Here is a 115,343-nt window from a genome sequence, read left to right as displayed (position 1 = left end):
CCCGATTACCAAAACTTGGATCCGAACACCGCCTTTCTAGGAATCCTACAGCGGGTCGGCGGACCTTGGTTAGTCAAGTTGGCGGACGTCTCCATCATCCTGTCCTTTGGCTTTGCGAGTGGCCAAGAAGGGCAAACCGCGATTTCACGGATCCTGTACGCCATGGGTCGGGACGGCATCTTGCCGAAACCATTGGCTAAGCTTAGCCCGAAGTACCACACGCCGGTCGTAGCCGTGGTGCTAGTCGGGGTGTTTTCCCTGATTCTTTCCCTCAGCCTGTCCATCAACACGGTCTCTAACCTGGTCAGCTTCGGGGCCTTGTTCGGCTTTATCCTGTTGAACCTGGCCGTTATCTGGAAGTTCTTCATCCAAAATCCCGAAAAGGGTGGGTTGAACGTGATTAAGTACGTGGTCTCACCACTCATTGGGTTTGGGGTCAGCCTATGGATTTTCTTGAGCCTGGATATTAACTCCAAGATTGTGGGCATCGTTTGGATCGCAATTGGCCTGGGCATCCTGGCTTACCGGACCAAGTTCTTCACCCAAAAGACGCCGAGCTTAGACTTCTCAAACAAGGATTAATCGCAGCTTGGCGGCGCCGCTAGAAAAGTCGGGGTTCGGAATTCCAATCTTATTAAATTAAATGCAGCAGCTAAACCTTAAAGGAGGACATTATTATGCCAGAAAAAAATGAAACCATTGCCCAAGTCGTAACGACCTTAAAGAACTTCAAGTGGGTGGACTTAACCCACACCTTTGGCCCCGATAGTCCCCGCTTCCCAGCGTTTGCGAAGCCGGAATATAAGACGATCTTTACCCACGCGGACGGGTTCTTCGTGAAGCAGTATACCTTCCCCGGCCAGTTCGGGACCCACATCGATCCGCCCATCCACTTCGATGCGCACCAGGATCAGTACGTCGAAGACCTGGCGCTCAAGGATCTAGTCTTGCCACTGGTCGTCATCGATAAGTCCAAGGACGTTACCAAGTCCGCCGATTCGTCCCTTTCCGTGGCCGACATTCAGGCCTGGGAGAAGAAGCACGGGAAGATTCCGGCCGGGTCCTTCGTGGCCTTGCGGACGGATTGGAGTAAGCGGTGGCCTAGCCAGGAGAAGTTTGAAAATGCCGATGCGAACGGCCAGAACCATTATCCTGGGTGGGACCTCGACGCGCTGAAATTCATCTACGAACAACGGCACGTCACGGCGAACGGCCACGAGACCTTCGACACGGATACCGCGACGAAGCAGACCAACGGGTTGGTGGGGGAATATTACGTGCTGTCGCACGGCCACTACCAGGTGGAACTGCTCGATAACCTCGACGAAGTCCCGGCTACCGGGGCGTTCATCTTTATCTCCGTTCCTAAGGCCGAAAAGGCACCGGGCTTCCCAGTACGCGCGTTTGCTGTGGTGCCGGACTAGCTTAGGGGGCGGATGATATGACCAGCGATAGTCCAACGAAATTTCCCACGCACTATGACGTGGTCGGGAGCCTCCTACGGCCGCAAGAACTCAAGCAGGCGTTAACCCAGTACGCGCAACACACCCTCAATGCCGTTCAACTTAAGCACATTCAGCGGGTCCAAACGCAACAAGTGGTGGCCCAAGAAGTCGCCCTCGGCTTAAAGGCGGTGACGGACGGTGAATTTAACCGGCAGTGGTGGCACCTGGATTTTTGGCGGCACCTCACGGGAATCAGTCAAGAATTCAAGGAATCCGTGTCGTTTGCGGGTGGGGGCAACAAATTACACACGGCCCAATTGGTGGACCGGGTGGCCTACAATCCCGCGCACCCGTTCTTCGATGACTTTGCCTATACCCAGTCGTTAGTTCCGGCGGGAGTGCTGGTAAAACAGACGATTCCGAGCCCCACGCTGCTCTTTGGGGCGAATTGGCAAGACGTCTATGCAGATTGGGATGCGTATCTCAGCGACCTGGCCACGGCATATCACCGCACCATCCAACACTTCTATGATTTGGGGTGTCGGTACCTCCAACTAGATGATACGAACTGGGCGTACCTGTTGAGTCAGTTGAACGCAACGGCCGCTGATCCGCAGGCACAAGCCCGGTATCGGCAGCAGGCCCAAGATGCGGTTCACTTGATCAATACCGTTTTGGCGGACTTACCCGCCGATTTGATCACCACTACCCACATTTGTCGGGGGAACTTCAAGTCGACGTACGTCTTCTCCGGGAGTTACGATGTCGTGGCGCCTTACCTGGCCCAGCTGAAGTACGACGGGCTGTTCCTAGAATACGACAGTGCGCGGGCGGGGAACTTCGATCCCTTGGAACAGATCTGGAATCACGATCCCCACAAACGGTTGATCCTCGGGCTCGTGACGTCCAAGTCCGGCCAGTTGGAGTCACAAGACCAACTGATTCAACGCTTGCAGGTCGCGGCGCAACACGTGCCGCTAGCCAACCTGGGACTGTCAACGCAATGTGGTTTTGCGTCGTCGACGGTGGGAAACCTGTTAACGCCTGCCGAAGAATGGGCTAAGCTCCGGCGGATTATTCAGACCGCTCAGGTGGTTTGGCCGGAAGCCTAACTAAGCGTCATGGGAGTCTGGGACAAAAGTCTCAGACTCCTTTTCGTCTCCGAATACCTGGTGTCGAAACGTGCGCCAAAAGGCAGCTGGTCTACCCGTAACGGGGGGCAATGCTAGCGGTTGAAAATTAAATTAAACGTCGACGAAATAGTTTTGGTAAAACGGTTGATTTATGGGATGACGTGCGACATACTGAGGTTAGTTGGTCCATTAAACTAGGAACGGGAAGTTGTTCTCGTGTGTAAGCCTAGAAATGACTTAATTTAACCGCACGGTCGTTAGGATGCCAGAGCAGCCCCAACTAACTGCGCGTACGTCCGCCGTGACGAGAACACTAATATGGAGGGAACCACATGGTTCAACATAGCATGAATCGTAATCAACTACACGACCAAAACTTAAAATTGGTCTTACAACAAGTTTTTAACAATCATCCCACTTCCCGCATCGAGATATCCCATCAATTACACCTGAATAAGTCGACCGTTTCTTCCTTATACAATACGCTCATGTCGCAGGAGTTCCTGCGTGAGTTGGGATACGGGAGTGCTTCGACGTCGGGGGGGCGTAAACCCACCATGGTGGCCATCAACCAGGACTACGGCTACACGCTGACCTTTGATCTGGGGTACCGGCACCTGCACGCGTTAGCCACTACGTTGAACGGGAAGGTCTGGAAGTATGACCGGATCGAAACCCAAGGGCAGTCAATTCACGAGATGATCGACCAAATCAACCATTACATCACTCAGGTGCAGGAAGAAGACCAATCCGCTAACGGGCTGCTGGGCATCTGCTTTTCCATCCACGGGATTGTCAACGACAATAAGGTTAAGACGTCGCCCTTCATTGATATGGACGGGGTCGACTTGGTGGATCTGTTCACCATCTCTTACGACGTTCCGGTGGTGCTGGAAAACGAAGCCAACCTATCGGCCATCTACGAACGGGACTTCAACGGTGCCCGGGCCTTAAACAGCGCGGTGACCATCAGTATTCACCGGGGGATCGGGGCCGGGGTTATCTTGCACCGTGAACTTTTCCGCGGAGAACACGGGGATGCCGGTGAAATCGGACAAACCGTGACCAACCTGGAGATTGACGGTCAGGGTCAGGCAACGCCGGTGTGGGCCGAAGATATCAGTTCCGAGGACGCCATCATTCGGCAGGTGGAACAACACAAGAACCTGCAGAACCTGGACCGCGAAGACCTGGTCACGTTGTACCGGCAACACGATGCGGACCTGACGGCGATCCTCAAACGCTTTACGACTGCCATCAGCAGTCTGCTCTACAACACCATGCGGACGCTGGATCCCGACGCGTTCTTCCTGAACTCACCACTGATCGAAGAGATTCCGGAATTACTGGAACAGATTCGGGCGGGGTATCGGCGCTTGGCCCGGGAGGACTTCCCCATCAACTTGACCACTAACGCCCGGTTGGCTACGGTTTTGGGCGGGTGCTCATTGATTACACACCAGGTGTTGGGCCTAGAAGGGTACACCCTGCAGTTCGAGCGGATTCCCGATAATTTAGCGTAAACTAGTCAGTCGGAGATCCCCAGAAGCAATAAACGAAAACGGCAAGGAAATTCTCACTTTTTGCGAGAACTTTCTTGCCGTTTTTTGTCGTTACTTAGCGAGCGCGTCCCTTACAGCCAGCCAGGCGGGCGGCTAACTGACTAGGACAACCAATTGGGAGTGATGAGAATTTTTTTAGAAAACGCTTGCAATTATCATTTTGGCTTGTATAATAGTATTTGTAAGTTGGTTGTCGCAACGAACTAACTAGGAGGGTTTTATTAATTATGGCAGAAGAATATTGGAAAGGCGTCGACAAGATTCAATACGTCGGCCACAAAGATAAAAAATCAGGCTTAGGCTTTCAATACTACAATCCGGACGAAGTAATTGGTGGTAAGAAGATGCGCGATTGGTTGCGGTTCTCCGTTGCCTACTGGCACACTTTCGACCAACGCTTAGTTGACCCATTCGGTGATGGGACCGCTCAACGTCCTTACGACAAGTACACCGACCCAATGGACCTGGCTTTAGCCAAGGTAGACGCAGCATTCGAATTTTACGACAAATTAGGTGTTGACTACCTTTGCTTCCACGACCGTGACTTAGCGCCAGAAGGGGACACGTTGCGTGAAACCAACAAGAACCTGGACAAAGTCGTTGACAAGATTGTGGACTACCAAAAGACCACTGGCATGAAGGTTCTGTGGAACACGTCGAACATGTTCACCAACCCTCGTTTCGTTGAAGGGGCCGCAACCTCACCATACGCTGACATTTTCGCTTACAGTGCCGCACAATTAAAGCACAGTTTGGAAATTGGGAAGCGCGTTGGCGCCGAAAACTATGTCTTCTGGGGTGGCCGTGAAGGTTACGAATCACTCTGGAACACTAACATGAAGGAAGAACAAGAACACGCCGCAAAGATCTTCCACATGGCCAAGGACTACGCTAACGAAATTGGCTTCGACGCACAAATGCTGCTCGAACCAAAGCCAAAGGAACCAACGACTCACCAATACGACTTCGACTCTGCCACCACGATTGCCTTCATGAAGGAATACGGGTTGGACAAGGACTTCAAGTTGAACTTGGAAGGTAACCACGCTAACTTAGCTGGTCACACTTACCAACACGAAATCCGGGTTGCCCGGGAAGCTGGCTTATTAGGTTCCCTGGATGCCAACCAAGGTGACAAGTTAATCGGCTGGGATATTGATGAATACCCATCTAACTTGTACGAAACTACGGCAGCCATGACCGAAGTCGTTGAAAACGGCTCGATTGGCCCTCGCGGTGGGTTGAACTTCGATGCTAAGCCTCGTCGTTCCTCCTTCGAAGCTAACGACTTATTCTACGGTCACATCGTCGGCATGGACAGCTTCGCCGCTGGGTTGCGGGTAGCGATCGCCATGAAGGAAGACGGCTTCTTAGACAACTTGGTTAAGAACCGTTACAGTTCTTACGAATCCGGGATCGGTGCTGACATCGAAAGCGGCAAGGCGGACTTGAAGTCCCTGGAAGCTTACGCGATCGACAAGCCACAATCTGAATTGTTGGCCGCAACGCACTCCGATCACTTGGAACAAGTGAAGGACACGATCAACCACTACATCATCGAAACGTTAAGCAAGTAATCTGACGGTTACCTGTGACGCGATATAACAGTCAAAAATGGTGGACGGACGGGAAGTCCGTCCGCCATTTTTACTCAGAACGGGTATCCTAAAAGCAGTACCACGTTTGTGGATAGTCAACTACCGATTGGAGGAACCATTAATGGGAAAGTATGTACTTGGTGTGGACCTGGGGACCAGTGCCGTCAAGGTCTCGGCCCTCGACCACAGCGGGCAGATTGTGGCCCAAGAAAGCTTCGACTACGACCTGATCCAGCAGCAACCCGGGTATAACGAACAGAACCCCGAAGACTGGGTTTCCGGGACGACCGTGGCCATCGTGCGCTTGATCTTAACGGATCACCTGGCCGCCGAAGACATCGAAGGCCTGAGCTTTTCGGGTCAAATGCACGGCTTGGTCCTATTAGACGAGAATAAGAAGGTCTTGCGGCCCGCCATTCTCTGGAACGATACGCGGACCACGGCGCAGCGCGAAGAGATCATGGCCAAGATGGGCGACGAGTTCATCGACATCACCCGCAACCAACCCCTGGAAGGCTTTACGCTGACCAAGTTGTTGTGGGTTAAGGAAAATGAACCCGATATCTGGGCCAAAGCGAAGTACTTCGTCTTACCGAAGGATTACGTGCGTTACCGGATGACCGGTAACCTAGCAATGGATTATTCCGATGCGACCGGGACGGTGCTCTTGGACGTTGCCAAAGGGCAATGGAGTCAGCGCATCTGTGACGTGTTCGACATTCCTATGAGCATGTGTCCACCGTTAATTAAGTCGATCGACTTAGCCGGGACGGTGACGCCGGCCTACGCCGAATTCTCCGGGTTGACCCCGGCCACCAAGGTCTTTGGTGGGGCCGCCGATAACGCGGCCGGTGCCGTGGGGGCGGGGATTCTGCACCCCAACATGGTCATGTCTAGTATCGGGACGTCCGGCGTAGTCTTGAAGTACGAAGACAACGCGGACGTGAACTACCACGGCGTGCTCCAATTTGAGGACCACGCGATTCCCGATAAGTTCTACTCGATGGGGGTCACGCTGGCCGCAGGGTATTCGCTGAGCTGGTTTAAGAAGACGTTTGCGCCAGCCGAAGACTTTAACGACGTGGTGGCTAGTGCGGGCAAATCGACCGTCGGGGCCAACGGCTTACTCTACACCCCGTACATCGTGGGTGAACGGGCGCCGTACGCCGACGCCAACATTCGCGGGAGCTTTACCGGGATCGATGGCATTCACCAACGTTACGACTTCGTGCGGGCCGTCTTGGAAGGCATCATCTTCTCGTTTAGAGACCTCTTCGACATCTACGAAGACAACGGGGGCGACTTCGATACGGTCGTGTCCATCGGGGGCGGGGCTAAGAGTCCACTTTGGCTCCAGATCCAGGCCGACATCTTTAACCGGAAGGTCGTCAGCTTGAAGAACGAACAGGGACCCGGTATGGGGGCCGCCATGATGGCTGCCAACGGCTTGGGCTGGTTCGATTCCCTGCAAGACTGTGCTGAGACCTTCGTGCACTTTGGCAAGGAATATCAACCGATTCCGGCTAACGTGGCGAAGTACCAGAAGCTGCACCAGATTTACAAACAGGTTTACGGGCAGACCAAGCAGATCAGTGAAGACCTGCTGGACTACCGACGGGAAAACCTGAACTAATTTAAGCTAATTCGGAAAATGGTGCGGGTGCAGACCCGGACCATTTTTTGAGCATCACGGGGAACCGGTTTGGCGAAATAACGAACTATACAATCGTAAGTAATCAATAAGTTCAACTAACCAACCGCAAGTTTCCCGATTGGATGTAACTTCGGGGGCCAATTCTCAGGTAAATTCAAAAAAATAAAGAAAACGCTTTCTTTATGACCAGAAACATGCTATATTTAACATCAAGGTTGGTAGTTTAAACCAACCAACATAGTTAACGACAGTCACCAACTTACATCTGACTGAATCGGTAAGCAACATTACACTAAGGAGCTAAAAACTATGCGAAAAGTCTCTACAGGTTTTGTCTACTTCTTTGGCGCATTGGGCGGTCTTCTCTTCGGATACGATACCGGGGTAATTTCGGGGGCCATTCTGTTTATCCAAAAGCAAATGCATTTAGGCGCCTGGCAACAAGGGTGGGTCGTCAGTGCGGTTCTGCTGGGGGCCATCCTCGGGGCGGCCATCATTGGACCTTCGTCTGACCGGTACGGTCGGCGTAAACTATTATTATTCTCAGCTATTATCTTCTTCGTCGGGGCGTTAGGCTCCGCATTCGCCCCAGAATTCTGGACGTTAATCATCTCACGGGTCATCTTAGGGATGGCCGTGGGGGCGGCTTCGGCCTTGATCCCGACCTACTTAGCCGAGTTAGCACCGGCTAGCAAGCGGGGGACCGTGTCCAGTCTGTTCCAACTGATGGTGATGACCGGGATCTTCCTGGCTTACGTCACGAATTACACCTTCTCCGGGATGTACACCGGTTGGCGGTGGATGCTCGGGCTAGCCGCTGTCCCAGCCGCATTACTGTTCTTAGGGGGGCTGATCTTACCGGAATCACCACGTTACCTGGTGAAGACGGGTCACGGTGAAGCCGCTCGTGAAGTCTTAGACACCATGAACAAGCACGATAAAGCTGCCGTTGACGAAGAATTAGCGCAGATCCACGAACAAGCTAAGATTAAGAGTGGTGGCTGGTCCGAACTCTTTGGTAAGATGGTCCGGCCTTCCCTGGTTATCGGGATTGGGTTAGCCATCTTCCAACAGGTCATGGGTTGTAACACCGTGTTGTACTACGCACCAACCATCTTTACCGACGTTGGGTTCGGGGTCTCCGCGGCCTTGATTGCCCATATCGGGATCGGGATCTTTAACGTGATCGTGACCGCGGTTGCCGTGGCCATCATGGATAAGATTGACCGGAAGAAGATGTTGAACATCGGTGCCGTCGGGATGGGGATTTCCCTGTTCGTGATGAGTATCGGGATGAAGTTCTCCGGCGGTTCCTTCACGGCAGCCGTCATCAGTGTGATTGCGTTGACGATTTACATTGCCTTCTTCTCCGCAACTTGGGGTCCGGTAATGTGGGTGATGATTGGGGAAGTCTTCCCATTGAACATCCGGGGCTTAGGGAACTCGTTTGCCAGTGTGATTAACTGGTCCGCTAACATGGTGGTTTCCCTGACCTTCCCAGCGCTGTTAGACTTCTTCGGAACTGGTAGTTTATTTATCGGTTACGGGGTCCTCTGTTTCGCTTCCATCTGGTTCGTCCAGAAGAAGGTTTTCGAAACGCGGAACCGTTCCTTGGAAGAAATCGAAGGGACGTTGCGGGAAAAGGCAGCCGAAAAGGATGCCAGTTTAGCTCACTAATTTAAACTGAACGGTAAAAAGTCGGGACGAGAGCCCGACTTTTTTTGTTGGTTATTGAAAATTCCTGAAAACGACGATCGAAAGATGTTCGGGTTTTCTTAAATTCTGAAAAGACAGAATCGATTGGATTGTGAGCGGCTTCATGGCGGGCCGCAAGACGTAATCTTCGCTATTAAGGTATAGAATTCAAAAATAGCGCTTTCATTTTTGGGATGAGAGCGCTATACTATTCTCATGGTTGGTTGCGTGCATCAACCAACTTAAAGATAAAGCCATTTCCGGTGACTTTAAAGCACACGGTCAATACCGCGAAAAGGGAGCAATTAAAAAGATGCGAAAAGTTTCAACTGGGTTTGTGTATTTCTTCGGTGCCCTCGGAGGATTACTCTTCGGGTACGATACCGGGGTCATCTCCGGGGCCATCCTGTTCATTCAAAAGCAAATGAACTTGGGGTCTTGGCAACAGGGCTGGGTAGTGAGTGCGGTTCTGTTAGGGGCCATCCTCGGGGCGGCCATTATCGGACCGTCGTCTGACCGGTTCGGTCGGCGCAAGCTTTTGCTATTATCCGCCATTATCTTCTTCGTCGGCGCCTTAGGATCGGCGTTTGCGCCAGAGTTCTGGACGCTGATCATTTTCCGAATCATCCTGGGGATGGCCGTCGGGGCCGCCTCGGCCTTGATTCCCACCTACCTGGCCGAATTATCGCCGGCCGATAAGCGGGGGACCGTGTCTAGTTTGTTCCAGCTGATGGTCATGACCGGGATTTTCCTGGCCTACGTCACCAACTACACCTTCTCCGGGATGTACACCGGTTGGCGGTGGATGCTAGGGTTTGCGGCCATTCCAGCGGCGCTACTGTTCTTAGGGGGATTAATCTTACCCGAATCGCCTCGGTTCCTGGTCAAGCAGGGGCACCTGGTTGCGGCGCGTGAAGTGTTGGATACCATGAACAAGCACGACCAAGCGGCCGTCGATCAAGAAGTCGCCCAGATTCAAAAACAAGCCAAAATTGTTAGTGGTGGTTGGAAGGAACTCTTCAGTAAGATGGTCCGGCCGGCACTGGTTATCGGGGTGGGCTTAGCCATCTTCCAACAAGTCATGGGATGTAACACCGTGCTGTACTACGCACCAACCATCTTTACCGACGTGGGATTCGGGGTCTCCGCGGCCCTGTTAGCCCACATCGGAATCGGGATCTTTAACGTGATTGTGACGGCCGTTGCCGTGGCGATCATGGATAAGATTGACCGGAAGAAAATGCTGATTGGCGGGGCCATCGGCATGGGTGTGTCGTTGTTCATCATGAGCATCGCCATGAAGTTCTCTCACGGGTCCTTCACGGCCGCCGTGGTCTGTGTACTCGCCTTAACCGTCTACATCGCGTTTTTCTCCGCAACCTGGGGTCCGGTGATGTGGGTCATGATCGGGGAAGTCTTCCCGTTGAACATTCGGGGCTTAGGGAACTCCTTTGCCAGTGTGATTAACTGGACGGCCAACATGGTGGTTTCCCTGACGTTCCCGTCCTTACTGGACTTCTTCGGTACGGGGAGTTTATTCATTGGTTACGGCATTCTGTGCTTCGTGTCCATCTGGTTCGTGCACAAGATGGTCTTCGAAACGCGGAACCGGTCGTTGGAAGAAATCGAAGCGACGTTACGGGCCAAGAGCGGCGAAAAGGAAGCCAAGTTCTCGGCGCAACACTAGTCGTCTTTTAAGACCAGTAACGGCGTACCATTTAAACGTTAATGCCGTCAATTCTATTAAAGGGTCACCTCCAAACGGGTGGCCTTTTTTGGTGCCTGTGGTCCGGTTTTCCGGATAATAGCGGTGACAATCGCTAGCTGTCAGAAAAGGTTGTGGTGCAAAGTCGCCTGGGGCGGCTTTTTTAGGTGAGGGTGACTGAATTCTTGCATGCTGATCCGTTCCTTTCCGGTGAGTTAAAGTTCCGTGTAGTCGAATTTAAAGAAGTTTGCGGGCGTTTGGTAGCCGGCGTAATCTACCGCGGCCAACCCCACGAACGCGCCCGTGAAGAAGCCACCGTAGTTTTGCATGACGTAGTCGTCCGAGAGAATGGCGGCATCTAAGGTCACGGGGATGGTGTGCCAATCGGTTCCGTTGAAGGAATATTGGTATTGATAGGTTTGGGTCCGAACGGCGGTTTTAAACCAAACCTTGTGGGTGCCCGCAGGGATCTGAATGGCCTGGTCCTTGAGGAAGGACGTGTAGTGATTATCGTCATTTTGAGCGACTTCAATCACGGGGCCCCGTTGCTCGTCGCGGGTGATAAAGACCCAGGAGTAGTGGCGGTCGTTATAGAAGTTCACTAGGCCCGCCATTTGTTGATAGCTGGTAGGGTTAAAGCTCAGCTGAGTCGTGGCGTCGAACTCGAAGGCTTGCCAGCGCCGGGCGACCATTGAAACGTCGAAGGTGCTGGAGAGCGATTGGCGCCCCACTAGGGTTAACTTGCCGTTACCGACCGTGCCCAGCTTAGCAGAGAAGGGCTGACGTAGCGTGTTCCAATTAGGATCGAGGGCTGGTGCTTGGAAATCGTCGTGCTGAGCTTGTTGAGTCACGACTGGGGTGACTAAACTTCCCTTTGGCGCGTCGACCAGGGTGGTCCCGTTGTGGCCGCCGACGATCCGGGGCCAGCCCGCGTCGTCCCAGGTTACCTTTTGCAGGGACGTTTCGCGACCTAGGCTACTCCAGCCCCGGGGATCGTGGGTGGATTCGTTGGCGTGGTGCCACGGCCGTGAGACTAATGAGGCGTAGTACCATTCACCATCCGGTGTATCGACGAGTTCACCGTGCCCCTGCTTTTGAAGGTACGAGTCTGGCGAGTCCATGTTCGTGATGAAGGGACCATCGGGCTGGTTGACGAAGGATAGTGCGTCGAGGGTCTTAGAGCGGGCCACGATTTCCTGGTGGGCAAAGGCGGTCCCGCCCTCGGCAGCGAAGAGGTAGTAATAGCCGTTGTGCCGGTATAGGTGGGGCCCTTCGACCAAGCGGACGTCGTCACCTTGAGAGATGGTCCGCGCCGTCTCGGGTAACAACCGTTGGGACTGAGGGTCGTATTCGGTCAGGGTAATCCCGTTAAAGGGGTTGTGGTATTCGCGGTGATCCCAGGTCTGTTGGACCAGGTATTTGCGTCCATCCTGGTCGTGAAATAGCGAGGCGTCAAAGCCGAGACTGTTTAGGGGTACGGGATCGGACCAGGGGCCTTCGATCGATTCGGCGGTCGTCAGGTAGTTCTGCAGGTCTTTAAAGGGCCCCTGCACGGATTTAACGTCGGAGTAGACCAACCAGAACTTCCCGTCCGCGTAAGACAGGTCTGGGGCCCAAACACCACCGGAAGCGGGATCGCCGATCATGTTCACTAAGCGGGTAGAGGCTAGCGGGGAAGGGACTTGTGTCCAGTGCACTAGGTCCGTTGATTGGTGCAGCCGCACGCCGGGGAACCATTCGAAGGTTGAGTTGGCGATGTAGTATGTATTGTGGACCCGGATGATGCTGGGGTCGGGATGAAAACCGGTGAGAATTGGGTTTTTAATTTGCAAATTAACGTCTCCTTTGGATGATATAAAGCTATGAAAGCGTTTTATATCCGTTTGTGGCTTATTATACTAGCTTAGTTGTTGAAAGCAACCAACTTTGGGCCGTCTGTAGACGATTGGAAATAAAGAGGTTACAAGGTAGATTGTAAAATTAATCCGAACGCTGTTCGGACAAAAAAGATCAGCTTCCTTTAAAATGGTGTTTACCACAAACCCATCTTTTAGGAGCTGATCTTTTGTCTAGTATAACCTATTCCGAACGAATTAAAATCGAAACCTTTTGTGAACTAGGGCTGTCCAATATCCAAATGGGCGTTCGGCTGAACCGATCACCGTCAACAATTTCTTATGAATTATCTCGATGTCAACCTTATCAGGCTGAATTAGCACAAACAGATGCCGAATACAAGCGATCACGATGTGGTCGGAAAACTAAGCTGAGCGATGAGTTAAAGCAAAAAATTCTCAACCATTTACGTCTAAGCTGGTCACCAGGAATGATTGCTCACGAATTTAAACTAGCTACTAAATCTATTTATAATTGGCTAAATCAGGGGAGAATTGATTTCTCCTTGAATGATCTACCTGAACATGGCGTACGCCAACGGCGTAACGTTGACCAACGATCCAAATATAATCAATCTTTGGGGCGATCAATTGAACAGCGTCCCATGATGATTAATCAACGTAATCGCATCGGCGATTTTGAACTAGATACAGTCGTTGGTCCTCGTGGGCATAGTAAGGCAGTTTTATTAACTTTAATCGATCGAAAATCACGGTTCCTTTGGGCATACCGGTTAAAAGATCGAACGACAGCGAGTGTTAATGAAGCACTGACTAAGTTCCTAACAACTTTTAATGGACCGGTGCACAGTTTTACTGTGGACCGTGGTACTGAGTTTAGTGGGCTAGTATCATTTGAATCACAATATGGTATTAAGACCTATTACTGTCATGCTTATACGCCAGCTGAACGTGGTAGTAATGAACGCTTTAATCGGAATTTACGTTATTTTTATCCTAAGGGGACTCGTTTTGAGCACATTAGTGCTCAAGATTTAACGACGACGTTACTCCAAATTAACCAGCGACCGCTTAAAATACTCGACTGGCAAACACCGTATCAGGTTATGCTGACCAATTTGTCCAAAAATTCGGATTAAATTTGCAATCTACCACAATATAACAAAAAACATGGCAAATTACAAGTTTAATCCGAACAAGCCCGGAATCTTTCAATGGCAGTCTGTTGATGATGTATTTTTAATGGTCGTTGATTAATTAGTTCAAGTGCTGCTAGGATCTCATCAGTCGTTACTTGGCTAAAATTGGTCTTTTTCGGGAAGAACCAGCGTAACCGTCTATTAAAATATTCATTGGAACCTCGCTCCCATGGTGAATATGGATGGCAAAAATAAACTTTGATCTGATAATCCTGTTCTAAGGCCTGATAATTGGCAAACTCTTTACCATGATCAACAGTAATGGATTTTACTTGGGGACCGAAGGCCCCCATAAACTTGCCAAAGGCGGTGTTTAGAGCCTTAGCCGTTCTATTAGGGGCTTTGATGGCCCATAGAAGTCGGGTCTTACGTTCTACGAATGTAACCAGACATGATCGTGACTCACTTCGACTAGAAAGCACCGTATCTACTTCCCAATGACCAAAAGCTAACCGTTGATTAACAGTTGTTGGCCGTTGTTCGATGGAAGTCCCACTTGTAAATTTCCCACGATTTTCGCTCACTCGGTGCTGGCGGACATTCCGATTGGGTAGATCAGTCAATTTGAAGAGGAGCCAGCCACGATTAAGCCAATTATAAATTGACGCAGTGCTCAAGTTATAAGCGGCCGCAATGGTTTCTGGTGACCAGGTTAATCGTAAGTGATTGGTAATTAAAGTCGCTAATGCTGCCGTCAGCATCGAACGACGACCGCAATTCCGCCTTTTGCGATCTGCATCTTGCTGAGCTAATTCTGGATCATAAGGTTTAACCCGGTCCAACTCATAGCTAATCGTAGCTTTGGCGACGCCTAAGGCGTCAGCCATTACTTGGTAAGATTTATTCCCCTCATTGACCAGTTGTGCTAGTGCGCCACGTTGAAAACGTGATAAAGTAGATGTACCCAAAGTAATCACTCCCTATATTGGTTGGAATTAGCTACTACCATTGTAAGTGATTGCTTTGGGCTTTTTAATTTCTGTTCGGATTAATTATAGAATTTGCCACATTAAAAAATATGGGAAGCAGGTCAACAAAATGGACAAAGATTTCGTGGCAATTCCGAATCTTGAATCGAGCATTCGCTTATTTGGCGGACACATGCGCACAGTTTCTGGCGGTTGGAAATTCTTCGGGCAACAACACCAGTCATTCGAGTTAATGTGTGTGGTCGCTGGACAACAGGTGACTCAGATCCGCAATTTGCCCCCGATGATTTACGGTCCCGGTGAGGTATTGGTGATTTCGCCGGGAACCTGGCACGTGAATGCCAACGCGAGTCAAAACGAACCCATGACTTACATTACCTGTCACTTCGATATGGAGAACTTAAATCTAAAATCGGAGATTATTAGTAACCTGGCTAATTCGGTGTTTAGAGCGGACAGCTTCTTTGCGAAGAACGCCTTTAAGACTTCTAAGCAGCTGATTGAAATTAGCGAAAACACTGATTTGTCGGAGGAAGAGCAACGGTTGAAGATTCAGATTATCTTTTTAAACTTCCTCTTAGTTATCGTCCATAATATCAAGAAATTCAAAAAGGTGGACGTCAAATATACGGACCGCGAAGCACAATTAGCTCGGTCGTTAGCGACCTTAATGGCGGATAACATTAAGCTAGATCATCCTAAGATGGATAGTTTCGAGGACAATTGTCAGCGCTTAAATATCAGTGCGGGGTACGGCCACCGGATCTTCAAGCGGGTCTATGGCATCACACGGTAGATTGCAAATTTAATCCGAATTTTTGGACAAATTGGTCAGCATAACCTGATACGGTGTTTGCCAGTCGAGTATTTTAAGCGGTCGCTGGTTAATTTGGAGTAACGTCGTCGTTAAATCTTGAGCACTAATGTGCTCAAAACGAGTCCCCTTAGGATAAAAATAACGTAAATTCCGATTAAAGCGTTCATTACTACCACGTTCAGCTGGCGTATAAGCATGACAGTAATAGGTCTTAATACCATATTGTGATTCAAATGATACTAGCCCACTAAACTCAGTACCACGGTCCACAGTAAAACTGTGCACCGGTCCATTAAAAGTTGTTAGGAACTTAGTCAGTGCTTCATTAACACTCGCTGTCGTTCGATCTTTTAACCGGTATGCCCAAAGGAACCGTGATTTTCGATCGATTAAAGTTAATAAAACTGCCTTACTATGCCCACGAGGACCAACGACTGTATCTAGTTCAAAATCGCCGATGCGATTACGTTGATTAATCATCATGGGACGCTGTTCAATTGATCGCCCCAAAGATTGATTATATTTGGATCGTTGGTCAACGTTACGCCGTTGGCGTACGCCATGTTCAGGTAGATCATTCAAGGAGAAATCAATTCTCCCCTGATTTAGCCAATTATAAATAGATTTAGTAGCTAGTTTAAATTCGTGAGCAATCATTCCTGGTGACCAGCTTAGACGTAAATGGTTGAGAATTTTTTGCTTTAACTCATCGCTCAGCTTAGTTTTCCGACCACATCGTGATCGCTTGTATTCGGCATCTGTTTGTGCTAATTCAGCCTGATAAGGTTGACATCGAGATAATTCATAAGAAATTGTTGACGGTGATCGGTTCAGCCGAACGCCCATTTGGATATTGGACAGCCCTAGTTCACAAAAGGTTTCGATTTTAATTCGTTCGGAATAGGTTATACTAGACAAAAGATCAGCTCCTAAAAGATGGGTTTGTGGTAAACACCATTTTAAAGGAAGCTGATCTTTTTTGTCCGAACAGCGTTCGGATTAATTTTACAATCTACCACACCATTACATTATCTGGAAGATCGTAAATATAGTAAGGCCAAAGTTTTATTGGGGTCACCGGAGTACAGTATTGAGCGAGTTTCCCGGATGGTCGGGGCCACTAGCATGTCTAGTTTCAGCAAACAATTTAAAAAATGGTCGGGCATTTCACCCAGTAAATATCAGCAACAAGTCTTACATAAACGTAGTGTGACTACGGTTAGAGGGAGCGGGTATTTTGAATGATCCGGTTCAGGATTTGACAAAAAGGCGTCACTTCTGAATATGGCTTTTTCACTTGTAAGCGATTACACTAGCCTTAGTGATTAACGTAAACCTTTTCAGCGAAACGTTAATCTTAATTTTTGAAAGTATTGGTTGGTTGTTAGAACAAACCAATATCATTAATTTGGGAGATGATACTTTTGTACGAAGCATGGTTAAATCAAACCGCTATTCGGCAGGAATTCAGTGATGAAACTTTTGCTTTTAAGCAAATGGATTTAAAACCCGGGGATGCGGTGACCTTAAGACTGCGCGAGGAAATTACGGAATGGCTCCACCGGCCGGTTTTGGCGGATGACCACCAAGCCACGATCGTATTTGCACTCGCCCCGGATAACTTTGCCACCACCGAGGCGTTCCAGATTGTCCAGGCTGCCGGTCAAACCACGATTACGGCGCAGGGACCAGCCGGATTGATTTACGGCTTCTACGCCTTGATTCGCCAACGGTTAACGGGCACCAAGCAGGTGACCTTAGCGTCCGCCCCGGATCAAGCCCTTCGGATGATCGATCACTGGGATCAAATCGACGGCAGCATCGAACGGGGATATGCGGGCGCCTCCATCTTCTTCGGGGCCCCCGACCATTTGAGCAATCCGGACAAGGGTGACTTCGCGGTCTTACCGGTAAAGGGTGATCCGTTCCGGCACGATCGTAACCGGATGGTGCGCTACGCACGGCTGCTCGCGTCGGTTGGCATTAACGCCATTTCCCTGAATAACGTGAACGTGCGGGACCAGGGCACGAACCTGATTACGGAACCGTATCTTGACGGGGTCAAGGAAATTGCCGATATTTTCCGCGGCTTCGGTATCCAGATTTACTTAGCAATTAATTGGGAATCACCAATTCACATTGGGCACTTAGCAACATCGGATCCACTGGATACTAAAGTCGAAGCCTTTTGGCAGCAGATCTGCGATGGCATTTACCAGGTTATCCCCGATTTTGGTGGGTTTGTGGTGAAGGCCGACAGTGAAGGGGAACCGGGACCGTATCAGTATGGTCGGACCCACGCGGAAGGTGCCAACATGTTGGCACAGGCCATTGCACCCCATCACGGATTGATTATCTGGCGCGCGTTTGTGTACAACTCTCACCAAGACTGGCGGGATCGGTCGACTGACCGGGCCAAGGCCGCATATGAGAACTTTGAAGGCCTAGATGGTCAGTTTGCCGATAACGTGATCTTACAGATCAAGTTTGGCCCCATCGATTTTCAGACGGCCGAGCCACTGCAGCCCCTATTTGGGAAGTTGCAACACACGAACCAGATGATGGAATTTGAATTAGCCGCGGAGTACCTGGGCCATCAGATCGACGTCAACTATGCGGTGCCACAATGGTCTCACATGATTAACTTCGAGACGCAACACGCGAACTTTGCGGATTCTCGGGCCGGTGAAGTCATCAAGGCCGGTTCCATTAAACCCCAAAACAGCGGGTTTGCGGCGGTTGGAAACGTTGGGATGACCCCGTTTTGGACGGGGAACCCGTTAGCCTTAGCCAACCTGTACGGTTACGGGCGGCTCTGCTGGGGGAATCGGCTCCAACCGGATGACATCTTGAACGAATGGCTACAGTTGACCTTCGGGGTGGCCAAGGCCCAAACGCGCCGCAAGATTTTCGACATCTTGAGCAGCTCGAATCAGACCTACCGGAACTACACGGCACCGTTGGGCGTGGGCTTCATGGTCGTTCCGCATTACCATTATGGTGTTTCCGTCAACGGTTATGAATACGATAAGTGGGGCACCTACCACTTTGCGGACCGTAATGGGGTCGGGGTTGACCGGACGCAGAAGACGGGGACTGGCTTTACGGCCATGTACGCGCCCCAAGTGGCGGCGATGTTCGAAGAGTTAGCCACGACGCCCGTCGAATTGGCATTATTCTTCCACCATATTCGGTATGATCAGGTGTTGCCTAACCATAAAACGTTGATTCAAACCATCTACGATACCCACTTTGACGGGTTCGACATGACGACCAAGTACATGGATGATTGGGCCACGTTGCAGGCGGATTTACCGGCGGACCTCTTCCAAGAAGTCCAGAATTGTTTGGAACGGCAGAATGAAAACGCTTTGGAATGGCGGGACCAGGTCAACACGTACTTCTACCGGATGTCCGGGATTGCGGACGAACAGGGCCGACAAATTTACCGTTAGTTTTTCAATCAAGTTGAGACCATTAAAATAATGGAGTGAGAACTTATGAATAAAACGTTAACAAAAGAGCAGATTGAAGCCACGAAAAAACCAGTTGGCATGTGGCACAGTATTGCCTTTGGGATTACTGATTTAATGGGTGGGGGCTACGGTGCGTTAGTCGGTGCCTACCTGATGTTCTTCTTTACGACTTTCTGTAATTTAAATCCACTGGAAGCCGGGAGTATTATTGGGTTGGCGAAGTTAGTCGACTCAGTAACGTCAATTGTCATGGGGAAGCTTTCTGATAGCTTCTGGCGGACTAAGCTCGGTCGTAAGTACGGCCGGCGGCACTTCTTCCTCCTCATTGGATCACCGTTAGTGCTGATTGTCTACAGCCTACTCTGGATCCCTGGGGTCGGTTACCTGTACTACTTAGTGATGTACTGCTTGGTTGAAATCGTGGTCACGATGGTCATGATTCCGTACGAAACCTTACCTTCTGAAATGACCACGGATTACAACTCGCGGTCCAAGATGTCCACGACGCGGATGTTCTTCTCCGGTAGTATTACGTCGATCGTCACGTTAGTCGGGGGGATTGTGATTAGCCTGATGGGTGATCACAACGCTTACGCTTATACTGTAATTGGGATTATCTTCGCCGTGATCTTCAGTGTTGCGGTCATGATTACTTACAAGTTCACTTGGGAACGTCCAGTTGACGTGATCAAGGCAGGGATGACGGAAGCAGAAATTAATGAACACCAAAACCTGCTTAAGTTCCTCTGGAGTGCGCTAGTTTCCTACTTCTCCACGTTGCGCGTTAAGGCGTTCCGGCAACACATGTACCTGTACTTATTAGGGGTAACCGCCCAAGACTTATTCTCCGGTGCCTTCGTTTACTTCGTGGTCTTCGGTTACGGTCTGTCCACGTCGACGGCTTCTTGGTTACTGTCCTTAGGGATTATCGGGTTACCATTAACGCCAGTTAACTATTGGTTATTCACGCGTTTAGGGGCTCGTCGTTGTTACATGCTTTACTTCTCCTTAGTCATTGTATCGTTGGGTGCTTACTACGTCTTGTTCCTGATGCACATGTCACAAGGAATGCTAATTGCCATCTTGGCCGTCGTTTCGACGATCTACCTCTTCTTTAAGGGTGGTGCTTACTCCATTCCTTGGAACGTCTTTCCATTTATTCCCGATGTCGATGAAATCATCACCGGGAAGCGGCGTGAAGGTGAATTTGCCGCAATGATGAACTTTATCCGGAAGGTGACCTCTGGGATCGCTGCGGTCTTCTTAGGTTGGATCTTGACCATGAACGGCTTTAAGACGGGCGCTACCACGCAATCGCCACAGGCCATTCAAGCCATTGTGTTCACCGTCATCTTCGGGACGGGGATCCTGACGTTGGTTGCCATCTTCTTTGCCTTTACGTTTAAGCTCGACGTTCACACTCACACGGTCTTAGTGGATGAAATTAACCGCTTGAAGGCTGGGGGCAAGAAGGCCGACGTTACACCAGATACCAAGAAGATTGTTGAGTCGTTGACCGGGGTAACCTATGATAAATTATGGCCAATTGCGAACGAAACCGAAACGGTTAAGCCAGCAGTTGAAGGTAATTAATGGGTGTCGCTCTAGGCAGTAACCAGTCTGCTGGATGATTAAGTAAATAGTAGTAATGAATATTGAGGCAAGGATGGTGTGGAACTAGTCACTGTCTTTGCCTTCTTTAGTTAAAAGTAGAGAACGGAGCGCGTTAATTATGATATTTATTCCGTACGTCTTACGCAGTCACGCGATTCTTCAACGCGACGTCAGCACCACCTTTTGGGGGATGGCGGCTGCCCAGAGCCGCGTCACGTTGACTTATGAGCAGCACCACCTGGAAACTACCGCGGGAACTAACGGGTACTTCCAGTTCGAATTAGCGCCGCACGCGGCGGGGGACCCGGTGACCTTTGAGGTGACCAGTGGGACCGAACGCGCGGTGAGTCGGGACGTCTTATTCGGGGATGTTTGGTTATTAGCGGGCCAGTCTAACATGCAGTTGTGGTTACAACGCTTAGCGGCCCGTTATCCCCATGAGGTTGACCGGGCTAAGGACGCCAACATTCACTTCTTTATGGTTCCGCAACGGTATGACTTTAAGCAAGCCGACGACGACCTAGCGGCGGGGGAATGGCAAACCGCGGTCGGCAAGAACATCGAGATGTTATCGGGGATTGGGTACTTCTATGCCCAACTGCAACGGCGAGAAACCCACGTGCCGATTGGGTTGATCTCGACGGCCATCGGGGGCACCCCCGTCCGGTCGTGGGTGAGTCAACCCACGCTGGCGGCCATCGGCGAACTGCCGTTGGACTTTGAAAAGCTGGCGGACCAGCAGTTCCTAGACGACTACGTGGCGGACAACAATCGTTATCAGCAGAGCTATGAAAAGCTGTGTGCCCAGTCCGACCAAGGGGTGTTGGGCCACTGGCAACGGGTCGAAACGGACGATACGCAGTGGACCAAACTAGCCTTAGACGGGGAAACCTGGCCAGAAGACTACCGCCAACCGGGGGTCATCTGGATTCGTAAACACCTTCAGACGCCAGCTGCCATGGTGGGCCAGCCCGCCGAGTTCAGGCTAGGGACCTTCGTGGACGCGGATGAAACCTATCTGAACGGTCAAAAGATTGGGGAGACCGGGTACCAATACCCGCCACGCAACTACCGGGTGGATCGCTTGCCGGCGGAGCTGACGCTGACAATTCGCTTACACGTCTTTAACGCACCGGGGGGCCCACGTTTTGGGAAGCAACACGTCTTGATTGGGGAGCAACAAACGGTTGACTTGGATGCCCAGGGGGCGTGGTTAGTTAAGCGCGGGTGCTGGTTACCCCCTAAGCGTGAAAGTGTTTTCCCCCAGTATCAACCCGTGGGGCTGTTTAACGGCATGATTTATCCGTTACGCCGCTTGAACCTCAAAGGAATTCTGTGGTATCAGGGTGAAAGCGATGCGGCACGGCCCACAAATTACGGGCGCGTCTTCGTCCACTTAATTCAAGAATGGCGACGACTGTTCCGCAACCCGGCGTTACCGTTCCTGTACGTGCAGTTGCCGAACTGTGCCATCGAACCTAACCACGTCTGGAGCAAGGTCCGCCTAGCACAGAAGGCGGGATTGGCCCTGGACCACACCGCCATGGTGGTGGCCTTAGGGTTAGGCGAAGATAACGACCTGCACCCCCTGAATAAGGCGGGCGTGGCCCAACAGTTGTTTGACGCGGACCAGATGCTAGCACAGTATCCCAACGGGTATTCTAACGGGCCGTTAGCTACGGCGGCAGCACTAGATAATCATCAGATTCGGCTTCAATTTGAAACGTTTGGCCATCAGTTGGTCGCATCACCCGGGAAGTTCGAGTTATGCCAGAACGGTCAGCTGATCACGCTGCCAGACTTTCAGGTGATTGGGAACACCGTGGCCGTCCGCTTACCGGAGGGCTTGAACGTTGTGCCGGGGAGCCAGATTCGCTACGCGTACGCCAACGCGCCAGTCACGTTCCTGAGAAACGATGCGGATCAGCCGGCCTCCCCCTTTGTCTTAGAGGTTGAGAATCACTTTTACCAAGAGAGTATTTTGACGAATTTGTAGGCGTGACCGTCAGGGAGTGAAATTATGGAAACCATTGATTTAAAGACCAGCCAAGCAACGTTTAACAACCAGGCGTTTCAGTGCATTGGCACGGGACGGTTGGGGTTAGCGTTGCACCAAGAGTATCAACAGGAATTAGCGTTTGTGCAGCGGCAGTTGCAGTTCAAGTACATTCGGGGGCACGGTCTCTTTGCGGACGACGTCGGGATTTACCATGAGTACCAGGATGACCACGGTCAGACCCAGGTTGAGTATAACTTTACGTACCTAGATCGGATCATGGACGGTTACCAGCGGCAAGGCATCAGTCCCTTTCTAGAGTTAGGGTTTATGCCCAAACAGTTGGCTTCGGGCGATCAGACCACGTTTTATTGGCAGGCCAACGTCACGCCACCGAAGGATCCGCAACGGTGGGTGGCGTTGGTCCAAGCCACGCTGCGCCACTTGTTGGACCGCTACGGCCAACAAGTCCTGAGTTGGCCCATCGAGGTGTGGAACGAACCGAACCTGACGAACTTTTGGCAGGATACCGATATGGCGAAATACTTTGAGCTCTTCAAGCTGACCATTCAAGCGATTAAGCAAATTGATCCCCGGTTTCGGGTGGGCGGACCGGCCATCTGTGGGGTTGATGACGAGCGCTGGCTGCGGGAGTTTGTGACCTTCTGCGAACGAGAAGCGTTACCGGTGGACTTCTTTACCCGGCACTTCTATACGGTGAATCCGGTTCCCGTCGAGGGCCACTACCGGTACCCGTCATTGCGGCAATTAGACGAAAGCTTCCATGAACTAGAAGTGTCTCGCCGGATTATTGATCAGTCGTCGCGGTATCACGGGCTCCCCATGTACATCTCCGAATTTAGCTCGTCGTATAGCCCGGATGCACCGTTACACGATACGGTCAAGAATGCGGCTTACGTGGCCGCTTTACTGGCGCGACTGGGGGCGACGTCACAACTCTACTCTTACTGGACGTTCGGGGACGTATTCGAGGAAAAGGGGATTCCGTTTCAGGAATTTCACGGGGGCTTTGGGCTGGTGGCCTTCCACAATATTCCTAAACCGACCTTTTGGACGTTTAAGTTCTTCAAGCAGTTGGTCGGTGACTGCCTGGTAAACACGGACCATTGCGTGATTACCCAAGATGCCCGTGGCACCCTGCACGGGGTGGCCTTTAACTACGGCGATACGGATCGCGCGATGACGCTGCAATTACCAGAGACCTTAACCGGTCAATGCTATTTGCTGCAACAACGACTCGACGACGATCATGCCAACCCGTTAAAGACCTGGCACGTCCTGGGTGAACCGCAGAGTCTCGACGAACGCCAGATCGAACTTTTACGCGACGCGGCGGTGCCGGAAACGGTGACGACGACCTTGTCCGATCAACGGACGGTCGAGCTGCACGTTGCGCCCAACGCGGTGACCTATTTCGAAATCGGTCAGCAGGCGCAAGCACATGACCGGGGCTATGACTATCGCAAAATTTGACGACGACTTTTGATTTTTAAGGAAGGTGTAGCAGATGACGGAACTCTTAACTATTGGGGAACCCATGGCCGTGCTCGCGGCCCAGGACGTTGATACGGCGCTCAAAAACGTGCAGCATTATCAGCGCTACTTGGCGGGAGCAGAGCTGAACGTGGCCGTTGGGGTTTCCCGGCTGGGACATCAGACGGAATACATTTCGGCGGTGGGCGAAGATCCCTTTGGGCAGTACATTACGGAGGAAATCACCCGGCTGGGCATTGGGACGCGGTATCTGAATCGCGACCGGCAGCACAAGACGGGCTTTTATCTAAAGCAAGCCGTTAGCCAAGGGGACCCGGGCGTTTATTACTACCGTAAGAATTCAGCGGCGGCGAACTTTGCCGCGGCAAGTTTGGCACAAGTTGATCTTCGGCGGGTGAAACTGGCCCACATCTCGGGGATCTTTGCCGCCTTGTCAACGGGCAATGCCCGCTTGCTTAGTCGTTTTTGTAAGCGTTTAAATGACGAGCAAGTCATGACGACGTTTGACCCGAACCTACGGCCGACGTTATGGCCTAGTCGTGACGAGATGGTGGCCGTAACGAACGACTTGGCACGGCACGCCAACCTCATTTTACCGGGCGTCAATGAAGGCGAGGTCCTAGTGGGCTCGCGGAGTCCGGAAGTGATTGCGGACTTCTACCTGAAACGTAGCGCCGTGACGCAGACCGTGATCGTCAAACTCGGCGCTAAGGGGGCCTTTATCAAGACCCGAGACGGGCTGCAGAAGTACGTGGCGGGCTTTCGGGTGCCCCGGGTAGTGGATACCGTGGGGGCCGGCGACGGGTTTGCCGTGGGATTAATCTCGGGATTACTGGAAGGCCTGGATCTGGCCGCCGCGACCCAACGGGGGTGTGCGATCGGAGCATTGGCCGTCACCACCCCGGGGGATAACGATGGTTACCCGACCCGCGCAGCACTCAACCAGTTTTATCACCAACAGTTACAACAGGCCTGATAAGGAGGACGTTAACATGAAGAGAATGCAACTCTTAACCCAGATGATCAACACGGGTGTGATTGCCGTGGTACGTGCGGCAACGGCGGAGAAGGCCGTTCAGGTAGCCGACGCCGTGATTAAGGGCGGAATCACGGGGGTCGAACTGACCTATAGCGTGCCTAACGCCGATAGTGTGATCGGTGAACTCACCGAGCGGTATGCGCATACCGATGTGGTGGTGGGGGCGGGCACGGTGCTGGACCCGACCTCCGCCCGATTAGCCATTATCGCGGGGGCCAAGTTCATTGTCAGTCCCGTTTTTGACCGGGAAGTGGCCCTGATGTGTAACCTGTATCAGGTTCCTTACGTGCCAGGAGTGTACACCCCGACGGAAGCTCAGACGGCCTTAAAGTACGGGTCGGAAGTCGTTAAGCTCTTTCCGGGAAAGATGGCTGGCGTGGGCGCCATCAAGGAGTACCAGGGGCCCTTCCCGTATCTAAACGTGATGCCGTCGGGTGGGGTCAACACCGCTAACATGCAGAGTTGGTTCGATGCGGGCGCCATCGTGGTGGGTGCCGGTGGTGGTTTGACGGCCCCGGCCGACCAGGACGACTTTGCGGGGGTCACGCGTAACGCGAAGGCGTACGTCGACGAGTATCAAAGAATTCGCGGGGGAATGTTGGTCTGATCCCGTTGGAAAAAATCAGTGATGAAGAGGGTTAGTTTAGATGAAGAATATGGGATTTCGTTGGTTTGGGTCGGCGGACGATCCAATTACGTTACAGGAGATTCGGCAGATACCGGGCACGACTCAGGTGGTGGGGGCCCTGTATGATGTTCCGGTGGGTGCGGCCTGGCCGGAAGCCGAGGTAGCTCAGCTAAAAGCCGCCGTGACGGCCGCAGGGTTAAAACTGGAAGTCATCGAATCGGTGAACATTCACGACGACATTAAGATCGGGTTACCGTCGCGGGATCGTTACATCGAAAATTATAAACAGACCATCCGGACGTTAGCGAAGTACGGCATCAAGGTCATCTGCTACAATTTTATGCCGGTCTTTGATTGGCTTAGAACCAACTTGGCTGCCGAACTGCCCGATGGGTCGAACGTGATGGCGTATGATCCATCGCAGTTGGTCAGTGATCCGGACGAAATGGTGACCAAGATTTCAACGGGGTTCAAGGGTTTGCAGATGCCGGGCTGGGAACCGGAACGCTTAGAACACGTTAAGGCCCTCTTTCGGCTGTATCGCGACGTGGATGCCGAGAAGCTTACGGCCAACCTCCAATACTTTCTAGAGGCGATTATGCCGACCTGTGAAGCGTGCGATGTCCGGATGGCGATGCACCCGGATGATCCGCCGTTTAACCTGTTTGGTTTGCCACGAATTTGCAAGAATCGCGACGACATGGCCCAGATTGCGGCCCTATATGACTCGAAGTATAATGGGTTTACGATTTGTACGGGGAGTTTAGGCGAAAACCCTGAGAACGATTTGCCGGCCATCATCCGGGAATTCGTGGGTCGCGATCGGGCCCCGTTTATCCATGCCCGCAATATTAAGTTTACGAATGCGGCCAAAACGCAGTTCCACGAATCCTCCCATTTTTCTGCGGCGGGCTCGTTAGATATGTACGAGGTGATGCAGGCCTTAGCCGACAGTGGGTTCGATGGGTACATTCGTCCGGATCACGGGCGTAACATCTGGGGTGAAGACGGGCGTCCCGGGTACGGCCTGTACGATCGGGCGTTGGGCATTGCCTACCTGAATGGCTTGTGGGAAGCCGTGACTAAGGCGCAAAGGCGCTAGGCCCCAAGTGGTAGGTTGCGGGTAACGTGGATGAGTTTAGCGAATAATCGGAGGCATGGTTCATGAAGATATATGTAGACGCACAAGCAACACGAGAGGGCAACGGCACCCAGGAAGCCCCGTATAAAACGATCAACGCGGCGGCACAGGTCGCGCTGGCGGGAGATGACGTGCTAGTCTTTCCGGGAACCTATCACGAATACGTCAACCCCCGCCACGGCGGGACGGACGCTGCACGGATTACCTACCGCAGTGTTGCGCCCCGTAAGGCGATCATCACGGGGGGCGAAACCGTCAAGACTTGGCAACCCTACCAAGAAAATGTCTGGGTTGTCCGCATCCCTAACGGCCGCTTTGGGGCCTATAACCCGTATACCACCTACGTCATGGGGGATTGGTACTTTGGTCCGGTGAATAAGCACACGGGAGCGGTGTACCTAAACGATCACCAATTCTACGAAACCACGTCGTTGGCCGACTGTTTAGCCGCCAAGGTTTATGCGCGTTCTTGGGAGCGGCAAAATTCAGTCTATAAGTGGTATACCGAACAGGATGACGCGACGGACGAAACCGTGATTTACGCGAACTTTCAGGGGAAGAATCCCAACCGCGAAGACGTCACGATTAACGTTCGCCGGGAGGTTTTCATGCCCCAAGCCACGGGCATCAACAATATCACGGTGAGTGGGTTTACCATCACTAAAGCTGCCACGACCTGGGCGCCACCGGCTTCCTACCAAGATGGGATGATCGGTCCCCACTGGTCGAAGGGGTGGATCATTGAGGATTGCGATATCAGCCACAGCCGCTGCGCCGGAATCTCGTTAGGAAAGTACCGGGATCCAGCTAACGACCAGTACTTCACGTACAAACACGTGAAGAGCCCCACCCAGATGGAACGCGATGCGGTCTGCCGGGGACAATATCACGGCTGGCTCAAAGAGAAGATTGGCCACCACATCATCCGTCATTGCAACATCCATCATTGTGAACAAGACGGGATCGTGGGCCGTCAGGGGGGCGTGTTCAGTCTCATTGAGGACAACCACATCCACGATATCAATAATATGCAGGAGTTGGCCGGAGCGGAAATAGCTGGTATCAAGCTCCACGCGGCCATTGACGTGATTATTCGGCGGAACCGGATCAACGATTGTACCATGGGCATCTGGACCGACTGGGAGGCCCAGGGAACCCGCATCACCCAGAACTTACTCGACCATAACTATGCGCCGGCGGGGACCGCTGAACGGATTGCGGGGGCGATGCAGAGCCAGGATATTTTCGTCGAAGTGGGGCACGGCCCCACCCTGATTGACAATAACCTATTGCTTTCCAAGGTTTCCTTGCGACTAGCGACGGAAGGGGTGGCCTGCGTGCACAACCTGATGTTGGGCTCAATCACGTCGATTGGGGCGAACACCGATGCGGTGGTGGCCGGGAAAAACCAACCACGCTATACGCCGTATCACATTCCGCACCGAACGGAAGTCGCCGGGTTCATGTCGATCCTGCACGGGGATAATCGGTTTTATAACAACATTTTCGTCCAGAACTGGCCGGTTGAACCCGCCGGCCACGAAACCGTAGTGGATCGCTCGCCGGAGGATCCGGAACGGGTCGGCACGAGTGGGTTTGATGAGTACCCAACCTACGCAGAATGGTACGCGCCGTTTAAACGTTTAGAAGGGACGGTGGCGAAGGAAAACGATATGAGCGCCCTTAAAGAAGCTCACTTCAGCCATCTCCCCATCTGGGCGGCCGGTAATAGCTACTTTAACGGGGCCCGGGCCTGGCGAAAGGAGACCAATCACTGGGTCAATCGCCGAGATCACGTGACCGTTAAACTAGTGGCTAACGGGGACCAGGTGCACCTTGAAAGTAACCTTTACGAGTTCCTCAAACACGCTTCTGCAGGGATTATCACGACCCAGACTTTGGGGGAAGCCTTTGAGCCGGAACAACGGTACGAGACCCCCAACGGCGAGGAGATTACCTTTGACCAGGACTACTTTGGCCATCACCGGGGGATCACCACCGTTCCGGGTCCCTTCATCTCGGGGGATGTCGCGACAGCGAACTTGTGGCCAGCTTAAGAACTGAAGGATTCTCTGCCACGCAAAAGGCGCTAGAAAGTGATGACTTTCTAGCGCCTTTTGACCGTCCTTTTATAATTTCGGTTGTTCCTGATTTTCCGCCGTGACCTGGTGCATGTTGATTGGTTGGCGGGCCATGTCGGTTCGCACCACGAACACGTCTACCGTGGCCATCCGACTGACGTAGGCCGTTACGGACCCTTCGACCATGCGCGCCACGGCGCTGAGTCCCGTAGCGCCGAGCATGATTAGGTCGTTATGGTGATCCTTGATGAACTCGGTAGCAATCACGGTTTTGGGATTGCCAAACCGAACGTGCGGGGCGATGTCGTGAAACCCGGTGGCCGCGCCGGTGGTCTCGACCAGGGATTGGAGGTAACCCACCGCGTCACTAGTCAATTCGTGAATCACGTCACCGGGCATGGACCCACTGGCGTAGAAACCGTAATGATTAATGCGCAAGACGTTTAGCAGATCGATGTGTGCGTGATGTTGTTGGGCCACGGTGACGGCTTTTTTCAGGGCCAGTTCGGCCTGAACGGAACCGTCAACGGGAACCAGGATACTTTGGTAGTTAAATGCCATACTTAGCCTTCTTTTTAGACTCGGCCGCGCAGCGTAATGGTGGCGGTGTCTAACACGTGACCGTTGATTTGGTGTAACAGATCGTTGAGCCAGAAGCCATCGGCGAGCTCCAACTTAGTGTTGAGTGCGTAGACCGTTAGGCTGTAGTCGTGATCCGCATTAGGCGGAAAGGGACCCGTGTAGTTCTGATAAATAGCGGGATCGGTGTTGCCGATTAACGCGCCGGCGTTACTGTTCCGGCCGTGGACGTGGGGAATCGCGTTGGTCCGCGAAACGTCGGCCGTGATTTCCCGGGTCGTTCCCGGAAAGTTAGCGGCCACCCAGTGAATCCAGGGGAAGCCGGAGACGGGCACGGCATCGAAGTCGATCAGATTCAACGCAATGGTGCGCGTTTTTCTGGGGATTTTACTCAGACTGATGGGAAATGATTTGACCGGAGTTCCTTGGTAAACGTCGTCGCCCGTGGCGTGCTTACTGAATTCATCGGCGAGGTAGCCGTTCTCGGTCGGTACAAAGATACGCATGAAATCCCTCCTAAATAAGCTGTGACTTACTCACATTATACCGCAGGAGTGGGGGTCCTCGCGAATAGATTAACACGGCTTGCCGCACCGTTCGTTTGCAGTGACTAGGGAGAATTGCTTGGTAGTTTTTAGGGGTCGCGCACGGTCCTGAACGCCAAGCACCCCATGAGTAATATACACAAAATAATGTATAAAAATCCATATAGAAAAAATAAATCGCATAAATTATTAAAAATAGCTTGATTTTTGATTAAAATAGCGTAAGCTAAGTTTAATCATTTTTTCAGAGAAAGGATTTGATCCAGGATGACTCCCCAAACCAAAATCGAGATTTTACAACATTTAATTCAGATTCCGTCCGTTAACGCCCATGAGGCCGACGTGGCGGACTACCTAGCGAGCCTGTTTGCCCCGTATCCCCAGGCAAAGGTTGAGCGTTTGACCTACGCCCCAGGACGGGATAACCTGGTGGTCACCATCGGCCAGGCTACCGGCCCGAGGTTGGGGTTATCCGGTCACATGGACGTCGTGGCGCCGGGCGACGAGGCCGCGTGGTCCCACGCCCCGTTTGGTGGTGAGATCGTCGGTGACCAGCTCTTTGGTCGGGGCGCATCGGACATGAAGAGCGGGCTGGCCGCCATCGTGATTACCCTGCTAGAGTTCCTGGAACAGGGGACCCCGTTGGCCGGAAGTGTGCGGTTGTTAGCGACGGTCGGCGAAGAGACCGGCGAGTACGGAGCGGCTCAACTGACCGACGCCGGGTACGCCGATAATCTTGCCGGACTAGTGATTGCCGAACCCAGTGGCTTGGATCAGGTGGTCTATACGGCCCGGGGCGTGATCGACTACAAAGTGGTTTCCACGGGTAAGGGCGTTCACAGTGCCAGCCCGGAGTTGGGCATTAACGCGATTACGAACCTCATGAAGTTTTATAACGCCGTAGGGCCGTTGATGGCGCAACATACGCAGACCGATCCCGTCTTGGGCGGGCTGTTACACAACGTGGACCTGATCTCCGGTGGGGAACAGATTAATTCGATTCCGGCGCACGCCGAGTTGATGGCCAATATGCGGACCATTCCGGCGTACCCGAACCAGATGATTTACGACGAGCTAGAGGGTCTGGTGGCGAAGCTCAATCAGGAGCCGGGCGTCCAACTCGACCTGTCATACAGTTTCCCCGAAGAAGCGATCCCGGGCGATCCGCACGCCCCGCTGGTTCAGTTGGCCAAGCAAATCAGTGATCGGGTTTGCGGCCACGACACGCAGGTGGTGGGGTCCGGTGGCGCCAATGACGGGGCGGAATTCCTACGCGCCAAGGGGGACTTTACCAGTATCGAAATTGGTCCCGGCAGTAACACCTCGCACCAACCCGACGAGTACATCTCCATTCAGGAGTACCTGCAGGCCATCGACTTTTACGAGGCGTTGGTCCCGGCATTCTTGGCCCAACCGGCTAACGGCGGTACCGACTAGGACCGTGAAAAAGGCAACGACAAAAGGACTTCGCGACGACGCGAAGTCCTTTATTTATGGCAATCGGTCGTGAGGGAACCATGAGTTGGGGTTCTCAAGTTTTGCTAAAAAAGTGGCCAAATTGGTAAAGTTTTGCCGGGGGCCTTGGCAAGGGCGGCTAAACCCACTATATTAGAGTTTAATTTATTAAGGGAAGCGAAAAATGTGACGATGCAACAACGCACTCGCCGGCGGTGGTTGGCCGGCTACCACCTGGTGGTGACCGGGCTCACCCTGCTGTCCGTGGTTAACGTGAGTTTCATGCTGGGGCATTTAGGGCCACTGGGGGTAGAACGGGTGATCAGTAACGGCCTGTTGGCACTTTTTGCGGTCGACTACCTGGTGCGGTTAGCCGTGACCACCAACCGGAAGATTTTCTTGATTCAATCGGCGTTCGACCTCCTAGGGATCATCCCCATGCACCCGGTCTTTGCCTTTTTCCGGCTGGGCCGGGTGGTGCGCCTGATTCGGTTTCACCACCTCTTCTGGCGCTGGGGCCTCGACGGCCAGTGGACCAAGGCCTATCACCGGTTCATTTACAGTACCGGCTTCATTTACCTGTTCTCCATCAGTGTCGCCATCATCGTGCTCAGTGCGTTTCTGTTCTCCTTATCTGAGAAGCAAAGCCTGGCCAATTCACTATGGTGGGCGGTGACGACGGCCACCACGGTGGGGTACGGGGACGAAACGCCGCACACGGCCGTGGGGAAAATCATCGCCAGCGTATTGATGTTCGGGGGTATCGGGTTTATCGGGTTATTGACCAGTACCATCACGGACTTCTTTACCAGTCGAGCGCAGCAGACCACTAGTGCCGAAACCACTCAGCAACAGGCCGATTTAACGGCCCTGTTGCAGAAGGTGGACGCGTTGACCGTCAAGGTGGACCAGCTCCAACGCCAGATTCAGCACCAGAACCGAAAACATTAAAAGAGTGGGACAAAAGGCGGTTAGCTGGCGAGCATTAACGTCGTAAAGCGGATAATCCTGGGTCTGGATTATCTGATTTACGGGGTTAAGCGGAACCAGCTGCCTTTTGGCGCACGTTTCGACACCAGGTGTTCGGAGACGAAAAGGAGCCTGAGACTTTTGTCCCAGACCCTTAAGACTTAACGAACGAACTGTAAATTGTAATTACCCTGCCCATCGGACGTGATGGTGTAGGTGGAGTAGCCGGCTTGTAACCACTGACTCTTCGAGGCCTGGGCCCAGTTTTGGGCGTCGTTGACCGAGGAGAAGGTGTGGGTGGTGCCGAAGGATGTCGGGTTACTGCTTTCCTTGGTCGTCGAACTTTGACTCGTGTTCGAGGAGCTGGTAGCGGTCGATGATTTAGTGACCTCCGCCTGGTCCAGTAACTTCTGCTCACGCGCCTGGGTAGCACTGTTGTCTTCGTTGTTGATGATGGCTTGAAGCTTCTGCTTTTGAGCGGCGGTTAACGTACCGTTCGTGAGGGCTTGCCGGTACTTGGCTTCGAAACTTTCGTAGACGGACTGCTCGGACGTTGATGAGGACTTAGCCGTCAACGAAGACTCGACGCTAGAAGCCGTCGCGGTATCCGAGGAAGACGATGATTTGCGGGTGTTGATGACCAGTACTAACAGCACGGCAATGGTGAGGGTCACCACTGTTAAGACCCAGGGCCACCACCGGCGTTGACGGCGGCGCCGCCGGGACGAGGGTTGGTCGTCCGCATTAAAATTATAGCGTTGTACACGTGATTTTGGTTCTTGGTTGTTCAACTGAAAAACCTCCATGTCCAGAAACGGTGTGTCGGTCGTGAAGTGGCCGATCAGTAACGCCGTTGACGTCGAAGTAAGTCGCATACGGTGACGGCAAAAGGGCCGTCGCAAATCTGCTGAATGAGCGTGATGATCGCATGCGGGTCGTTCCCGGTCCTTAAAATGGTGGGGACGACGACCGTTTCTTTGCTGTAAATCCAAAAAGTGAGTTTACCGTCACGACGGTAAACTACCACACCTTCCATCTTACCGCAAAAGCGGCACAGAGAGAAATCAAAACCACCTATTTCTCATTTTTCGGCGGTCCAAGTGCGAGCAAACGGGCGAATTATTGTATGATAGAGCTATCAAGTTGAAAAGGTGGTATTTAAATTATGCATAATGAGATTCCAGCCTTACCATTAGCCAATGGCAATCAGATTCCCCAACTCGGGTTGGGCGTGTTCCAGGTGGACAACGCCGAGGACACCAAGAATGCCGTGAAGTGGGCGTTAGCAGCCGGTTACCGGCATATCGATACGGCGGCCTACTATGGCAACGAACAGTGGGTGGGCGAAGCCATCCGGGAAAGCGGCCTTAAGCGCGAAGATATTTTTGTGACCTCGAAGCTGTGGAACAGCGAACGGGGCTACGACCAGACCAAGGCGGCCTTTCAGACAACGCTCGACAAGTTGGGGTTTGACTACCTCGACATGTTCCTGATCCACTGGCCGGCACCGGGCTACGAAGAAAGCTGGCGGGCCATGGAAGACCTTTACAAGGCCGGCAAGATTAGAAACATCGGGGTCTCGAACTTCCAGCAACACCAATTGGAACACTTGATGGAAAAGGCCACGGTTAAGCCGGTGGTCGATCAGGTGGAAACGCACCCGTACTTCCAGCAAAAGGACCTGCACGCTTACCTGGAAACGCAAGGTATCTTGCACGAAGCCTGGAGTCCACTGGGCGGTGGTAACAACGACGTCTTGCACGATGCGGTGATTAACGAAATTGCGGCGGCCCACGACGTGAGTGCGGCCCAAGTCATCTTACGCTGGCACGTGCAACGCGAAGAAGTCGTGATTCCTAAGTCCACCCATGAAGCCCGGATTGCGGCGAACCGGGATATCTTTGCCTTTGGCCTGGACGAAGACGAGATGCACCAGATCAGCGACCTCGACGCCGGTAAGCGGGTTGGCCCGAACCCTGACGACGAGGCTTGGTTGAAGCAATCCCAGACTTACTCAAGTCGCAAGTAACCCTTGCGGATAACGACATGGGGGAGCTAACGGCACTCGGCTGTAAAAGATTATCGGTAAAATGGCGGTTCTCCGATCGACGGAGGAGCGTCATTTTTAGTGGTTAGCGATATTGAGGAATTCCCTTCTGCTGGGCTTCGGCGGTTAGTTTGTCCCCGATGATGTTGGTGGCGGTAATGGGTACCTTGGTGAACGGGCTGAAGAACCGGGGCTTGTCCGGGTTGGGAACGTCCTGGTTAGCCCGTAAGTTGGGTACCCAAGATTTCAGATCAGCGTAGTGGTAACCAAGCTTTTGCGCGTAGTAGATAATTTCGCGGTAAGTGACGTTTTTAAAGTAGAAGTAGTACGCCAGTCCAGCGGCCACGAAGTACCACAGGATGGTCCATTGCAGGCCAATCTTACTGGGGGCTAAGAAGCCGGTGGTCACGGCAATAACGACGAAGGCCACGTAAAGGGCCGCGGCAGCCAGCGCCCAGCGTAATTTGTGCGTCAAGTTAATCATCTCACTTCCAGTTGAGTTGCTCCCAGTGTAAGGGGCTGGGGCTGGTAAATTCAAGCGATTTGGTCAAATTTAACGGGGAATCCTCGAAATTTGGACGTAGTCGTGTATAATAGCACAGTATTATATCTATGTATTATCTTAGTTGAGGCAAAATAGTTAATCTAAGAGATGCAGGACGTAATTTGATGAATCTGACGTAGGTGGGTAATTCTTTGATTAGGGTTACGCAATGAGAACTAAGTATTTGTTCACCACCTACTAGTCAGTTACTAGGACCCGCCTTGGGACTTGATGATGACTGCTTGTTGAGGATTAATTCCAAAGCGACCATTATTGCTAGTATGAGTTGGAGGGGCAGTCAGCAATGGGCTCAGGGGTGAGATTTGACTTAGCCGGTGGTTTTTACCGGCTTAGACAAAGGTCGGACTTTGAGACCTGAACTTTGGGCTCAAAGCCGTGCCCACCCCGTTCCAGCCCGTTGCTGACTGGCCCGGAAGCGTTTGTTAAAACAGGCCCTAGTCATCAACTTGTTGTGAGCCGCTGAGAAATGAGAGGTAGACGAATTGAAGTTAAGCTTTGAAACGATTCAACCAACGGATTTTGACCAAGTCGATCAGATCGTGACTGACGCCTTTGCGCCAGTCGCCGAGAGTCACGGACGGGAGGTCGCTTTCCTTCACCAGCTGCGAAACACTTACGAGTACCAACCAAGCTTTGAAATGGTGGCTAAACCCGACACGGACAGCGTCGTTGGTCACGGCATCTTAACGCCCGTCACGGTGCGCGGTAACCGCCACACCACCAAGATCTTGGCCTTAGCGCCATTAGCCGTGCATCCCGATTGGCAAGCCCAAGGGGTGGGGAGTCGGCTGTTAAGTGAGTTAGAGGTCCGGGCGCGCCTAGAGGGGTATCCGGCCATTAGTGTGGTTGGCGATTCTAACTACTACGGGCAACGCGGGTACGTGATGGCCGAAGAATTTTCAATCCATAACAGCCGTATGGTACCGATGGGTAACCACCTGATCAAACCGTTGACTCCCGGGGCCTTAGCCCACGTCGGCGGGATGCTGGAATATCCGTCAGCTTTCGATAAAATTTAAATTAAAGGTTGACGGCCTTTTCTCACCGTGCTATCATTCTAGTCAATCAAATAGCGAACGTTAACTTCCATTACAAGTAGCGAATTATCTGGGTGTCAGAAAGTCGGTGGGTGCTGCGAACCGATCAGGGTAATCTCGACGAAATACAGTGGAACGTCCTGGTCCGCCAGGCGGAGAAACTAGAACCGTTACCTTCTAGAGAGTGGACTAACTGGACCCTTAGGCGGACTGGTTAGTCAAGCTGGGTGGTACCACGGTAGAAGTCAATCAATCGTCCCTGTTGCAAGGAAACTTGCGGCAGGGACGATTTTTTTATCGAGAGAATGAGGAGAGTGGTCGTATGAAACAAGCAAAGCAGTGGCAACCCGTTAAATTAAGGGAAGCCTTGATCGTGTTACTTCTGATGTTGGTGATTATGGGAACCGGGGTCATTAAGTTTGGTTTATCCCCGCAAACGCCGGTCATGTTGGTGATTGCTCTGGTCATCTTGTGGGCGCGGGTCCGCGGCGCCGACTGGGAAAAGATTCACGGCGGCATCATTGACGGGATTAAGACCGGGATCATCCCCATCTTCATTTTTATCCTGATTGGGGCCTTGATCAGTGTCTGGATTCAAGCCGGCATCATTCCGTCCATGATGGTGGTTGGGTTTCACTTAATCTCCGCCAAATGGTTCGTGCCGTCGGTCTTTCTGGTGTGCGCCATCATCGGGTCGTCCATCGGAAGTGCTTTCACCATCATTTCGACCGTGGGGATCGCCCTGTTCGGGATGGGCGCAACCATGGGGATGAACCCCGCGTTAGTCGCCGGGGCAATTATCTCCGGGGCCATCTTCGGCGATAAGACCTCGCCGCTGTCCGACTCGACCAACCTGGCATCCGCCGTAGCCGAAGCCGACCTGTTTAGCCACATCCGTAACCTGATGTGGTCGACGATTCCGGCCTTCCTGGTCTCCCTGGTGATTTACGCCGTGATTGGGACCGGGGCCGCCAGCGATAATGGGATGAGCAAGATTGCCACGACCGTTAACACGCTGCAGGCGCACTTCACCATCAGTTGGTGGGCCGCCTTACCCCTGGTCATCATGGTCGTTTGTGCCGTGATGAAGGTGCCGGCCATCGCCACGTTGTTCTTAAACATCGGGGTGGCCATCGTGATGATCTTCATCGAACAACCCAAGACCTCGCTGTCCGGGTTAGCCACGACCATCGAATCTGGGTTCGTGTCCAAGACCGGGAACGCCAGCGTCGACGCCCTGTTATCCCGGGGTGGAGTTAGCTCCATGATGGGGACGGTTTCTCTGATCATCCTAACCCTGTCGTTAGGGGGCTTACTGATGAAGTTCGACCTGATTCAAACGGCCATGACGCCGTTAGTCAACCGGCTCACTAAATCTGGGTCGCTAGTCACTGCCGCCATTTTAGGGGGCATCGGGGTCAACATCTTCGTCGGCGAACAGTACCTGTCCGTGATCTTACCCGGGAAGGCCTTCAAGCAAGCCTTTAACCAACGCGGGTTGGCTAATTTAGCGTTAAGTCGGGTCTTGGAAGATGGCGGGACCGTCATCAACTACCTGATTCCTTGGGGCGTGGCCGGAGCCTTTGCGGCCAACACGCTGGGCGTTTCGACGCTGGCTTACCTGCCATTCTGCTTCTTTAGCCTATTGTCGCCGGTCTTCTCGATCATCAGTGGGTTCACGGGGATTGGTCTGAAGCGGCAGGCGCCCGCTGCGGCCACCAACGCCACCACGGCCGTCACGCCGGAAGCTTCTGGTCGGTAGAGTAAAGTTTGGTCGTTGTTGGTCGCCTTGCCAGCCGCTGCACTCTGCCGAGCCAGCGTTCTAGTAGTGGGCCCGATTCTGAAGCCCGTCCAAACCCGGCGGTCTCCAGAACTCGACCTTATCCTAAACTGACAAGAAACGTCGCTTAAGGATAATTTCACTACTAGAACGCCAGTCGGCGCCGTTGCGCTACGTTGTGGGTACCTCGTTCACACTAGTGATAACCTTTCGCGGGTGGGGGTATTCCCAATTCTAATTTGGGTGCTCCACCTTAGCCGAGAGGGAGGTCCCAATGGGGCTCAGTGGTGAAATTTCTGTTAGGCGGGTGGGTTTCCCGGCTTACAGAAAGGTCGAGCTTGAAGACTCACGGGGTGGGTGAGGCTTCAAGTCGTGCCCACCACGTTCCAGCCCCGTTGGGACCGACCGGCAAGGCGGCTATCAACGACTATTCCCGCTGGCTCGGCAGAGTGCAGCGGCCCACCAACGACCAACCTCCACAAAAAAAGAAAATTAAAATGAAATTAGTATTGACATCACAAAATGAGAATGTTTTAATATAGCCAATCACTTAAACGGAAAGGACAGATAATCATGACGAACTTACAGTTACCAACGACCGCGTATTATTTTGGCTTAGTTTACTTTAGGTAGCGTCCGTATCGCATTCCAGATACGGACGGCACACACGTCCGTGTCTAGAGTTAGCGAAGTCATGATTGTCTTTGGCCAGCTAGACACGTTTCACCTAGCTAGGCTAAATCCAATTTCTCTCGAGAAAAATCCGTCGTCAGGCGGGGATTAGGTCAGCTAGATGAAAATCTAGCTGGCCTTTTTGTTTGCTTTTACCGTTAAATCAAAGGAGCGAGATTATGAATAAACGAACATTATCACTTAGCTTATACCTGAACTACTTTGTTCACGGGATTGGGTTGATCATCCTGACCCAAAACATGCAGGCGCTTAGCCAACACTGGAATTCGCCACTGGCCACTGTCTCCTACGTCTTCTCGGGGATTGGGATTGGCCGGATCTTCGCCTACTTCATCTTCGGGAACTTATCCGACCGGTTTGGTCGTAAGGTCTTCATTAATATCGGGATGCTCAGCTACCTGGTCTTCTTCTTGGGGATGGCGTTTGTCCGCAACATTCAGGTGGCCTACGCCTTAGCCATCGTCGCCGGGATCGCCAACTCGGCGTTAGATTCCGGGACCTACGCAACCTTCATCGAAATGGGGGGGAATCAAGGTTCCGCCAATATTTTGATCAAAGCCTTCATGTCCATCGGGGAGTTCATCCTACCGCTGTTCATCGCCACGCTAGAAGCCAACCAGGCATGGTACGGCTGGTCCTTCATGTTAGCCGCCGCGGTTCTGGTCTTCAACCTGTTCTTCTTGAACCGGCAAACCTTCCCGCAACGTAACCAGGCCGACGACGCCACGGCGGTTGCCGCCCAGCAGTTGCCCAAGTCCCGGCGAATTCTCGCCTCGCTAGGGTTAGCGGGTTACGGCTACACCTCAATGGCTCTGATGATTCTTTACACCCAATGGATCAGCTTGTTTGTCACTAAGACTTACGGCTTCGGCCCGGTTTTGGCCCACCTGTTGTTATCGCTATACAGTATCGGTTCCATCACCGGGGTCATTGTGATCTTCCTGCTCTTACGGACGGGCATTTCAGAACGCAAGTTGTTGGTGGGGATGAACGTCGGCTCCCTCATCGCTTTAGCGGTGGTCTGCTACGCGGCCGTGCCGTGGTTGTCGATGGTGGCGTCATTAGCCTTCGGGTTCTTAGCCGCCGGGGGCGCGATGCAGATTGGGTTAAACATCTTCTTGCGGTTGTACCCACACATTAAGGGGACGATTACTGGGACGTTCTTCACCTTCGGGAGTGTGGCCGCCTTCACGATTCCACTGATTACCGGTTGGTTATCCAAGCAGAGCATTGCTGCAGCGATGCGGTCCGACCTGGTAGTGGCCGCAGCTGGATTAGGTTGTGTGGCGGTGACCGCTTGGGCGCTGCGACCGGCCCATTCGTTAGAAACCGACCGGCAGGCCATCAACCAGATTGACCAAAAGATCGTGCGGCTGTTGAATCAACGGTTCGAGACCGTTACCGACATTAGCGACCTCAAGCAACAGGCTCACTTGCCTGTCCTGGACCAGAGCCGAGAAGACCGGGTCTTGGACCGGGTCGCTCAACGCAGTAACCAAGCGGCCCACACGCCGTACCTACAGGCCATTTACCAAGCCATTATGAGTAATTCGCGGGCTTACCAGACCGCCCGCAAGACCACCACGCACCAAGTGGCTCCGGTCGCACCACAGACTAGCGGGCTAACTAATAAGGAGGATTTACATGATTAATTACGTCACTGCCGGTGAATCACACGGCCCCCAACTAACGGGTATCTTGACCGGTATTCCCGCCGGCTTGACCTTAGACATCGACGCCATCAACGCGGGCCTGAGTGCCCGGCAAGGCGGCTTCGGCCGCGGTAACCGCCAACAGATCGAACACGACCAGGTCACCGTAGTCGGCGGTCTGCGCCACGGCGTCACGTTAGGCTCGCCGTTAGCGCTGACCATTCAAAATCGTGACCACGCTCACTGGGCCAAAATCATGAATCCGACCAGCCCGGCCACTCCGGAAAATACCCTCCGGCAGGTGACCCGCCCACGGCCCGGTCACGCCGATTTGGTCGGGGGCATGAAGTACGGTCACCGCGATTTGCGGAACGTTTTGGAACGCTCCTCGGCCAGAGAAACCGCCATGCGGGTGGCGATCGGCCAGATTTGTAAACAACTCTTAGCCCAACTCGACATCCACTTAGTGGGGTACGTCCAACAGATTGGTCAGGTCAAGACCGACCCGCAAGCCGGACTGGATGTGGCCGCCTTAGAACAAGCCATCACCCAAAACGACCTGCGCATCACCGATAACGCCAAGGTCGACGAGATTCATGACCTGATTACCGCCACGCGCAAGGCCGGTGATACGCTGGGCGGCGTGATTCGGGTAGTCGCCACCCACGTGCCGGCCGGCTTGGGGAGTTACACCAACTGGGACACCAAGTTGGACGGCAAACTCGCCGCGGCCGTGATGGGCGTCAACGCCATGAAGGGCGTCGAGATTGGTGACGGCTTCGCGGCCGCGGCCAGCCACGGTAGCCAGGTGATGGACGAGATCGACTGGAACGCCGAAGACGGCTGGTCACGGTTGACCAATCACCTGGGCGGCTTCGAAGGCGGGATGACTAACGGCATGCCGATTATCGTCAAGGCGGCCATGAAGCCGATTCCGACCCTCTACAAGCCGCTGCAAAGCGTCGACATTGCCACCAAGGAAGTCAAGAAGGCCAGCGTGGAACGCTCCGACACCACCGCCATCGTGCCGGCGTCCATCGTGGTCGAAAGTGTGGTGGCCATCGAACTGGCCAAGGCAATCACGGAAACGTTTGACGGCAGTAACCTCGAGCGATTGAAGCGGACCATCGCCGAGTACCGCGACGAACTGCAGCGCTACTAAGGCGGGGCGACCATGAAAATTCATACCTTGGGGCCCAGCGCGACTGACAGTTACGCCGCGGCTCTGCACTATAACCAAGTTGCGTACGCCGGAGCGGCCACCATCGTGGGGCATCCCAGCTTCGAAGAGATCTTAACCGACCTCGACGCGTACGCGCACGACGAATTGGTGATTCCAGCGGCCTTCAAGTCGCCCACGTTGCACGCCAGCTGGGGCGACGTTCACTACGCGTTACTCGATCACTGGACCTTAAAGACCAGCTTCATCACGGCCCTGGATCCGCTGGTGGTGGTGCAGCGCTTAGACGCCGACAACCGCATCGGCTACACCCACGCGGCCACGGCCCAACTGCTCCAGCGAATCGTCAGTCAGGTGGACGTGCAGACCGCCACCAGCAAGTATTTAGCGTATCGCGCCTATCAGGATAACCGGGGCGCCTACGTCTTAACCAACGAAAAAAACGTCAGCTTAGGGGCTGACGAACGACTATTAAAACGCCTCACGCCCAGCATGGTGTGGTGCGTCTATCAAATTAAGTAAGGGTGAGACCAGATGATCAAAACATTAATGCGCCGGCCAACGACCGGTTTACACGGTACCAGCACGGTGCCCGGCGATAAGAGTATTTCCCATCGCGGGCTGATCTTGGGGGCCATTAGTACGGGGACTACGCGGTTGACCCACTTCTTAACGGCCGCGGATTGCCTGTCGACGCTAAACGCGTTACGCGCGTTGGGCGTGCCGATTCAACGCGACGGTACCACGGTCACGGTGACCGGCCAGGGCCTACACGGGTTGCGGGCCGCCAATCAGCCACTCGACATGGGGAACGCCGGGACCGCCACGCGCCTGATGACCGGGTTACTAGCCGGTCAAGCTTTCGACGCGACGTTGGTGGGGGATGCGTCGTTGAGTCAACGCCCGATGGCCCGGGTCCAACAACCACTGGCCACCATGGGCGCACAGATTGACCTGACGGCCGGCCACCTGCCAATGCAAATTCACGGCCGGGCGCTACACGCCACGCACGTCGAGATGCAAGTGGCCAGCGCCCAGGTCAAGAGTGCCTTGATCTTAGCGGCCTTGCAGGCGGACGGTCCCAGCACCATTGTTGAAAAACTTCCGACCCGCGACCACACCGAACGGCTCTTACGGGCGTTTGGCGGTGAATTGACCACGACGGCGGACGGGCGCACCATCACGGTCCAGCCCCAACCGCACCTGACCGGCCAAACCATCACGGTGCCCGGGGATGTCTCCTCGGCGGCCTTCTTCTTAACGGCGGCCAGCATCGTTCCCGGTTCGCAAATTACCCTCAAGGACGTGGGCTTAAATCCCACCCGGACGGGGATCATCGACGTGCTCCAACGGATGGGCGGCCACCTCGACATCCGGTTGACTGACCAGCCGGGGGAACCGCTGGGTGACATCACGGTCAGCGCCGCGCAGTTACACCCCATCCAGTTGACGGCCGCCGACATTCCGGCGGTGATCGACGAGTTGCCGCTGGTGGCCTTACTGGCCGCCACGGCCGACGGGGTCAGCGAAATCAGTGGGGCCGAAGAACTGCGGGTCAAGGAGACCGACCGCATCGCCACCATCGTGACCGAACTGCGGAAATTGGGCGTGCGGATCACCGAAAAACCGGACGGCTTTATCATCGATGGGCGGCCGGCCTGGCGGGTCAGCGCCGCGCAATTTGACAGCCACGGCGACCACCGCATCGGCATGATGATGGCCATTGCGGCCCTGCGATTGACTACGCCGACCACCTTAGCGGACGCCGGGGCCATCAACATTTCCTACCCCAGCTTCTTTGACGATCTGACCCACTTGACTACCGAAACGGAGGCTGCGCATGCCTAAAATTTTGATTAAGGGCCTCGGCCTGATTGGCAGTTCGTTAGCGTTAGCGATTCGCGCGGCGCACCCGGACGACCAGTTGGTGGGCTGTGACGTTAATTCTGACAGCCTCGACTATGCGGTGGCCCAACACCTGATCGACGAACGGGCAGACGACTTTATGGCCGCCGCGCCGACCGCCGACGTGATCATCCTGGCCGGTCCGGTCAGTGTGATCTGTGACGACCTGGCGTTGCTGGCGTCGTTAACGCTCAAACCCGACGTCTTGATCACCGACGTGGGGAGTACCAAGCAGACCGTTTTACGGGCCGCCAAGCCCTTGCAACAGCGCGGGGTCACCTTTATCGGCGGCCACCCCATGGCCGGGTCGCACAAGTCCGGGGTGACCGCCGGCCGCGCCGATTTATTCGAAAACGCGTTTTACTTTCTGGTGCCGGGTCTCGCACCGACTAGCACGGTAACCCGGCTACAGGACCTCCTGGTGGGCACCCACGTCAAATGGCTGACGGTCACGCCGACCCAACACGACCGCATCGTGGGGCAACTGAGCCACCTCCCCCATATCGTGGCCGCTGCGCTGGTCAACCAGACGCAAGCCGCGTTGGCGGACTCGCCGTTGGGGCTGCGGTTAGCGGCCGGGGGCTTCAAGAGTATCACCCGAATCGCCTCGTCGGACCCAACTATGTGGACCGCCATCCTACTGAACAACGGCGCCCTGGTAGCCGATCAGTTACGGGCTTACCAGGCGGAACTGAACCGGATGGAAACGGCGATTACCACCCAGGATGCCGCGCAGATCAACGCGTTTTTCACCCACGCCAAGACCACCCGCGACCACCTGGGGCCCGACCGGTTGGGCAGCCTGCCTAATTTCTTTGATTTATTCCTGAACGTGCCCGACCAGGTCGGTGCCATTGCGGACGTCACGCACCGGTTGGCCGCCGCTCACCTGAGCTTAGTCAACATTCATATTTTAGAGATTCGTGAAGAAGTTGACGGGGTCTTGCAGCTGACCTTCGGGGAAGCCGCGACCCGCGACCAGGCCGCCGAGTTATTACAGGGCGCCGATTATCAGATTGTGAGGAGGAGTTAAGATGCAAGCCATTTTGATTGGGTTCATGGGCAGTGGGAAGACCACCGTGGGTCAGCTATTAGCCGCGGAACTGGGCACCCACCACGCCGACCTAGATGACATGATTGTCCAACGCGCTGGAAAGACCATTAGCACGATTTTTGCGGAACGGGGCGAAGCCTATTTTCGCCAGCTTGAACAACAGACCCTCCGCGACGCTATCGCCCAACCGGGAATCCTCTCCACGGGGGGCGGTACGCCCACGATTGCGGCCAACGCGGCGATTTTAAAGGCCAGCCCGGTACCCGTCATTTGTTTGACGGCCAGCGATCAGACAATTCTGGGGCGCGTGGCGCAGGACACCGGCCGGCCCCTGGTCGACGAACTGGGCAGCGGGGGGTTAATGGCCTTGAAGCAAAAACGCGCGGCCCTGTACCGCGCGGCGGCCGACGTGGCGGTCGCTACGGACGGGTTGACCCCGGCTCAAATCGTGGCCGAGATCAAGACCCGGGTTTTACAGCCGGGGCACCGACTGGCGGCCAACGGGTAAAGAAGCTTAAATCAATCGGCAGTCACAAAACGGCGGCCTTAAGTTGACGGGAACAGTCAATTTAGGGGCGCTATTTTTGTGACGTGAGCGGAACTTGAAGCGCTAATCTTGGTGTACTCGTTCTTCTGGGAGAAGGGAACCCGGTTGGCGGGTCCGACCACCAGTTGATCTTGGCGGGGCTAGGTCATGTGGGGGCGCAATTGGCCAGCCCGGGTTCGTAAAGTGTGGCATACAAGCGATCCGGTTTAAGGGCGTTTTATGGACCCGGGGGTGGTCTTTTTTGCTACACTTTGGGCGATTAAGAAAGGAGCGAAGTAACTACTGAAAGCCAAAGTTGGGTGCGCGTGACGGCGCAATGGACCCGGACAATGTGGCGCCCGGATTGAACCACTGGTCACCCATCCGTTGAAAGGAAGTTTTTTTCATGCCGGAAACTACGACCAAGAAGCGTAAGCTAATCCAGTACGCCAACGGACGATCGCTGGAGGAAATCAACGGTACCGTGGAAGTACCGCACGATATTAGTTTTATGAAGGCGTTATTTATGTATTCGGGTCCCGGAGCCTTAGTTGCCGTGGGGTACATGGATCCTGGGAACTGGTCAACGTCCATTACCGGTGGGCAAAACTTCCAGTATTTGTTAATGTCTGTCATCTTGATTTCAAGTTTAGTCGCGATGCTGCTGCAGTACATGGCAGCCAAACTTGGAATCGTGAGTCAAATGGACTTGGCCCAAGCCATTCGGGCGCGAACCAGTAAAGCCCTGGGCATTGTCTTATGGATTATGACCGAATTCGCCATTATGGCGACCGATATTGCTGAAGTCATTGGGGCGGCGATTGCGTTATACTTGCTGTTCCATATTCCGTTGGTCATGGCGGTGTTTATTACCGTTTTTGACGTGTTGCTTTTGCTCTTATTGACTAAGATTGGGTTTCGGAAGATCGAAGCGATTGTGGTCTGCCTGATTATGGTAATTTTGGTGGTCTTCGCTTACCAAGTTGCCTTGTCTAACCCCAACTGGGGCGGCGTTTTTGCCGGATTGATTCCGACTGGTAAGACGTTTGCGGCTAGCCCAACCGTGGGCGGGTCTAATCCACTGCAGGGGGCACTAGGAATCATTGGGGCGACCGTGATGCCGCACAACCTGTACCTGCACTCCGCTATTTCGCAAACCCGGAAGATCGACCACAATTCCGAAAAGGATATTGCGCGGACGGTCCGGTTTGCTAGCTGGGATTCCAACATTCAACTGACGTTAGCCTTCTTCGTCAACGCGTTGCTGTTGATCATGGGGGTTGCCGTCTTCAAGTCCGGCGCCGTCAAGGATCCGTCGTTCTTCGGGCTGTTTCAAGCCTTATCCGATACCTCGACCATGAGTAACGGTGTGCTGGCCTCGGTTGCGAAGACCGGGATTCTCTCCACGTTATTTGCCGTGGCGCTGTTAGCTTCCGGGCAAAATTCCACGATTACCGGGACCTTAACCGGTCAGGTCATTATGGAAGGGTTCGTCCACATGCGGATGCCGCTATGGTTACGTCGGTTAGTCACCCGGGTCATCTCCGTGATTCCGGTGTTGATCTGCGTGGGCATGACCAGTGGGAAGAGTGCCATCGACGAACACGTGGCTTTGAACGATTTAATGAACAATTCGCAAGTCTTTCTGGCCTTCGCCTTACCTTTCTCGATGCTGCCGTTGTTGATGATGACCGACAGTAAACTTGAGATGGGGAAGTTCAAGAATTCCTTATGGGTCAAGGTTCTGGGATGGTTATCCGTGATTAGATTAACCGTGCTGAACATGCAGGGACTGCCCGACCAAGTCGCCGGTTTCTTCGGGGACAACCCGACGGCGGCACAAACGGCGTTGGCTCATGGGATTGCCGACTTTCTGATTGTCGTGATTCTGGCCTTGTTACTGTGGACCATCATTGAATTGCACCACGGTAATCAACAGTTAGCCGCCCACCTGAAGGCGGAAGGGCAACCATCCGCCGTAGAAGCGGCGATGACCGAAGGCGTGGAAAACCACGAAGAGGATTAAGGAAACCTGAGAGTGGGACAGAAGGCGGTTAGCTGGTGAGCATTAACGTCGTAAGGTGGATAATCCTGGACTTGGATTATTCGCCTTACGGGGTTAAGCGGAACCAGCTGCCTTTTGGCGCACGTTTCAACGCCAAATATTCGGAGATACTAACGAGTCTGAGCCTTTTGTCCCACTCTCAGTCATTTTGAAGGATGTCACCATCTAGGAGCGTAATCGTTGGTCGAAAAAACCGTTGATTACGCTTTTTGTTATGAAATTATAAGTAGAAAGTTTAGGTGCCCTTAAAAATGAGTTGGCATTATCAAAAAAATATTGGCGGCTTTTGGGTGCGCTTGAGTGGGCTGAACGGGCCTGGATCAATGGCGGAAGTATCCTAAAATAACGGGATTGGTGCCGCTTTCAATTTTAAATGAATAATTTAAAAAATAATCTTATTCGAGGCAAACTAAGTTTAGGGTCAACTAAAAAAGTCTTTGCACGTATTTAGATTTAATGTATAATGAGGTCGTTGTTAAGTGAATCAGGAGAGGAGTTTTTTGTCGTGTCTGATAACGTTGCAAAGAAGCACAAGTTGATTCAGTACGCCAACGGTCGTTCGTTGGAAGAAATCAACGGCACGGTTAAAGTGCCACGTAATATTAGTTTTGGAAAGGCCCTGTTTATGTATTCCGGTCCGGGTGCCTTGGTTGCCGTGGGGTACATGGATCCCGGGAACTGGTCCACGTCGATCACCGGGGGACAAAATTTCCAGTACTTACTCATGTCTGTTATCTTGATTTCAAGTTTAGTGGCGATGTTGCTGCAATACATGGCCGCCAAACTTGGGATCGTGAGTCAGATGGACTTGGCCCAAGCCATTCGGGCGCGGACCAGTAAAGCCCTGGGAATCGTCTTATGGATCATGACAGAATTAGCCATTATGGCCACGGATATCGCTGAAGTTATCGGGGCGGCGATCGCGTTATATCTATTATTCAATATTCCCTTAGTCATTTCCGTGTTCATTACCGTTTTTGACGTTTTGCTCTTACTGTTACTGACCAAGATTGGGTTCCGGAAGATCGAAGCCATCGTGGTCTGCCTGATCATGGTGATTCTGGTGGTCTTTGCCTACCAAGTGGCGCTTTCTAACCCAGACTGGGGTGGCGTCTTCAAGGGCTTGATTCCGACCGGTGCCACCTTCGCGGAAAAGCCAGTGATTGGCGGGAACAATCCGTTACAAGGGGCTCTAGGAATCATCGGGGCGACCGTGATGCCGCACAACCTGTACCTGCACTCGGCCATCTCGCAAACGCGGGAAATTGACCACAGTGACGAAGCTGACATCGCCCGGACCGTGCGTTTCGCTAGCTGGGACTCCAACATTCAACTGACGTTGGCCTTCTTCGTGAATGCCTTGCTGTTGATCATGGGGGTTGCCGTCTTCAAGTCCGGTGCCGTCAAGGATCCGTCGTTCTTCGGGCTGTTCCAAGCCTTGTCCGATACGTCAACCATGAGCAACGGGGTCTTAGCCGGGGTCGCCAAGACCGGGATCTTATCAACCTTGTTCGCCGTGGCACTGTTAGCCTCCGGGCAAAACTCCACGATTACCGGGACCTTAACCGGTCAGGTCATCATGGAAGGCTTTGTCCACATGCGGATGCCACTTTGGTTACGGCGTTTAGTTACCCGGTTGATTTCCGTGATTCCTGTGCTGATCTGTGTCATGATGACCAGTGGGAAGAGCGCCATCGCCGAGCACACTGCGTTAAACGACCTGATGAACAACTCACAAGTCTTTCTGGCGTTTGATTTGCCATTCTCGATGCTGCCGTTGTTGATGATGACTGACAGTAAGTTGGAAATGGGAAAGTTCAAGAACACCATGTGGGTCAAGATTTTAGGGTGGGTCTCCGTTGTGGGACTGACCGTCTTGAACATGAAGGGTCTGCCAGATCAGATTGCCGCCTTCTTCGGGGACAACCCGACGGCCGCTCAAACGAATACCGCTAATCTGATTGCCTACATTCTGATTGCCGCAATCCTAGCCTTACTGGTTTGGACCATCGTTGAACTCCACCAAGGTAACAAGCGGTTGGAAAACCACTTGAAGGCTGAGGGGGTTGAATCTGCCGTGGAAGCGGTGATGACCGATGACGCTGCTGACCAAGAAGCATAAGGGGCGATAGAGATGGCAACAAAGTTTAACCGTATTTTAGTGGGGGTCGACGATTCGGCCGACGCGCTGTTAGCATTTGAGTACGCCTTGCATCAAGCCAAGCGTGATGATGCGGAACTCTACATCGTGTCCGTATTGGAAAGCGATGATATGAGCGTCTATGAAGCTTTGAGTAAAGACTACGTGCACGGGGAGCGTCAGGCACTGGAGCAACACATTCAGGACTATCAACAACAGGCCCAAAAGGCCGGTCTGACGAAGGTGCACGCGTTGGTCGCGGACGGGGGACCGGGAGAAACCATCGTCAAAGATGTGATCCCCCACGTTCAACCAGATTTGTTAATCATTGGTTCGGAAGCCAAGAAGGGCGTTCGGCGCCACTTCGGGAGTCAAGCCGCCTACATGGCGAAATACTCACCGATTTCGGTTTTGGTGATCCGGTAAGCTGTTAAAATTAAATTAGCATCACTTGTGGCGGTCTAAGTCATGTTCATTTTGAACATGGCTTAGGCCGCCATTTTTTAGACAAAACTTAGCAAAAAGGGGATAAACAACATGACATCAGTTAAGCAACAGGCGTTTCGCCGGGGGTTACACCTCGAATATTTCTCAACGGCCTGGATGACCTTTGAATTTCTGGTTGGGTTCACTTCGGGGTTAAAGGCGGGGTCCATCCTGTTGATCGCCTTCGGGTTGGACAGCTTTTTAGAAATCATCTCGGGTGGCACCTTAATCTGGCGGCTCCGCAAGTCGGTGACGGGTACGGCTAGCGATGCGGCCATTGCGCAAGCCGAGCGGCGGTCGTCGTTAATCGTGGGGACGGTGCTACTATTACTGGCGGTTTACGTCATCGGGGTGTCGGGGTACAACCTGGCCACGCACCAGTTGGCCGATACCAGCTGGTCGGGAATAACGATTGCGGTGGCTTCAGTGCTACTGATGCCGGTCCTGGCTGTGGGTAAGCGCAGGATTGGTCAGCGGATTGGGTCGCCGGCCTTGATCGAGGATGGCATGTGTAACATCACCTGCGCCTACATGGCGGGAACCGTCTTGATGGGGGCGGTTTTGACCGCTGCGTTCGGCTGGTGGTGGGCCGATTCCGTGGCTGCGCTGGTCCTGGTCTATTTCATTGCCAGTGAGGGCTGGGAAGCCTTTCAGAATGGTCGGGGTGAAGGTTAGGCGAGAGCCAAAAAAACGACCGATTCACCCTCACAGGAATCGGTCGTTTAATAATATTTCAAGATTTAGTAGTGGTCGCCGTTGGTGATGGAGTTCTTGACGATCACGTAGTCAACGGTGCGGATGTCTAGCAGGTTGCGGCCACCGGCGTAGGAAATCGAGGACTGTAAGTCTTGGTGGATTTCCTGTAACGTGTCGGCGATGTCGCCGCGATACGGGACCAGCATCTGCTTGCCTTCCACGTTGCGGTAGGCGCCCTTTTATTTCTCGGACGCGGAGCCCCAGTACTGCTTGTAGACGCGGCCGTCGATGGTTAACTTGCTACCGGGCGATTGTTCGTGCCCCGCTAACATGGAGCCAATCATCACCATGCTGGCCCCGAAACGGACGGACTTGGCGATGTCGCCGTCGTAGCGAATCCCCCCGTCGGCGATGATGGGCTTCCGGGCCGCCTTGGCGCAGAGCCGCAGGGCGGCGAGCTGCCAGCCCCCGGTTCCAAAACCGGTCTTGAGCTTGGTGATGCAGGCCTTACCGGGGCCGATGCCGACTTTGGTGGCGTCGGCACCCGCGTTTTCCAGTTCCCGGACGGCTTCGGGCGTCCCGACGTTACCGGCAATCACGAAGCTAGCGGGCAGGGTGGTCTTGATCTTCTTGATCATCCGAATCACGGAATCGGCGTGCCCGTGGGCGATGTCGATGGTGATGTATTCGGGGACCAGGTCGGCCGCCGCTAACTCGTCGATGAAGGCGTGTTCGTCGGGCTTGACGCCGACACTGATTGAGGCGAACAGGTGCTTAGCGTGCATGCGTTCGATGAAGCCGCGCCGTTCCTGGGGTTGGAAGCGATGCATCACGTAGAAGTAATCGTTTTGCGCCAGCCAGGTGGCCAGTTCTTCGTTGATGACGGTTTCCATGTTGGCGGGTACCACGGGAATTCTAAACTTGCGGCCGCCGAAGGTAATCGTGGTATCGGCGTCGGACCGGCTATCGAGGATACACTTGTTGGGAATCAGTTGAATGTCTTCGTAATCAAATACTTCGGATGGATGCATCGCTGGTCAACTCCTAATTAGTGGATTAGTCCCAGATGGACTGTAAAATGTTGGTTTGTTCACGGTCGGGACCCACGGACAAGGTAGCCACGGGGACGCCGACGAGTTCTTCAAGCCGCTTGACGTAGTTGCGGGCGTTTTCGGGTAATTCCGCCAATGACCGGCAACCGGTGATGTCTTCGGTCCAGCCTGGTAATTCTTCGTAGACCGGTTGGCAAGCCGAGAGGTCCTTCAAGCTAGCGGGATAGTGGTAAATCGTTTCGCCGTTGAGTTCGTAGGCCTTGCAGATCTTGACGGTCTTTAGGCCAGTCAGGACGTCTAGACAGTTCAGGGACAGGTGAGTCAAGCCGGAAACGCGCTTGGCGTGCCGGAGCACCACGCTGTCGAACCACCCGATCCGGCGAGGCCGCTTAGTGACCGTACCGTATTCGTGGCCGGTCTCCCGGATGGTGTCGCCAATCTCGTCGTGCAGTTCAGTGGGGAAGGGGCCGTCGCCGACCCGAGATGTGTAGGCCTTGCAGACGCCGACCACTTGGTTGATCTTGGTTGGGCCGACCCCGGAACCGATGGTCACGCCCCCAGCCACAGGGTTTGAAGAAGTGACGAACGGATAAGTCCCGTGGTCGATGTCGAGCATCACGCCCTGAGCGCCTTCAAACAACACGTTCTTGCCGGCGTCGATGGCGTCGTTGATCACCACGGAGGTGTCGGTGACGTGGGCCTTCAATTGTTGCCCATATTGATAGTAGGTTTCGAAAATATCGTCAAAGTTCAGGGGTTGTTCATCGTAGAGTTTGATGAACAACTCATTTTTTTCGGCCAAGTTTTGTTTGAGCTTCGCGGCGAAGGTGTCGCGGTCGAGCAAGTCGGCCACCCGGATACCGACCCGTTCGGCTTTATCCATGTAAGCCGGGCCGATTCCCTTGTTGGTGGTCCCAATCTTGTTGGTCTTGGTCTTTTCTTGGCACTTGTCCAAGAGAATGTGGTAAGGCAGGATGACGTGGGCCCGATCGGAAATCCGGAGATTGTCCGTGACCACGCCGTTGTCGTTGAGGTACTGTAGTTCTTCAACTAAGGACTTCGGGTTCAGGACCACACCGTTACCAATCACACTGGTCTTATCCGCGTAGAAAATCCCAGACGGAATCAAGCGTAATTTAAACGTTTGGCCGTTGAAGACGATGGTGTGACCGGCGTTGTCGCCCCCTTGGTAGCGCGCGATAACGTCCGCTTTTTCACTTAGAAAATCAGTGATCTTGCCCTTTCCTTCATCGCCCCATTGACTACCAACTACTACTGTTGATGACATAACAACACCTCATCGTTTTATTTTTGCTAAGCCGAACGACCCAGCAAGAATTAATTTACCATGTTCGGAATTAAAAAGCAAGCCGAAAACGAACGATTATAAATTATTTTCTATAATCATTCTATTTATTGAGGATAGAAACTAAATGGTGGGATGATTTATCGTTGAAACCGTCCAATTCTGGGACGATCTATGCTATAATAGCAGACGGAGTTTTACCGAATGATTATTAAAATGTTCGTGTTTTGCCGTAAAAATAAGGAGGAATCCCATGTTATCACGTTATACGCGTCCCGAGATGGGCAAGATTTGGTCGTTGCAGAACCAGTACGCGTCTTGGTTAGCCGTAGAAATTGCGATTGATGAGGCCTGGGCCCAGTTGGGCGAGGTCCCGGTGGCCGATGCCGAGAAGATTCGCGCCAACGCCACCTTTGACGTGGACCGCATTGCTGAGATTGAAGCCGTGACCCACCATGACGTGGTCGCCTTTACCCGCGCCGTATCCGAATCGTTGGGGGCCGAACGCAAGTGGATTCACTTCGGGGTCACCAGTACCGACGTAGTCGACACCGCGCAGGGCTACCGCTTGAAGCAAGCCAACGCCCAGTTGCGGCAGGGCATCGTGACGTTGATCGCCACGTTAAAGACCATGTCGTTGAAGTATAAGGATACGGTGATGATCGGCCGGACCCACGGGGTACAAGCCGAACCGACCACCTTCGGGTTGAAGATTGCCCGTTGGTATGCGGAAATGCAACGCAACTTGGACCGCTTCGACCGGGCCGCTAAGGGCGTTGAGACCGGTAAGATCAGCGGGGCCGTGGGGACGTTTGCTAACGTGCCACCCGAGGTCGAAGCCTACGTGTGTGACCGGTTGGGGATCACCGCGCAACCGATCGCTAGTCAGGTGCTGCCCCGGGATCTACACGCCGACTACATTGCCACGTTAGCCTTGATTGGGACCAGTATTGAAGAGTTCGCCACGGAGATCCGCAGTCTCCAACGTTCGGAGATCCACGAGGTCGAAGAACACTTCAACCCCGGCCAGAAGGGGTCGTCGGCCATGCCGCATAAGCGCAACCCGATTGGCTCGGAGAACGTGACCGGTCTGGCGCGGGTCCTGCGGGGTAACGTGATCACGGCTTACGAAAACGTCAGTCTATGGCACGAACGCGACATCTCGCATTCGTCGGCCGAACGGATCATCTTACCGGAGACCACCACGCTGTTGGATTACATGCTGCACCGCTTCAACCGGATTCTGACCAACCTCGACGTGTTCCCGCAGACCATGCTGGCCAACATGAACCGGACCTACGGCTTGATTTACAGTCAGCGCCTGTTGCTGAAATTGATCGAGGCGGGGATGAGTCGCGAGGACGCCTACGACCTGGTGCAACCGTTAACGGCTAAGGCCTGGGATCAGCAGACCCAGTTCCGGCCGTTGGTGGAAGCCAGCGCGGGGATCCGCGCACGGCTCACGCCAGATCAGATCGAAGACGCCTTCGATTACCACTACCACCTACGCCGGGTGGACGTGATTTTTAAACGCTTAGGTCTAGAATAGACGTCAAACGCCGCCATCTCACTCGGGGATGGCGGCGTTTTGTGTCTCCGGTTATAATCGAATTAATAAGAAAACTTGAGGGGGTCCGCAACATGACGCAAAGACGAACAACGGCATTTAAAAAACTACTGGCAGCCTTCAAGGGGGTACCCAAGGGGGGCGAACGGGTTTACTGGCAGGCGGCGCTGAGTTTCTTCGGCTACCGGTACCTGGCGATGAGTGTCGAAACGGTGGTTCGCCAACGCCTGGGGACGCAGCGGCCGGAAGTAGTTTGGCAGGACGCCACCCACCGCCAACGCCTGCAAACTGTCCTGCAGGAAGAATTGGGTTTTTACCTGGAACCCCAACTCTGGCCGGAACAGTTCTTGGCGGCGATGCACCACCTGCATGGTCACGATTTAAGTATGCGGCTGACGGGAGCCTTACAGCAGGCCATGGACCAGATTGCCGCCTCGACCACGCCCACGTCGCGTCCGACCTTCGTGCATTTGTTCGACGATGTGGACTTAGACAGTCTACAGTTCGGGGGAACGGCGGAACAGCGGATTGAAAACGTCAGCCGATTGTTCCTACGAGTCTATCAATTACCGGTTGACGACTGGGGCGCCGTGTACGAGAACCTGTTACAGTGTGCGGCGGCCCGGGTGCACCTGCCCGCGGGGAGCTTTTACACTCCCCGGTCGGTCTCGACCCTGCAAGCGGGCTTGGTCGACCAAGGTCAAGCGGTGACGGCGGTGTACGACCCGACCATGGGCACGGGGTCGTCGCTGATTCTGGCGGGGCAACGCTTGGGGGCCACCACGTATTACGGGCAAGAGTTAATGCCCGGGACGGCGAGTTTGGCGCAACTCAACCTCTTGGTTCACGGGGTGTCCTACCGGGACGGTCAGGTCGCCGTAGGGGATGTCTTAACGGCGGACCGGTTGGCTGGTCGGAAATTTGCGGCCATTGTGGCCACCCCGCCGGCCGCGGCCTACTGGGACCCGCACTACCTGGCGAACGACCCGCGGTTTACGGCTTACGGGCAGTTTGCCCCCAAATCCAAGGCCGATTGGGCGTTCGTTGAGCACATGTTGGCCCATTTGACGGATCGGGGTTGTCTGGCGGTGGTCTTGCCGGTGGGCAGCCTGTTCCGGCAGGAGGCCGAGGGCGTGATTCGTCGGCAGATCGTCGAACGGGACAACTTGTTGGACGCGGTGATTAGTCTTCCCGCTAAAATTGGTCAGTTGACGGCTAGCGCGGTGGTGGTCTTTCGGCGGGGCCGGACGACCCGGGACGTGTGGTTGTTGGATGCAGCCGGGTTCGGCACGAAACAAGACGGGAAAATTGATTTGGTGGCAACGGCGGTCACGGCCATCTTGGACCGGTATCACCAGCGGCAGGAGGTCCCCCACCTGGCCCATTTGGCGACCCTGGCGGAACTCCGCGCAAACGCGTTTGACCTCAGCGTGGCGCGGTACGTGACGCCGGCAGATCGGCACCCGGCAGTGGACGTGCCGACGACGCTGCGGGAGATTCAGGCGACGAAACGCGAATTGGCGCAGCTGGATAATGAGTATAACCGCTTGTTGGCCCAGCTGGTACAGAGTCAGGATGCGGCGACGCCAGAGACCTTGGCGCTGTTGCGGGCGATGAGTGAACGCAAGTAACTATAACTAAAGGCCCCCAGACGATTGGTCTGGGGGCCTTTAACAATTATGGCGTCAATGGCGCTTGCGGTAGTAGACCATCAGGGTGGTCAGGAGCAGGCTTCCGCCGAGCAACTGGGCGAATCGGGCTAGCCGTTCGTGAGTTTGGGGGAGTTGTCGGGGGGCTGCGGGTGAGGAGATTGGTGTGCGGCTGATTGCGGGTCGCTTGGTCGTGGCAGGTGCCGGGAAGCGTGGCCCCGTTCCCTGAGCGGCTTGGATGGCGTGGATGATTGCGGTCGCCGTTGGTAACGCCACGGGATGCGTGATCTGCGCGTTGACGTTCTCTGTCAGGGGATAACGCGCGGGTGTGACCGTGACGGTCGGCGGGGTGACTTGGGGCGCGGGTTGCGGTTTAGGCTCTGGCTGCGGTTCAGGCTTAGGTTGTGGCTGGGGTTCAGGTTCCGGGGTGGGTTCAGGTTTCGAGGGAATCAATTGATTATTCAAATGAAACACCAAATCGGCCGAGTAGCTGGACCCGGACCGCGGATCGCCGTTGGGGATGACGGAAAACCAGTAGGTCCCGTTGGGGGTGGTGGGCGTCACCGTCACAATGTATTCACCGTTCGTCTGGGTCACCTTAAAGTCGTCCGTGGCGTCATCGTCCATATCGTCGTTCGGTCTAGTGCCGGATAACCGATAAATTGTTAACGGGAAACCATTAGCGGGGGCTAAAGTCAAGGCTTGGGAGTCGTCGTCCACCGTACCCGCCGAATGGTCCCTGAGCTCACCGGTGAGGTTGTGCGTGATCAGTTGCGTGAGGTTTAGGGTAGGCTGGGTGGCCGTTGTGGTAAGCGTCCCGATGTCAAAGAACTGATCGTCGTCGATGCTGGTGTCTATGAGGGCCGTTAGAATGTGATTCTGGGCATAGTCAACTTGGCCTTTGAGGTCGCCACTCGGTAAGTAGCCGGTAAAATCGTTGTTCGTGACGGCTAGCCGGTGAACGTGAATGTCGTTATGGACGTCGGTAACGTCCGCGTGGTCCCGAACGAACCCCGGGTAAAAGTTAATGGGGCCGCTGAGGTGATTGCTGACCAGGTTGGCGTACATTAATTGGGGATATTGGTCAAAGTGGGGCAGGCCCCCCGTCAGACCTAACCCGCTTAGGGATAAATCGGTCAGTTCTGGATTTTGGGGAAGTAGCTGGTCGAGGTAGGCTTGCGCGTTGACGTTTAGGCCGAGTTCCGGGCCCACTAGGGGTTCGCCGTCGGCCGTCATGGGACTGTACTGGATGACGACCTTCTGGAGGTGGGGGGCGAACGCCAGTGACAGATGTTTAAGCTGTGTAAGGTCGACGCGTTCGGGATTTTGAAGGGAGAATTCGGTGATGTTTTTGAATTGTTCGATCCCGGTTAAATCGTGGATGAAGCCCACCTTCACTTCGGGGTAGTCCGGGAAGTCAATGTGGGGCCAGACGCCATGCTCGTCGGGACCGTCATTGGCTGGCGGGACGGGGGCCGATGGTATGGCAATATCGGGGGTTAAAATCTGGGTATTGTCGTCGGTGAGGGCGGGCACCTTATCGACGTAGTCCGCGAGGTTGTCGTCGGTAATTGTGACGTCCGGATATAGGGGTTTTCCTTCGTCTTCGTCACCAACTATAACCTTTCGGAGTTGTTCCTGAGCGACCCGTTCCAACCAAACGCGCAGGGTGTCGTCGGGAATCCAGGTTTTAGCGTTGCCCAGCTTGGCCGCGGTGGGCGCAGCTGGGGTTGGCGTGGTTGGGGCCTGACTGGCGGCCGCCCGGGGAAGCGTGACGACGGGGGCTGCTAGAGCCTGAGGGGAAAGTTTAGGTGTGGCTGTAGTTCCCGTTTCTCTATTGCGGATAATATTTGAATTAGTCTTACGAGTGTTCGCGCGGACTTGCTGGACCTGGCTGTTCGGCGTCGTCGCGGTATTCTTGGTTGGGGCGCTGGAGTTCGCGGTGGACGCATGGTTGGTCGTCGCGGTTGAACTTGACGCGGTCGTTGGGGAAAGGGGGGCGCTATTACTGGCGGCCCGGGCAATCGTCGGTTCGGTTAGTGTGCCAAGACTGAGGCTGAGAACCAGGGTGGAGACTTCAAGCCATCTTTTTCCGGCATTAGAGAACGATAAATCATGGAAAATGGGACGTTTGACGGGCATAAAACAGGATCCTCCTTGTAAAAGGGTAAAATCACAATGATGTATAGTTTATTATATGCAACGTTTCATGGTTCCATTATAGGATGCTGCGAGTTAATGGCAAGCTAAACTACTTATAAATATTATGATAAACCCTAGCGGTAAACCAAAAATCCCTTCAGCCGAGGAAGCCGAAGGGACTTTTATGAGGAGTGAGTTTCTTATGAGGGGAGAAACTCAAATTTGAGGAGTTCATCAGGTTTGAGGAGAACCTGACGAGGAATTGAATTCTCTTAGGGGGAGAGAATTCAAAAGGGGATTGGATAAAGATTTTGACTAGTAACCGTTACTGGCGAATTACTATGATGATAACTATACCCGGGAGTTGTGAATAGAAAATGGGGTAAGCCGTGACGACTTTTTGACGATTTGGTAAAGTAAATCTAAAGTCCTTAGATTCTGGTTAAGACCTACGCCGACGGTTGCTGCGGGTCGAAATACGTGTTCAAGAAGTGGACCACCCGTTGCTGGTAACGTTGCGGGTTGATCCAGAAACTCTCCGCGTGTGAGGCGTTTTTCACGATCCACAGCTGCTTAGGTGCGTGGGTCGCCGCGTAATTCTCGTAGGCCATCCCCACCGGTACGTACACGTCCTTTTCACCGTGAATGAACAGGATCGGTCGCGTGTTTTTCTTGAGTTGCCCGGTCGCCGTCACGTCGTTTAAGTAGTAGCCCAGCCGCCGCTTAGAGATGGTGGAGACCAGCGGTTCAATTGGATACTTGGGTAAATGATATTGGCGCTTCAGCAAATAGACCAGTTTGGCCTCGACACTGGAATAGCCGCAGTCGGCGATGATGGCTTTGACCTGTGGCGGGAGGCTTTCACCCGACAACATCTCCATGGTGGCCCCGCCCATCGACACGCCGAACAGGAGAATCTTCACGGGCCGGTCGCTACGGTCGATGACCTGCTGAATCCATTGCAGGTAATCCAACCGGTCCAGCCAACCGAAGCTGATGTATTTACCGGCGCTTTCGCCGTGACCCCGGTCGTCGGGTAACAACACGTTAAACCCGAGGTTGTGGTACATCTGAGCGAAATTCGCCATGGTTTCGCCGTTACCCTTGTAGCCGTGGCCGATGATTACCGTGCGGTCACTGGCGGTCTCAGCGGGGATGTATTCGGCGACCATCCGATTTCTGGCATCGTGTTCGTGCAGGTACCAGGTTTGCTTGTCGATGGCCTGGTACCAGTCGACGTAAGCGTAGTAGGCGTCCGCGTATTTCTGCTTATCCGCGGAGGTTTCGGGGACGTAGTTGACCCGTTTGAACGCGAAATTAAACAGGTGTTCACTGGCCAATAAGGCGGTTGCGGCCGCCCCCACTAAGGGGAGGGCCAAAGTTAGTTTTTTCTTCACGGGATCCGTCCTTTCTGCTTATGCAAATACCCAGTTATTATAGAAGAAGCCGCGGTGGGACACAAGCCAAGTATCACGAAAAAAGTGGGCCAAAAGGCGGTTAGCTGGTGAGCATGAACGACGGTTCGTAAGTCAGATAATCCTGGAATTGGATTACCTGACTTACGGGGTTAAGCGGAACCAGCTGCCTTTTGGCGCACGTTTCGACACCAGCCATTCGAAGACAAAAAAGTCCGAGACGATTGTCCCAGACTTCTGACTTAATCAAGGTAGAGTTCTTTCAGGGCTTCAACGTCCTTACGGGAAAAGTCGAGGACGTCACGCAGGTAATCTTGGACCCCGCCGTATTGGGTGTTGATGACCTTCATGGCGGTATCGAAGTAGTCCGGATTGACCGTGGACAGCGCCCGGATGTTGGCGATAAAGGCGTCCCCTTTACCGGCGGCTTTAGCCTGGGCTAACATCTTGTCCACCATGGGAACCACGTTTTCGTTGGTCAGCAGGTAGTCGTGCCGAATGACTTGGGGGTCGACGCCCAGGGCACTGAGCGCTAAGAAGGCGCCCATGCCGGTCCGGTCCTTACCGGCGGTGCAGTGAAACAGGACGGCCTGATCGGTCTGCTCGTTAGCTAAAAGGGTGGCCAGAAAGTCGTGGTAAGCACTTTGGGCGGTCTGTAAGGTGATCATGTTGCGGTAGACTTCCAGCATGTGCTGGTAGCCGGCCGTTCCGTCGCTAGAGAAGCGGCGTTCCAGGTCGGCTTGGCTGGCCGAAGCGTCGGTCTCGTCGCCGTCCGGGAAGACCGGTAAAAAGTGATAGGTCGCACCGGTCGGGACCTTGTCGGGGGACTGGGTTCGCTCGTCTTTGGACCGGAAGTCCACGTCGGCCACGACCCCGTAGTGTGCTAAGTAGTCTTGGTCGGCGGTCGTGAGCTTATCTAACCCCGCGGTCCGCACCAACTTGTGCCACTTCACGGTGCGCCCATCGACGGTAGGATACCCCCCGAGTTCGCGGAAGTTGAGGCCGCCCGTCACCTTTAAAATCCGACTGTTTGTCATTGTTTTACCACCCTTTCAATCAGCGTTGTTCTGGCTCTATTCTAACGGTTTTTGCGGGAATAGCCTAGTGATTCCTTTCGAGATTTCAAGCGTTTTTGGGCGAAACGCTGTATACTATCCCTAAGAGTGCGAGAAATTGACGAAGGAAAAGATAGGGTGATAGTCGTGAGCTTGCGTGGGAAATGGTTACTCTTCAAGACCCAGCACAGTCAACTCAAGCAACAGATCCAACAGGCTTTTTTACAGCCCAGTCGGCGTAACCTAGCCGTGGTGCCGGCGAAATTTCCGGCCGACATCGTGACTAAGGAACGAGAAATTTTTGGTGGCCGGATCCTGACCGCCGCGACCGGCGCCCCGTTGCCCCAACACATCATCTTATTTCATGGCGGCGCCTACACCATGCAGGGCACCGCGAGTCACCGCGAGATGATGACGGCGTTGATTCGGGAGGCCAACCTGCGAATCTCGTACGTCGATTATCCGTTGGTGCCGGAAGCCACGGTTGACGACACCCTGGGCTTTGCGGGCAATGCCTACGGGTATCTGCACGCCCAGTATCCCGACGACCAGTTCTTCTTGATGGGGGACTCGGCGGGTGGTGGCTTAGCGTTGACGCTGTTGCAGCAGTTAAAGGTCCATCAAGAAGCCTTGCCGGCCGGAACGATTCTGATCTCGCCCTGGACCGACCTGAGCATGATGAATCCGGATCTGACCGCCGCAGCCAAGCACGATCCGTACCTGACGTTGGCGACGCTGAAGAAGATTGGGTTTGAATACGCCGGCGACCATCCGGTGACCGATCCCCGGGTTAGCCCGATTTATGGTAACTTTGATGATCTGGGCCCCATTCTCCTGTATTACGGGACCAACGAGTTATTGTCGGCCGACGACCAACGCTTGGTACAGAAGTTAGAAGACGCGACGGGAACCGACTTTGCGGCCCACGCGGTGCGGTCGATGCTCCATGACTACATCCTGTGGCGTAAGTTGCCGGAGACCAAGCGGACGTTGAAGGAAATTAAACAGTTCATCTTAACCGGTGCCTTGCCGGAAGATTAGGGTGGGCTTAGCCACCTAACCGTTTTAGGTGATGAGGATTTATGACCAAGCGACCACGCTTCCAATTCAGGAAGTGTGGTCGCTTGGTCGTTAAATGGCCCCCAGTTTTTTTAGTTTCCCGGGCCAGCGCTTAGCTGGCTGGCTAATCGCTCGCTAGAGTTACTGCGAAATATCCTTAATTGTTTAAAAAGGAAACCTGCTGCCAGTTAAAAGTGCTACCCTTAATTTTAAGGAAGGGGTTTTCAATATGAAACATTATGTTCAGGGGATGTTGGCGCTGGGGTTGAGCTTAGGACTATTCGGGGGCAGCACCGCATCGGCTAGTCAACGCAATTATTCGGCGGCGCGTAGCCGTTCCGTGCGGTTAGTCTGGCGCCATTCAATGGGCCAGTATAGCTACACCGCCACGCGGGGCGCCCGGTACTCGGCTCATCTGGGGGTGCGCTACGGGGCTAACGCCGCGACACCGAACCAGGTGTGGTACACCAACGCACACGAGAAGCTCTATGATAAGGCCACGCACCGACAGCTAATTTACTATCACGTTAATAACGGCGACTACACCAGTGGTGGCTGGATCTGGCGGGGGTATCTGAAGGCCGCCCCGGTGATCCAGGGCGGCTCGAACGCCGTTAAGACGCCCGTAGCCGTGGCACCGGCGACCGTTCCTTTAGCGCGGATGAACCTAGCCGCGTTGTACCAGAGTCCGCAACATGCCGCGGTCAATCCCGCGGACGCGACCGTGATGTAGCTGTTCCCCACGGCCCGGTACGATCAACGGGTCTACGTGGCGGCGAATAGCTACCTGAACCTGGGTGACGATCGCACGGTCGGGGAGTACGATCCCACTACGGCGGCGGGGATGGCCGACTTCAAGCGCTTGTTGAACAACGTGCCCAACCGCACAGTCAAGGTCGTGACGTTCGAGGCCCAGGCACCGTACGATGCGGCGGCCATCGACCGGGCCTTAAGCCGGGTCGGCTACACCGCCAAAGTACGGGCTGGCTATCGCGGCTGGTACGTGGGCGGTGGCGTCTTAGCGATCAGCGATGACGAGGCCGATGCGGGTGAATACCCCGGTGAGGGAATCGTATTACTGGTTAAGGAATGAGACAATAGAACAGGCACCACTGCGGGTTTTTCATCGGAAATCCGTAGCGGTGCCTGTTTTAGGTTACATTCAATTAACTTAAACGTCGACGTGGTGCTTCAACCGCGAAAAGACGTGAACGTCGGCCCAGCCCATCACGGCGCCTTGCGTGACCAGTGCCCAGATGGTCCCAAAGCCGATGGCGTGCAGTTGCCCGGTGGCCCAGTAGGATAGCGCGATGATGATTACCGGGGGCAGATAGCTCGCCCACTGTGCGATGATGGCCGATCCGTGGAGAAACCGGAAGCGGATGATGTAGGACAGGTCGTCGTTGGGGTGCATGATGATGTTGCAGCGTTGATAGATCGACACGGCGAACGCCACCCCGGTGAGCCCGATGATGTCGACGATAATGCGGGCCACTAACCCCAGTTGGCCGACCCCCAGCCAGTCCCAGAAGTACCCGATCCACTCGACCAGGTAGCTAAACGGGATGATGTAGAGGAGGTTGGATACCAGGCGGCGCCGATCGAAGCGCCCCAGTAACAGCTGATTTAGGAGGGTAATCACGATGCCGTAGATGAACAGCGTGGTCCCCAGCGGCACGTGAATCCAGTTGGCTAGGTTGACCGATGATCCGGTCCACACGGCACTCCCCAGGTTGGTGGAGATGGTTAACGCGTTGGCGGCGGAGTTCAGGAAGATGGAAAAGGCCAAAAAGCGCATGCGTTGTCCAAAATCCTGCATTTTTGCCACCAGTGTCATCTCCTCGAGTTAGTCTAGTTGTTAGTCTAACCGAAAAAACGGGAAAGGGGAAGGCCCTGACGGGATTTAGCGGGTAAAATTGTTTGGGACGATAAAATAATTAACAAATGATTGGCGGAAAACTATAGTAGAATAGTAGGTGTAACGAAATTAAATATAAGCGAGGTAGAAATGATGACTGAACGGCAGTTGATTCAAGAAATTTTGAATTCCGAAGCGATTGAATACCACTTCGAAAACGTCGATGAAGACTCTAAGGAATACACGCTTTTATTAAAACGCTTGGATAAGGACGTGCGGCCCGTCGAAGAACTCAACGACGAGATTAAGCACTACTTTAAGAGTGCGGATTTTGATTACAACGAAGAGCTCCATCCTAAAGACGTGGATGCCGACATTCGCTTAACCATCAAGCGGTAATCGAGTTTTACCGGCGATTGTTAGCGGTTACCGGCCTTAAGCGTTAGGGGTTCACGGAAAGGAGACCAACTTTGGCCTCCTTTTTGCGTTAGTCTAAACTGGCTGCCTTCCGGCCCAGCCCCCACCGGCTGGAACGGGGTGGGCACGGTTTTGAGCCCCAAAGCAGGTCTCAAAAGCCGACCTTTCACTAAGTCGGATAATTCGCCGACTAAGTGAAATTTCACCCCTGAGCCAGTGGGGGCTGGACCTCCAGGCAAGATGGGATCATTCCCGTGGGTAAGCCTTTAACGTTTAGAAATGTAAATTGCTAAAATTTATGGCAAATTTGGGGAGCTGATTTCTTCTTGGCTAGGGATGAATAATGCCGATTAGTAGTAGATGATTAGCGGGGGAAGCACATCGCTAGCTCACTTTAAACGAATATTTACGAGATAGATTGGAGATACACCATGACCATTGAAGAACTGTACCACACCATGGCTCGCACGATGGGGCCACAACCCTGGTTGAAGCCGGGGACGCCCTGGGCCGAGACGCCGGTGGAAATCATGCTGGGCGCCATCCTGGTACAAAACACCAACTGGCGTAACGTCGAACCGGCTCTGCGCAACCTGAAACGCGAAACGGCCTTTGAGCCAGCGCGGTTGCGGGCGTTGACGCCAGCGACCCTTACACCCTTGATTCAAAGTAGTGGGTTTTACCGCCGTAAGGCCGCGGCCATCCTGAGCCTGGCCGCGTGGTTGGGCGAGCACGATGACGATCTGATTGCCCTCAGGCAGGGGGATGGAGCGCAGGAACGCGCCGAACTCCTGGCCATCACCGGAATCGGCAACGAGACCGCCGATTACATCTTGATGTACACGTTAGATCACGGGACCTTCATGGTCGACACCTACGCTCGGCGCTTGTTTAGCTGGCTGGGGGCGACCATGCCGAAGACCTACCCCGCGTTTCAAAAGCAAGTCCTGGCCCAATTTCCGCTGGGGCTACGCGACCGGCAGGAGTTTCACGCGCTGATCGACGAGTTCGGTAAGCGGGTCAAGACCGATAGCGACTTTGCCGCGTCGTTTCTGGCGGGACAGCACCTGACCGTTTAGTTTGGTCAGTGGGCTGGCTGCGTCGGCCAGAACAAATTTTCCCGAGTCACGCACACTTCGTGATATGATAAGTGCAGCGAATTTGAAACCGTTTCCGAAATGACGAACGGGAAACTGGAGGGAGTTTTACATATGGCACTAAAGCAGCCGGAGAACTACGTGTTAGCGATTGACCAAGGGACCAGCAGTACGCGGGCCTTTATCTTTGACCACAGCGGGCGCAAGGTGATTGAGGGGTATAAGGAAGTCCATCAGTCCTACCCGCACGCCGGTTGGGTCGAATCCGACGCCAATGAAATCTGGAACAGTGTCTTGTCGGTGATTGCCAGCGCGTTGATCGACGCGTCGATTCACCCGGAGAACATTCAAGCCATCGGGATCAGTAGCCAACGGGAAACCACGATTGTCTGGGACAAGGCCACCGGCGAACCAATCTATCCGGCCGTGGGCTGGCAGAGTCAACAGACCGCCGCGTTGGCCAAGCAATTGGCCGCTGACCACGGTGCCGAGATCCAGGCCAAGACCGGGTTGGTGGTTGACGCCTACTTTAGTGCCACCAAGATTCGGTGGATCTTAGACCACGTTGCCGGGGCCCAGGAACGCGCCGAAAAAGGTGAGTTGGCCTTCGGAACCGTCGATAGTTGGTTGGCCTGGAAATTATCGGGTGGTAAGATTCACGTGACCGACTACAGTAACGCTAGCCGGACCATGTTGTTTAACATCCACGAGTTGACCTGGGACGCCGACGTCTTGAATTGGTTGAACATTCCGGCGGCCATGTTGCCGGCCGTGAAATCCAGCTCCGAGGTCTACGGGGTCACCCAGAACTTCCAGTTCTACGGCGTCGAGGTGCCGATTGCCGGACTGATGGGGGACCAATCGGCCGCCTTACTGGGGCAACTGGCGATTAAGCCGGGGATGGTCAAGAACACTTACGGCGACGGAGCCTTTGCCATGATGAACACGGGCCACGAACCGCAAACGTCCAAGCACAACCTGCTAACCACGATTGCCTATCAGCTGGACGGCAAGGTCACCTACGCCCTCGAAGGGTCGATCCTGGTGGCCGGGACCGCGTTAGCCTGGCTACACGAGAGTTTGAAGATCATCGACAACGTGCCCGAATCGCGGCAGGCCGCCATGGCCTCGACCGATGACGACGAGGTCTACGTGGTCCCGGCCTTTAACGGGTTGGGGGCGCCGTATTGGGATCCCGATGCACGCGGGGCGGTCTTTGGTCTGACGCGCGGGAGTAACCGGAACGACTTCGTCAAGGCCACCTTGCAGTCGATTGCCTACCAGACCCGCGACGTGTTAACCACCATGACGCAGGACACCGGTATCACGATTTCCGAATTGATGGCCGACGGTGGGGCGTCGCGGAACCGCTACTTGATGCAGTTCCAGGCCGATATCTTAAACACGCCGGTCCAACGAGCGGCCGACGAAGAAACCACGGCGACGGGGGCCGCGATTGCCGCCGGGTTGGCGGTCGGCTACTGGGACAGTCTCGATGAGATCGAGCAGATCCACGCCGATGGTCGCCTGTTCGTGCCCGACATGGGTGAGGCCCGGCGGCAACGCTTGTATGCCGGGTGGCAACAAGCCGTCAAAGCCACGCGGACGTTTAAGCCCTAACGAATTTGGGGGAATTCCGTTGAAGGGGGAGGAACCATGACGCAAATCAAAGATACAACAACCAAGAAGCTGCGCAAACATTTTGCCCACTATGCCGATTGGGTCAACCAGCATAACGGCGCGGTGGTCGTTCAACGGCAACACCACGCTAATGTCGTGATGGTCTCGAAGGCCGAGTACCAGGCCTGGCAACAGACTTTGGAAGCCTGGTCGACGTTGACCCAGAATCAGGATCTGCAACGCAAGATGGACCGGCTGACTAACGATGCCGATTTAAGTGATTCGGCACCGGATAAACAGGAGTAATGAAAAGGCCGTTACCGTGGGGTAGCGGCCTTTTTGGGGACTCATAAAGCACGAAACGGACGTGATCCTCAGCTGAGAATCGCGTCCGTTTTAAGTTTATTTATATTTAGCTTCCAGGCGACTCATCCACCAGCCCAGGGCAATCCCGGCTCCGGCGGCTAATAGACTCGCGCCCCAGGTCAGCGGCGTGGCCCCGGCGTAGGAAATGCTTTCGGCTGCGTGGGCGTTGGGAATCAAGATCAGTGCGGTACTGGCGACCACCAGGCCGATGATGAAGTGGTAGACCCGCGAGTGATGGTGGTCAATCAGGTATTCGATGCCCTTCGCCAACAGGGCCATAGTGATCAGTCCCCCGATGGCGATGGGCAAGAAGACGCCCAATAGGTCGAGGTTCTTGAACCCCAGGAGCATCGGGGAGAACAGACCCAAAATCAGCAACAGGTTCGACGGGCTGAGGCCGGGCACCAGGACACCCAGGGCAATCAGACCGCCGGCCACCACGAAGCCGATGAAGTTGGCGGGTAGCGTCCCCAGGTGGCTGACGTTATACAGCCCTAGGCCCCCGACTAACAGGGTGCCCCCGAACCACAACCAATCGACCAGGTCGCGGCGCGAATGTTGCGTGGCGGTCGCGAGAAGGGCGGGAAGGGTGCCGACGATGGCTCCGGCGAAGCCCCACAAGACAATGACTTGCGCGTGGGTCAGCAGGTAGGCTAGCGGTGCGGAGAGCAGGGCCACGCCTAAGACGCCCCCGATGCCGACCGGTAGAAAGAACGGCAGGTCCTGGCGCCAGCGCTGGCGGGGATGGGCCATGAAGCCCAGCAGGCGTTCGTAGAGTCCCAGGATGGCGGCGAGCACGCCACCGGAAACGCCGGGTAGAATAAAGCCGAGGGCAATGATGATACCTTTAAAAACGCGGGTCACGAGACTGGACGTCCGTTGGGTCAACATGAGTAGGATCCTCCTTGTCAGCGAAGCGGGTAACTGAGTTTTTCCTTAGCATATCAAGGTTCACAGGGTTTATCAATTTTGAACGACGCATTTAAGCAAAACTTGAAGAATAGTTCCCACCTAAAAAGCCGCTCCTTGGCAGGAACGGCTTAGCGTTAAATGCTGAGATTAGGGTTTCCAATAGTGGGCTCGGGTGAGCAGGTCGCGCGAGCGCTCGTCGGCCGGCACGAAGCCCTGATTGAACAGGTGCTTGTAGTACATCATGTTGTAGATGGCCCCCCAGAGCAGGGCGATACCGAGTTCCAGACCGCTGGTTGCGGTGACTTGTTGATTAGCCGGCACTAGCATGTTAAATAGCATGATGGCGCCAAGTTCAACCCCCACGATACACAAAAAGTTATACCAGTCCGCGCGGAAAATCGTGGGAATCGGGTGGAACAGAAACATGGTCCATGAGAACCCAACTTTCGCGATGCGGAGGTTACCGGTTTCCGGGTTCACGACGGTGGCGTAATTCGGCGGTAAGGGCAGTCCTTGAGGGCCGTTACCGTTGTTATTGTTGTCGTCATCGTTAAAGCCCTTAAAAGGATCTTGCATGAGATTAGCCAACTTTCTAACAAAATTCGTTAATAAAAGTCTACCACGAAAGCCGTGCGTTGCCTATTATTCTATCGTTGCGACAACTTGACGACCGCTTCGCAGCGGGCCGTTTGCGGCATCATGTCGACGGATTGGATGTAGTCGACGCGGTAATCGTCGGTCAACGTATCTAAATCCTTGGCCAGCGTCGAGGGGTTGCAGGAGATGTAGACCAACTTTTGCGGGTGAATCGCTAAGATGGTGTCCATCAGGTGACCGTCCAGACCGGTGCGGGGTGGGTCGACCACGATGGCGTCCGGCCGGAACCCGGCCACGGCCCACTTAGGTAGGAGATCTTCGGCGGTGCCGACCTCGTAGTGGGCGTTGGTGATCCCGTTAAGCGCCGCGTTGGCGTTGGCGTCGGCCACGGCTTCGGGGATAACGTCCATCCCCCGGACTTCGGCGGCCACGTCGGCTAACGACAGCCCGATGGTGCCGACCCCGGAGTAGGCGTCGACCACGGTTTGACCGGGTTGCAGGTCCAGGGCCTTCTTCGCCTGGTCGTACAAGACCTCGGTCTGGGCCGGGTTGAGTTGGAGAAAGGCTCGGGCGGAAAGCTTGAAGGCCAGGCCGCCCAGCTTTTCGGTGATGGTTTCTTCACCGGCCAGGTGTTGGGTCTCCTCGCCCCAGACCAATGACGTCTTGCCCGGGTTGATGTTTTGCATCACGGAGGTCACTTGGGGCAGCTCGTCGGCCATCCGCAACAGGAGTTGGTGCTTGTGGGGCAGCTTTTTGGAGTTGGTGATGAAGGTGACCTGAACGTCGTCGGTGTTGGCGGCCGCGCGGACCACCAGCGTTTTGACGATGCCGGAGTTGTGGGCTTCGTCGTAAATCGGGACTTCTAAGTCTTGTAGCATCTTGACCAACGCGCGCATCACGGTCATGGTGACGGGCATCTGCACGGAGCAGGTGGGCAGGTCGATCAAATCGTGACTGCGTTCGGCGTATAGGCCGGCTTGGACCGTGCCATCCGCGGCTTGACGGACTTGGAACTGGGCCTTGTTACGGTAGGCGTACGGGTCGGCCATCCCCAGCGTGGGACGGACATCGTAATCCTTGAAACCATAAGGGTGGTAGCGTTCCAGCGATTGACGGACGATGTCGCGCTTGAATTCAAGTTGTTGCGGGTAGGCTAAATGTTCGAGCTCGAAGCCACCGACCTGATCGGCGTAGCTGTCGCGCGGTTCGACGCGGTACGGGCTGGCCTTGCGAATCCGGTGGACCTTGGCCCGCAAGTAACGGTGAGAGATGCTGGTGACTTCCACCACGGCTTCTTCACCGGTCAACGCGCCGGGCACGAAGACGGCCATGCGCTTGTAGTAGCCGATGCCTTCGCCGTTGATCCCCATCTTCTTGATGGTCAGCGGAAAACGTTGGCCCTCTTCGACTTCGACCTGGGGCGTGTCCCGGTGGTCGTTGCGGCGGCCCCGGCGGTAGTTGTCCCGGTAATCGTCGCGTTTTTGATAATTTCTCATTGATTTTCTCCTATATAGTGACAGTTGAAACCTATTAATCTTGACCATTATACCAAAGATTGCCGCCAGACGGGGCGGGACGCCTGCAGGACTAAAAAAATCATTAAAATGGGGCCGCTTTCATAGCTAGTCTGGGTGCTTTTGGGTACAATTAAGTTACCTATGTGGAAGACCGCTGATTTAGCCATGACTAGTGAGTAGACGGCTTAGACAAAGGTCGGACTTTGAGACCCGAATTTCGGGCTCAAAGCCGTGCCCGCTCCGTTCCAGCCCGTTGCTGACTGTTCCGGAAGCGTTTAGTCTTTCCCAACATCCAGGTATCGAAAAATTTAAGGGGGCTTGGCCATGCATCATCGTAAAGTTGCCCTGGTGACGGGTGCGTCATCGGGAATTGGCAACGCCATTGCACGGAATTTACATCGTAACGGGGTCACGGTATACGCCGGGGCTCGGCGGGTCGACCGCATGAATGATTTAGACGATTTAGGGATTACCACGGTGGCGTTGGACGTCACGGACGCCGACAGCGTGGAACAAGTGGTCGACCGGATTGTGAGTGAGACCGGGCGCATCGACATTTTAGTTAATAACGCGGGCTTCGGCCTGCTGGGCGCGCTAGAGGACGTACCCATTAAGCAGGCGCTGGGGCAGTTCGACGTGAACCTCTTCGGGGCGGCGCGGCTGATCAAGTCGGTGCTGCCGATGATGCGGCAGCAACACAGCGGCCGGATTATCAACATCACGTCGATTGACGGCAAGGTGGCGCAACCCATGGCCAGCTGGTACGTGGCGTCCAAGTTCGCCTTAGAAGGTCTCTCGGACACGCTACGGCTAGAACTCCAGCCCCACGGCATTCACGTGGCCGTCATCGAACCCGGCAGCATTCAATCCGAATGGGCCGACATCGCGGCGACCCACCTCCACGAGACCTCGGGTGACGGACCGTACGCCAAGACCGCGACCATGGCCGCGGCGATTCTGACGGCGGCCAAGCGCTACGCCAGCGAACCGCAAGTTATCGCCCGGTTGGTTGACCGCGCGGCCCTGGCCCGGCGGCCTAAGACCCGGTACCACGCCGGCACCGGGAGTCAAATCCTGTTAGCCCGGCGGTTCTTGTCCGATAAGACCATGGACCGGATCTGGCGGCTGACTGGTCAAGCGGCCCAACGAATCACCCATTAATCTAAGAATCGTTGACGTGACGCGTCAACATGCTATGCTAAAGATAACTAACACTAGGAGTGTCCGCACGCGGGCTGAGATGTGACCTTGTCGCAATTCCTTTGAACCTGTCAAGTCCAGACTTGCGAAGGGAACGTGTTTGACTGGCGACGGCCACCCGTTCACTTGACGAATGGGTGGCCGTTTTGGTGTTTTTCGGCCGGGTGAGCGGGGCACACTAGGATTAGCACAACTATCTTTGGGGGTATTTGCAACATGAAAATCAGTTTACTGGACGATTTACGGCGTCAAAATCCGATTGTGTTCAACATTTCCAACTTCGTGACGGTTCAAGACGTGGCCAACGGGATCAACGCGATTGGCGCGTCGCCCATCATGTCCGAAGAGGTCGACGAGGCCGACGAGATGGTGCAGATGTCGCAGGCGGTCTGCTTGAACCTGGGCGCCTTTACCACGCCGCAGGTTCACCAGATCAAGGTGACCGGTCAGCTGGCCAACCGGTATCATAAGCCGTTGGTGGTCGACCCGGTAGCGGTGGGGGCCGTTAAGTACCGGGCACAGGTGGCCGCAGATCTGTTTCGGGCCTTTCAGCCGGACGTGCTACGGGGGAACGCCGGTGAGATTGCGGCCTTAGCCGGGATCGACTGGCAGGCCAAGGGCATCGATGCCGGTCAAGGCACTGGTGATTTAGCCACGATTGCCGAGACCTGCGCCAAGAAGCAAAAGTGTACGGTGATCCTGTCCGGTCCGACCGACGTGATTACCGATGGGACGCGCACCGTACAGGTTATCAATGGGACCACGCTGTTCCAGACGTACGTGGGGTCCGGCGACATGCTGTCCAGTATCGTGGCGGCCTTCTGTGCGATTGAGGACGACTACTTCGAAGCGGCCCAGACCGCGTACTTGGTCTTTGCGGCCATCGGCCAACGGGTTGCCCAGGCGGACCCACAGATGGGAGCCGGCACCTTTATTATCAAATTAATGGACGCCTTGCAGCAGACCACCGTGGCCCAGATTGAGGCGGTGGCGGCCTACGAATAGGCTGAAAGGATGACAGACAAATGACAAATGAATTTCCCCAAACGCTAACCATTGCGGGGACCGACAGCGGTGGGGGCGCCGGGGTGATGGCCGATCTTAAGACCATGCAGGAACGCCACGTCTTCGGGACGGCGGTGGTCGTGGCGGTGACGGCGCAAAATACCAAGGGGGTCCAGGACTTCCTGGCCTTACCGCAGCGGCTGATCGACGAGCAGTTTGCGTCGTTGGCCGATGACTTCCAGATCCGCGCCTGCAAGACGGGGATGCTGGCCGACGCCGAACACGTCCACGGGGTCGTGGAGAATCTCAAACGCTATCATTTCGGCCCGTTGACGGTCGATCCCGTGATGATTGCCAAGGGCGGCGCGGCCTTACTCGCCGACGACGCCGTGGCGACGGTGCGTGACGAATTAATTCCGTTAGCCGACGTCTTGACGCCCAACCTACTGGAGGCCCAGCGTCTGACGGGGCTGCCCCTCGATAGCAAAGAAGAGATGGAGGCCGCGGCGGTTGAGCTACAGAACTTAGGGGCCAAGAACGTGATCATCAAGGGCGGTCACGAGACCACGCCGGATCAGGCCAGTGACTTTGTCCTGCTTGAAGACGGTCGGTCGTTTTGGCTGAGTGCCCCACGGATCGACACGGTGCGGACCCACGGCACGGGCGACACCCTGTCGTCGTGCATCACGGCCGAGCTAGCGAAGGGCGCCGACTTCGAGACGGCGATTCGCTTGGGTAAGGATTACGTCACCGCGGCCATCGCCCACCCCATCGAGGTTGGCCACGGCCACGGACCGCTGAACCATTGGGCTTACAATCAAGGGGGAACGCTATAATGTCAGTAACTTTTGAACCCGGCTTGCTCCGGGCCTACTTTGTGGCGGGCAGTCAAGACGTGCCCGGCCGAGATTTACGCGACGTGTTGGCCACCATGCTGGCGGCCGGTATCACGGCCTACCAGTTTCGCGACAAGGGGGCCAGCACGCTGACGCCCGAACAACGGCTGACGCTAGGCCGCGACCTGCGCGATCAGTGCCGGGCGGCCAACGTGCCGTTCATCGTCGACGATGACGTCGAGATGGCGCTGCAGCTAAACGCCGATGGCATTCACGTGGGTCAGAGCGACGAGCGCATTCAACAAGTCTTGGCGGCCACCGACGACCGCCAGATGTTCGTGGGATTGTCGTGTTCGACGGCGGCCGAGGTCGCTGCGGCTAACCAGATCGACGGGATTGCTTATTTGGGGAGTGGTCCCATCTACCCGACGGTCTCCAAGGACGATGCCGATCCCGTGATTGGGACGGCCGGTCTGGCTCAACTGGTGGCCCAGTCCAAGGTCCCAGTAGTGGCCATCGGCGGGGTGACCCTCGAGTCGTTACCGGCCATCGCTCAGACCGGGGCGGCCGGTGTGGCGGTGATCACGCTTTTGACCCGCCACGACCAGCCCCAGACCGCGATTCGCGCCATGCGCGCGGCGTTCACCAAACCGGCAAAATAATTGCGTTTTAGCCCGAAATAGGTTATCGTTCAGGATATTACTGAATTAAAGGGGGGTTACCTGTACCTATGAGCTTTTTAGAGCTAAAAGATATTCACAAGTCTTACTACATGAATAAAACACCCTTTCCCGTCTTAAAGGGAATCAGCCTGAAGTTCGACCGCGGCGAGTTTGTGTCGATCTTGGGCGAGTCCGGGGGTGGGAAGACCACGCTGATGAACATCATCGGTGGGTTGGACGCCCAGTACGAGGGCGACGTCCTGCTGAACGGTGAGTCGCTGCGTCACGCGTCCGTGAAGCAACTGGACACTTTCCGGCGGCAAACGATTGGGTTTATCTTCCAGAACTTTAACCTGATTAGCCACCTCAGCATCCTGGACAACGTGATGGTATCGCTACAGATGACCAAGCTCAGCCGCAAGGAGCAACGCGAGCGGGCCACCGAGTTGTTGGATCAGGTGGGGTTAAAGGAACACCGCCATAAGCACCCCAACCAACTTTCGGGGGGGCAGAAGCAACGGGTCGCCATTGCGCGGGCCTTGGCTTCGGACCCCGACATCATCATCGCTGATGAGCCTACCGGGGCACTGGATTCGCAGAACACCCAGGAAATCCTGGCGTTGATGGACGACATCGCGGCCAGCGGCAAACTGGTGATCTGTGTGACCCATTCGCAAGAGGTTGCCGACCACGGGACGCGGATCGTGCACATGGCCGATGGGGTCATCGACCGCGACGAGAACCTGAAAGACCCGTTTCCGGTTAACGACCATGCCGAGATGCCCGCGAAGCACCTGGGCTTTCTGGCGATGGTCCGCATGGCCTTACAACATATGCGCTATAACTTGGGGCGCAACCTGTTGATCATCTTCGGGGCGTCCATCGGGATTTTCAGTGTGATTCTGATGCTGGGCTTAGGTCGCGGGGTCAAGGGCTACATTAATCACGAAATCTATTCGCAGATTAAGCCTACCGCCGTTCAGGTGGCCCAGAAGACCACCAGTGAGAACCCTAAGAAAGTTGAGATGAAGACCGCCGACGTGCAGCGCTTAAAGCGGCTCGACCACGTCAAGAAGGTCCAACTGGGCTTCTACACTCAGGGGGCCCAGGTCCAACGTAACGGTACCAGTTCGACGGCGCAGATCGTCCAAACGGTCACCGACCAGATGTTGGCCAAGAGCGTCAAGAAGGGTCACACCCCCAAGACCGGTGAAGTGATGTTGTCGAAGGATTTCGCCAAGAAATTCAATAAGCAACATCCTTATCGGCTGGTGGGCAAGACGGTTAAGGTTTCCCTAACGGCCATGGATAAGCACAACATTCCGACCGTGATGACCAAGAAATTAACGGTCAGCGGGGTGACCGATGGGAGCAGTGGTCAGTTACAGACCAACCTTCAGACCATCAAGCAGATGTACCAGAGCAAGCACCTGACCTTCCGGGCCAACTTCGCGACGGTCGACATTGCTGGCTTCAGTCACGTCACTGGCGTGCAGGACAAGATCCGCGCGCTTAAGACCAGCAACGGCAAGGCCCGGTATCAGTTGACCGGGGCCGGGGCCACCGTATCGACGTTGAACACCTATATCCAGTTGGCGTTCTACGTCCTGGCCGCAATTGCCGGCATCTCGCTGCTAGTCTCCGCAATTATGATCATCGTGGTGCTCTACATCAGCGTGTCCGAACGAACCAAGGAAATCGGGATTCTGCGAGCCTTAGGGGTTCGGCGCCGCGACATCAAGAACCTGTTCTTGTCGGAAGCCTTCTTCTTGGGACTGTTCTCCAGTATCCTGGCGTTGGTCTTCACCGAATTGGTGGCGGTCTTAGCCAACAACGTCGCGACCAAGTATATTGGCTACAGCATTATTGGCATCACGGGGAACTACCTGATCTTCGGGATCGTGGTGGCGATTGTGATTAGCCTATTAGCCGCCTTGGCACCGTCGAGTCGGGCCGCCAAGCTTGATCCGATCGAAGCCTTAGCATACGAATAAACCATAAAAAAATCGTTAACGACCGGATGGCCGTTAACGATTTTTGAGTTGCCTTAGAGTTGGGTAAGATTGGAAAAACGTAACAGTTTTGAGATTACGTAACGTTGGCTAAAACGGCCATCAAAGCGGAAACAGCTCCCCCACGAGATAGGTGCAGTGGGCGAGCTGAATTCGTCATAAATTTGAGAAGCTAAGCTGACTAAGACTTAACTTTACAGCCTTAATTCTACCATGGGTGCGTCGGAAAACCAACCTAAAGATGACTGATTGGCAGATTATTTTAACAATTAAGGGCCGTGATTTTTGTCGAAAAATGGGGCTGGTCGTACGGGGTTTAAACCGTTCTTGGGGAACGCGGTTGGCGGGATTAAGACCGGCTGGGGGTTGCTGGCGGTCCGGGACAGCCCGTGACAGCGGGGGCCGTGGTCGAAAGGGGTTGCGGCGGTGAAAAGTAAGAATTTGCTGAGAACCGGCAAAGCGTGACCAATCAACGTTTAGCGGGGGTCCGATAGTTAACGGTCGCAAGTTGAATTGACGAATGACGTTTCAGGCGGTAAAGTGGGCGCAGTGGGCATCGAGAATTGGCCCACCGTGATGCGGGAGAGAACCGGATCACCGTTTACGCCGATGGCGGGGCGCGCGGTCAGAACGCGGCAAACAAGCCTTGCTATCTTGAACGTATGTTCGTATAATTAGGAGCGAGACCATCGCGGCTTTAAGGGTAGTATTCCCCCTCATCTGGGGCGACCCCCGGGTGCAACGACTAGTTTTTGCACGGTCAACTTTTGTCGTCTGATTAGCAATTGGTCACCATCACCGGGATGGTGGCCGGGAAGACCTTACCGGCGAGTGAAGCCTTTAGTGGTCGTCGCGTCTAAGTCAAGGAATCAAGTTTTCGTGGGGATGCGAAAACTTGGTTCCTTTTTGACGTACCGTCAAAAAAGAAGCTCCGGTTAACCGGAGCTTCCTGTAGTACCCGTATATGAGGTTAGAAATTCTTGGTGGTACGCATCACCTGGGCGGGACGGTTAGTGAGCAGGTAACCCGCACCGTTACTGGTGAACTGAAGGCCTTCGAACTCTCGGTGGCCGTTCAGGTTCGTGGCTTCGACGTCTTTGGCCTTGAGGTGGCCCAGCTTGCTAACGGGGATCGAGGAGATACTGCCGTCGCTGATGAAGTATAGCCGGTTGCGCTGGGCATTATACGCTAACGACTGACTCTTGGTCCCGGGGTTATGGCGCAACCCCTGCATGATGAGGTGGAAGCGCACGGATTTACTGTGAATCTTCCCTTGATAGATTTTGACGCTACCCTTGGGTGCCCACCCACCATTGGAATAGGTGTAGAAGTAGGCGTTGCCGTGTTTGTCGAAGGTCAGGTTTTCGCCCATCGGGACCGTGCTCTTCAGGGTAAAGTTGATCCGCTTGACGGGTTTTAAGGTTTTGGTGCTGACCTGTTGGACGTTACTGTGGATGGCCGTAGCCCCCACGAACCAGAGTTGGCCGTTCTTAGGGTTACGGGCAAGCGATTGGCCGTGACCACAGGCGAATTCGGGTCCGACCTTGACGTTCTTGATGATGGCCTTATCCCGGGCCGTTAGGGTGTGTTGGCGTTGGTCCTTGAAGGCCAGAGCTAACGCGCCCGAGGTTGCTCCCAACTTCCGTAGGGCGGTCAGGTTATACTTGGCGATGAAGCCGCGGTCGTTATGCTGCGTGCTCAGCACGTACATGGTACTGCCGGTCTTGGTCATGACCAGACTCTGTGGGTTTTGCCAACCGGTTTGGTCGGGTAATAACAGGTTGGTCTTAAAACCGACCCGTTTACCCCGAATGCTGGTCAAAGTTGACCCTTGACCGGTAAAACTATAGCGTTTGACGGATAGATTCCGGTTGTTGACCGTCCGATACTTGGCGACGTTGTAATTTGCCAGCGCGTTGCCGTGTTGCGTATACGTCTTGGCGGCCGCCGTGGTCCCCGAGCCCCCGATGGCGAAAAGAACGGCTGCCGTGGCGGTAAGCCAGGGTAACCAGGTTGTTGACTGCATGAAATCCCCACTCCTTCTTAATGATAAACTTCTCACAATCTATTTATACCACGAATAGTCAAAAAAATAAAATTTCCGTCGACCCAACTGTCGCTAAAATTAACGGTAAACGGGTCGGATTGACTGGTTCCGGCACCCAGCCGTCCCGGCGAAGAAACCGTTCTTATGATTAGACCCGTAAATTGAGAGCGGCTATCAGCCAGTGGCGGGGGTGAAAACGGCCATTAGACGGGTCTAGACCGGTTTGATAACTTAGAAGCTGTTCCCTTGAGGGGACAAAATCTAGTTGGAAATGAGGAATTTATATTGAGAGACGCACAGGATGCTTTCAAATTCTTGTTTACGGGTGACCACGAGGTCATTCTCCACGCCGCGCTGAAGAAGTTACACCTTTCACCGCTCCACGCGGACTATGATGATTACCTGCAGGAAAGTCGCCTCTTATTTCTCAAGGTGTACCAGCGCTTCCCCGATGATCCGCTGGAAAAGCCCCATCAATTCTTGGCCTACGCGCAGCAGAAAATCTACTGGACCATCCTGGATCGGTTGCGGAAGGAACGGCGGCAGAATCAGTACCGCGCGGACGGGGATCACGCCGCGTTGCTAGCGGAATTACCCAACACCGGCGACCTCCAACGAGACCTGGAGGTGCGCTTGTATCAGGCGCGCCTGTTACGGTTGATTCGCGAGGAGGGGACGCTGGGCGAGTGGACCTATCTGAACGGCACGTTGGTCAATCACCTGACGGCCGCGGAGATTGCGCGGCGCTGTCAGGTCAGCCGGCAGACCGTGTTACGGTGGCGCAAGACGCTGGTAAACCGGCTGCGGCGTCAAAATTTTTGGCCGGATTGGAATTAGGGGGTGACAACCCCACCCGCAATTTCGTTAGTAAGAGTGTAAGGGTTGGCCAGCCGACTTACACACCATAACTTTGAGAGGGGTCACAACAATGACTAAGACTTGGTTAAAAACATCCATCACTTTTCTACTGGGGACCGACGCGACGCACCCCGCCCGGATTGTTCTGAACAACGGGGTGAGTGCACCGGAGCCGGAACAGATCGAAGCGTTTGGGGGCTATTTAGCCGGTTTGACGGGTCTGCCGTTCATCCGCGCCAACGTTACGACGCAAAACACCGTCGCCTAAGGATCTAAGAGGGGGAAATTAACTTATGAAAGCTTTAGAGTTAACGTTCAAGGGGACCGATCATCGGATTAAGAACTTACGTTTGAAGTACGTTAACGCCGATCTGACGGCCGACGAAGCCCTCGAATTGATGGGCAAGATGGCCGCAACTAAGCTGTTTGCGAAGCAGGACGTGGAACTCTACGCCACGCCGGTGAGCGCGACCGTGGTTGAGACCACGAAGACGCCGCTGCCCGCCGCCCAAGCCTAACTTATTCTTTCCGTGCAACGTAAAGGACGCAGGTTCCCAGCTGGGGGCCTGCGTTTTTTGCGTTGCGGCCGAGTTAGGGTGATAAATCCAGTATGCTGGAAGAAATTCGAAATTCGGGAGGCGTTAGACAAGATGCGCAAAGTTGGCAAGTGGATTGTGGCCGTGGTCGTAGTGGTCGGACTGAGCTGGGTGCCGTTAACGGGTCATTCGACGGTGCGAGCGCCCGAACGGGTCCCCAGTAAGGGCCTGATCTTAGACGTTGCCCGGCAGTATTACTCGGTGGCGTCCATCAAGCAGTTCATTGACCAGATTCACGCGGGGGGTGGCAGCTTCCTGCAGCTGCACCTCACGGATGATTCGCGGTACGGGGTGGAAAGTCGGCTACTGGGCCAGACCACGCAGCGGGCCATCAAGCGGGGGCAGACCTACTATAACCGCCGGACCAAGCTGGCGTTTTTAAGCAAACGACAACTGCGCACCCTGGTGGTGTACGGTCACCAGCGTGGCGTCGAGGTGATCCCCGAGATCGATACGCCGGGTCATAGCCGGGCGTTGATCAAGCTGTTGCGCCAGTCGAGCCGGTCTAACCGGCAGCTGGTCCGCCGGATCGCCGTGGACGGGGAATTGGATATGGCCCACCCGCAGACCCTGAATCTGGTCAAGCGGCTCTTGCACGAGTACACCGGCCTGCTGTACCGCAACCAGCACGTGGGGCTGGGGGGCGACGAGTATCGCGCGGCCCAGGCCACCACGTCGCCGACCATGTTGCGGTACACCAACGGGCTCAACCGTGATTTAAATCGCCGCCACCTGCGCGCAACGCTCTGGAATGACGGCATCTTAAGGGCGGACCTACCGCGCTTGGACAATAACGTGCTGGTCCTGTACTGGAGCTACGACGGCCAGCCCGATGATCCGCAGGACGTGCCCCGCCGCCGGGCCCGCCGAGCGAGCTTGCTGGACCTGAACGCGGCGGGTTTTCAGACCATCAACGCGAACTATTCGTACCTGTACCTGATTACCAATCCCAAGATGTTTTTACCGGCCAACGTGGACTTCTGGCAAAAGGACCTGGACGCGCATTGGACCAACGCCATCTGGGATAATTGGGACCACAGTACGCCGGCGCTGAGTCGGCTCAATATCGGGTCGGCGCTTTCCATCTGGGGGGACGGCCACCGGACTTACAGCCAGGCCGAGATCTTGCGGCAGACCCGGCCATTTTTGACCACGTACTTTCAGCACGGCAACGAGTAAGGGAAAACACAAAAGTGACCATGATTCCTGGATTGGGAATCATGGTCACTTTGACGTTCTAAGCCGTGAGCGTTACACGGCGCCCGGGTGTCGCAGGACTTTCTCGGGGTACTTGGTGGTGACGTAGGTGGTGATGGCGTCGATCATCTTGGCGGTCGACGGGGCCTTAGCCTGGGCGCTGTTGACCACCAGGCAGATGGTCCGGTAGAAGCGCGTGTCGAACGGGTAAACGTTGACGTCACCGCTGATGCGTTGGAGCGCTAACTCCGGTAGGATGCCCATGTCCATGCCGGCCTCGACCATGGCCAGGATCGACTGGTCGTCGATGGAGAAGCGCAGAGCGTTAGGCTGGATGCGGTAGTGGTCGAGTGCCGCCTTGGTGTCCTTATCGTAGTCGCCCCGTTGCAGGATGAAGTTCTGCTTGACCAGGTCGGCCGCCGTCACCGTGGTTCGGTTGGCGGGGATGAAGTCGGCCGGGGTGATGCAATAGATCTCGTCTTTGATCAGCGGCAGGATCGTCAGCTTCTCGTTGACCGGCAGCGCGGAGAACCCCAGGTCGAGCCGCCCGGTCTTGACGGCCGCGGCGATCTCGGTGAAGTCGGCCTGCTCGACGTTGATGGCGATGTCCGGGTAGTCCTGCTTGAAGTTCTGGATGATGGGTGGCAGCCAGTTGATGCACACGGACGAGAAGGCGCCCAGACGCACGGACCCGGCGTTTAGCCCCTTGATGTTGGCCGCGGCCTGTTCTAGCCGTTCCTCGGCGTTGATGATGGCCTGGATCAGCGGTTGAACGGACTTGCCGTCGGGAGTCAGCTCGACGCCCGAGCGGGTCCGGATGAACAGGCTAAAGCCCAGTTCCTTTTCCAGCTGGTTGACCGAGTGGCTGATGGCGGACGGCGTGACGTTTAGGATCTGCGCCGCCCGGTAAAAGGTGTGTTCTTGAATGATGGCTTGAAAAACGCGGTAGGCGAATGGCAGCAAGCCGGCCACCTCCTTGGTTAAAATGAATTACTTTCACGTAAACTTAGCATACATGAATTGTACTTTTTTTCAAAGGTATTCTATCATATTAGTTAGTTGGGTGATAGTCAACTTCTGAGGTTTGACCGGTTGAACCGGATTCGCCGGCCCGAAAGGAGAGCTAAATCATGAAAAATTTACTGGCGACACGCGCTAATCCCGATGTGTCTTCGGCCCTGGCGGGGTTATTCCCCCACGATACCAGCGACCAGGCCATCTCGTTTGCCCCGGGCAGTCCGAATCAACAACTGTTCCCGGTCGCCGCGATGCAAGCAGCCTTCAACACGGCCATCGACCAGGCCGGGGCGGGCCTGTTTCAGTACCAGACCGCGCAGGGGAACGCGACCCTGCGCCAACAACTGGCCGACCGGATTCATAAGTGGGGACAAGTGACCACCACGGCCGACAACGTGGTCTTAACGGTTGGCGGCCAACAGGGGATCGACCTGGTGGCCAAGGCCCTCTTGAATCCCGGGGACGAACTGGCGGTGGAGACACCGGCCTATATCGGGGCCCTGGCGGCCTTCGATCTGTACCAACCCCGGTATCACGCGGTGCCGTTGACCACGGACGGGATTGATCTGAACGCCCTGGAGGACACGTTGCGCCGGCACCCCAAGATTAAGCTACTCTACACGGTGCCGGACTACCACAATCCGACGGGGATTACCATGAGCACGACCAAGCGTCAACAGCTGGTCGCGCTGGCGAACCAATACGACTTCGTGATTCTGGAAGACACACCGTACCGCGACCTGGGGTACGAACACGCGCCCCTACCGGCCATCAAGAGCTTCGATACCCAGGGCCGGGTGATCTTTCTGTCGAGTTTCTCGAAAATCCTGATGCCGGGCTTGCGGACCGGGTGGCTGGTGGCCGACGGGGACTTGTTGGCCGCCATCTTGAAGGTGCGGCTGGCCTCGGACCTGGAGGCCAATAACGTGGTGCACGCGGCGATTGCGGCGTACTTAACGGCTAACGACCTAGATGAACACATCCAAAACCTCACGCAGCATTACCGGCGCCAGCGCGACGCCATGGTGCACGCGCTAGCCGCCTACTTCCCGGAGGAGGTCCAATATACGCGGCCGGCCGGGGGCTTCTTCGACTGGGTCACGTTACCGGCGGACCTGGATGCGGGGGAACTGCTGACGCACACGATTCAGCCCCAGGCTCACATCACCTACGTGCCGGCAACCAACTTCTACCCTAACCGTGACGTGCATAACGCGTTGCGCCTGAGCTACAGCGGCTTGGCACCCCAAGCGATCGACGCGGGGATGCGGCGATTGGGGGACGAACTCAAGGCGGCCATCCACGCGACCCATCCGGTGGTCTAATAATAGGAAAAGATTAACCGCGCTGGTTGTGAGGGTTTCGCGGCCGGCCCGGCGTGATAACCGAATTAGCAATTTCAAACGAGCGTTATCCCGTAGCATCGGGGTAACGCTCATTTGCTGGTTAGGCCCTGCGGCGGCGGGCGAAAAAAATAGCGGCACCCCGGCCGGAACGTGCTATAATATAGTTCGTTATTTCACAAAAAATGATATTGGAGGTCATCAAGTGAAGATTAAAACTGCGGTAGCCACCGAACAAGGCGCGCCACTCCAAATTATTGATGCTGAATTAGACGATCCGAAAGCCAACGAAGTCTTAGTGAAGATTGTGGCGAGTGGGATCTGCCATACGGATGCCGAGGGCCAACAGGCCGGCTTGTCGCCGTATCCGGTCGCGTTGGGCCACGAAGGCTCCGGGATTGTGGAACGGGTCGGTTCGGCCGTCACCACGGTCCAACCCGGTGACCACGTGGTCTTGTCGTTCTCGTACGACGGGGTTTGCTCGAACTGTCGTAGCGGCCATCCCGGTAACTGCGTGAACCTGAACCAGTTGAACTTTGGGGGTAAGGCGTTCGACGGGACGAACCGGATTCACACCACTGATGGCCAGGCCATCTCGACCTTCTTTGGCCAATCATCGTTTGCCACCTACTCGGTCGTCGACGAACACGGCGTGACCAAGGTTCCTGAAGACGTCGACTTGGCGCTCCTGGGCCCGCTGGGGTGTGGGTTCCAAACCGGGGCCGGCACGGTGCTAAACTTTATCAAGCCGGAATTCGGTCAATCACTAGTGGTCTTCGGTGCGGGGGCCGTCGGGTTAGCCGCCATCATGGCTGCCAAGATCGCCGGCGTCGAACACATCATCGCGGTCAACCGGCACGATAACCGGCTGGTGCTGGCCAAGGAACTGGGCGCCACGGCGGTGATTAACAATCAAAAGGAAGACGCCGTGGCCCGGATCAAGGAACTGGTCCCTGGCGGTGTCGACTACACGATCGACACGACGGGGGCCTCACCGGTGATCCTGGATGCGATTCACGCACTCCGGCCATCGGGGAAGTGTGTCCTGTTGGGTATCGGGGGGCCGCTCGAGTTGAACGCCATGGCCGACATTATGGCCGAATCGAAGCAGTTGGCGGGCGTGATCGAGGGGGATGCCATCCCACAACTCTTCATTCCGAAGATGGTCGACTACTACCGCAAGGGACTGTTCCCGTTCGATAAGCTGGTCAAGTTCTATGACTTTAAGGATATTCAACAAGCCTTCGCGGATTCCGCGTCCGGCGAGGTGGTAAAACCCATCATTCGGCTGAGCGACGTCCAAGCTTAGGCGGTTAAATTGAATTCTAGGTAAGTTAAAAATGGTGTCACCGGTCTACTGACTAGTGACACCATTTTTAATTGGTCGCTGATGGCCTGATATCTCAGGCGATGTGGCCATATCCTGACAGATCAACTCATCAACGAAAGGCGATACGGTAGTGTTGGACCCCATCGATGGTGCGCACCGTCTCTTCGGCGCCATCGGTTAACTTCCCGTCGCGCCAAAAGCTCGGGTGTTGGTGACCAACAAAGAAGAAGGTATAGCGTGCCGTGTGGGCTTGCCGAGAAACGGTCAAGTAACCACGGTCTTGGTCGGACAACTGAACGACTTGATCCTGTTGCTTAGGATCGACATAAATCGTGAGCATCTCTCTCACCTCCACCTTGAAGTATACGAGGATGATGCCGGAGTTACAACGATTTAAAGGATAATATTAGGGATACCTTAACTTTTTGTTGGCTAGTAAGGGTAGTGGTGGGGATGACCGGTGAAGGGGGAAAACGCAGGCAAACTAAAAGGCCGACGAGATCATTTCGCCGGCCATCCCTTAAAGAGATTAATCGTTTCCGTTCTCCGCGGAAGCGATCACTTTAAGGCTACATTGCGTTGCCAAAAAGCATCACCCCCTTTCATTTGATACCCGTAGTTTAGAACCGTTGGGGGAGAAATGCAAGTGAATTGACTTACCTTAATGGCGGGTTAAACTTAATGAAAATGCAGAATATAAATATAATAGTAACGAACGCGTTACAAGTAACAGGAATATTACAAAAGCCATGAAAATATTTCATTCGGACGACAAAGGAAGCAAATTCCTTGTCTATAGGTCATGGAATCGCTATAATCGAACTTGTAGTTGAGGGGTAGGAATTGTGATTTATTGATTGAAGAATAAAATTCTTAACCCGTTGTGCTAGTTAATTAGCTGCCAGGTATCTACGAATAAAAGTTGTTCTAATCGACTTTTGAAGCCACGCAGACATCGGGCCCGATTATGTTCAACCTGAAATAAAACCTGCCATTTAGAGAATAAAGTTTCGATCATGCGCCTTTGGCGCTTCAATAAGGTGCTATTCAGTCGTGATTGGGGCATGTTACGGCGTTTGGGTGTCCAGAAATCAATGTGTCGTTGCTTTAATTGATCTTTTAGTGGTTGACTAAGGTAGCCAACATCGGCCAAAACATGTGAGCAAGCGTATTGGTCAATCAATTCTGGCACTAAACGAATATCATGAATTGAAGCAGCTGAAATTGAATAGGCCACTACAATGCCTTGATTGGTGACCTGAAAATGTCCCTTTAAACCATAGAACCATTGTTTCTTGGTGGCATTATAGCCAATGTCAGCAAGTGAGCGTAAAACTTTGGCTCGATGATTACGAATTGATTGGCATAATGGGATTGGAAAACTATCTATGATGGTGTAAGTCACTGATGGTAAACAGTGTTTAACTAAACCAACCCGCAGGGTTTGGAGCAGACAGCCCATAGCTGTGCACCGTCGATTAAAACGAGATCGTTCCGGCAAACCAGTCAGCCCTAACCCAACTAACAGACGATAAAAAGCACATTGATTAGTGATACCAAGTGATACCTGCCAACACATCAAAGCCATGATAGTTACATCTGATATTTTGGCATGATTAGCATTCTTTCTTTGCCGAATTTTGCAGGAAACATAACGTTGATATAGTGGCGTTACAACCGCAACCCAGGGTTGCCAAGGTGCTTGCACGATAGTTGTAGGTTGAGTAAGATAACATTGGCTTGACATCGTTCACACTTCTTTGTTTAGGATACTTAAAAGTGTAAGCCTGCCAGGCTTTTTATGTACTTTAATTGTCCCATTTCAACTAGCACAACGGGTAATTCTTAACAAAATCACTAATATCATGATATACTATTCCTGCTTGATAAATTACATACAATATGTTTGGAGGAAAAAAGATTATGCAATCAAGTTTAAAGAAATCTCTTTACTTGGGTCTTGCTGCATTAAGCTTTGGTGCCGTTGCTACGGTTTCAACCACTGCTTCAGCTAAATCCTATGCTACTGCCGGTGCATACAGTACTTTGAAGAGCGACGCTACTACTCGTAACGTTGAAGCTACTGGTACTAACGCACTTTACACTAAGCCAGGTACTGTTAAGGGTGCTAAGGTTGTTGCTTCCAAGGCCACTATGGCTACGTTAGCTTCATCCAAGAAGTCCGCTAACTACTTCCGTGCTTACGGTGTTAAGACCACTAACCGTGGTTCCGTTTACTACCGTGTTGTAACGATGGACGGTAAGTACCGTGGTTACGTTTACGGTGGTAAGTCTGACACTGCCTTTGCTGGTGGTATCAAGTCTGCTAACACGACGACTGAAAACACTACTGATACTAACATCGGTAAGACTGTTTACTTCGCTAACCCTGGTAAGACCAACGTTACGTGGACTGCACCTAAGTACACGCAATACAAGGCTTCCAAGAATGTTGCTAACACGACGCCATTTGCTGGTGACTCTTTGAAGGTTACTAAGGCTGCTACTAAGACGCGTGAAGGTTCATTATACTACTATGTAGAAGATGCTACTCACCCATCTGTAAGTGGTTGGATCTACAGCAAGGCTGTTACTTCTAATGCTAAGGTATCCTTTAATCATGCGACCGATGTGAAAATTAATTTTGCTAACGATGGAAAAGTAGTTGCAAGCGGCGTACTCCAAGGATTAAAGGCGGATTCTAATAAGGAACCTGCTACTGCTGTGGGTACTGCTGTAGGTACTGATACTACTGAAAAAGCAACTACCGCAGCCGAGGGCACGGCTACTTGGGTAGACGCTCAATTAAAAGGTACCGGGTACGCGTACGATAAATCTTCGAATGCTAATAAGGCAGCATTACTATCTGCCAAGACCGGTGACACGATCACTTTAAGCGTTACTAAGGGTACGAATGTGACTAACACGATTAAAGCATATGTTACGAATGTAGGGACTGATGGTACTACGGTAACTAATACCAAACTTACCTCTATGGATGAAACTAAGTCTAATGAATATCTTACGGCAATTAAGGCCGCAACTACTACGACTAACGGTGCTACCACCACTGATAATTCTAAGATTACCGCTGAAAAATATGCTAAGCAGGTTGTGTTCCCTACTTTAACTGCAGGGTTTTCGGGCAGTCAAGGAGCTAGCTACAGTTCGTCAGACTTAACCGCTTTTGCTAATAATAATAAGCTTGGAACTTTGTATTCGCCAACTTTCTATGTTAAGACAAGTGGTGATGCTAGCAATGCCGCCGCTGCCGCGAATACGGTTGGTATCGCTGCATATGTTAAGTATACTTTGACCTCTGCTAATAAGGGGATTTTTGGTAGCAATGACGCCCAATTATTCTATACAGCTGAAACGATTTATGGTAGTAAATCACCAGTTAATATTACTGTAAATACTGGTAACTCTATCTTTGGGTAATTAGTTTTTTAGATAATTTCAATTCAGAGAGGCCTTAATTCATGTCGAATTAGGCCTTTTTGTTTTAGGTAACTAAGTACGCTTTATATAATTGACGCATTACTGAACGGTAATCAAAAAATTATTAACCTAATGTGGAATTATTCTGCTATACTAAAGACCGTTCAATAAACTTACAATTTTCAGAGGAGAAAATACATCATGCAATCACGTTTAACTAAGACGTTATACCTTGGTTTAGCTGCGCTGAGTTTAGGTGCCGTAACGACGCTGTCAACGACTGCTAGTGCCAAGAGCTACGCAAAGGTGACTTCTACTAAGACTTTAAAGACCGCCGGGGATACTCGGAACGTTGTTTCCACGGGAACTAACGCTATCTACTCTAAGCCGGGGACGGTTAAGGGGGCTAAGGTCGTGGCTTCCAAGAAGACCATGAAGAAGCTGGCTACTTCCAAGAAGTCTGCGGACTACTTCCGGGCTTACGCCGTTGCGACGACCAACAAGGGTTCCGTTTACTACAAGGTCGTTACCATGAACGGTAAGTACCGTGGCTACATCTACGGTGGGAAGAGTACTTCTGCCTTTTCTGGTGGGATCAAGACTGCCAACACCATGACGGATGCTACGATGCCAACGACTACCAAGGTTTACTTCGCTAAGCCTGGTAAGGCTAACGTAACGTGGAACGCACCGAAGTACACTCAATACAAGGCTTCCAAGCAAGTTAAGGACACCACGCCATTTGCTAAGGATACTTTGACCATCACCAAGGCCGCTACGAAGACCCGCGAAGGTTCACTGTACTACTACGTTGAAGACGCTGCTAACCCATCCATCAACGGTTGGATCTACAGCGGTGCCGTTTCTTCAGCTCAAAGTGCTGAAGTTCAAGCTCAAAACGGAATTACCTTGAAGTTCGTTAACAAGGCCACTGGTGCCTCTGTTGCCGACAAGGTGGTTGCGATGCCAACGACTGCTAAGAACGATACGGTTGAAAATGCTGATCTCGTGAAGTTAGCTAAGGACACGACTAACTTACCTGCTGGCTACACTTATGATAGTCTGGGTACGGCTAACTCTGTGGCTAAGGGTGGTTCGGTTGTGGTTTACGTTAACCAAAACGCCGAAGCTGATTTAACGCTGACGCCAACGGTTTATAACAACGATGTTGATGCTGCTGCCCAAACTGCTTTGTCAGCTTACTGGAACGATACGGCCAAGGCTGTTTTAGCTAAGGACACGTTCTTTAAGCAAGTTGGTGGTACGACGGCAACTGCTGCGAACATCGAAGCACAACTGAAGACCGATAAGTTGGACACGATTGTGGCCAAGACGACTACTAAGAACGCTGATGGGACGTACGTTGCTTATCAATACACGTTGAAGAGTGCGGACCAAGGGACTTACGGTTCTTCGTCTAAGGTTTACTACACGGCCGTTAAGGGGAGCGTAGCGTCTACGACGACTGACGGTGACTTTACCGCCGCTAAGTAACCTTACAAACTGACTTTTGTTAATTAATAAGAAATCGTGCATCAGGAATAACCCTGATGCGCGATTTTTTACGTGGTCGCCCTTAATAAACATACCTTCGTTTCCCCACTAATTCACCCACCAAACCAATCCCTAGTCGCCGCTAGCTGGTACACTAAAGTTGAAACTAACGCAGTATCGCAATCGATGCTCATGGGGGAGTGTGCATCATGACCAAACAATTTTGGCTAAAAGTTACTTTATTAGTAGGGTTAGCCGTGGGGAGCGGCCTAACCGTCACCAACGCGCAGGCGGCCGCGGGAACTACGTCGCTGCAAACCACCGCTACGGTGAGTGAACCGGCTACCCAGGGCGCGCCCGTCACCATTCACTATCAGGATAGCGCCGGCCACCGCTTGGCACCGGATCAGACCCTCAGCGGGAACTTGGGGACCCAGTACCGGGTGCCCATCGCCAAGATCGCCGGGTACGTCCTGGCACGCGTGGTCGGGGAAGCCAACGGCGAGTTTACGGTGAAGTCGGCAACGGTGACCATGATTTACGAACGCTTAAAGACCGCCGCAACCACACCAGCGGCCAAATCAGCGCCGACAGCGAAGACGGCCCCGGCGACCAAGCCAACCGACCGAACCACGGCGCCAGCTGCAGCCGAACGGACGTCAACGCCGCGAACCGAACCCACAACGCGGGCCGCGGCCACGACTACGCCAACCGCAGCGCGAATTAGTGAACCCACGAAGGGCGTGGAGGTCTTAGGCAAGTATCCGGTTCGCCGGAGCGGTGCCGCGGCTACCACGGACCGTTTACCCCAGACCGACGAACAGTCGCGCCTGGATCTATTAGGCGTGGGCGGACTGATCTTATTGATCAGCACCGCGACCGTGGCCTACGGGGTAAGACGCCAACGCCAAGCACGTTAATTGACCGTTAAAAAAGGGCCTCAATCACCGGTATTCCGGGATTGAGGCCCTTTTCGTGTGTCCTAAGGTTCTTCCAGGACGAAGCCACCATCGTAGGCCTGATCGACCGCGGTCTTCAGATCGGTGGCGTGGGTGTAGCGCCGCAGGTCGTCCGTATTGAGGACTTCCTTGAGCCACGCAATGATCTCGGCGTTCACCGGCACCTGGGCGGTTTCCATCTGCCAGTAGATCAGGGGTGGAAGGCCAAAGTAGTCGGCCAGTAAGACCACGGGCTTCTGGAGAATCGTAACCCGTAAGAAGCGCAGAAGGTCGGCGTAACGGAAGGTCGCCGTAGGGTCTTCGGGCTGTTTTCCCAGCCGTTTCGCCACCTGGGCGCTATCGGGCCAGGGCAGCCCCATCCGGCGAAACTCCCACGCGTGCTTCTTGACTAGGTCCAGCAGCGCCTCGTTGACCGCTTGCGGCAGGTCGTCAGCCGTCCGGAACTGCGCCATTCTCGCCGGTTCTAAGGCGAAGAAGCGCATCAGCAGGTCTTCTTTTTCCGTGGGCAGGTAGTAGGCCTGACTTTTCTCGAGGTTGAAGTAGTACCAGTCGGGGATGGCAAACATCATCAGATCGTGTTTAAATCCCCGGAGATCGTCTTGGTAGCAACAGTGGCGAATCGTCTGGAGGATTTCACCAATCGTGTGACGCATCTGCAATCATCTCCCTAACTTAACGTTACGTTGAGTATATCAAGTTCACCCCGAGAACTTCCTGTGACTAGGTTAAGAATTTGGCGAGAATCACGAATATTATCTATATTAATTTGTTTATAATTCATCTTTTTAGCTTTAAATCATTGCGGCCAAACACGGTTAAACACCGTCAATATCAATAATGGTTTGATATGACGTTTATCTATAGGGTGAGCTAATTTCTTGCTAATGTTCGTGATTTATGGCATGGTAGCCATGGTAAGAGTAACGGCTGAGGTCGGTAACGACTTCGGCGCCAATGCACAACGACCGTTAGTTGTGCGCCCTGAAAAGGAGGGGGCGGCTATTCATGCAACAACCGATTTGGAACAATCTGACGCCGGCTTTTCGCCGCGAGATTGAGGTCAGAAATAGTCTGACATTGGCGAAGCTGACACCCAGTGTGGTCACCTATCAGGTGCCTAACCGGCAGCTCGCCATAGATTGGGAGCACGTGATCTTACTGAAATATTGTCCGGGTGGCAGTTCCCGGCGGGGGGCGACGATTATTTGGAACGCCCACGTCGGCTTCGTGAGTACCGATGTCTCCCCGATAACGCTGATTGATCGTTTGGAACAAGTTAGTCCCGTTACTTGGCAAGACATGCAAGCGTATACAGATATCAGCCAGGGGCGCCGCCCGTTATCGTACGTCCTCGGGCCCCTGCAACTCATTCCGATTGAGCAGAAGAAGAGTCAGTACAGCTGGTTGAACGGCCGGTACGTCCAGACCATTAATCCCATGACCCTGCTGTTACAGGAGAAGCAGGCCATGGTGGCGTTAAAGCCGGGACCGGAAGTGCTGGTTCAGGATTCGGCGGAACGGCTCACGGGGAAGTGGAAACTAACCAATAAGATAAGACGTCTTCAACAAATAAATAGGGAATATAATAACGAATTGTACGGTTCACACTATTTAGTAAATGTGCAAGTTCCACCGGAATTATTAAAATTTCGGCGGCGAGTGCAATACTTAACGGTCCTGTACTTAGAGAAGCGGTTACCGGTGTCTTGGACCGCCGACGAGATGAACGAAATCATTGATGAGGCGCGCCATAACGCGAGTTGGCCGCTGGATGATTTGGGCCCGCTTGAGGAGGATTAGTCCGCTCGACGAACGCTTCCAGGGCGGCTCATGCCTTAAATATTTGACACGGTCGTGACTTGTTTACAGTGTAGCCGTTTGTTCTATGTTACAATACGAAGAGTATCAGCTTAGTCAATCAGCAATTTGTTGGCTAGGATGATTCGCGATGACTATGTTTACGACGGCCACCCAGGAAGTTCGTCACTCTCGAGTGGTTGGCATGAGGAGGAAGAGCAGCATGACAGAAGACGATGAAATGGCCAAGGATATTGAGCGAATTCACCAACTGAATTCCATCTTACGGCCCTTTATCAAACGACCGAGCAGTGGGGACGCGGTCACGTTTGAACAATACCGAATCTTACACGAATTGGTTCGGGAAAAGACCAGCACGAGTGAGTTGTCACGGCGGTTACACGTCGGGCAATCCATGATTTCGATTCAAATCAGCCGGTTACTTAAAGGTGGGTACATTCAAGACGAAACCTTGCCGACCGATCGGCGGTACCACGTCTTTCAGATTACCCCGCGGGGCGAGGCCATTCACGAACACGTGAGCCTGGTCTTAGCCCACGAACTCCCGCAGTTGATGGCCAAGTTGGCCACCTACGTGAAGCCCGCTCAAGGCTAACGCTGGGGGTAGACATCAAAAAAGACCGAGATCGCAATCTCGGCCTTTTTTGTGTCCGTTGCCGGTTATTCGGCAGCTTCAATCTTTTCGTCGACGGGTTCTTCGATGGCCTCGCCGTTTTCATTCACCAGTTGGAGTTCCGATTGGCGGATGACCACGAGATCGCCGAAAGAATCAATCTTGTCCGTTTCTTTCTTCTTCAGTTGTTCTGGTTCCACTTTCACCAAGACCGCGTGTTCGTAAACCTTGGTCACGGAGCCGTAAAATGACGTAGAAAATAGTTCCGTTTCCTTGCAATAAACCCGGTCATTTTCGTGTAAAGCCATGAATGATCGTCCCCCATAAAAGTAATTTGTAACAGGATAAGGGTAATGGGCCGAAAAGTCAAGAAAAAACGGAATATTTTTTTATTTAAATAAGTGATTAAGTCGTTTTCCTGCTAAACGATCACGTCAGGTGTTAAGTCCTGGCTGGCTGCTGAGCCGCCGGTCGTCTGCTTAATGGTGCCGCAGCTGGGCGATGCGTTCCTGGGTCGCGAATTTCTGTAAGAGTTCGCCCTGCTTGGCGGTCTGGGTGGCCAGTTCCGTCAGAAAGTCGATCTCCAGGTCGCTGAGTGGAGCCTGGGCCTGGGCCGCGGTAAGCAGGTCGTCGACGGCCTGATCCAGCTGATCGTTGGCGGTGTGCAGGGCCCGGAAGGCCGGGGTAGCGGTTAGACCCACCCCCGGGGTTGTGTGGCGGGTTACTCGGGGGGCAGCAGTGGTCGGGCTGGGCGTCTTATTAGGCTTGACGGCGGCGTCGGCCACGAAGTAGTAGTAGACCTCGCGCGGCTTTAAGGCCGCCTTTTGGATTCGGTGGTCGATGGACGGGGCCGCGGAGACTGCGCCCATGACGGCGGTCTGCGGATAACCCTGCTCGCCTAGCATCTGCCGCAGTTGCACAGCTCGGATGCCCCGAATGCCGGGGAACCGTTCCTCGGACACCACTTCAATCTTATCTTCATCTTGCAGCCAGGCGATGATCTGCTTACGGATCTTGGCCGCCTGACTATTCTTGGTATTCGCCAATGTTTTTCATCCTCCAACCGGCAGTTAATGATTAATTATTGTCGGAATTATTAGTAATGGGCGCCGGGCGGTCGTCCGCCACCGGTGCCACCCGGTGACCACGAGTCGGCGATTAACCGCGACCCGTTCTCGGCGTATTATTAATATTAGACCATTTTTAACCGGGCAGATGCAAGCGTCCCGCGTGGTTTTTCGCGAAACCGGGGCAGTTTTAAGGGAGCCCTTCAAATTTAGCGGGTGAATATGGTACAATCGACGTACATGGTGAAATTTTGGGGGTCATTGGGCCCCTCAGCTTCCACGTGATTGGCCGCAGGACGCCAGTCGGAAGTCCGACGGTGGGGGATCTGCGGATCGCCTGCGCGTCCAGTAGTCAGTTTATTGAATATAGGAGTGAACAATTTTGCATATTTTTAGAGATGAAAACGGTATTCGCTTGGTGGTCTCTCATCAACTCGGCCACTTCGCGGCACGCTTCGCGGATTACGCGCCAGAGCAGGAGTTCATCAACTACGAACTAAGCAAGGATAAGCGAGGACGTTATCATCTAGTGATCGAGAAAACGAACCTCACGGAACTCGCCTCACCGGTCTTTAACCACGACCTGGTCTTCGGGGACATGGGCGACAGCTTGACCCCAATCGATGGCGTAACCCTGATGTTAATCTAGTCTGGAATCAATTGGTCAGCGCTCAACGGTAAGTTGGGGCTGGCTTTTTTGTGTCCTCGTGACGGGGGCAGGGGGTTAACTGCTGAGTCGTTTAGGTTGCATAATGTAATTACTAGAGTTACAGTATAGTCAACAAATCAATGACAAAGGGGTTTTGTTCTGATGACAAACGTATTAGTTTTAGGGGCTCACGGGAAGATCGCCCAGTTGGCCGTACCAATGTTACTCGCGCAGACCGACGCCCACCTGACGCTCTTCTTACGTAACGCGCAACGCTTAGCGGATGCCGCTAGCGACCGGGTAACCGTTGTCGAAGGCGATGCGGCGAACGTGGCCGACCTCACCCGGGCCATGGCTCAAGTGGACGTGGTGTACGCCAACTTGGCGGGCCACAACATTGAAGCCGAGGCCCAAGCCGTGGTGACCGCAATGGGCCAGGCGCACGTGCAACGGCTGATTTGGATTTCCACGTTGGGAATCTACGACGAAGTTCCCGGTGCCTTCGGTCAGTGGAACCATCAGATGCTGGATGGCGGCTACCTGGAGACTTACAGCGCGGCTGCCAAGGTCATCGAGGGCTCGGCGCTAGATTACACGATCATTCGGCCGGCTTGGTTATCGAACCACGATGAGGTGGCTTACGAGACTACCCAGAAGGGCGAACCTTTCAAGGGGACCGAGGTTTCCCGGAAGAGTATCGCGGCAGTGGTGACCCAATTGGTCCAGGCCCCGAGCCAACACGTCCACGAATCGTTAGGGGTCAACAAGCCCGATACCGATGGTGCCAAGCCGGCGTGGTACTAAGCGCCTAATGGGTAGGCTAAACGTGTGCAATTTTGCGCGTTTCGCTGTATAACTAAGGTGTGCGTTTCAAGACGACGCATAAGTAGTAAGAATTCTTACTTAGCGGATAACTTATAATCAGACCGAGTCCGCATTATAGAACCTTTCCTCCAAACAAGAACCTATAAGACTTGTGGCCGGTGGTTATGGGCTATGCGAACTGATGTCGACACCCAGGTGGTGGCGGCATTTTTTTGTGCAAAATTAGGGGGGAGCGGGGAGTTTAACGGGCGATAAATTTTTTTGTATTTTGGTTGCAACCGCTTACAACACGTGGTATATTATAGGCGTAGAAAGGATCAGGGGTGGCCAGTTGAGTCACAAGTACCACTTGATCTAGTTGATACAACGTTTCAGTTTCGTAAAGCCGATTTCCGTTTTGACGTAAGTCTGGTTTATGTTGTACGAGTATCAGAATCACGTTTTAAGCGTCACAGCTTTAAGTATCAGAATCAGGCGTCAGAACCATAAGGTAAACCTTCTAACGAACTCTAGTGGAAACAACCGTAAAGTTTCAGGGTTTAGGCACTTCACCAAAAACTGAATAGCATTTAGTTACACCGTGAAATTTGTTCTGAGATGGATAAACAATGTTACGTCTAGAGCTCGGATGTCGGATTAGCCAGGATCATGCGAGGATTTCAAGAAGAATCGTTAGAGCGTTGACTGGGTAGTGTCGATGAAGGCGTTAAGGTTATTACTGAAAACGGTAGCCAGAAATTAAATGGATGAAAAATGGTTGCGTCAGTTCAGTCGGAAAAAATAGAGTGTATGAGGCGATTAAGAATTATTAAGATTACAAGACGGAAATTCCGGGATCACACCTACCTTTCTACAACCGAGTAGACTTCAAGTTGATTCTTTACCTAACTTGAAGTCTATTTTTGACCCCTCAAACCGCACTGGTTATCCAGTGGTTTACGGCATTACATAAACGAACATGAACGACCCAAATGCTCAGTACTGAACCAGCTAGTCCGGTGTTTGAGGCCACTTTACCCGTCTGGCTCGCCACGTAAATCCTTTTAACTTTCCTTACAGCCCCAAGGGGTTAAGGGACGAGCAACCTTAACCAACAAGTAGTTAAGGGCAATAATGTTCGGAAAAATCCGATTTTTACGATTTTCTTAAATCGGGGATTTACAGCGCTTTAGCGAAAAGGTATATTATTACTAAGGCCCATCGCAAATCTGATTCGCAGAAATCGTTTGGGGAAGAGGGAGTGAGTAAACGTGGCTTTTCATCGCATTTTCGTTATTGATTTTGCTGGGTTAGGCTTGGGCGAAGCTTCCGATGCCAACCGCTTTCAATCCGTCGGTGCCGATACCTTAGGTCACGTCGCTGTTAGTTGGCCCGGTCAACTAAAGCTCCCAACATTACGGCAATTAGGCCTGGGCAATATTCGGATTGACCATCCCGTCACCGGGGTCGCCCCGGTCGACCATCCCTTGGGCTTCTATGGGCGCTTGCACATGGCGGCACAAGGTAATCGCCGCCCCACGGGGTTGCGCGAGATGTGGGATTACACCGGTGAGATTCGTACGGAGAACGTCTTTACCACGTTGACCACCGCGGGTTATCCGGTGACCTTAGCCGGACCCTTCCTGAGCTACCTGGCCACCCAGACACCAGCCAGTCGGTATCAGGTCGGCAGTAATCAGGCTAGCTTCCGGATTCTCTACGAGCGGTTGAATGACCCGGCTTCCGGGCTGACCTACATCTGCTTACCGGAGATGCGCTTTGCCGGTGAGCATCAGGACCTGATGGGGTTTGGCACCGCGTTAAGCGCGGCCGACCACTATCTCGCCCAGGTGGTTCACGACCTGGGGGCTAACGACCTGTTGATCGTGACGGCCACGCACGCCGCCGACCCGACCTTCGGCTTGACGCCGACGCGCGAGTACCTCCCGTTACTGGTGTACTCCCCGTCACGGGCGAACGGTTTTGCCTTAGGTATTCGGCGAACCTTAGCTGACGTGGGGGCGACCATCCTCGAGAATTACGGGGTGGCCACGACCAGTGCTGGACATAGTTTATTAAATGAAATTACCCAAATTTAAAATGACCAACCCTGAAAGGAGGTGAGGGGCAGCACCAAACCGTGATGACGGTAGAAAGCGCAAGGACTAACGGCAGGCTATATCACTTATTCAATTCACCAATCCCGTTAGGCTTTCCCGTTGAACGGCGTCGTTCGTGACAGGAATTATGCGTACATAGTTTCTGCAAGTAACATCGTGTCCTAACGTCGGCTGTGGGGCGCCACACCGCGTTAAACAATATCGGAAAGAGGTATTTTGACCAATGTTAGTCGCAATTAATATTCTCGGGGTAATCGTTTACCTCGCCATTGCCTTCCTGTTCTCTAAGAACAAGAAAAAGATTCACTGGCGTTCAGTCGGAATCGTGTTAGTTCTTAACATCGTGTTAGCTTGGTTCTTTACCAGTTTCAGTATCGGGCAAGACATTGTTAAGGGTGCTGCCGACGGATTCAACTGGTTAGTCCAAGTGGCTTACCAAGGGATCGTCTTCGCCTTACCTAACTGGGTAACGCCAGAATTCGGTGGGACCGCTAAGTCGATGAACTTTATTACCAGTTCATTGCTGCCAATCTTGCTGGTTGTTCCAATGTTCGATATCCTGACTTATATCGGGGTCTTACCTTGGATCATCAAGTGGGTTGGTCGTGGTCTTTCCTTCATTACCGGTCAACCTAAGTTCGAATCATTCTTCTCCGTTGAAATGATGTTCTTAGGGAACACCGAAGCCTTAGCCGTTTCTCAATTACAATTAAAGAGTATGCGTAAGGAACGGAACTTAACGCTGGCCATGATGTCCATGTCATGTATCACGGCGTCCATTCTGGGGGCTTATACCCAAATGGTTCCTGGGCAATTCGTTCTGACGGCCGTTCCAATTAACATCTTGAACGCCATCATCGTCACGAACTTATTGAACCCCGTTGACGTGGCTCCTGAAGAAGATACGATTGCTAAGATCGGTGGCTCCAGTGCTTCTGCTGCCACTGAAGGTGTTGAAGACGACGGCAAGAAGGAACCATTCTTCTCCTTCTTGGGTGACTCAATCTTGGGTGCCGGCCGGCTGATCTTGATCATCGCCGCTAACGTTATCGCCTTCGTGGCTTTAGCTGCCTTAATCGACAAGCTGTTGGGCTTATTCAACCCATGGCTGTCTCTGGAACACATCTTGGGGATCATCATGTTCCCATTTGCTTGGTTAATGGGTCTGAACGTCCACGACGCTTTCGGCTTCGCCCAATACATGGGGACTAAGTTAGTCACGAACGAATTCGTGGTTATGGGTAAGATTTCTTCCACCATCAATACTGGTGCCTTCTCTGCTCACTACCGCGCAATTCTGACGGTCTTCTTAACTTCCTTCGCCAACTTCTCCACGACTGGTATGATTATCGGTTGTTTCAAGGGGATTGTCGACCAAGAAAACAACGACTTGATTTCTAAGAACGTTGGTTACATGTTACTTTCCGGGATTCTGGTTTCCTTGCTTTCTGCCGGGATCGTTGGGATCTTCGTTTGGTAATCAAAGTGCGTTAAACTGTTTTGAAAAGATAGCCCAGGGGCCTGGCCACTGGGCTATCTGTGTCAGGTGACCCCGTGCCATTAGTGCGCCGGGGTTTCGGCTGATGCGCGTCATCGGCCGTACGGGTGCCGACCTCCCTAGCAGGGGAGTGAAACCCAGCCGGGTGCGTGAGACCATTCGGTTGCAAAGCCCGTGAAGTCTGTACGTCGGGTTGTGGCGTATTGAAAGATAGGGAAATCTATGGATAAGCAACAAGCGCAGGCACAGCAAGCGGAATCGGCCATTGAACGGGCCAATCATATGACGCTGCGCGAAGCCCTGCGAGATAAGGAGGTCGTTCGCAACGAAATCATTGCGGGCGTGACGGGCTTCTTTGCCATCTCCTACATTATTATTGTGAACCCGCTGATTTTAAAGGATGCGGGGATTCCCACCGACCTGAGCGTCTTTGCGACGATCTTCTCGTCCGTGATTGGGTGTCTGATTATGGCCTTCTGGTCCAACGCCCCAATCATCTTGACGCCCGGGATGGGGGTCAACGCCTTCTTTACCTACACGATTGTGGTCAACATGGGCCTCAGTTGGCAAGAGGCCTTAGGAATCGCGGCCGTAGCCAGCTTTGCCTATATGCTGATTGCCTTTACCAAGGTGTCGACGGTTCTCTCGGAGGCGATTCCCGAATCGTTGAAGAGTGGGATCACCGCGGGAATTGGGCTCTTCCTGGTCGAAATTGGCCTGGAAAAGGCGGGCCTGATTGTCGCCGGCAAGTCGTCGTTGATCGTGTTAGGGGATTTGACCAAGCCCACACCGTTACTCGCGTTGTTCGGCTTAGTGTTGAGTCTGGTTCTGTATCTACGGAAGATTAAAGGGAACTTCTTCATTGCAATCATTGCCACCAGTCTGTTGGCGTTCTTCTTGGGCGTCAAGGATAGTGACACGCCCAACGTGGACCTAGCACGGTTGGGGCAATACCACAAGATCGTTTTCCAAAACGACTTCTCCCACTTGATTAGCACGCCGTTTATCTTGGCCGCCTTTTCGATGACCATGATTCTGGTGTTCGAGTCAATGGGACTCTTGCAAGGGTTACTCCCGAACAAGCAGAAGTTTAAGAAGACCTTCGAGGGGAGTTCCGTCACCACCTTCCTCTCCGGCTTTATGGGGACCAGCCCAACCGTGACGGCCGCCGAAAGTGCTTCGGGGATCGAAAGTGGGGGCCGGACCGGGATTATGGCGCTAGTCGCCGCCGTCCTGTTTGCCTTGTCCCTGATCTTTGTGCCACTGCTGGCCTACGTGCCTTCCGCAGCGATTGCGCCCGTGATCATCATCACGGGGGCGTTGATGATGGCCGCTATTGGCAACATTCAGATGGCGGACTTCTCTGAATGGTTCCCCGCGTTTTTAATCATTGTGTTGATTCCATTCACCAATAGTATTTCGACCGGATTGGCCTTTGGATTTGTGGCTTACCCGATTATGAAACTCGCCATCGGCAAGGGGAAAACCTTGACCTGGCCAGTTTACCTGCTGGGAGTACTGTTCCTACTGGACTTGGTCTTTAGTGCCATGCTCTAGTAGGGCGTGCTTTCCTGGTAAAACGTAAGCGGTTACGAGCTGTAAAATTTGAGTACTTTTTAGGAGGAAATAGAAATGACGATTAAGATTTTAATGGATACTGACCCCGGAATTGACGATGCTGCTGCCTTAACCATGGCGATTAACGACCCCAAGATTGACTTGAAGTTGATCACCACGGTGGCCGGTAACGTGACGGTTGATAAGACCACCAAGAACGCCTTGAAGATCGTCCGGTTCTTCAACCAAGACATTCCAGTGGCGGCCGGTGCCGAACAACCACTGTTCAAGGACTTTGAAGACGCTGCACGGATTCACGGGGAATCCGGGATGCCAGGTTACGACTTCCCAGAAGACTTGCCTAAGCCATTGAACAAGACGGCCGTGGAAGCCTTACATGATGAAATCATGGCCAGCAACGACCCGATTACCTTAGTGCCAACCGGTTCGTACACCAACATCGCCTTACTCTTCTCCGAATACCCAGAAGTGAAGAGCCACATCGACCGGATCGTGGCCATGGGTGGTGCCTTAGGCAAGGGGAACATGACCAGTGCGGCCGAATTCAACGTCTTTACCGACCCAGATGCCGCCGCAATCGTCTACAAGTCCGGTATCCCGATCGTCATGGTGGGCTTGGACATCACGATGAAGGCGTTACTGACCAACGAAAACATCGAAAAGCTGCAACACTTGAATGAAGCTGGCCAGATGTTACACGACATCATCATTAACGACGGGGACCACAACGACAAGGGGAGTGCGATGCACGACGTTAACACCATCTTCTACCTCTTGCACCCAGAAGCCATCAAGACCGAAGATATGTGGGTCGACGTGGTTACTCAGGGTCCAGCCATTGGGGAAACTGTCGGTGATATCCGGGGGGCTTACCACAACGGCAAGACCAACGCTAAGGTTTCCGTTGACATCGACGACCAAGCGTTCAACGACTGGTTCATGGAAGAAGTTAAGAACATTAAGATGTAAGTGACCGTTTGGGCTGACGCTGAGTCGCCGCGGTAACTTCGGGGCTGCGCGGGTTTTTCTCGCGCAGCCTTTTTTGGCTGGAGTAGACCCGGGGACCAGCAACCTTTACACAAACGAAAACCTAACGATACCAAAACGCGACATAGGGTTGCTATGATGGAAGTGTATCAGGGAGAAAGAGGATGTTTGGTATGTCTGTGATGGATACCGAAACTTTGATCTTACTAATTTTGACCTGGTTGCCGATGCTTTGGCTTGCTAAGCCGGTCCACCATCGTCGCTAGTCTTTGTCGTTAGAATCATGTTCATGTCGCCAGGAGAGCGGGGTGAGCATGATTTTTTTAATTCGGCGTTCACGGGTTGTTTGCGGAAACTTTACATGATGTTGACATAGACCATACCAATAATTTACATTAAGTCGTTATCCTAGACTTAGACTCACATGATGAGGGGTGGCCGCTTGTTCGGAGGCGAGCGGTCATAATTTTCAGTGCGATAGGGGCAACGGGGATGAACAAATACACAGTGATTCACGTGTCCGACGTGCAACTCACACCACCACTGCCGACGACGGGGATCACGGCAGTTGCCAACCTGCAACTGGTGTTCGATGACCTGGCACGTGACCCGGTCTCGCCCGACTTGATTGTCCTTAGTGGCGATCTGATTCAGCGGGGGAGCCCGGCGGACTATCGGTGGTTACGGACATATTTAACACAACAAGGTCAGCGCTTGGGCGCCCCCATCCAGGTCATCTTAGGTGACCTGGATAATCGTGACGCCTTTAATGCGGGCTATCTGGGCCAAGCGACCCGCCCGTATTATGCGTATAAGCAGAACCACCAGAACATGGATTTTTATTTTTTGGATTCGAAGTGGGAGACCCGGCGCTCGGCCGGCTGGCTGGGACGCGATCAACTAGATTGGTTGAACAAGAGCTTACACTTGGCGCCCCGCCGCCGGGCCTTTATCTTTCTTCACCACCCGTTGGATGCGCCCGCGCTCCGGGAGATGCGCTATACGTTATTACAGAATAACCGGGAGTTGTTGGCGATTTTACACGGCCATAACATCGGGGGGATCTTTGCCGGGCACCTCCACTTTGCGGCGAATTACTTGGTGGACAACACGTTACCGGTGACCGTGGCCGGCGCGGCGTCAACCTATATCGACTGTCGGGACCCGCACCGGCACGCGGTTCACGCGGCAGTCAGCTACAACGTCATTACCATCGAACGGGGGATCGCCAGCGTGACGGTGCGACCATTGCGGTTCGATCCGCAGGTGCAAGCGGTGATCCCGGTGGGCAATACCGGCTTTACTAAGCATCGCCCGCGGTTATTGCGGCCGCGACGAGTCGGGGAATCACGGTAGGCACATAACCGGGGAAATATCACAATTATTGATCAGGGGAACGGGGGCACTACGGCCACTCGTTTCCCTGATTTTTTCTGGCGGTAGCCGTTTCATGTGACCCCAGTTTTCGGTATAATAGGAAACGATGTGGTGGGGGATGCGGTTGCGTTTCCCTCATAAGTAAGGTAAAGTATAAGCAAACGTGAAACAATTGTTTCACAGAAGTGGACTGGGAGATTAAACATGAATCCAGAAGAATTTCGGGCCGCACTGGCTACTCAGGGGATCGAATTAACCCCCGTACAGGAGCAGCAGTTTGCGACGTACTATCAATTTTTAGTGGCGACTAACGAACACGTGAATCTGACCACGATTACGGCGGAGCCGGACGTCTACTTGAAGCACTTTTACGACTCACTGACGCCGGCCTTTTATCTGCCAGCCTTACGTGACCAGCCCCTGACGCTTTGCGACGTGGGGGCCGGGGCGGGCTTTCCGTCTTTGCCGTTAAAGATCGTCTTCCCGCAGTTGCAGGTGACCATCGTGGACTCGTTGAATAAGCGGATCACGTTTTTAAACGAGCTCGCTGCGAAGCTCAACCTGACCGGGGTGGCGTTTCACCATGCGCGAGCTGAGGAATTTGGTGGCAAGCGCGCGGCCAACCGCGAAGCCTTCGATCTGGTCACGGCCCGGGCGGTGGCCCGGATGTCCGTGCTCAGCGAACTCTGCTTACCGCTGACCAAGGTCGGTGGGCAGTTTGTGGCCTTAAAGGCCGCCAAGACCGCCGACGAATTGGCGGTTAGTCACAAGGCCATCACCACCTTAGGGGGGCAATTGGCCGCCGACCACGAATTTAAGTTGCCGGAATCACAGGATCCCCGGCACATCGTGGTGATCGATAAGGTGAAACACACGCCGAAGCGGTATCCTCGGAAGGCCGGGACGCCTAACCGAGAACCGTTAGAAGATTAATGGAATGGAGGTAAACCATTTTGCCATTTTCATTATTTGGAAATAACCGGGAGAAGGCCGCCCGGCCCAGTCATCCCGTGAAACAAAGCGTGGTGATGATTCCGGTCGCACAAATCGTCGCCAACCGGTTCCAGCCCCGGCAACGCTTCGACGCGACGGCCATCGGGGAGCTGGCCCAGACGATTCAAGACCACGGGTTACTCCAACCCATCGTCTTACGCCAATACGAACCGGACCATTACGAGATCATTGCCGGCGAACGGCGGTTTAGAGCCGTTTCTAAGCTCAAGTGGACCGAAGTGCCGGCGATTATCGAAGACCTCAGTGATGACGAGACCGCCTCGATGGCGTTGATCGAAAACCTCCAACGAGAGGAACTCACCGCCATCGAAGAGGCCACGGCCTACCAACAACTGATGACGTTAAACCAGTTGACGCAGGTCCAGTTGGCGCAAGGCATCGGCAAAAGCCAGGGTTTCGTGGCCAACAAGCTGCGACTGCTGAAGCTCAGTGCTCCCGTCCGGCAAGCCATCTTGAACCGCCAAATCACCGAACGGCATGGTCGCGCCTTATTGGCCGTGGCCCCCGAACAACAGGTGACCGTCTTACACCAAATCGTTGACCGGCAGTTAACGGTTAAGGAAACCGAAGCGCTGATCGCGAAGCTGGCACCGCAAAAGACGAAGCGACGCCGGAGGGTGACTAAGCAAGGCGTTAACGGCGATACTCGCGTGGCGGTCAACACCATTCGCCAGTCGGTGAAGATGGTGACCGACGCGGGACTACCGTTGACCACCAAAGAAGAAGAAACGGCGGACCATTACCGCATTATCATTGACATTCCAAAAGAAAGCTAGAGGTGGAACGAAGTATGGGCTATATCATCGCATTAGCCAACCAAAAGGGGGGCGTCGGTAAGACGACCACCGGGGTGAACCTAGGCGCCGCTTTGGCCACGAACGGGAAAAAGGTCCTGTTGGTCGATACGGATGCGCAGGGGAACGCCACCAGCGGGGTTGGTATTCAAAAGGCGTCGATCCAACGAGAAATCTACAACGTTTTAGTTGATGAGATTCCAATTCGTGACACGATTTTACCGACCCAGCATCCCGGGTTAGACATCGTTCCGGCCACCATTCAGCTTTCCGGCGCCGAGATCGAGTTGACCCCGATGATGGCCAGAGAAACCCGGCTGAAGGCCGCCCTCGACGAAGTGCGCGACGATTACGATTACATTCTGATCGATTGCCCGCCTTCGCTGGGGTTATTGACCATCAATGCATTTACCGCGGCCGACTCGATCCTGATTCCGGTTCAAAGTGAATACTACGCGTTGGAGGGGCTGACCCAGTTATTAAACACGGTCAAGCTGGTCCAAAAGCACTTCAACCGTAACCTGAAGATTGAAGGGGTTCTGTTGACCTTATACGATGCCCGGACCAACCTGGGCAAGCAGGTCAACGCCGAAGTGAAAAAGTATTTCCAAAACAAGGTCTACGACACGATTATTCCCCGGAACGTGCAACTGGCCGAGGCCCCGAGTCACGGGATGCCGATTATTGATTACGCACCGAAATCTAAAGGTGCAGAGGTGTACACTGAACTCGCAAAGGAAGTGCTAGCTGCCCATGGCAAGTAAGAAAGAGAAAAGTTTAGGGCGCGGGATTGACGCGCTGTTCGCTGAAAATGGCGTCGACACCGGCGAAGAGACCGTGGTCGATTTGACGCTGGCGGACATCGTGCCCAACCCGTACCAACCCCGGCAAAAGTTCGACCAAAAGGGCTTGGCCGATTTAGCGGCTTCCATCGAAAAGACCGGGGTCTTCCAACCGATCATCGTCCGGCAACCGGACAAGCGGGCTAACCGTTACGAGATTCTGGCGGGCGAACGCCGGTTTAGAGCCTCCAAGATGGCGGGCAAGGTTACGATTCCCGGCATCATCCGCGACGTGACCGAAGAACAAATGATGGAAATCGCGGTGCTGGAAAACCTGCAACGTGAAGACCTGACGCCGTTAGAAGAGGCCGAAGCCTACGATACCCTGATGACCAAGCTCACCTTGACGCAGGCCCAGGTCTCCGAACGGCTGGGCAAGAGTCGGCCTTACATTGCCAACTACTTGCGGCTATTGGGGTTACCCAAGGCCGTCAAGGACATGCTGCAACACAACCAGTTGTCGATGGGCCAGGCCCGAACGTTGCTATCCTTAAAGGACAAGAGCAAGTTGGTGATGCTGGCTAAGCGGGCCGTTTCCGAGGGGATGACCGTGCGGGCCTTGGAGTCCGAGGTCAGCAAGCTCAACGGGGCGGCCAAGAAGGCGGCGAAGAAACCCGCTAAGAAGAAGTCACCGTTCTTGCGCTCCACGGAGAACCAACTTCAGGAACACTTTGGCACGCAGGTGTCGATCAACGAGAATAATCATCAGGATCACGCGGGACATATCGAAATCGAATATCTCTCCAACGATGATCTGAACCGCATTTTGACGTTGCTGAACATTCAATCGAACTAACGGAGGGATACGATGTACGACTTAGGCGATGTGGTTGAAATGAAGAAGCCCCACCCATGCGGTGCCAACCGCTGGGAGATTACCCGGATGGGCGCGGATATTAAGATCAAGTGTACCAACTGCGGCCACGTGGTGATGTTGTCACGGCGTGAGTTCGAGAAGAAACTAAAGAAGGTATTGGTTCGCAAGGCCGATGCCGAAAATTCAGAAAAGAGTGAATAAGCGTAATGTCATTAACTGCAGGAATCGTTGGCTTACCTAACGTGGGGAAGTCAACCTTATTTAACGCGATTACTAATGCCGGTGCCGAAATGGCCAACTACCCGTTCGCCACGATCGATCCCAACGTCGGGATGGTTGAAGTACCGGATGCCCGCTTGGACCGGATTCAAGAATTGATTCCCGCCAAGAAGGTTGTACCCACGACGTTTGAATTTACCGACATCGCCGGGATCGTCAAAGGTGCCAGCAAGGGTGAAGGTTTGGGGAACCAATTCCTCGAAAACATCCGGCAGGTGGACGCCATCGTCCACGTGGTACGGGCATTTGACGACGACAACATCACCCACGTGACCGGGAAAGTTGACCCGATCGACGACATCGAAACCATTAACTTGGAACTGGGCTTGTCCGATCTAGATGCCGTGAACAAGCGGCTGGCCAAGGTTCAACGGGCCGCTAAGGGGAGCGACAAGGAAGCTAAGGCTGAACTGGCCGTGCTCGAGAAGATCAAGCCGGTCCTCGAAAACGGGGGCGCGGTCCGGACGCTAGACTTTGACGAAGACGAACAAAAAATCGTCAAGGGCCTGTTCCTGCTGACCTCTAAGCCGGTTCTGTACGTGGCCAACATCGCCGAAGACGACATGGCCGCCCCCGAAAATTCCAAGTACTTCAAGACGATTCAGGATTACGCCGCCAAGGAAGGCGCCGAAGCCATTGCCGTGGCCGCCGAAGCCGAAGAAGAAATCGCCGAACTCGACGATGACGAAAAGAAGGACTTCCTGGAAGCGGAAGGCGTCGAAGAACCTGGGTTGAACCGGTTGATTCGGGCGTCCTACCACCTCTTAGGTCTGGAAACGTTCTTCACGGCCGGGGGTAAGGAAACCCGGGCTTGGACCTATAAGGCCGGTACCAAGGCTCCCCAAGCCGCCGGAATCATTCACTCCGACTTCGAACGCGGGTTCATCCGGGCCGAAGTCATGGCGTTTGCTGATTTAGACAAGTACGAGACCGAAGCGGCCGTCAAGGAAGCCGGTAAGCTGCGGGTCGAAGGTAAGGATTACGTGATGACGGACGGCGACATTGTCGAATTCCGCTTCAACGTTTAGAAGGGATTCAACTATGAGTGAAAACAAGCCAAACGCACGACCGCGGAATGCGGATGTGCATCAGAATCGCAACACCGTCGCCACTAACGAGCGCACGGCGTTTGATAATCTGGGGCTAACCAAGCGGAATGCCGATTACATGTTCCGCTTCAACAAGGCCCTAGAAAGCACTAAGCTGTCGCCCGACAAGAAGGCGGCGGCCGTGCAAGCCATGGTCAACGAGTTAGTCGAGGGCCAGAAGAGTGGGAAGACCGCTAAGAACCTGTACGGTGACGTGGCGAGTCGCGTCAAGTACGTGGTGGAAGGTCCCCAACGAGAAGCCGAAGGCAAGGTCTTCGGCGGCCCCGATTACTGGCCAAACATGGTCTACAACGCGCTGACGTTCTTTATGATCTTCACGCTGTTGTTCGGGGTGATGTACCTCTTCTCACCGAAGTTGATGAAGACCAGTAGTCCCGTGGGCATCACGGCCATTCTAGTCAGTGCGTTGGTCGCAGGGTTCCTGTTGCCAATCATGCCCCGGTTGTTCGATCCGAAGATCAAGCACCGGTTCAACGGCTGGATTCGGTTCCTCTTGACTCTGGTCGGGTTCGCGGTGTGGATGGTGCTCTTCTACTTCGCCCAACTCTTGCCACCAGCCATCAACCCCGTGTTGATGCCGTGGCCAAGCATCATCGTCGGCTTATTATCGATTGCCGCGATGATCTGGATCCGTCGGCGGTATAACATCCGCGGTGGGTTCTTCGGGTAAGCGTCGTTGTGACCGACAACAATCAAGTTTAACTAATCATCTAATGAAGCAGGCAGTTTGCGCCGTGAGGGCGGGGCTGCCTGCTTTTGATTTTCACCGACTTTCAACACTCGGACCGCTGGTGAGAATGCCCGTTCCGTGCACAATGGCCACCGTATTTAGGTCCCTTGACAGCTGGTTTACGGCCTTATAGAATGAAACTTGCAGAGAGAAAATCAATAAATTAATTGGTTAGGAGTTCTTTTCATGAAAAAAGTTTTTGGAATTGTGACGGGTGTCGTGCTGGTTTTAGGGTTGGTCAGCGTTGTGGCGGTGGCCAGTACGGATACCACCCTTACCCCGATCTACCACAGTCAGCACGTCAAGGATCTGACGACCATGCCTAGCGCTAGCGTCTGGAGTCACGGGGGAATCAGCGATTAACGTCCCATTCAAGACGCCAACTCACGTCCTTTTTTAGAGATCGAACGGTGAGTATGACTAACCGGTTGTGTTAACTGGTTAGGGTGATAAAGCCCGTAACGAAGGCATTTAACCGTGACGGGGGCCCCTGAGTGACCACCTTAAAATCTGAGCCGGACGGCTGTCTTGACTCTGAATCACCGGGACTCTAAACTGGGTTGCAGATAGCCAGAGGTGACTACCGATCTATTTCTAGGGGGAGTTCTTTATGAAAAAGATTTTAGGTTATGTTGCTGGTGTCGCTGCTGTGTTAGCTTTAGGCGGGTGCGCGTCGACGAGTGCCCAGGGTAGTAAATCATCCGTGAAAACCTTAGCCACGTCTAAGCAAATGAAATTACGGACGAACTACACCAAGAACGCTCGGCAACTGGAATTCCAGAACGGTCGCAAGAACGCCAAGTTAACGGTCTTAAACGGCAAGAAGCAGTGCGTCAAGAAGTTTGACGTGAAGACCACGGGGAACTTTAACTTGAAGCTGACTAAGGCCCAAGCCAAAAAGCTCAGTCAATGTTCGACCTTTAAGTATTCTGTAGCACAAAAAGGCTACAAGACTTACACGGTTTCCAATCCAGTCTGCAAATAACCTAGGGGTAAATGCGGTTATCTAGAGTCGGCCCAGTGCCGACTCTTTTTTATGACGGTAGCGGTCACCCTGAATCGTGGTGACCAGTTACAGCTAAGCGGACTAGTTTGAAAGCCATTGAAAGAATTGGGGATATAATTAGCTCACCGTCATTGGTGATGGCCCCATCACGGCTGGCCGAAACGTTGATCTGACGGGGAACTAGCCGCCATTTAGCCGGTCGCATCATTGCGGATGAGGGGCGGATAACGCGAATGCTTGACTCTGGCAGCCCCCTTCCTAGAATGGACTGTAGATAGCCAATGCCTGGGACGACTGACTATAGTCTTAAACTCTGAGGGGGAGTTTTCATGAAAAAGGTTTTAGGTTATGCTGCCGCTTTAGTCGCCGCGTTGTCACTAGCGGGGGTTGCGGCAACTTCCGCCCATGCGGACGGTGCTTCAGCCGATGCGGCAAGTGGCGTCAGCAGCAGTGCGTCATCCGACACGTATGATGCGTCGTTTAGCTTCGATGGTGGTGGCGACAACGCAGTTCCGGTAGCGGCTTCTAGTTCTAGCAGTGCGGCTAGCTCCAGTTCTGCGGCCGAATCCAGTAAGCCACAAAAGCCCGCTAAGAAGCCGGCAAAGGTGGTTACCAGCGCCAAGAAGATGCGGGGTCGTTTGCGTTATCGTAAGGATAGCCGCATCGTTTTGTTCCAGAAGGGACGCAAGGGCGCTAAGGTGACGTTGCGGAACCGGAAGGGTCAATACGTCACCAAGTTTGACGTTAAGCGCAGCGGTAAGTTCAGCATTAAGCTGAGCAAGAAGGAAGCAGAAAAGTTAGCGAAATACGGCAAGTACTTCACCTTTACGGTGGCCGAAAAGGGTTACAAGACCTATACCGTGAAGTATGTGATCTTCAAGTAACACCAATTGAATAACGACGGAAGAGAGTGGGACAAAAGGCGGTTAGCTGGTGAGCATTAACGTCGTAAGACGGACAATCCTGAACTTGGATTGTTTGGCTTACGGGGTTAAGCGGAACCAGCTGCCTTTTGGCGCACGTTTCGACACCAAATATTCGGAGACGCTAAAGAGCCTGAGACTTTTGTTCTAGGCCCTTTTTTGCTGGCAACGCAAGAAAAACCCTTTTCACAACGAGATTCATAGCGACTTGGGGCGGACGAAGGGTTCCGACTTGTTTCGGTGAGCCGGCGGTCCGTATAATCAGCGTACATCAGAGATTTTTGTCAGGAGGCATTAATATTGGGAGAACTGATTCAGATGACCACGCCGCGGGTAACATCCGCGATGGACGCAGAGACCATTGTGATTGTTCCGCGAAAAAAACACTTACCGGTGACCCCGGTCGAACCGTTAGCGCCACAGTCGGTGAGTCCGACTTTACGACTAAGGGCGATCCGGCCGCGAAAACGGCAGTTGCGGTTTCACCACGCTCGCCGGGGGATGACGGTTGTCTTGCGCGATCAGCACCAGCGGGTGATTCGCGTGTGTACCGTGACCCAGTCGGGGAAGTTGACCATCCCGCTCTCCAAGCGCCAGTTTTCGGCGGTGACCACCGGACCGTTCTACGTCACGGCACTGATCACCCGGTGCCCGGCAGTCACCGTGAAGTATACGGTAGCGGGGGAGCCATCACAAAATTAATTGTAAGGTGATCGAGTGATCGCCCCGCTTTCACGCTAAAATTGTTGAAGCCACCAACGGGCTGCCCCATAATGCGAACCGAATGGTGGTGCAACACCGCGCACCACCGATGAGGATCGAAACTCAGGGAGAGAATGGGTGATCGCGCGTGTTGGCTAAGCTGAAAGCACAGTTGAATAACCGGGAATTCCAATATCTGACGTTATTCACGTTACTGGGATTCTTTATTATGTTGATTTGTTCGTACACGTCACCGGCGTTTTATTTCGATTATTCGCCGGATAATAACGCCTTTTTTACGGTGGGCAAGGCCATGGCGCATGGTCAGGTACTGTATAAGGATATTTTCGAACAGAAGGGCCCCTACATCTACCTCCTACACATCATCGCGTACCTGGTTTCGCACCGGAGCTTTGTGTTTATTTACGTCTACGAGTCGGCAACGTTAATTGCCTCGATGTACTTGACGTACCGGATTGCTAAGCGGGTGTTGACCACGCCACAGGCTTTATTGGTCGGCATTCTTTCACCGGCGTTATTCCTCTACCACCCGTACTACGATTACGGGGATACGGCGGAGTTCTTCGCGTTGCCCTTCATCCTGTCGTTGATTTATCTGATCATGTTACTGGTGGACCACCACTTCCAGGTCAGTCCCTGGTGGTTCTTTGCGCAGGGGCTATTTGTCGGGATCGAGTTCTTCTCGAAATACACGCTCTTAGGCGGCTGGATTGCCTTTTATCTCTTCATGGGGATTACCTTACTGCGTCAGCGGAATTGGGCCGTCCTCAAACGCCTAGTGCTATGGAGCGGGGCGGGGTTCTTACTAGCGACGGTGCCGTGGGTGCTCTACTTTGCCACGGTCCACGGCCTCAAGAGCTTTATTTACGTCTACTTCTTCTTTAACACGCACGTGTACCTGACGTCGTCCGTGTCGTTCTTCGCCAACCTGGTACAATCGACCAGTCTGCTGTCCCAGTTCTTCTTGTCCGGCGTCGTTTTCTTCGTGTTGGGCTTACTGGGGACGTTGGCGATTACCTTTCGCACGGATATCTTGAAGGGCGCTTTCGCCAAAAGCCTGTATCTGGTGGTCTTTTTGGCTAACGACATTTTGGCCCTGTACGGCTATAGTAGTGGCAACGTCTTCCAGTACTATCAACTGGTTTACTTTCCGTTCTTCGTGTTGCCGTTCATCTACTTCTGCAAGTTCTTCTTTGACCGGCAGACCATTCAAAGTGACGACGATGCCCTGACCATTCTGGCCACCATCCTAGTCAGCCTGTTCCTGGTTCTGGGAGTCAATAATAACTTTACGAGTTCACGGTTGTTCCCCAATAACGCGTCGGTGACGAACCGGCACACCAAGGTACCACAATTGCCGGCGCAGACCGAGTTTGGTGATCTGATGCGGGCGAAGTCCACGGGGAAGAACCTTACGTTGTTGAATTACGGGTCGATCGACATGGGCTTTTACACGGCTTCTGGGGCCGTGCCTAACCAGTATTACTTCCAGAATTACAACATTCCGGTACGCAGCGACCCGACGATTATCGACTCGCAGGTCAACGCAATTCGGCATAAGCAAGTGGAGTGGGTGGTCTTTAACACGCCGGCGGGGAAGTCACCGCAAGCCTGGAAGGGCCTCGCCTATAAGCCGGGCCAGATTACGGATGGCAACCTGAATCCGGGGACGGCGCAGATCAGTAAGGTCCTGTACCGCAATTATCGGTACGTGGCCCAGCATACGCAGAGTTTTGAAAACATGAACGTCACCTACTGGTTATTCCAACGTAAGGAATAGCGTTCGTGACCGTGAAACGTTAGTGGTTGGGGGAGTCTGGTAGTATGATGCAACTAATTCGACGAATGGTGACAAAATATCGGTGGCAGCTAGAACTGCTTAGTTTTGTGGTCCTGAGCGTCATTTGGATTTTGCCCTGGGGCTTTTCTGGCAAGCTCTACCTGGGAGACGATCTGGGGTTTCACCTGAATCGCATTCAGGGGCTGGCTCGCGACATGCAACTCAGTGGTCACTGGTGGCAGATTCCGGCCGTTTCGACCACGGCCTTTAGTGGCTGGGGGTATCCCATTAACCTGTTCTACCCGGCCGCCGCGTTGTTGCCGGCTGCCTGGTTGCAAAACCTCGCTAGTGGCATCAGCGGCTATTACCTTTTCTTGGTTCTGTTGAACGTGGTGACCCTCTGGATTGCCGCCCAGGTAGCTGACCGGTTGTTACCCAATCACGCCGAGGCCTTCCTAGCCGCCGTCATCTATAGCTTTGCCCAGTACCGTTTCTTGGATTTCTTCGTGCGCGGCTCGTTGGCCGAAGGGATTGTTTTTGCCTTTCTGCCCCTGATTTTCTACGGGACTTACAGCATCGCGGCCGGGGATTACCGGAAGTGGTATTGGTTGGCCGTGGGGATGGCCCTGATTGCGTTGACGCACGTGGTCTCCCTGGTCTTGAGCAGCGTTGGGGTGGTCATTATGCTGAGCTTTTGGGGCTTGCGGCGCCGCGAGATTTCCGCGCGGGCACTGCGGTTAGGGGCTGCTGCGGGCACGGCGGCGTTGCTATCGCTAAGCTTTCTGGGACCGCTAATCGAACAGCTGCAGCACATAGGAAAGCTGGGAATTGCCCAGTATACCTTGGCCGATAGTGCCACGCACCTCGGCGACTTACTGTGGAATTCACTGAACGATGCCGTAGCCTCTAACGCCATTAACTTTGGGATCTTGCTACTGGTCACTAGCGGATTGGCGATCGTCGTCTGGCGGCGGTTACGGCCGTTCGATCACTATTGTCTGGTACTGGGTGGCATCTTCGTGTTACTGGCGACAAACCTGTTTCCGTGGCCGTTGCTTCAAGGCCTGCTGGGGAGTATCCAATTTCCGTGGCGGTTCTTGGCCTTGGCCGACTTTCCACTGGCCTTGGTTGGCGCTCGCGCCATCATGGTGATTACCCGGACGACGACCTTTCAACGCGGGTTAACCGTGGTGGCTGCGGTGACGGTGATTGTCGTGGGCTTATCCTTTAGCGCCAGCACGACCCTTTATCGGTCAGTGGGACCGACGAACGCGAAGGTTGTCACCAATGCAACCTACTTGGCAAATGCCACGCAGGACACCACGACCGATTACGTGGCCCAACGGGGTCTCGTCTCCATGGCGGCGGTCCGGACGCATTCAATTCCGGTAATGAATACCCAACCTAACGGGCAACAGCCCGCTTCGTTGCAACAATTAGGGGTTCGGCCGGTTGCTAACGGCCTAGTCTACACGTTACGCAGTACGACTGCGCAAAACATCAAGTTGCCGCAGCTGGACTACTACGGATATCACGTCTACGTGAACGGGCACGAACAGACGCCGACGCTCGATGGCAACGGTGTGGTGCACATTCGGGTGAACGCGGGGACCAGTCAGATTCGTTATGAGTACCGCAAGACGACCGTGCAAACCGTAACGGGCGTACTGACGGCGTTAGCCTGGATCGGCTTGCTTGGAACCGGTGGCTGGCGGTGGTATCGACGTCAACGGCAACTGGATGCCTAGGACTGAACCGGTTGCAGGGATCGTTCAATCAAGAACGATCTTTTTTAGGGAATCAAACCGTTGGGCATTAACTAATGCTAGGATTAAGGATTGGTGATGATTTCATTGCCGGGTAATTAAGGCTGAAAGCTTGTCATGCCGCGAAAAACTCACCTCTCCGATAATTCTAATAATTGAGGATAGAAATAACTCGTTAATTAAAAAATGTCCCCTTGACACTAGTGATTGAGAAAACTAGAATGAAAAACGGATCATTAAATTAGCGATAATTGAGGGGTCTAAATTACATATTTTTCTGTAGGGGGAAAATTTCATGAAAAAGATTTTCGGTTATGTTTTAGGGCTAGTGGCTGTCTTCACTTTAGCCGGCACGATCGCGACGACGGCTAACGCCGCCGGCAGCAATGCCGTTGCAACTAGTGGCTCCGCTTCTGGCGCAACCTCTTCTAGTGTGGTCAAGAAGGCCGTTACTAAGAAGAAGGCTACCAAGAAGGCTAAGAAAGTTGCCACGAAGAAGCGCATCAAGTTAGCCAAGAAGTACCGGAAGAACGCTAAGAAGGTTGTCTTCAACAAGGGCCGCAAGGGTTCCAAGGTAACGTTGAAGAACAGCAAGAAGCAAACCGTTAAGAAGTACAGCGTTAAGAAGAACGGTAAGTTCACGGTTAAGTTGACCAAGAAGCAAGCTAAGAAGTTGCACAAGGGTAAGACCTTCAAGGCTTCCGTTGCACAAAAGGGTTACAAGACTTACACCGTTACGGTTAAGATTGCTAAGTAAGGGTTAACGCCTAAACCGAGCACGACAGGAGCGTGGTCAGACTGACCGCGCTTTTTTTGTGGCTTGACGGCACCCAGCCGCGGTCATGACCCGTTGGCACGACATCTGATGGATAGGGGAGAGTATTTTTGACACACCTTAAACGAGTTTTGAGCAGCCACGCGGCGCAGTACGACTACCTGTTGGCCATCGTGGGGGCCTTTTTAATG

At 53.8% G+C, this 115,343-nt stretch carries 103 protein-coding genes, 1 pseudogene and 1 riboswitch (2 of these 105 only partly in view); of the genes and pseudogenes, 81 read left to right on the top strand and 23 right to left on the bottom strand.

Annotated features, from left to right (window positions below):
* The 8 genes from RI501_RS11775 to RI501_RS11740 form a co-directional block, all read left to right on the top strand.
* Positions 1-582 carry the final stretch of an APC family permease gene (locus tag RI501_RS11775; RefSeq protein ID WP_313822824.1) on the top strand. 774 nt of this gene lie to the left of the window's left edge, so only the last 582 of its 1,356 coding nucleotides appear in the window; the start codon falls outside the window, past its left edge; the stop codon is at positions 580-582.
* Between the two features lie 95 nt (positions 583-677).
* Positions 678-1,424 (top strand): cyclase family protein, encoded by a 747-nt coding sequence (locus tag RI501_RS11770; protein WP_313822822.1) that lies wholly within the window; start codon positions 678-680, stop codon positions 1,422-1,424.
* Positions 1,425-1,441: 17 nt separating this feature from the next.
* Positions 1,442-2,557 (top strand): 5-methyltetrahydropteroyltriglutamate--homocysteine S-methyltransferase, encoded by a 1,116-nt coding sequence (locus RI501_RS11765; protein ID WP_313822820.1) that lies wholly within the window; start codon positions 1,442-1,444, stop codon positions 2,555-2,557.
* 353 nt (positions 2,558-2,910) lie between these two features.
* Positions 2,911-4,101: an ROK family protein gene (locus tag RI501_RS11760; RefSeq protein ID WP_313822818.1), complete on the top strand. Its 1,191-nt coding sequence runs from the start codon at positions 2,911-2,913 to the stop codon at positions 4,099-4,101.
* Positions 4,102-4,367: 266 nt separating this feature from the next.
* Positions 4,368-5,717, top strand: a complete 1,350-nt coding sequence (xylA, locus tag RI501_RS11755) for a xylose isomerase (protein ID WP_313822816.1) — start codon at positions 4,368-4,370, stop codon at positions 5,715-5,717.
* 142 nt (positions 5,718-5,859) lie between these two features.
* Positions 5,860-7,371, top strand: a complete 1,512-nt coding sequence (xylB, locus tag RI501_RS11750; RefSeq protein ID WP_313822814.1) for a xylulokinase — start codon at positions 5,860-5,862, stop codon at positions 7,369-7,371.
* A gap of 330 nt (positions 7,372-7,701) precedes the next feature.
* Entirely contained in the window at positions 7,702-9,069 is a 1,368-nt protein-coding gene (locus RI501_RS11745; protein WP_313822812.1) for a sugar porter family MFS transporter, read from the top strand.
* 331 nt (positions 9,070-9,400) lie between these two features.
* The gene (locus tag RI501_RS11740; RefSeq protein ID WP_313822810.1) at positions 9,401-10,774 is read left to right on the top strand and encodes a sugar porter family MFS transporter; all 1,374 of its coding nucleotides are present in this window, start codon (positions 9,401-9,403) and stop codon (positions 10,772-10,774) included.
* Between the two features lie 233 nt (positions 10,775-11,007).
* On the opposite strand, the gene RI501_RS11735 is transcribed toward RI501_RS11740, so the two are convergent.
* Complete coding sequence (locus tag RI501_RS11735) at positions 11,008-12,624, bottom strand: glycoside hydrolase family 43 protein (RefSeq protein WP_313822808.1); 1,617 nt, start codon at positions 12,622-12,624, stop codon at positions 11,008-11,010.
* Positions 12,625-12,857: 233 nt separating this feature from the next.
* Between RI501_RS11735 and RI501_RS11730 the strand changes: the two genes are divergently transcribed.
* Complete coding sequence (locus RI501_RS11730) at positions 12,858-13,787, top strand: IS30-like element ISLpl1 family transposase (RefSeq protein ID WP_313819825.1); 930 nt, start codon at positions 12,858-12,860, stop codon at positions 13,785-13,787.
* Between the two features lie 47 nt (positions 13,788-13,834).
* On the opposite strand, the gene RI501_RS11725 is transcribed toward RI501_RS11730, so the two are convergent.
* Positions 13,835-14,755 carry an IS30-like element ISLsa1 family transposase gene (locus RI501_RS11725; RefSeq protein WP_082265524.1) on the bottom strand — a complete coding sequence of 307 codons (921 nt, stop codon included), beginning with the start codon at positions 14,753-14,755 and terminating at the stop codon, positions 13,835-13,837.
* A 130-nt stretch (positions 14,756-14,885) separates the two neighbouring features.
* Between RI501_RS11725 and RI501_RS11720 the strand changes: the two genes are divergently transcribed.
* Positions 14,886-15,572 (top strand): cupin domain-containing protein, encoded by a 687-nt coding sequence (locus RI501_RS11720; RefSeq protein ID WP_313822806.1) that lies wholly within the window; start codon positions 14,886-14,888, stop codon positions 15,570-15,572.
* Positions 15,573-15,581: 9 nt separating this feature from the next.
* Here the strand turns inward: RI501_RS11720 and RI501_RS11715 are convergent, their stop codons facing one another.
* Positions 15,582-16,511, bottom strand: coding sequence for an IS30-like element ISLpl1 family transposase (locus tag RI501_RS11715; protein ID WP_313819825.1), 930 nt, complete (start codon positions 16,509-16,511; stop codon positions 15,582-15,584).
* 51 nt (positions 16,512-16,562) lie between these two features.
* Between RI501_RS11715 and RI501_RS11710 the strand changes: the two genes are divergently transcribed.
* The 9 genes from RI501_RS11710 to RI501_RS11670 all read left to right on the top strand — a co-directional run bounded on the left by RI501_RS11710 (position 16,563) and on the right by RI501_RS11670 (position 29,059).
* Complete coding sequence (locus RI501_RS11710) at positions 16,563-16,838, top strand: helix-turn-helix domain-containing protein (protein ID WP_313823238.1); 276 nt, start codon at positions 16,563-16,565, stop codon at positions 16,836-16,838.
* Positions 16,839-17,008: 170 nt separating this feature from the next.
* Positions 17,009-19,048, top strand: a complete 2,040-nt coding sequence (locus RI501_RS11705; RefSeq protein WP_313822804.1) for an alpha-glucuronidase — start codon at positions 17,009-17,011, stop codon at positions 19,046-19,048.
* Between the two features lie 45 nt (positions 19,049-19,093).
* A complete protein-coding gene (locus RI501_RS11700) occupies positions 19,094-20,662 on the top strand; it encodes an MFS transporter (protein ID WP_313822802.1) in 1,569 nt (522 codons plus the stop codon).
* Between the two features lie 139 nt (positions 20,663-20,801).
* The gene (locus RI501_RS11695) at positions 20,802-22,679 is read left to right on the top strand and encodes a sialate O-acetylesterase (protein ID WP_313822800.1); all 1,878 of its coding nucleotides are present in this window, start codon (positions 20,802-20,804) and stop codon (positions 22,677-22,679) included.
* 24 nt (positions 22,680-22,703) lie between these two features.
* Positions 22,704-24,173, top strand: a complete 1,470-nt coding sequence (locus RI501_RS11690; RefSeq protein ID WP_313822798.1) for a GH39 family glycosyl hydrolase — start codon at positions 22,704-22,706, stop codon at positions 24,171-24,173.
* A gap of 34 nt (positions 24,174-24,207) precedes the next feature.
* Positions 24,208-25,170 (top strand): sugar kinase, encoded by a 963-nt coding sequence (locus tag RI501_RS11685; RefSeq protein WP_313822797.1) that lies wholly within the window; start codon positions 24,208-24,210, stop codon positions 25,168-25,170.
* Between the two features lie 16 nt (positions 25,171-25,186).
* Positions 25,187-25,840, top strand: a complete 654-nt coding sequence (locus tag RI501_RS11680) for a bifunctional 2-keto-4-hydroxyglutarate aldolase/2-keto-3-deoxy-6-phosphogluconate aldolase (protein WP_313822795.1) — start codon at positions 25,187-25,189, stop codon at positions 25,838-25,840.
* 40 nt (positions 25,841-25,880) lie between these two features.
* On the top strand, positions 25,881-26,963 hold the full coding sequence (gene uxuA, locus RI501_RS11675; RefSeq protein WP_313822793.1) for a mannonate dehydratase: 1,083 nt from the start codon (positions 25,881-25,883) through the stop codon (positions 26,961-26,963).
* A gap of 62 nt (positions 26,964-27,025) precedes the next feature.
* Entirely contained in the window at positions 27,026-29,059 is a 2,034-nt protein-coding gene (locus RI501_RS11670) for a right-handed parallel beta-helix repeat-containing protein (protein WP_313822791.1), read from the top strand.
* 72 nt (positions 29,060-29,131) lie between these two features.
* Here the strand turns inward: RI501_RS11670 and RI501_RS11665 are convergent, their stop codons facing one another.
* Complete coding sequence (locus RI501_RS11665; RefSeq protein WP_313822789.1) at positions 29,132-29,644, bottom strand: universal stress protein; 513 nt, start codon at positions 29,642-29,644, stop codon at positions 29,132-29,134.
* A gap of 14 nt (positions 29,645-29,658) precedes the next feature.
* The gene (locus tag RI501_RS11660; RefSeq protein WP_313822787.1) at positions 29,659-30,168 is read right to left on the bottom strand and encodes a YbhB/YbcL family Raf kinase inhibitor-like protein; all 510 of its coding nucleotides are present in this window, start codon (positions 30,166-30,168) and stop codon (positions 29,659-29,661) included.
* Positions 30,169-30,474: 306 nt separating this feature from the next.
* Here RI501_RS11660 and RI501_RS11655 point away from each other — a divergent pair, with 306 nt between their 5' ends.
* Both RI501_RS11655 and RI501_RS11650 read left to right on the top strand, forming a co-directional pair.
* Entirely contained in the window at positions 30,475-31,644 is a 1,170-nt protein-coding gene (locus RI501_RS11655) for an ArgE/DapE family deacylase (protein WP_313822785.1), read from the top strand.
* Positions 31,645-31,848: 204 nt separating this feature from the next.
* Complete coding sequence (locus RI501_RS11650; RefSeq protein ID WP_313822783.1) at positions 31,849-32,613, top strand: potassium channel family protein; 765 nt, start codon at positions 31,849-31,851, stop codon at positions 32,611-32,613.
* A gap of 179 nt (positions 32,614-32,792) precedes the next feature.
* Here the strand turns inward: RI501_RS11650 and RI501_RS11645 are convergent, their stop codons facing one another.
* The gene (locus tag RI501_RS11645; protein WP_313822782.1) at positions 32,793-33,422 is read right to left on the bottom strand and encodes a hypothetical protein; all 630 of its coding nucleotides are present in this window, start codon (positions 33,420-33,422) and stop codon (positions 32,793-32,795) included.
* A gap of 374 nt (positions 33,423-33,796) precedes the next feature.
* Here RI501_RS11645 and RI501_RS11640 point away from each other — a divergent pair, with 374 nt between their 5' ends.
* Positions 33,797-34,660, top strand: a complete 864-nt coding sequence (locus tag RI501_RS11640; protein ID WP_313822780.1) for an aldo/keto reductase — start codon at positions 33,797-33,799, stop codon at positions 34,658-34,660.
* A 103-nt stretch (positions 34,661-34,763) separates the two neighbouring features.
* Here RI501_RS11640 and RI501_RS11635 read toward each other — a convergent pair whose 3' ends face one another.
* Positions 34,764-35,162, bottom strand: coding sequence for a hypothetical protein (locus RI501_RS11635; protein ID WP_313822778.1), 399 nt, complete (start codon positions 35,160-35,162; stop codon positions 34,764-34,766).
* 563 nt (positions 35,163-35,725) lie between these two features.
* Between RI501_RS11635 and RI501_RS11630 the strand changes: the two genes are divergently transcribed.
* From RI501_RS11630 to RI501_RS11575, 12 genes are all read left to right on the top strand, one after another.
* Positions 35,726-36,262 carry a GNAT family N-acetyltransferase gene (locus RI501_RS11630; RefSeq protein ID WP_313822776.1) on the top strand — a complete coding sequence of 179 codons (537 nt, stop codon included), beginning with the start codon at positions 35,726-35,728 and terminating at the stop codon, positions 36,260-36,262.
* 340 nt (positions 36,263-36,602) lie between these two features.
* A complete protein-coding gene (nhaC, locus tag RI501_RS11625) occupies positions 36,603-38,042 on the top strand; it encodes a Na+/H+ antiporter NhaC (protein WP_313822775.1) in 1,440 nt (479 codons plus the stop codon).
* A gap of 869 nt (positions 38,043-38,911) precedes the next feature.
* A complete protein-coding gene (locus RI501_RS11620) occupies positions 38,912-40,405 on the top strand; it encodes an MFS transporter (RefSeq protein ID WP_313822773.1) in 1,494 nt (497 codons plus the stop codon).
* The gene (gene aroC, locus RI501_RS11615; RefSeq protein WP_313822771.1) at positions 40,398-41,567 is read left to right on the top strand and encodes a chorismate synthase; all 1,170 of its coding nucleotides are present in this window, start codon (positions 40,398-40,400) and stop codon (positions 41,565-41,567) included. Before RI501_RS11620 ends, aroC begins: the two co-directional genes overlap by 8 nt.
* 12 nt (positions 41,568-41,579) lie before the next feature.
* The gene (locus tag RI501_RS11610) at positions 41,580-42,107 is read left to right on the top strand and encodes an amino acid biosynthesis protein (RefSeq protein ID WP_313822769.1); all 528 of its coding nucleotides are present in this window, start codon (positions 41,580-41,582) and stop codon (positions 42,105-42,107) included.
* A gap of 12 nt (positions 42,108-42,119) precedes the next feature.
* Positions 42,120-43,433: a 3-phosphoshikimate 1-carboxyvinyltransferase gene (aroA, locus tag RI501_RS11605; protein ID WP_313822767.1), complete on the top strand. Its 1,314-nt coding sequence runs from the start codon at positions 42,120-42,122 to the stop codon at positions 43,431-43,433.
* Positions 43,426-44,523, top strand: coding sequence for a prephenate dehydrogenase (locus tag RI501_RS11600; RefSeq protein ID WP_313822765.1), 1,098 nt, complete (start codon positions 43,426-43,428; stop codon positions 44,521-44,523). Before aroA ends, RI501_RS11600 begins: the two co-directional genes overlap by 8 nt.
* 1 nt (position 44,524) lies before the next feature.
* Complete coding sequence (locus tag RI501_RS11595; RefSeq protein WP_313822763.1) at positions 44,525-45,052, top strand: shikimate kinase; 528 nt, start codon at positions 44,525-44,527, stop codon at positions 45,050-45,052.
* Between the two features lie 424 nt (positions 45,053-45,476).
* Positions 45,477-47,096, top strand: a complete 1,620-nt coding sequence (locus RI501_RS11590) for an Nramp family divalent metal transporter (protein ID WP_313822761.1) — start codon at positions 45,477-45,479, stop codon at positions 47,094-47,096.
* A gap of 544 nt (positions 47,097-47,640) precedes the next feature.
* Positions 47,641-49,257 (top strand): Nramp family divalent metal transporter, encoded by a 1,617-nt coding sequence (locus RI501_RS11585; protein WP_313822759.1) that lies wholly within the window; start codon positions 47,641-47,643, stop codon positions 49,255-49,257.
* A 12-nt stretch (positions 49,258-49,269) separates the two neighbouring features.
* Positions 49,270-49,701, top strand: coding sequence for a universal stress protein (locus RI501_RS11580; protein WP_313822757.1), 432 nt, complete (start codon positions 49,270-49,272; stop codon positions 49,699-49,701).
* Positions 49,702-49,812: 111 nt separating this feature from the next.
* Positions 49,813-50,436, top strand: a complete 624-nt coding sequence (locus tag RI501_RS11575) for a cation efflux transmembrane domain-containing protein (protein WP_313822755.1) — start codon at positions 49,813-49,815, stop codon at positions 50,434-50,436.
* Between the two features lie 65 nt (positions 50,437-50,501).
* Here RI501_RS11575 and RI501_RS11570 read toward each other — a convergent pair.
* Together RI501_RS11570 and RI501_RS11565 are read right to left on the bottom strand one after the other, a co-directional pair.
* Positions 50,502-51,488, bottom strand: a pseudogene (locus tag RI501_RS11570) (GMP reductase).
* Between the two features lie 25 nt (positions 51,489-51,513).
* Positions 51,514-52,797: an adenylosuccinate synthase gene (locus tag RI501_RS11565; protein WP_313822753.1), complete on the bottom strand. Its 1,284-nt coding sequence runs from the start codon at positions 52,795-52,797 to the stop codon at positions 51,514-51,516.
* Between the two features lie 271 nt (positions 52,798-53,068).
* Here RI501_RS11565 and purB point away from each other — a divergent pair, with 271 nt between their 5' ends.
* Together purB and RI501_RS11555 are read left to right on the top strand one after the other, a co-directional pair.
* The gene (gene purB / locus RI501_RS11560) at positions 53,069-54,364 is read left to right on the top strand and encodes an adenylosuccinate lyase (protein ID WP_313822751.1); all 1,296 of its coding nucleotides are present in this window, start codon (positions 53,069-53,071) and stop codon (positions 54,362-54,364) included.
* A 92-nt stretch (positions 54,365-54,456) separates the two neighbouring features.
* A complete protein-coding gene (locus RI501_RS11555) occupies positions 54,457-56,013 on the top strand; it encodes an N-6 DNA methylase (RefSeq protein ID WP_313822749.1) in 1,557 nt (518 codons plus the stop codon).
* 54 nt (positions 56,014-56,067) lie between these two features.
* Here RI501_RS11555 and RI501_RS11550 read toward each other — a convergent pair whose 3' ends face one another.
* From RI501_RS11550 to RI501_RS11540, 3 genes are all read right to left on the bottom strand, one after another.
* Positions 56,068-58,173, bottom strand: coding sequence for a hypothetical protein (locus RI501_RS11550; RefSeq protein ID WP_313822747.1), 2,106 nt, complete (start codon positions 58,171-58,173; stop codon positions 56,068-56,070).
* Positions 58,174-58,622: 449 nt separating this feature from the next.
* Positions 58,623-59,570 carry an alpha/beta hydrolase gene (locus RI501_RS11545; protein WP_396442526.1) on the bottom strand — a complete coding sequence of 316 codons (948 nt, stop codon included), beginning with the start codon at positions 59,568-59,570 and terminating at the stop codon, positions 58,623-58,625.
* Positions 59,571-59,830: 260 nt separating this feature from the next.
* On the bottom strand, positions 59,831-60,625 hold the full coding sequence (locus RI501_RS11540) for a tyrosine-protein phosphatase (RefSeq protein WP_313822745.1): 795 nt from the start codon (positions 60,623-60,625) through the stop codon (positions 59,831-59,833).
* Positions 60,626-60,790: 165 nt separating this feature from the next.
* Here RI501_RS11540 and RI501_RS11535 point away from each other — a divergent pair, with 165 nt between their 5' ends.
* The 3 genes from RI501_RS11535 to RI501_RS11525 all read left to right on the top strand — a co-directional run bounded on the left by RI501_RS11535 (position 60,791) and on the right by RI501_RS11525 (position 62,795).
* Positions 60,791-61,684 carry an alpha/beta hydrolase gene (locus RI501_RS11535; RefSeq protein ID WP_313822743.1) on the top strand — a complete coding sequence of 298 codons (894 nt, stop codon included), beginning with the start codon at positions 60,791-60,793 and terminating at the stop codon, positions 61,682-61,684.
* A 247-nt stretch (positions 61,685-61,931) separates the two neighbouring features.
* A complete protein-coding gene (locus RI501_RS11530; protein ID WP_313822741.1) occupies positions 61,932-62,435 on the top strand; it encodes a hypothetical protein in 504 nt (167 codons plus the stop codon).
* Positions 62,436-62,471: 36 nt separating this feature from the next.
* Positions 62,472-62,795 carry a hypothetical protein gene (locus tag RI501_RS11525; protein WP_313822739.1) on the top strand — a complete coding sequence of 108 codons (324 nt, stop codon included), beginning with the start codon at positions 62,472-62,474 and terminating at the stop codon, positions 62,793-62,795.
* A 78-nt stretch (positions 62,796-62,873) separates the two neighbouring features.
* On the opposite strand, the gene RI501_RS11520 is transcribed toward RI501_RS11525, so the two are convergent.
* Positions 62,874-63,530, bottom strand: a complete 657-nt coding sequence (locus RI501_RS11520; RefSeq protein WP_313822737.1) for a hypothetical protein — start codon at positions 63,528-63,530, stop codon at positions 62,874-62,876.
* 183 nt (positions 63,531-63,713) lie between these two features.
* Between RI501_RS11520 and RI501_RS11515 the strand changes: the two genes are divergently transcribed.
* From RI501_RS11515 to RI501_RS11500, 4 genes are all read left to right on the top strand, one after another.
* Positions 63,714-63,959 (top strand): hypothetical protein, encoded by a 246-nt coding sequence (locus RI501_RS11515; protein ID WP_057733444.1) that lies wholly within the window; start codon positions 63,714-63,716, stop codon positions 63,957-63,959.
* A 449-nt stretch (positions 63,960-64,408) separates the two neighbouring features.
* A complete protein-coding gene (locus RI501_RS11510) occupies positions 64,409-65,056 on the top strand; it encodes an endonuclease III domain-containing protein (RefSeq protein ID WP_313822734.1) in 648 nt (215 codons plus the stop codon).
* A 132-nt stretch (positions 65,057-65,188) separates the two neighbouring features.
* Entirely contained in the window at positions 65,189-66,694 is a 1,506-nt protein-coding gene (gene glpK, locus RI501_RS11505; RefSeq protein WP_313822732.1) for a glycerol kinase GlpK, read from the top strand.
* A 36-nt stretch (positions 66,695-66,730) separates the two neighbouring features.
* Complete coding sequence (locus tag RI501_RS11500) at positions 66,731-67,000, top strand: type II toxin-antitoxin system Phd/YefM family antitoxin (RefSeq protein WP_313822731.1); 270 nt, start codon at positions 66,731-66,733, stop codon at positions 66,998-67,000.
* A gap of 96 nt (positions 67,001-67,096) precedes the next feature.
* Here RI501_RS11500 and RI501_RS11495 read toward each other — a convergent pair whose 3' ends face one another.
* The 3 genes from RI501_RS11495 to rlmD form a co-directional block, all read right to left on the bottom strand.
* Complete coding sequence (locus tag RI501_RS11495; RefSeq protein WP_313822729.1) at positions 67,097-67,951, bottom strand: DUF368 domain-containing protein; 855 nt, start codon at positions 67,949-67,951, stop codon at positions 67,097-67,099.
* A gap of 168 nt (positions 67,952-68,119) precedes the next feature.
* Positions 68,120-68,548, bottom strand: a complete 429-nt coding sequence (locus RI501_RS11490; RefSeq protein WP_313822728.1) for a DUF2628 domain-containing protein — start codon at positions 68,546-68,548, stop codon at positions 68,120-68,122.
* 71 nt (positions 68,549-68,619) lie between these two features.
* Positions 68,620-70,065 (bottom strand): 23S rRNA (uracil(1939)-C(5))-methyltransferase RlmD, encoded by a 1,446-nt coding sequence (gene rlmD, locus RI501_RS11485; RefSeq protein ID WP_313822726.1) that lies wholly within the window; start codon positions 70,063-70,065, stop codon positions 68,620-68,622.
* Positions 70,066-70,410: 345 nt separating this feature from the next.
* Between rlmD and RI501_RS11480 the strand changes: the two genes are divergently transcribed.
* The 5 genes from RI501_RS11480 to RI501_RS11460 all read left to right on the top strand — a co-directional run bounded on the left by RI501_RS11480 (position 70,411) and on the right by RI501_RS11460 (position 75,783).
* Positions 70,411-71,247 carry an oxidoreductase gene (locus RI501_RS11480; RefSeq protein WP_313822724.1) on the top strand — a complete coding sequence of 279 codons (837 nt, stop codon included), beginning with the start codon at positions 70,411-70,413 and terminating at the stop codon, positions 71,245-71,247.
* Between the two features lie 45 nt (positions 71,248-71,292).
* Positions 71,293-71,398: riboswitch (TPP riboswitch) on the top strand.
* Between the two features lie 104 nt (positions 71,399-71,502).
* The gene (gene thiM, locus RI501_RS11475; protein WP_313822722.1) at positions 71,503-72,291 is read left to right on the top strand and encodes a hydroxyethylthiazole kinase; all 789 of its coding nucleotides are present in this window, start codon (positions 71,503-71,505) and stop codon (positions 72,289-72,291) included.
* 20 nt (positions 72,292-72,311) lie between these two features.
* Complete coding sequence (gene thiD / locus RI501_RS11470; RefSeq protein ID WP_313822720.1) at positions 72,312-73,127, top strand: bifunctional hydroxymethylpyrimidine kinase/phosphomethylpyrimidine kinase; 816 nt, start codon at positions 72,312-72,314, stop codon at positions 73,125-73,127.
* Positions 73,127-73,789 carry a thiamine phosphate synthase gene (gene thiE, locus RI501_RS11465; RefSeq protein ID WP_313822717.1) on the top strand — a complete coding sequence of 221 codons (663 nt, stop codon included), beginning with the start codon at positions 73,127-73,129 and terminating at the stop codon, positions 73,787-73,789. Before thiD ends, thiE begins: the two co-directional genes overlap by 1 nt.
* 68 nt (positions 73,790-73,857) lie before the next feature.
* Positions 73,858-75,783 carry an ABC transporter ATP-binding protein/permease gene (locus RI501_RS11460; RefSeq protein WP_313822715.1) on the top strand — a complete coding sequence of 642 codons (1,926 nt, stop codon included), beginning with the start codon at positions 73,858-73,860 and terminating at the stop codon, positions 75,781-75,783.
* Between the two features lie 988 nt (positions 75,784-76,771).
* Here the strand turns inward: RI501_RS11460 and RI501_RS11455 are convergent.
* Positions 76,772-77,827: a hypothetical protein gene (locus RI501_RS11455; RefSeq protein WP_313822713.1), complete on the bottom strand. Its 1,056-nt coding sequence runs from the start codon at positions 77,825-77,827 to the stop codon at positions 76,772-76,774.
* 306 nt (positions 77,828-78,133) lie between these two features.
* Between RI501_RS11455 and RI501_RS11450 the strand changes: the two genes are divergently transcribed.
* From RI501_RS11450 to RI501_RS11435, 4 genes are all read left to right on the top strand, one after another.
* The gene (locus RI501_RS11450; RefSeq protein ID WP_313822711.1) at positions 78,134-78,685 is read left to right on the top strand and encodes a sigma-70 family RNA polymerase sigma factor; all 552 of its coding nucleotides are present in this window, start codon (positions 78,134-78,136) and stop codon (positions 78,683-78,685) included.
* Positions 78,686-78,776: 91 nt separating this feature from the next.
* Entirely contained in the window at positions 78,777-78,974 is a 198-nt protein-coding gene (locus RI501_RS11445; RefSeq protein WP_313822709.1) for a hypothetical protein, read from the top strand.
* Between the two features lie 25 nt (positions 78,975-78,999).
* Positions 79,000-79,224 (top strand): DUF2922 domain-containing protein, encoded by a 225-nt coding sequence (locus RI501_RS11440; RefSeq protein ID WP_313822707.1) that lies wholly within the window; start codon positions 79,000-79,002, stop codon positions 79,222-79,224.
* 132 nt (positions 79,225-79,356) lie between these two features.
* Positions 79,357-80,481: a family 20 glycosylhydrolase gene (locus tag RI501_RS11435; protein ID WP_313822705.1), complete on the top strand. Its 1,125-nt coding sequence runs from the start codon at positions 79,357-79,359 to the stop codon at positions 80,479-80,481.
* A 72-nt stretch (positions 80,482-80,553) separates the two neighbouring features.
* Here the strand turns inward: RI501_RS11435 and RI501_RS11430 are convergent, their stop codons facing one another.
* Positions 80,554-81,462 carry a LysR family transcriptional regulator gene (locus tag RI501_RS11430; protein ID WP_313822703.1) on the bottom strand — a complete coding sequence of 303 codons (909 nt, stop codon included), beginning with the start codon at positions 81,460-81,462 and terminating at the stop codon, positions 80,554-80,556.
* A 167-nt stretch (positions 81,463-81,629) separates the two neighbouring features.
* On the opposite strand from RI501_RS11430, the gene RI501_RS11425 reads away from it, so the two are divergent.
* Together RI501_RS11425 and RI501_RS11420 are read left to right on the top strand one after the other, a co-directional pair.
* A complete protein-coding gene (locus RI501_RS11425; protein ID WP_313822701.1) occupies positions 81,630-82,841 on the top strand; it encodes an aminotransferase-like domain-containing protein in 1,212 nt (403 codons plus the stop codon).
* 223 nt (positions 82,842-83,064) lie between these two features.
* A complete protein-coding gene (locus RI501_RS11420; RefSeq protein ID WP_313822699.1) occupies positions 83,065-84,168 on the top strand; it encodes an NAD(P)-dependent alcohol dehydrogenase in 1,104 nt (367 codons plus the stop codon).
* A gap of 130 nt (positions 84,169-84,298) precedes the next feature.
* Here RI501_RS11420 and RI501_RS11415 read toward each other — a convergent pair whose 3' ends face one another.
* Both RI501_RS11415 and RI501_RS11410 read right to left on the bottom strand, forming a co-directional pair.
* Complete coding sequence (locus RI501_RS11415; RefSeq protein WP_313822697.1) at positions 84,299-84,529, bottom strand: hypothetical protein; 231 nt, start codon at positions 84,527-84,529, stop codon at positions 84,299-84,301.
* Positions 84,530-85,075: 546 nt separating this feature from the next.
* On the bottom strand, positions 85,076-85,936 hold the full coding sequence (locus RI501_RS11410; protein ID WP_064578772.1) for an IS982 family transposase: 861 nt from the start codon (positions 85,934-85,936) through the stop codon (positions 85,076-85,078).
* 176 nt (positions 85,937-86,112) lie between these two features.
* Here RI501_RS11410 and RI501_RS11405 point away from each other — a divergent pair, with 176 nt between their 5' ends.
* From RI501_RS11405 to RI501_RS11395, 3 genes are all read left to right on the top strand, one after another.
* Positions 86,113-87,630, top strand: coding sequence for a hypothetical protein (locus tag RI501_RS11405; protein WP_313822696.1), 1,518 nt, complete (start codon positions 86,113-86,115; stop codon positions 87,628-87,630).
* A 201-nt stretch (positions 87,631-87,831) separates the two neighbouring features.
* Positions 87,832-89,124 (top strand): hypothetical protein, encoded by a 1,293-nt coding sequence (locus RI501_RS11400; protein WP_313822694.1) that lies wholly within the window; start codon positions 87,832-87,834, stop codon positions 89,122-89,124.
* 209 nt (positions 89,125-89,333) lie between these two features.
* Positions 89,334-90,044, top strand: coding sequence for a MucBP domain-containing protein (locus RI501_RS11395; protein WP_313822692.1), 711 nt, complete (start codon positions 89,334-89,336; stop codon positions 90,042-90,044).
* Between the two features lie 62 nt (positions 90,045-90,106).
* Here the strand turns inward: RI501_RS11395 and RI501_RS11390 are convergent, their stop codons facing one another.
* Positions 90,107-90,736 carry a hypothetical protein gene (locus RI501_RS11390; protein WP_313822690.1) on the bottom strand — a complete coding sequence of 210 codons (630 nt, stop codon included), beginning with the start codon at positions 90,734-90,736 and terminating at the stop codon, positions 90,107-90,109.
* Positions 90,737-91,088: 352 nt separating this feature from the next.
* Here RI501_RS11390 and RI501_RS11385 point away from each other — a divergent pair, with 352 nt between their 5' ends.
* Both RI501_RS11385 and RI501_RS11380 read left to right on the top strand, forming a co-directional pair.
* Positions 91,089-91,883 (top strand): hypothetical protein, encoded by a 795-nt coding sequence (locus RI501_RS11385; protein ID WP_313822688.1) that lies wholly within the window; start codon positions 91,089-91,091, stop codon positions 91,881-91,883.
* Between the two features lie 220 nt (positions 91,884-92,103).
* On the top strand, positions 92,104-92,496 hold the full coding sequence (locus RI501_RS11380) for a MarR family winged helix-turn-helix transcriptional regulator (RefSeq protein WP_313822686.1): 393 nt from the start codon (positions 92,104-92,106) through the stop codon (positions 92,494-92,496).
* A gap of 65 nt (positions 92,497-92,561) precedes the next feature.
* On the opposite strand, the gene RI501_RS11375 is transcribed toward RI501_RS11380, so the two are convergent.
* Together RI501_RS11375 and RI501_RS11370 are read right to left on the bottom strand one after the other, a co-directional pair.
* Entirely contained in the window at positions 92,562-92,822 is a 261-nt protein-coding gene (locus RI501_RS11375) for a hypothetical protein (RefSeq protein WP_313822684.1), read from the bottom strand.
* A gap of 171 nt (positions 92,823-92,993) precedes the next feature.
* Positions 92,994-93,560 carry a hypothetical protein gene (locus RI501_RS11370; RefSeq protein ID WP_313822682.1) on the bottom strand — a complete coding sequence of 189 codons (567 nt, stop codon included), beginning with the start codon at positions 93,558-93,560 and terminating at the stop codon, positions 92,994-92,996.
* A gap of 403 nt (positions 93,561-93,963) precedes the next feature.
* Between RI501_RS11370 and RI501_RS11365 the strand changes: the two genes are divergently transcribed.
* From RI501_RS11365 to RI501_RS11260, 22 genes are all read left to right on the top strand, one after another.
* On the top strand, positions 93,964-94,230 hold the full coding sequence (locus RI501_RS11365; RefSeq protein ID WP_313822680.1) for a hypothetical protein: 267 nt from the start codon (positions 93,964-93,966) through the stop codon (positions 94,228-94,230).
* Between the two features lie 162 nt (positions 94,231-94,392).
* Positions 94,393-95,034 carry an SDR family oxidoreductase gene (locus tag RI501_RS11360; RefSeq protein WP_313822678.1) on the top strand — a complete coding sequence of 214 codons (642 nt, stop codon included), beginning with the start codon at positions 94,393-94,395 and terminating at the stop codon, positions 95,032-95,034.
* Between the two features lie 1,271 nt (positions 95,035-96,305).
* A complete protein-coding gene (locus tag RI501_RS11355; protein ID WP_313822676.1) occupies positions 96,306-97,133 on the top strand; it encodes an alkaline phosphatase family protein in 828 nt (275 codons plus the stop codon).
* Between the two features lie 244 nt (positions 97,134-97,377).
* Complete coding sequence (locus tag RI501_RS11350) at positions 97,378-98,634, top strand: NupC/NupG family nucleoside CNT transporter (protein WP_313822674.1); 1,257 nt, start codon at positions 97,378-97,380, stop codon at positions 98,632-98,634.
* Between the two features lie 240 nt (positions 98,635-98,874).
* The gene (locus RI501_RS11345; RefSeq protein ID WP_313822672.1) at positions 98,875-100,209 is read left to right on the top strand and encodes an NCS2 family permease; all 1,335 of its coding nucleotides are present in this window, start codon (positions 98,875-98,877) and stop codon (positions 100,207-100,209) included.
* 75 nt (positions 100,210-100,284) lie between these two features.
* Positions 100,285-101,199 (top strand): ribonucleoside hydrolase RihC, encoded by a 915-nt coding sequence (gene rihC, locus RI501_RS11340; protein WP_313822670.1) that lies wholly within the window; start codon positions 100,285-100,287, stop codon positions 101,197-101,199.
* 510 nt (positions 101,200-101,709) lie between these two features.
* The gene (locus RI501_RS11335; protein WP_313822668.1) at positions 101,710-102,573 is read left to right on the top strand and encodes a metallophosphoesterase family protein; all 864 of its coding nucleotides are present in this window, start codon (positions 101,710-101,712) and stop codon (positions 102,571-102,573) included.
* Between the two features lie 225 nt (positions 102,574-102,798).
* Positions 102,799-103,527: a 16S rRNA (guanine(527)-N(7))-methyltransferase RsmG gene (rsmG, locus tag RI501_RS11330; RefSeq protein WP_313822666.1), complete on the top strand. Its 729-nt coding sequence runs from the start codon at positions 102,799-102,801 to the stop codon at positions 103,525-103,527.
* Between the two features lie 20 nt (positions 103,528-103,547).
* A complete protein-coding gene (noc, locus tag RI501_RS11325; RefSeq protein WP_313822664.1) occupies positions 103,548-104,384 on the top strand; it encodes a nucleoid occlusion protein in 837 nt (278 codons plus the stop codon).
* Between the two features lie 14 nt (positions 104,385-104,398).
* The gene (locus RI501_RS11320) at positions 104,399-105,166 is read left to right on the top strand and encodes a ParA family protein (RefSeq protein WP_313822663.1); all 768 of its coding nucleotides are present in this window, start codon (positions 104,399-104,401) and stop codon (positions 105,164-105,166) included.
* A complete protein-coding gene (locus RI501_RS11315) occupies positions 105,156-106,040 on the top strand; it encodes a ParB/RepB/Spo0J family partition protein (protein ID WP_313822661.1) in 885 nt (294 codons plus the stop codon). Before RI501_RS11320 ends, RI501_RS11315 begins: the two co-directional genes overlap by 11 nt.
* Positions 106,041-106,052: 12 nt before the next feature.
* Positions 106,053-106,262: a DUF951 domain-containing protein gene (locus RI501_RS11310; protein ID WP_024747235.1), complete on the top strand. Its 210-nt coding sequence runs from the start codon at positions 106,053-106,055 to the stop codon at positions 106,260-106,262.
* Positions 106,263-106,267: 5 nt separating this feature from the next.
* Complete coding sequence (gene ychF / locus RI501_RS11305) at positions 106,268-107,368, top strand: redox-regulated ATPase YchF (RefSeq protein WP_313822659.1); 1,101 nt, start codon at positions 106,268-106,270, stop codon at positions 107,366-107,368.
* A gap of 13 nt (positions 107,369-107,381) precedes the next feature.
* Positions 107,382-108,119 (top strand): DUF1129 domain-containing protein, encoded by a 738-nt coding sequence (locus RI501_RS11300; protein ID WP_313822657.1) that lies wholly within the window; start codon positions 107,382-107,384, stop codon positions 108,117-108,119.
* A 246-nt stretch (positions 108,120-108,365) separates the two neighbouring features.
* Complete coding sequence (locus RI501_RS11295; RefSeq protein ID WP_313822655.1) at positions 108,366-108,542, top strand: hypothetical protein; 177 nt, start codon at positions 108,366-108,368, stop codon at positions 108,540-108,542.
* 247 nt (positions 108,543-108,789) lie between these two features.
* The gene (locus RI501_RS11290; protein ID WP_313822653.1) at positions 108,790-109,164 is read left to right on the top strand and encodes a hypothetical protein; all 375 of its coding nucleotides are present in this window, start codon (positions 108,790-108,792) and stop codon (positions 109,162-109,164) included.
* A 350-nt stretch (positions 109,165-109,514) separates the two neighbouring features.
* The gene (locus RI501_RS11285; protein ID WP_313822651.1) at positions 109,515-110,069 is read left to right on the top strand and encodes a hypothetical protein; all 555 of its coding nucleotides are present in this window, start codon (positions 109,515-109,517) and stop codon (positions 110,067-110,069) included.
* Positions 110,070-110,408: 339 nt separating this feature from the next.
* The gene (locus RI501_RS11280; RefSeq protein ID WP_313822649.1) at positions 110,409-110,810 is read left to right on the top strand and encodes a hypothetical protein; all 402 of its coding nucleotides are present in this window, start codon (positions 110,409-110,411) and stop codon (positions 110,808-110,810) included.
* 148 nt (positions 110,811-110,958) lie between these two features.
* Positions 110,959-112,611: an ArnT family glycosyltransferase gene (locus RI501_RS11275; protein ID WP_313822647.1), complete on the top strand. Its 1,653-nt coding sequence runs from the start codon at positions 110,959-110,961 to the stop codon at positions 112,609-112,611.
* Between the two features lie 44 nt (positions 112,612-112,655).
* Positions 112,656-114,359 (top strand): hypothetical protein, encoded by a 1,704-nt coding sequence (locus tag RI501_RS11270; protein ID WP_313822645.1) that lies wholly within the window; start codon positions 112,656-112,658, stop codon positions 114,357-114,359.
* Positions 114,360-114,672: 313 nt separating this feature from the next.
* On the top strand, positions 114,673-115,134 hold the full coding sequence (locus RI501_RS11265) for a hypothetical protein (RefSeq protein WP_313822643.1): 462 nt from the start codon (positions 114,673-114,675) through the stop codon (positions 115,132-115,134).
* 128 nt (positions 115,135-115,262) lie between these two features.
* Positions 115,263-115,343: the 5' end (the start) of an ArnT family glycosyltransferase gene (locus RI501_RS11260; RefSeq protein WP_313822641.1), read on the top strand. Its footprint extends 1,581 nt past the window's final position; only the first 81 of its 1,662 coding nucleotides appear in the window; the start codon lies at positions 115,263-115,265; the stop codon falls past the right edge of the window.

This window comes from Levilactobacillus zymae (genome assembly GCF_032190635.1).
In the GTDB taxonomy this organism is placed as follows: Bacteria; Bacillota; Bacilli; order Lactobacillales; family Lactobacillaceae; genus Levilactobacillus; species Levilactobacillus zymae_A.
Note: the sequence above shows the minus strand (reverse complement) of the source record. Positions and strands in the feature narration are given on the sequence as shown.

Bases quoted from the DNA above. Each gene is read 5' to 3' on its own strand.
- RI501_RS11295 (WP_313822655.1), top strand. From the start codon at position 108,366: ATGAAAAAAGTTTTTGGAATTGTGACGGGTGTCGTGCTGGTTTTAGGG.
- RI501_RS11690 (WP_313822798.1), top strand. From the start codon at position 22,704: ATGGAAACCATTGATTTAAAGACCAGCCAAGCAACGTTTAACAACCAG.
- rlmD (WP_313822726.1), bottom strand. From the start codon at position 70,065: ATGAGAAATTATCAAAAACGCGACGATTACCGGGACAACTACCGCCGG.
- RI501_RS11705 (WP_313822804.1), top strand. From the start codon at position 17,009: ATGATACTTTTGTACGAAGCATGGTTAAATCAAACCGCTATTCGGCAG.
- rsmG (WP_313822666.1), top strand. From the start codon at position 102,799: ATGAATCCAGAAGAATTTCGGGCCGCACTGGCTACTCAGGGGATCGAA.
- thiM (WP_313822722.1), top strand. From the start codon at position 71,503: ATGAAAATCAGTTTACTGGACGATTTACGGCGTCAAAATCCGATTGTG.
- RI501_RS11335 (WP_313822668.1), top strand. From the start codon at position 101,710: ATGAACAAATACACAGTGATTCACGTGTCCGACGTGCAACTCACACCA.
- thiD (WP_313822720.1), top strand. From the start codon at position 72,312: ATGACAAATGAATTTCCCCAAACGCTAACCATTGCGGGGACCGACAGC.
- nhaC (WP_313822775.1), top strand. From the start codon at position 36,603: ATGAAACAAGCAAAGCAGTGGCAACCCGTTAAATTAAGGGAAGCCTTG.
- RI501_RS11670 (WP_313822791.1), top strand. From the start codon at position 27,026: ATGAAGATATATGTAGACGCACAAGCAACACGAGAGGGCAACGGCACC.
- RI501_RS11530 (WP_313822741.1), top strand. From the start codon at position 61,932: ATGAAACATTATGTTCAGGGGATGTTGGCGCTGGGGTTGAGCTTAGGA.
- RI501_RS11765 (WP_313822820.1), top strand. From the start codon at position 1,442: ATGACCAGCGATAGTCCAACGAAATTTCCCACGCACTATGACGTGGTC.
- RI501_RS11390 (WP_313822690.1), bottom strand. From the start codon at position 90,736: ATGCGTCACACGATTGGTGAAATCCTCCAGACGATTCGCCACTGTTGC.
- RI501_RS11565 (WP_313822753.1), bottom strand. From the start codon at position 52,797: ATGTCATCAACAGTAGTAGTTGGTAGTCAATGGGGCGATGAAGGAAAG.
- RI501_RS11415 (WP_313822697.1), bottom strand. From the start codon at position 84,529: ATGCTCACGATTTATGTCGATCCTAAGCAACAGGATCAAGTCGTTCAG.
- RI501_RS11760 (WP_313822818.1), top strand. From the start codon at position 2,911: ATGGTTCAACATAGCATGAATCGTAATCAACTACACGACCAAAACTTA.
- xylA (WP_313822816.1), top strand. From the start codon at position 4,368: ATGGCAGAAGAATATTGGAAAGGCGTCGACAAGATTCAATACGTCGGC.
- RI501_RS11720 (WP_313822806.1), top strand. From the start codon at position 14,886: ATGGACAAAGATTTCGTGGCAATTCCGAATCTTGAATCGAGCATTCGC.
- RI501_RS11425 (WP_313822701.1), top strand. From the start codon at position 81,630: ATGAAAAATTTACTGGCGACACGCGCTAATCCCGATGTGTCTTCGGCC.
- RI501_RS11360 (WP_313822678.1), top strand. From the start codon at position 94,393: ATGACAAACGTATTAGTTTTAGGGGCTCACGGGAAGATCGCCCAGTTG.
- RI501_RS11515 (WP_057733444.1), top strand. From the start codon at position 63,714: ATGACTGAACGGCAGTTGATTCAAGAAATTTTGAATTCCGAAGCGATT.
- RI501_RS11290 (WP_313822653.1), top strand. From the start codon at position 108,790: ATGAAAAAGATTTTAGGTTATGTTGCTGGTGTCGCTGCTGTGTTAGCT.
- RI501_RS11595 (WP_313822763.1), top strand. From the start codon at position 44,525: ATGCAAGCCATTTTGATTGGGTTCATGGGCAGTGGGAAGACCACCGTG.
- RI501_RS11440 (WP_313822707.1), top strand. From the start codon at position 79,000: ATGAAAGCTTTAGAGTTAACGTTCAAGGGGACCGATCATCGGATTAAG.
- RI501_RS11660 (WP_313822787.1), bottom strand. From the start codon at position 30,168: ATGCGTATCTTTGTACCGACCGAGAACGGCTACCTCGCCGATGAATTC.
- RI501_RS11375 (WP_313822684.1), bottom strand. From the start codon at position 92,822: ATGGCTTTACACGAAAATGACCGGGTTTATTGCAAGGAAACGGAACTA.
- RI501_RS11400 (WP_313822694.1), top strand. From the start codon at position 87,832: ATGCAATCACGTTTAACTAAGACGTTATACCTTGGTTTAGCTGCGCTG.
- RI501_RS11680 (WP_313822795.1), top strand. From the start codon at position 25,187: ATGAAGAGAATGCAACTCTTAACCCAGATGATCAACACGGGTGTGATT.
- RI501_RS11770 (WP_313822822.1), top strand. From the start codon at position 678: ATGCCAGAAAAAAATGAAACCATTGCCCAAGTCGTAACGACCTTAAAG.
- RI501_RS11490 (WP_313822728.1), bottom strand. From the start codon at position 68,548: ATGCAAGATCCTTTTAAGGGCTTTAACGATGACGACAACAATAACAAC.
- RI501_RS11635 (WP_313822778.1), bottom strand. From the start codon at position 35,162: ATGATTAACTTGACGCACAAATTACGCTGGGCGCTGGCTGCCGCGGCC.
- RI501_RS11300 (WP_313822657.1), top strand. From the start codon at position 107,382: ATGAGTGAAAACAAGCCAAACGCACGACCGCGGAATGCGGATGTGCAT.
- RI501_RS11315 (WP_313822661.1), top strand. From the start codon at position 105,156: ATGGCAAGTAAGAAAGAGAAAAGTTTAGGGCGCGGGATTGACGCGCTG.
- RI501_RS11380 (WP_313822686.1), top strand. From the start codon at position 92,104: ATGACAGAAGACGATGAAATGGCCAAGGATATTGAGCGAATTCACCAA.
- RI501_RS11285 (WP_313822651.1), top strand. From the start codon at position 109,515: ATGAAAAAGGTTTTAGGTTATGCTGCCGCTTTAGTCGCCGCGTTGTCA.
- RI501_RS11695 (WP_313822800.1), top strand. From the start codon at position 20,802: ATGATATTTATTCCGTACGTCTTACGCAGTCACGCGATTCTTCAACGC.
- aroA (WP_313822767.1), top strand. From the start codon at position 42,120: ATGATCAAAACATTAATGCGCCGGCCAACGACCGGTTTACACGGTACC.
- RI501_RS11320 (WP_313822663.1), top strand. From the start codon at position 104,399: ATGGGCTATATCATCGCATTAGCCAACCAAAAGGGGGGCGTCGGTAAG.
- RI501_RS11600 (WP_313822765.1), top strand. From the start codon at position 43,426: ATGCCTAAAATTTTGATTAAGGGCCTCGGCCTGATTGGCAGTTCGTTA.
- RI501_RS11685 (WP_313822797.1), top strand. From the start codon at position 24,208: ATGACGGAACTCTTAACTATTGGGGAACCCATGGCCGTGCTCGCGGCC.
- RI501_RS11700 (WP_313822802.1), top strand. From the start codon at position 19,094: ATGAATAAAACGTTAACAAAAGAGCAGATTGAAGCCACGAAAAAACCA.
- RI501_RS11385 (WP_313822688.1), top strand. From the start codon at position 91,089: ATGCAACAACCGATTTGGAACAATCTGACGCCGGCTTTTCGCCGCGAG.
- RI501_RS11455 (WP_313822713.1), bottom strand. From the start codon at position 77,827: ATGCAGTCAACAACCTGGTTACCCTGGCTTACCGCCACGGCAGCCGTT.
- RI501_RS11510 (WP_313822734.1), top strand. From the start codon at position 64,409: ATGACCATTGAAGAACTGTACCACACCATGGCTCGCACGATGGGGCCA.
- glpK (WP_313822732.1), top strand. From the start codon at position 65,189: ATGGCACTAAAGCAGCCGGAGAACTACGTGTTAGCGATTGACCAAGGG.
- RI501_RS11460 (WP_313822715.1), top strand. From the start codon at position 73,858: ATGAGCTTTTTAGAGCTAAAAGATATTCACAAGTCTTACTACATGAAT.
- RI501_RS11550 (WP_313822747.1), bottom strand. From the start codon at position 58,173: ATGCCCGTCAAACGTCCCATTTTCCATGATTTATCGTTCTCTAATGCC.
- uxuA (WP_313822793.1), top strand. From the start codon at position 25,881: ATGAAGAATATGGGATTTCGTTGGTTTGGGTCGGCGGACGATCCAATT.
- RI501_RS11575 (WP_313822755.1), top strand. From the start codon at position 49,813: ATGACATCAGTTAAGCAACAGGCGTTTCGCCGGGGGTTACACCTCGAA.
- rihC (WP_313822670.1), top strand. From the start codon at position 100,285: ATGACGATTAAGATTTTAATGGATACTGACCCCGGAATTGACGATGCT.
- RI501_RS11480 (WP_313822724.1), top strand. From the start codon at position 70,411: ATGCATCATCGTAAAGTTGCCCTGGTGACGGGTGCGTCATCGGGAATT.
- RI501_RS11410 (WP_064578772.1), bottom strand. From the start codon at position 85,936: ATGTCAAGCCAATGTTATCTTACTCAACCTACAACTATCGTGCAAGCA.
- RI501_RS11665 (WP_313822789.1), bottom strand. From the start codon at position 29,644: ATGGCATTTAACTACCAAAGTATCCTGGTTCCCGTTGACGGTTCCGTT.
- RI501_RS11620 (WP_313822773.1), top strand. From the start codon at position 38,912: ATGAATAAACGAACATTATCACTTAGCTTATACCTGAACTACTTTGTT.
- ychF (WP_313822659.1), top strand. From the start codon at position 106,268: ATGTCATTAACTGCAGGAATCGTTGGCTTACCTAACGTGGGGAAGTCA.
- RI501_RS11405 (WP_313822696.1), top strand. From the start codon at position 86,113: ATGCAATCAAGTTTAAAGAAATCTCTTTACTTGGGTCTTGCTGCATTA.
- RI501_RS11745 (WP_313822812.1), top strand. From the start codon at position 7,702: ATGCGAAAAGTCTCTACAGGTTTTGTCTACTTCTTTGGCGCATTGGGC.
- RI501_RS11640 (WP_313822780.1), top strand. From the start codon at position 33,797: ATGCATAATGAGATTCCAGCCTTACCATTAGCCAATGGCAATCAGATT.
- RI501_RS11540 (WP_313822745.1), bottom strand. From the start codon at position 60,625: ATGACAAACAGTCGGATTTTAAAGGTGACGGGCGGCCTCAACTTCCGC.
- RI501_RS11310 (WP_024747235.1), top strand. From the start codon at position 106,053: ATGTACGACTTAGGCGATGTGGTTGAAATGAAGAAGCCCCACCCATGC.
- RI501_RS11580 (WP_313822757.1), top strand. From the start codon at position 49,270: ATGGCAACAAAGTTTAACCGTATTTTAGTGGGGGTCGACGATTCGGCC.
- RI501_RS11395 (WP_313822692.1), top strand. From the start codon at position 89,334: ATGACCAAACAATTTTGGCTAAAAGTTACTTTATTAGTAGGGTTAGCC.
- RI501_RS11590 (WP_313822761.1), top strand. From the start codon at position 45,477: ATGCCGGAAACTACGACCAAGAAGCGTAAGCTAATCCAGTACGCCAAC.
- purB (WP_313822751.1), top strand. From the start codon at position 53,069: ATGTTATCACGTTATACGCGTCCCGAGATGGGCAAGATTTGGTCGTTG.
- RI501_RS11610 (WP_313822769.1), top strand. From the start codon at position 41,580: ATGAAAATTCATACCTTGGGGCCCAGCGCGACTGACAGTTACGCCGCG.
- RI501_RS11435 (WP_313822705.1), top strand. From the start codon at position 79,357: ATGCGCAAAGTTGGCAAGTGGATTGTGGCCGTGGTCGTAGTGGTCGGA.
- RI501_RS11495 (WP_313822729.1), bottom strand. From the start codon at position 67,951: ATGTTGACCCAACGGACGTCCAGTCTCGTGACCCGCGTTTTTAAAGGT.
- thiE (WP_313822717.1), top strand. From the start codon at position 73,127: ATGTCAGTAACTTTTGAACCCGGCTTGCTCCGGGCCTACTTTGTGGCG.
- RI501_RS11345 (WP_313822672.1), top strand. From the start codon at position 98,875: ATGGATAAGCAACAAGCGCAGGCACAGCAAGCGGAATCGGCCATTGAA.
- xylB (WP_313822814.1), top strand. From the start codon at position 5,860: ATGGGAAAGTATGTACTTGGTGTGGACCTGGGGACCAGTGCCGTCAAG.
- RI501_RS11500 (WP_313822731.1), top strand. From the start codon at position 66,731: ATGACGCAAATCAAAGATACAACAACCAAGAAGCTGCGCAAACATTTT.
- RI501_RS11740 (WP_313822810.1), top strand. From the start codon at position 9,401: ATGCGAAAAGTTTCAACTGGGTTTGTGTATTTCTTCGGTGCCCTCGGA.
- RI501_RS11655 (WP_313822785.1), top strand. From the start codon at position 30,475: ATGACTCCCCAAACCAAAATCGAGATTTTACAACATTTAATTCAGATT.
- RI501_RS11445 (WP_313822709.1), top strand. From the start codon at position 78,777: ATGACTAAGACTTGGTTAAAAACATCCATCACTTTTCTACTGGGGACC.
- aroC (WP_313822771.1), top strand. From the start codon at position 40,398: ATGATTAATTACGTCACTGCCGGTGAATCACACGGCCCCCAACTAACG.
- RI501_RS11555 (WP_313822749.1), top strand. From the start codon at position 54,457: ATGACGCAAAGACGAACAACGGCATTTAAAAAACTACTGGCAGCCTTC.
- RI501_RS11350 (WP_313822674.1), top strand. From the start codon at position 97,378: ATGTTAGTCGCAATTAATATTCTCGGGGTAATCGTTTACCTCGCCATT.
- RI501_RS11270 (WP_313822645.1), top strand. From the start codon at position 112,656: ATGATGCAACTAATTCGACGAATGGTGACAAAATATCGGTGGCAGCTA.
- RI501_RS11265 (WP_313822643.1), top strand. From the start codon at position 114,673: ATGAAAAAGATTTTCGGTTATGTTTTAGGGCTAGTGGCTGTCTTCACT.